This window comes from Lysinibacillus sp. C5.1, from assembly GCF_016350185.1.
GTDB lineage: Bacteria > Bacillota > Bacilli > Bacillales_A > Planococcaceae > Lysinibacillus > Lysinibacillus sphaericus.
In genome coordinates this window covers 1,510,295-1,625,637 of record NZ_CP066226.1, presented here as the reverse complement: position 1 = coordinate 1,625,637, position 115,343 = coordinate 1,510,295, and the positions used below count along the sequence as shown (strand labels likewise).

At 37.9% G+C, this 115,343-nt stretch carries 114 protein-coding genes and 2 pseudogenes (1 of these 116 cut by a window edge); 35 read left to right on the top strand and 81 right to left on the bottom strand.

Annotation, left to right across the window (positions count from 1 at the left end; genetic code table 11):
* Nucleotides 1-40 precede the first annotated feature (40 nt).
* Nucleotides 41-910 carry a YitT family protein gene (locus I5435_RS07655; protein ID WP_025219082.1) on the top strand — a complete coding sequence of 290 codons (870 nt, stop codon included), beginning with the start codon at nucleotides 41-43 and terminating at the stop codon, nucleotides 908-910.
* Nucleotides 911-1,035: 125 nt separating this feature from the next.
* Here I5435_RS07655 and I5435_RS07650 read toward each other — a convergent pair.
* From I5435_RS07650 to I5435_RS07545, 22 genes are all read right to left on the bottom strand, one after another.
* A protein-coding gene (locus I5435_RS07650; RefSeq protein WP_337982658.1) for an IS3 family transposase occupies nucleotides 1,036-2,186 on the bottom strand; the annotation gives its coding sequence in 2 pieces (ribosomal slippage) (nucleotides 1,036-1,913 and nucleotides 1,913-2,186; 1,152 coding nt in all).
* 118 nt (nucleotides 2,187-2,304) lie between these two features.
* A complete protein-coding gene (locus I5435_RS07645) occupies nucleotides 2,305-2,979 on the bottom strand; it encodes a zinc metallopeptidase (RefSeq protein WP_024364259.1) in 675 nt (224 codons plus the stop codon).
* Nucleotides 2,980-3,039: 60 nt separating this feature from the next.
* The gene (locus I5435_RS07640; protein ID WP_025219081.1) at nucleotides 3,040-3,636 is read right to left on the bottom strand and encodes a lipoprotein heptaprenylglyceryl N-acetyltransferase LhaT; all 597 of its coding nucleotides are present in this window, start codon (nucleotides 3,634-3,636) and stop codon (nucleotides 3,040-3,042) included.
* Nucleotides 3,637-3,841: 205 nt separating this feature from the next.
* The gene (locus tag I5435_RS07635; protein ID WP_025219080.1) at nucleotides 3,842-4,615 is read right to left on the bottom strand and encodes a menaquinol-cytochrome c reductase cytochrome b/c subunit; all 774 of its coding nucleotides are present in this window, start codon (nucleotides 4,613-4,615) and stop codon (nucleotides 3,842-3,844) included.
* Nucleotides 4,616-4,657: 42 nt separating this feature from the next.
* Complete coding sequence (qcrB, locus tag I5435_RS07630; protein WP_024364262.1) at nucleotides 4,658-5,332, bottom strand: menaquinol-cytochrome c reductase cytochrome b subunit; 675 nt, start codon at nucleotides 5,330-5,332, stop codon at nucleotides 4,658-4,660.
* Between the two features lie 22 nt (nucleotides 5,333-5,354).
* Entirely contained in the window at nucleotides 5,355-5,858 is a 504-nt protein-coding gene (locus tag I5435_RS07625; protein WP_024364263.1) for a QcrA and Rieske domain-containing protein, read from the bottom strand.
* Nucleotides 5,859-6,013: 155 nt separating this feature from the next.
* The gene (locus I5435_RS07620) at nucleotides 6,014-6,463 is read right to left on the bottom strand and encodes a DUF2487 family protein (protein ID WP_024364264.1); all 450 of its coding nucleotides are present in this window, start codon (nucleotides 6,461-6,463) and stop codon (nucleotides 6,014-6,016) included.
* A gap of 152 nt (nucleotides 6,464-6,615) precedes the next feature.
* On the bottom strand, nucleotides 6,616-7,173 hold the full coding sequence (locus tag I5435_RS07615; RefSeq protein ID WP_024364265.1) for a ReoY family proteolytic degradation factor: 558 nt from the start codon (nucleotides 7,171-7,173) through the stop codon (nucleotides 6,616-6,618).
* Between the two features lie 14 nt (nucleotides 7,174-7,187).
* Nucleotides 7,188-8,456: a tetratricopeptide repeat protein gene (locus tag I5435_RS07610; protein WP_029747404.1), complete on the bottom strand. Its 1,269-nt coding sequence runs from the start codon at nucleotides 8,454-8,456 to the stop codon at nucleotides 7,188-7,190.
* A 287-nt stretch (nucleotides 8,457-8,743) separates the two neighbouring features.
* Entirely contained in the window at nucleotides 8,744-10,033 is a 1,290-nt protein-coding gene (gene aroA / locus I5435_RS07605; RefSeq protein ID WP_337983526.1) for a 3-phosphoshikimate 1-carboxyvinyltransferase, read from the bottom strand.
* Nucleotides 10,034-10,134: 101 nt separating this feature from the next.
* The gene (locus I5435_RS07600; protein ID WP_025219078.1) at nucleotides 10,135-11,232 is read right to left on the bottom strand and encodes a prephenate dehydrogenase; all 1,098 of its coding nucleotides are present in this window, start codon (nucleotides 11,230-11,232) and stop codon (nucleotides 10,135-10,137) included.
* The gene (hisC, locus tag I5435_RS07595) at nucleotides 11,229-12,329 is read right to left on the bottom strand and encodes a histidinol-phosphate transaminase (protein WP_024364269.1); all 1,101 of its coding nucleotides are present in this window, start codon (nucleotides 12,327-12,329) and stop codon (nucleotides 11,229-11,231) included. The genes I5435_RS07600 and hisC overlap by 4 nt, the downstream gene beginning before the upstream one ends.
* An 18-nt stretch (nucleotides 12,330-12,347) precedes the next feature.
* Nucleotides 12,348-12,716 carry a chorismate mutase gene (gene aroH / locus I5435_RS07590; RefSeq protein ID WP_024364270.1) on the bottom strand — a complete coding sequence of 123 codons (369 nt, stop codon included), beginning with the start codon at nucleotides 12,714-12,716 and terminating at the stop codon, nucleotides 12,348-12,350.
* Entirely contained in the window at nucleotides 12,713-13,804 is a 1,092-nt protein-coding gene (gene aroB, locus I5435_RS07585) for a 3-dehydroquinate synthase (RefSeq protein ID WP_024364271.1), read from the bottom strand. Before aroB ends, aroH begins: the two co-directional genes overlap by 4 nt.
* A gap of 3 nt (nucleotides 13,805-13,807) precedes the next feature.
* Complete coding sequence (aroC, locus tag I5435_RS07580; RefSeq protein WP_024364272.1) at nucleotides 13,808-14,989, bottom strand: chorismate synthase; 1,182 nt, start codon at nucleotides 14,987-14,989, stop codon at nucleotides 13,808-13,810.
* A gap of 375 nt (nucleotides 14,990-15,364) precedes the next feature.
* Nucleotides 15,365-16,135: a CheR family methyltransferase gene (locus tag I5435_RS07575; protein ID WP_024364273.1), complete on the bottom strand. Its 771-nt coding sequence runs from the start codon at nucleotides 16,133-16,135 to the stop codon at nucleotides 15,365-15,367.
* 84 nt (nucleotides 16,136-16,219) lie between these two features.
* Nucleotides 16,220-16,450 (bottom strand): hypothetical protein, encoded by a 231-nt coding sequence (locus I5435_RS07570; protein WP_024364274.1) that lies wholly within the window; start codon nucleotides 16,448-16,450, stop codon nucleotides 16,220-16,222.
* Between the two features lie 532 nt (nucleotides 16,451-16,982).
* Entirely contained in the window at nucleotides 16,983-18,608 is a 1,626-nt protein-coding gene (locus tag I5435_RS07565; RefSeq protein ID WP_337983525.1) for a long-chain fatty acid--CoA ligase, read from the bottom strand.
* Nucleotides 18,609-18,732: 124 nt separating this feature from the next.
* Entirely contained in the window at nucleotides 18,733-19,500 is a 768-nt protein-coding gene (locus tag I5435_RS07560; protein ID WP_337983524.1) for a 3-hydroxyacyl-CoA dehydrogenase, read from the bottom strand.
* A gap of 14 nt (nucleotides 19,501-19,514) precedes the next feature.
* The gene (locus I5435_RS07555) at nucleotides 19,515-20,663 is read right to left on the bottom strand and encodes a thiolase family protein (RefSeq protein ID WP_024364277.1); all 1,149 of its coding nucleotides are present in this window, start codon (nucleotides 20,661-20,663) and stop codon (nucleotides 19,515-19,517) included.
* Between the two features lie 768 nt (nucleotides 20,664-21,431).
* Nucleotides 21,432-22,610, bottom strand: a complete 1,179-nt coding sequence (locus I5435_RS07550; RefSeq protein ID WP_337983523.1) for a DUF418 domain-containing protein — start codon at nucleotides 22,608-22,610, stop codon at nucleotides 21,432-21,434.
* A gap of 171 nt (nucleotides 22,611-22,781) precedes the next feature.
* Complete coding sequence (locus I5435_RS07545) at nucleotides 22,782-23,603, bottom strand: MerR family transcriptional regulator (protein ID WP_337983522.1); 822 nt, start codon at nucleotides 23,601-23,603, stop codon at nucleotides 22,782-22,784.
* A 145-nt stretch (nucleotides 23,604-23,748) separates the two neighbouring features.
* On the opposite strand from I5435_RS07545, the gene pssA reads away from it, so the two are divergent.
* From pssA to I5435_RS23145, 4 genes and pseudogenes are all read left to right on the top strand, one after another.
* The gene (gene pssA / locus I5435_RS07540) at nucleotides 23,749-24,288 is read left to right on the top strand and encodes a CDP-diacylglycerol--serine O-phosphatidyltransferase (protein ID WP_337983521.1); all 540 of its coding nucleotides are present in this window, start codon (nucleotides 23,749-23,751) and stop codon (nucleotides 24,286-24,288) included.
* Nucleotides 24,275-24,748: a DedA family protein gene (locus I5435_RS07535; protein ID WP_337983520.1), complete on the top strand. Its 474-nt coding sequence runs from the start codon at nucleotides 24,275-24,277 to the stop codon at nucleotides 24,746-24,748. The genes pssA and I5435_RS07535 overlap by 14 nt, the downstream gene beginning before the upstream one ends.
* A gap of 25 nt (nucleotides 24,749-24,773) precedes the next feature.
* Nucleotides 24,774-25,334, top strand: coding sequence for a GNAT family N-acetyltransferase (locus I5435_RS07530; RefSeq protein ID WP_337983519.1), 561 nt, complete (start codon nucleotides 24,774-24,776; stop codon nucleotides 25,332-25,334).
* A 117-nt stretch (nucleotides 25,335-25,451) separates the two neighbouring features.
* A pseudogene (locus I5435_RS23145) lies at nucleotides 25,452-26,053 on the top strand (ABC transporter transmembrane domain-containing protein).
* 289 nt (nucleotides 26,054-26,342) lie between these two features.
* Here I5435_RS23145 and I5435_RS07515 read toward each other — a convergent pair.
* From I5435_RS07515 to prsW, 20 genes are all read right to left on the bottom strand, one after another.
* Nucleotides 26,343-27,851: an SH3 domain-containing protein gene (locus I5435_RS07515; RefSeq protein WP_337983518.1), complete on the bottom strand. Its 1,509-nt coding sequence runs from the start codon at nucleotides 27,849-27,851 to the stop codon at nucleotides 26,343-26,345.
* 1,216 nt (nucleotides 27,852-29,067) lie between these two features.
* The gene (ndk, locus tag I5435_RS07510; protein WP_024364284.1) at nucleotides 29,068-29,484 is read right to left on the bottom strand and encodes a nucleoside-diphosphate kinase; all 417 of its coding nucleotides are present in this window, start codon (nucleotides 29,482-29,484) and stop codon (nucleotides 29,068-29,070) included.
* Between the two features lie 86 nt (nucleotides 29,485-29,570).
* Entirely contained in the window at nucleotides 29,571-30,545 is a 975-nt protein-coding gene (gene hepT / locus I5435_RS07505; RefSeq protein ID WP_337983517.1) for a heptaprenyl diphosphate synthase component II, read from the bottom strand.
* A 19-nt stretch (nucleotides 30,546-30,564) separates the two neighbouring features.
* Nucleotides 30,565-31,269, bottom strand: coding sequence for a demethylmenaquinone methyltransferase (locus I5435_RS07500; protein WP_024364286.1), 705 nt, complete (start codon nucleotides 31,267-31,269; stop codon nucleotides 30,565-30,567).
* Nucleotides 31,270-31,285: 16 nt separating this feature from the next.
* Nucleotides 31,286-32,053 carry a heptaprenyl diphosphate synthase component 1 gene (locus I5435_RS07495; protein ID WP_024364287.1) on the bottom strand — a complete coding sequence of 256 codons (768 nt, stop codon included), beginning with the start codon at nucleotides 32,051-32,053 and terminating at the stop codon, nucleotides 31,286-31,288.
* A gap of 312 nt (nucleotides 32,054-32,365) precedes the next feature.
* A complete protein-coding gene (gene mtrB, locus I5435_RS07490) occupies nucleotides 32,366-32,584 on the bottom strand; it encodes a trp RNA-binding attenuation protein MtrB (RefSeq protein ID WP_010858802.1) in 219 nt (72 codons plus the stop codon).
* 63 nt (nucleotides 32,585-32,647) lie between these two features.
* Nucleotides 32,648-33,217, bottom strand: coding sequence for a GTP cyclohydrolase I FolE (gene folE, locus I5435_RS07485; protein ID WP_024364288.1), 570 nt, complete (start codon nucleotides 33,215-33,217; stop codon nucleotides 32,648-32,650).
* Between the two features lie 460 nt (nucleotides 33,218-33,677).
* On the bottom strand, nucleotides 33,678-33,950 hold the full coding sequence (locus tag I5435_RS07480) for an HU family DNA-binding protein (protein ID WP_004232618.1): 273 nt from the start codon (nucleotides 33,948-33,950) through the stop codon (nucleotides 33,678-33,680).
* Between the two features lie 199 nt (nucleotides 33,951-34,149).
* The gene (gene spoIVA, locus I5435_RS07475) at nucleotides 34,150-35,628 is read right to left on the bottom strand and encodes a stage IV sporulation protein A (RefSeq protein WP_024364289.1); all 1,479 of its coding nucleotides are present in this window, start codon (nucleotides 35,626-35,628) and stop codon (nucleotides 34,150-34,152) included.
* Between the two features lie 153 nt (nucleotides 35,629-35,781).
* Nucleotides 35,782-37,136, bottom strand: a protein-coding gene (locus I5435_RS07470; RefSeq protein ID WP_337982349.1) for an IS3 family transposase whose coding sequence is annotated in 2 segments (ribosomal slippage) — nucleotides 35,782-36,683 and nucleotides 36,683-37,136 — 1,356 coding nt in all. Because the reading frame shifts where the segments join, the coding sequence is not laid out codon by codon here.
* 83 nt (nucleotides 37,137-37,219) lie between these two features.
* Nucleotides 37,220-38,008 (bottom strand): hypothetical protein, encoded by a 789-nt coding sequence (locus I5435_RS07465; RefSeq protein WP_024364290.1) that lies wholly within the window; start codon nucleotides 38,006-38,008, stop codon nucleotides 37,220-37,222.
* A gap of 18 nt (nucleotides 38,009-38,026) precedes the next feature.
* Complete coding sequence (locus I5435_RS07460) at nucleotides 38,027-38,236, bottom strand: DUF2768 domain-containing protein (protein ID WP_024364291.1); 210 nt, start codon at nucleotides 38,234-38,236, stop codon at nucleotides 38,027-38,029.
* A 415-nt stretch (nucleotides 38,237-38,651) separates the two neighbouring features.
* On the bottom strand, nucleotides 38,652-39,668 hold the full coding sequence (locus tag I5435_RS07455) for an NAD(P)H-dependent glycerol-3-phosphate dehydrogenase (protein WP_024364292.1): 1,017 nt from the start codon (nucleotides 39,666-39,668) through the stop codon (nucleotides 38,652-38,654).
* A 157-nt stretch (nucleotides 39,669-39,825) separates the two neighbouring features.
* Entirely contained in the window at nucleotides 39,826-41,136 is a 1,311-nt protein-coding gene (gene der, locus I5435_RS07450; RefSeq protein ID WP_337983516.1) for a ribosome biogenesis GTPase Der, read from the bottom strand.
* Between the two features lie 436 nt (nucleotides 41,137-41,572).
* A complete protein-coding gene (rpsA, locus tag I5435_RS07445; protein ID WP_337983515.1) occupies nucleotides 41,573-42,709 on the bottom strand; it encodes a 30S ribosomal protein S1 in 1,137 nt (378 codons plus the stop codon).
* 102 nt (nucleotides 42,710-42,811) lie between these two features.
* Nucleotides 42,812-43,486, bottom strand: a complete 675-nt coding sequence (gene cmk / locus I5435_RS07440) for a (d)CMP kinase (protein WP_025219070.1) — start codon at nucleotides 43,484-43,486, stop codon at nucleotides 42,812-42,814.
* Between the two features lie 83 nt (nucleotides 43,487-43,569).
* A complete protein-coding gene (locus I5435_RS07435) occupies nucleotides 43,570-44,229 on the bottom strand; it encodes a flagellar brake protein (RefSeq protein ID WP_024364296.1) in 660 nt (219 codons plus the stop codon).
* 86 nt (nucleotides 44,230-44,315) lie between these two features.
* Nucleotides 44,316-45,590 (bottom strand): PepSY1/2 domain-containing protein, encoded by a 1,275-nt coding sequence (locus I5435_RS07430; protein WP_036205511.1) that lies wholly within the window; start codon nucleotides 45,588-45,590, stop codon nucleotides 44,316-44,318.
* Between the two features lie 24 nt (nucleotides 45,591-45,614).
* Nucleotides 45,615-46,439 (bottom strand): spore cortex-lytic enzyme, encoded by an 825-nt coding sequence (gene sleB / locus I5435_RS07425; RefSeq protein ID WP_337983514.1) that lies wholly within the window; start codon nucleotides 46,437-46,439, stop codon nucleotides 45,615-45,617.
* 100 nt (nucleotides 46,440-46,539) lie between these two features.
* Complete coding sequence (gene prsW / locus I5435_RS07420) at nucleotides 46,540-47,214, bottom strand: glutamic-type intramembrane protease PrsW (RefSeq protein ID WP_024362348.1); 675 nt, start codon at nucleotides 47,212-47,214, stop codon at nucleotides 46,540-46,542.
* Between the two features lie 82 nt (nucleotides 47,215-47,296).
* Here prsW and I5435_RS07415 point away from each other — a divergent pair, with 82 nt between their 5' ends.
* Complete coding sequence (locus I5435_RS07415) at nucleotides 47,297-48,265, top strand: asparaginase (RefSeq protein WP_024362349.1); 969 nt, start codon at nucleotides 47,297-47,299, stop codon at nucleotides 48,263-48,265.
* Nucleotides 48,266-48,333: 68 nt separating this feature from the next.
* Here I5435_RS07415 and I5435_RS07410 read toward each other — a convergent pair whose 3' ends face one another.
* The 7 genes from I5435_RS07410 to I5435_RS07380 form a co-directional block, all read right to left on the bottom strand.
* The gene (locus I5435_RS07410) at nucleotides 48,334-49,875 is read right to left on the bottom strand and encodes an aminotransferase class V-fold PLP-dependent enzyme (RefSeq protein ID WP_024362350.1); all 1,542 of its coding nucleotides are present in this window, start codon (nucleotides 49,873-49,875) and stop codon (nucleotides 48,334-48,336) included.
* Nucleotides 49,876-49,879: 4 nt separating this feature from the next.
* The gene (locus I5435_RS07405; RefSeq protein WP_024362351.1) at nucleotides 49,880-50,440 is read right to left on the bottom strand and encodes a glycerol-3-phosphate acyltransferase; all 561 of its coding nucleotides are present in this window, start codon (nucleotides 50,438-50,440) and stop codon (nucleotides 49,880-49,882) included.
* Nucleotides 50,441-50,509: 69 nt separating this feature from the next.
* Nucleotides 50,510-51,475 carry a YpdA family putative bacillithiol disulfide reductase gene (locus I5435_RS07400; RefSeq protein WP_024362352.1) on the bottom strand — a complete coding sequence of 322 codons (966 nt, stop codon included), beginning with the start codon at nucleotides 51,473-51,475 and terminating at the stop codon, nucleotides 50,510-50,512.
* 145 nt (nucleotides 51,476-51,620) lie between these two features.
* Nucleotides 51,621-52,376, bottom strand: coding sequence for a metallophosphoesterase (locus I5435_RS07395; RefSeq protein WP_024362353.1), 756 nt, complete (start codon nucleotides 52,374-52,376; stop codon nucleotides 51,621-51,623).
* Between the two features lie 159 nt (nucleotides 52,377-52,535).
* Nucleotides 52,536-53,291: a LysM peptidoglycan-binding domain-containing protein gene (locus tag I5435_RS07390; protein ID WP_025219065.1), complete on the bottom strand. Its 756-nt coding sequence runs from the start codon at nucleotides 53,289-53,291 to the stop codon at nucleotides 52,536-52,538.
* Between the two features lie 87 nt (nucleotides 53,292-53,378).
* On the bottom strand, nucleotides 53,379-54,821 hold the full coding sequence (locus I5435_RS07385) for a RecQ family ATP-dependent DNA helicase (RefSeq protein WP_337983513.1): 1,443 nt from the start codon (nucleotides 54,819-54,821) through the stop codon (nucleotides 53,379-53,381).
* Nucleotides 54,821-55,849 (bottom strand): YpbB family protein, encoded by a 1,029-nt coding sequence (locus I5435_RS07380; protein ID WP_337983512.1) that lies wholly within the window; start codon nucleotides 55,847-55,849, stop codon nucleotides 54,821-54,823. Before I5435_RS07380 ends, I5435_RS07385 begins: the two co-directional genes overlap by 1 nt.
* A gap of 105 nt (nucleotides 55,850-55,954) precedes the next feature.
* On the opposite strand from I5435_RS07380, the gene I5435_RS07375 reads away from it, so the two are divergent.
* Nucleotides 55,955-56,203, top strand: a complete 249-nt coding sequence (locus tag I5435_RS07375; RefSeq protein WP_024362357.1) for a ferredoxin — start codon at nucleotides 55,955-55,957, stop codon at nucleotides 56,201-56,203.
* Nucleotides 56,204-56,413: 210 nt separating this feature from the next.
* Nucleotides 56,414-57,196, top strand: a complete 783-nt coding sequence (locus I5435_RS07370) for an enoyl-ACP reductase FabI (protein WP_081769866.1) — start codon at nucleotides 56,414-56,416, stop codon at nucleotides 57,194-57,196.
* A 93-nt stretch (nucleotides 57,197-57,289) separates the two neighbouring features.
* Here the strand turns inward: I5435_RS07370 and I5435_RS07365 are convergent, their stop codons facing one another.
* Complete coding sequence (locus I5435_RS07365; RefSeq protein WP_108030400.1) at nucleotides 57,290-58,495, bottom strand: MFS transporter; 1,206 nt, start codon at nucleotides 58,493-58,495, stop codon at nucleotides 57,290-57,292.
* Between the two features lie 300 nt (nucleotides 58,496-58,795).
* On the opposite strand from I5435_RS07365, the gene I5435_RS07360 reads away from it, so the two are divergent.
* Both I5435_RS07360 and I5435_RS07355 read left to right on the top strand, forming a co-directional pair.
* The gene (locus I5435_RS07360; protein ID WP_024362360.1) at nucleotides 58,796-59,620 is read left to right on the top strand and encodes a methyl-accepting chemotaxis protein; all 825 of its coding nucleotides are present in this window, start codon (nucleotides 58,796-58,798) and stop codon (nucleotides 59,618-59,620) included.
* Nucleotides 59,621-59,648: 28 nt separating this feature from the next.
* Nucleotides 59,649-60,221 (top strand): GNAT family N-acetyltransferase, encoded by a 573-nt coding sequence (locus tag I5435_RS07355; RefSeq protein WP_108030399.1) that lies wholly within the window; start codon nucleotides 59,649-59,651, stop codon nucleotides 60,219-60,221.
* A 95-nt stretch (nucleotides 60,222-60,316) separates the two neighbouring features.
* Here I5435_RS07355 and I5435_RS07350 read toward each other — a convergent pair whose 3' ends face one another.
* Entirely contained in the window at nucleotides 60,317-61,873 is a 1,557-nt protein-coding gene (locus I5435_RS07350) for a flotillin lipid rafts scaffold protein FloT (protein WP_108030398.1), read from the bottom strand.
* Nucleotides 61,874-61,888: 15 nt separating this feature from the next.
* Nucleotides 61,889-62,419, bottom strand: a complete 531-nt coding sequence (locus I5435_RS07345) for an NfeD family protein (RefSeq protein ID WP_025219059.1) — start codon at nucleotides 62,417-62,419, stop codon at nucleotides 61,889-61,891.
* Between the two features lie 196 nt (nucleotides 62,420-62,615).
* On the opposite strand from I5435_RS07345, the gene I5435_RS07340 reads away from it, so the two are divergent.
* Complete coding sequence (locus I5435_RS07340) at nucleotides 62,616-62,996, top strand: hypothetical protein (protein WP_024362364.1); 381 nt, start codon at nucleotides 62,616-62,618, stop codon at nucleotides 62,994-62,996.
* Between the two features lie 62 nt (nucleotides 62,997-63,058).
* Here I5435_RS07340 and I5435_RS07335 read toward each other — a convergent pair whose 3' ends face one another.
* From I5435_RS07335 to I5435_RS07320, 4 genes are all read right to left on the bottom strand, one after another.
* Nucleotides 63,059-63,793, bottom strand: coding sequence for a hypothetical protein (locus I5435_RS07335; protein WP_024362365.1), 735 nt, complete (start codon nucleotides 63,791-63,793; stop codon nucleotides 63,059-63,061).
* 220 nt (nucleotides 63,794-64,013) lie between these two features.
* Nucleotides 64,014-64,676, bottom strand: a complete 663-nt coding sequence (locus tag I5435_RS07330; protein ID WP_337983511.1) for a GNAT family N-acetyltransferase — start codon at nucleotides 64,674-64,676, stop codon at nucleotides 64,014-64,016.
* Nucleotides 64,669-66,474, bottom strand: a complete 1,806-nt coding sequence (abc-f, locus tag I5435_RS07325) for a ribosomal protection-like ABC-F family protein (RefSeq protein ID WP_337983510.1) — start codon at nucleotides 66,472-66,474, stop codon at nucleotides 64,669-64,671. The genes I5435_RS07330 and abc-f overlap by 8 nt, the downstream gene beginning before the upstream one ends.
* Nucleotides 66,475-66,578: 104 nt before the next feature.
* Nucleotides 66,579-66,719 carry an RAxF-45 family protein gene (locus I5435_RS07320; RefSeq protein WP_279633374.1) on the bottom strand — a complete coding sequence of 47 codons (141 nt, stop codon included), beginning with the start codon at nucleotides 66,717-66,719 and terminating at the stop codon, nucleotides 66,579-66,581.
* A gap of 286 nt (nucleotides 66,720-67,005) precedes the next feature.
* Between I5435_RS07320 and I5435_RS07315 the strand changes: the two genes are divergently transcribed.
* A complete protein-coding gene (locus tag I5435_RS07315; protein WP_024362368.1) occupies nucleotides 67,006-68,700 on the top strand; it encodes a methyl-accepting chemotaxis protein in 1,695 nt (564 codons plus the stop codon).
* Nucleotides 68,701-68,751: 51 nt separating this feature from the next.
* Here the strand turns inward: I5435_RS07315 and I5435_RS07310 are convergent, their stop codons facing one another.
* On the bottom strand, nucleotides 68,752-69,786 hold the full coding sequence (locus I5435_RS07310; RefSeq protein WP_229389091.1) for an AbrB family transcriptional regulator: 1,035 nt from the start codon (nucleotides 69,784-69,786) through the stop codon (nucleotides 68,752-68,754).
* 318 nt (nucleotides 69,787-70,104) lie between these two features.
* Between I5435_RS07310 and I5435_RS07305 the strand changes: the two genes are divergently transcribed.
* From I5435_RS07305 to I5435_RS07280, 6 genes are all read left to right on the top strand, one after another.
* Nucleotides 70,105-70,554, top strand: coding sequence for a LytTR family DNA-binding domain-containing protein (locus I5435_RS07305; protein ID WP_337983509.1), 450 nt, complete (start codon nucleotides 70,105-70,107; stop codon nucleotides 70,552-70,554).
* Nucleotide 70,555: 1 nt separating this feature from the next.
* Nucleotides 70,556-70,960: a DUF3021 domain-containing protein gene (locus tag I5435_RS07300; protein ID WP_108030395.1), complete on the top strand. Its 405-nt coding sequence runs from the start codon at nucleotides 70,556-70,558 to the stop codon at nucleotides 70,958-70,960.
* A gap of 6 nt (nucleotides 70,961-70,966) precedes the next feature.
* Nucleotides 70,967-71,902, top strand: coding sequence for an ABC transporter ATP-binding protein (locus I5435_RS07295; protein ID WP_337983508.1), 936 nt, complete (start codon nucleotides 70,967-70,969; stop codon nucleotides 71,900-71,902).
* Nucleotides 71,886-72,761 carry an ABC transporter permease gene (locus I5435_RS07290; protein WP_337983507.1) on the top strand — a complete coding sequence of 292 codons (876 nt, stop codon included), beginning with the start codon at nucleotides 71,886-71,888 and terminating at the stop codon, nucleotides 72,759-72,761. Before I5435_RS07295 ends, I5435_RS07290 begins: the two co-directional genes overlap by 17 nt.
* Nucleotides 72,762-72,894: 133 nt before the next feature.
* Complete coding sequence (locus I5435_RS07285) at nucleotides 72,895-73,650, top strand: DUF2087 domain-containing protein (protein ID WP_024362374.1); 756 nt, start codon at nucleotides 72,895-72,897, stop codon at nucleotides 73,648-73,650.
* A 16-nt stretch (nucleotides 73,651-73,666) separates the two neighbouring features.
* Entirely contained in the window at nucleotides 73,667-74,011 is a 345-nt protein-coding gene (locus I5435_RS07280) for a GIY-YIG nuclease family protein (RefSeq protein WP_024362375.1), read from the top strand.
* A 22-nt stretch (nucleotides 74,012-74,033) separates the two neighbouring features.
* Here I5435_RS07280 and I5435_RS07275 read toward each other — a convergent pair whose 3' ends face one another.
* The 8 genes from I5435_RS07275 to I5435_RS07240 form a co-directional block, all read right to left on the bottom strand.
* Nucleotides 74,034-74,390: an MmcQ/YjbR family DNA-binding protein gene (locus tag I5435_RS07275; RefSeq protein ID WP_024362376.1), complete on the bottom strand. Its 357-nt coding sequence runs from the start codon at nucleotides 74,388-74,390 to the stop codon at nucleotides 74,034-74,036.
* A gap of 107 nt (nucleotides 74,391-74,497) precedes the next feature.
* A complete protein-coding gene (locus tag I5435_RS07270) occupies nucleotides 74,498-75,313 on the bottom strand; it encodes a YitT family protein (protein WP_024362377.1) in 816 nt (271 codons plus the stop codon).
* Nucleotides 75,314-75,423: 110 nt separating this feature from the next.
* Entirely contained in the window at nucleotides 75,424-76,725 is a 1,302-nt protein-coding gene (locus I5435_RS07265) for a M48 family metallopeptidase (protein WP_025219018.1), read from the bottom strand.
* Nucleotides 76,726-77,409: 684 nt separating this feature from the next.
* A complete protein-coding gene (locus I5435_RS07260) occupies nucleotides 77,410-78,216 on the bottom strand; it encodes a hypothetical protein (protein WP_258842256.1) in 807 nt (268 codons plus the stop codon).
* Nucleotides 78,213-79,304, bottom strand: coding sequence for an MBL fold metallo-hydrolase (locus I5435_RS07255; protein WP_258842255.1), 1,092 nt, complete (start codon nucleotides 79,302-79,304; stop codon nucleotides 78,213-78,215). Before I5435_RS07255 ends, I5435_RS07260 begins: the two co-directional genes overlap by 4 nt.
* On the bottom strand, nucleotides 79,297-80,958 hold the full coding sequence (locus tag I5435_RS07250) for an ABC transporter permease (RefSeq protein WP_024362381.1): 1,662 nt from the start codon (nucleotides 80,956-80,958) through the stop codon (nucleotides 79,297-79,299). Before I5435_RS07250 ends, I5435_RS07255 begins: the two co-directional genes overlap by 8 nt.
* 131 nt (nucleotides 80,959-81,089) lie before the next feature.
* Entirely contained in the window at nucleotides 81,090-82,121 is a 1,032-nt protein-coding gene (locus tag I5435_RS07245) for an ABC transporter substrate-binding protein (protein WP_258842254.1), read from the bottom strand.
* Nucleotides 82,118-83,083 (bottom strand): ABC transporter ATP-binding protein, encoded by a 966-nt coding sequence (locus tag I5435_RS07240; protein WP_258842253.1) that lies wholly within the window; start codon nucleotides 83,081-83,083, stop codon nucleotides 82,118-82,120. The genes I5435_RS07245 and I5435_RS07240 overlap by 4 nt, the downstream gene beginning before the upstream one ends.
* A 137-nt stretch (nucleotides 83,084-83,220) precedes the next feature.
* On the opposite strand from I5435_RS07240, the gene I5435_RS07235 reads away from it, so the two are divergent.
* The 6 genes from I5435_RS07235 to modB all read left to right on the top strand — a co-directional run bounded on the left by I5435_RS07235 (nucleotide 83,221) and on the right by modB (nucleotide 87,971).
* Nucleotides 83,221-84,117 (top strand): LysR family transcriptional regulator, encoded by an 897-nt coding sequence (locus I5435_RS07235; RefSeq protein WP_024362384.1) that lies wholly within the window; start codon nucleotides 83,221-83,223, stop codon nucleotides 84,115-84,117.
* Nucleotides 84,118-84,315: 198 nt separating this feature from the next.
* Nucleotides 84,316-84,771 carry a PTS sugar transporter subunit IIA gene (locus tag I5435_RS07230; protein WP_108029686.1) on the top strand — a complete coding sequence of 152 codons (456 nt, stop codon included), beginning with the start codon at nucleotides 84,316-84,318 and terminating at the stop codon, nucleotides 84,769-84,771.
* On the top strand, nucleotides 84,772-85,035 hold the full coding sequence (locus tag I5435_RS07225; protein WP_108029685.1) for a PTS sugar transporter subunit IIB: 264 nt from the start codon (nucleotides 84,772-84,774) through the stop codon (nucleotides 85,033-85,035).
* Nucleotides 85,036-85,102: 67 nt separating this feature from the next.
* Nucleotides 85,103-86,371: a PTS ascorbate transporter subunit IIC gene (locus I5435_RS07220; RefSeq protein ID WP_024362387.1), complete on the top strand. Its 1,269-nt coding sequence runs from the start codon at nucleotides 85,103-85,105 to the stop codon at nucleotides 86,369-86,371.
* Between the two features lie 157 nt (nucleotides 86,372-86,528).
* Complete coding sequence (gene modA / locus I5435_RS07215) at nucleotides 86,529-87,314, top strand: molybdate ABC transporter substrate-binding protein (RefSeq protein ID WP_229389076.1); 786 nt, start codon at nucleotides 86,529-86,531, stop codon at nucleotides 87,312-87,314.
* Complete coding sequence (gene modB, locus I5435_RS07210) at nucleotides 87,315-87,971, top strand: molybdate ABC transporter permease subunit (RefSeq protein ID WP_024362389.1); 657 nt, start codon at nucleotides 87,315-87,317, stop codon at nucleotides 87,969-87,971. It abuts the gene before it with no gap.
* 317 nt (nucleotides 87,972-88,288) lie between these two features.
* On the opposite strand, the gene moaD is transcribed toward modB, so the two are convergent.
* Genes moaD through I5435_RS07185 form a run of 5 tightly spaced genes read right to left on the bottom strand, consistent with a single transcriptional unit; the run spans nucleotide 88,289 to nucleotide 91,801 of the window.
* A complete protein-coding gene (moaD, locus tag I5435_RS07205; RefSeq protein ID WP_024362390.1) occupies nucleotides 88,289-88,522 on the bottom strand; it encodes a molybdopterin converting factor subunit 1 in 234 nt (77 codons plus the stop codon).
* A complete protein-coding gene (locus I5435_RS07200; protein WP_258842252.1) occupies nucleotides 88,519-88,998 on the bottom strand; it encodes a molybdenum cofactor biosynthesis protein MoaE in 480 nt (159 codons plus the stop codon). The genes moaD and I5435_RS07200 overlap by 4 nt, the downstream gene beginning before the upstream one ends.
* The gene (gene mobB / locus I5435_RS07195) at nucleotides 88,979-89,512 is read right to left on the bottom strand and encodes a molybdopterin-guanine dinucleotide biosynthesis protein B (RefSeq protein WP_024362392.1); all 534 of its coding nucleotides are present in this window, start codon (nucleotides 89,510-89,512) and stop codon (nucleotides 88,979-88,981) included. Before mobB ends, I5435_RS07200 begins: the two co-directional genes overlap by 20 nt.
* On the bottom strand, nucleotides 89,482-90,771 hold the full coding sequence (locus I5435_RS07190; RefSeq protein ID WP_337983506.1) for a molybdopterin molybdotransferase MoeA: 1,290 nt from the start codon (nucleotides 90,769-90,771) through the stop codon (nucleotides 89,482-89,484). Before I5435_RS07190 ends, mobB begins: the two co-directional genes overlap by 31 nt.
* A 13-nt stretch (nucleotides 90,772-90,784) precedes the next feature.
* Nucleotides 90,785-91,801 carry a thiazole biosynthesis adenylyltransferase ThiF gene (locus tag I5435_RS07185; protein WP_258842250.1) on the bottom strand — a complete coding sequence of 339 codons (1,017 nt, stop codon included), beginning with the start codon at nucleotides 91,799-91,801 and terminating at the stop codon, nucleotides 90,785-90,787.
* 101 nt (nucleotides 91,802-91,902) lie between these two features.
* Between I5435_RS07185 and I5435_RS07180 the strand changes: the two genes are divergently transcribed.
* Genes I5435_RS07180 through moaC form a run of 3 tightly spaced genes read left to right on the top strand, consistent with a single transcriptional unit; the run spans nucleotide 91,903 to nucleotide 93,459 of the window.
* Complete coding sequence (locus I5435_RS07180; RefSeq protein WP_024362395.1) at nucleotides 91,903-92,397, top strand: MogA/MoaB family molybdenum cofactor biosynthesis protein; 495 nt, start codon at nucleotides 91,903-91,905, stop codon at nucleotides 92,395-92,397.
* Complete coding sequence (mobA, locus tag I5435_RS07175; protein ID WP_024362396.1) at nucleotides 92,394-92,984, top strand: molybdenum cofactor guanylyltransferase; 591 nt, start codon at nucleotides 92,394-92,396, stop codon at nucleotides 92,982-92,984. Before I5435_RS07180 ends, mobA begins: the two co-directional genes overlap by 4 nt.
* Entirely contained in the window at nucleotides 92,977-93,459 is a 483-nt protein-coding gene (moaC, locus tag I5435_RS07170) for a cyclic pyranopterin monophosphate synthase MoaC (protein ID WP_024362397.1), read from the top strand. Before mobA ends, moaC begins: the two co-directional genes overlap by 8 nt.
* A 48-nt stretch (nucleotides 93,460-93,507) precedes the next feature.
* Here the strand turns inward: moaC and moaA are convergent, their stop codons facing one another.
* From moaA to I5435_RS07155, 3 genes are read right to left on the bottom strand one after another with little or no spacing between them, the layout of a single operon-like run.
* Nucleotides 93,508-94,524, bottom strand: a complete 1,017-nt coding sequence (gene moaA, locus I5435_RS07165; RefSeq protein ID WP_025219004.1) for a GTP 3',8-cyclase MoaA — start codon at nucleotides 94,522-94,524, stop codon at nucleotides 93,508-93,510.
* Nucleotides 94,525-95,343 carry a formate dehydrogenase accessory sulfurtransferase FdhD gene (fdhD, locus tag I5435_RS07160; protein ID WP_229389055.1) on the bottom strand — a complete coding sequence of 273 codons (819 nt, stop codon included), beginning with the start codon at nucleotides 95,341-95,343 and terminating at the stop codon, nucleotides 94,525-94,527. It lies immediately after the preceding gene.
* 12 nt (nucleotides 95,344-95,355) lie between these two features.
* Nucleotides 95,356-95,703, bottom strand: a complete 348-nt coding sequence (locus tag I5435_RS07155) for a Na-translocating system protein MpsC family protein (RefSeq protein ID WP_025219003.1) — start codon at nucleotides 95,701-95,703, stop codon at nucleotides 95,356-95,358.
* A gap of 571 nt (nucleotides 95,704-96,274) precedes the next feature.
* On the opposite strand from I5435_RS07155, the gene fdhF reads away from it, so the two are divergent.
* Genes fdhF through I5435_RS07140 form a run of 3 tightly spaced genes read left to right on the top strand, consistent with a single transcriptional unit; the run spans nucleotide 96,275 to nucleotide 100,754 of the window.
* Nucleotides 96,275-99,211: a formate dehydrogenase subunit alpha gene (fdhF, locus tag I5435_RS07150; RefSeq protein WP_258842248.1), complete on the top strand. Its 2,937-nt coding sequence runs from the start codon at nucleotides 96,275-96,277 to the stop codon at nucleotides 99,209-99,211.
* A gap of 4 nt (nucleotides 99,212-99,215) precedes the next feature.
* Nucleotides 99,216-99,695 (top strand): helical membrane plugin domain-containing protein, encoded by a 480-nt coding sequence (locus tag I5435_RS07145; RefSeq protein ID WP_024362402.1) that lies wholly within the window; start codon nucleotides 99,216-99,218, stop codon nucleotides 99,693-99,695.
* Nucleotides 99,696-99,707: 12 nt separating this feature from the next.
* The gene (locus I5435_RS07140; RefSeq protein ID WP_337983505.1) at nucleotides 99,708-100,754 is read left to right on the top strand and encodes an Mrp/NBP35 family ATP-binding protein; all 1,047 of its coding nucleotides are present in this window, start codon (nucleotides 99,708-99,710) and stop codon (nucleotides 100,752-100,754) included.
* Nucleotides 100,755-100,803: 49 nt separating this feature from the next.
* On the opposite strand, the gene I5435_RS07135 is transcribed toward I5435_RS07140, so the two are convergent.
* From I5435_RS07135 to I5435_RS07125, 3 genes are all read right to left on the bottom strand, one after another.
* Nucleotides 100,804-101,094 carry a hypothetical protein gene (locus I5435_RS07135; RefSeq protein WP_024362404.1) on the bottom strand — a complete coding sequence of 97 codons (291 nt, stop codon included), beginning with the start codon at nucleotides 101,092-101,094 and terminating at the stop codon, nucleotides 100,804-100,806.
* Between the two features lie 115 nt (nucleotides 101,095-101,209).
* Nucleotides 101,210-102,340: a CamS family sex pheromone protein gene (locus I5435_RS07130; protein ID WP_337983504.1), complete on the bottom strand. Its 1,131-nt coding sequence runs from the start codon at nucleotides 102,338-102,340 to the stop codon at nucleotides 101,210-101,212.
* Nucleotides 102,341-102,532: 192 nt separating this feature from the next.
* Nucleotides 102,533-102,745 carry a DUF3955 domain-containing protein gene (locus tag I5435_RS07125; protein WP_024362406.1) on the bottom strand — a complete coding sequence of 71 codons (213 nt, stop codon included), beginning with the start codon at nucleotides 102,743-102,745 and terminating at the stop codon, nucleotides 102,533-102,535.
* Between the two features lie 226 nt (nucleotides 102,746-102,971).
* Here I5435_RS07125 and I5435_RS07120 point away from each other — a divergent pair, with 226 nt between their 5' ends.
* From I5435_RS07120 to I5435_RS07100, 5 genes are all read left to right on the top strand, one after another.
* On the top strand, nucleotides 102,972-103,421 hold the full coding sequence (locus I5435_RS07120) for a hypothetical protein (RefSeq protein WP_025218997.1): 450 nt from the start codon (nucleotides 102,972-102,974) through the stop codon (nucleotides 103,419-103,421).
* 155 nt (nucleotides 103,422-103,576) lie between these two features.
* Nucleotides 103,577-105,100: a spore germination protein gene (locus tag I5435_RS07115; RefSeq protein WP_337983503.1), complete on the top strand. Its 1,524-nt coding sequence runs from the start codon at nucleotides 103,577-103,579 to the stop codon at nucleotides 105,098-105,100.
* A 28-nt stretch (nucleotides 105,101-105,128) separates the two neighbouring features.
* On the top strand, nucleotides 105,129-106,316 hold the full coding sequence (locus I5435_RS07110) for a Ger(x)C family spore germination protein (RefSeq protein ID WP_337983502.1): 1,188 nt from the start codon (nucleotides 105,129-105,131) through the stop codon (nucleotides 106,314-106,316).
* 8 nt (nucleotides 106,317-106,324) lie between these two features.
* Nucleotides 106,325-106,564, top strand: coding sequence for a hypothetical protein (locus I5435_RS07105; RefSeq protein ID WP_024362410.1), 240 nt, complete (start codon nucleotides 106,325-106,327; stop codon nucleotides 106,562-106,564).
* A 16-nt stretch (nucleotides 106,565-106,580) separates the two neighbouring features.
* Nucleotides 106,581-107,729 (top strand): GerAB/ArcD/ProY family transporter, encoded by a 1,149-nt coding sequence (locus I5435_RS07100; protein WP_337983501.1) that lies wholly within the window; start codon nucleotides 106,581-106,583, stop codon nucleotides 107,727-107,729.
* 87 nt (nucleotides 107,730-107,816) lie between these two features.
* On the opposite strand, the pseudogene I5435_RS07095 reads toward I5435_RS07100, so the two are convergent.
* The 5 genes and pseudogenes from I5435_RS07095 to I5435_RS07075 form a co-directional block, all read right to left on the bottom strand.
* A pseudogene (locus I5435_RS07095) lies at nucleotides 107,817-108,083 on the bottom strand (ABC transporter substrate-binding protein); the annotation flags it as partial.
* Nucleotides 108,084-108,811: 728 nt separating this feature from the next.
* A complete protein-coding gene (locus I5435_RS07090) occupies nucleotides 108,812-109,219 on the bottom strand; it encodes a hypothetical protein (RefSeq protein WP_337983500.1) in 408 nt (135 codons plus the stop codon).
* On the bottom strand, nucleotides 109,219-110,430 hold the full coding sequence (locus tag I5435_RS07085) for a hypothetical protein (RefSeq protein WP_337983499.1): 1,212 nt from the start codon (nucleotides 110,428-110,430) through the stop codon (nucleotides 109,219-109,221). The genes I5435_RS07090 and I5435_RS07085 overlap by 1 nt, the downstream gene beginning before the upstream one ends.
* 462 nt (nucleotides 110,431-110,892) lie before the next feature.
* Nucleotides 110,893-112,587, bottom strand: a complete 1,695-nt coding sequence (locus I5435_RS07080) for an FAD-dependent oxidoreductase (protein ID WP_337983498.1) — start codon at nucleotides 112,585-112,587, stop codon at nucleotides 110,893-110,895.
* Nucleotides 112,588-112,887: 300 nt separating this feature from the next.
* Nucleotides 112,888-115,343, bottom strand: the 3' portion of a protein-coding gene (locus tag I5435_RS07075; RefSeq protein WP_337983497.1) for a cadherin-like beta sandwich domain-containing protein. 706 nt of this gene lie beyond the right edge of the window; the window shows 2,456 of its 3,162 coding nt (coding positions 707-3,162); the start codon falls outside the window, past its right edge; its stop codon occupies nucleotides 112,888-112,890.

The following is a 115,343-nucleotide window of genomic DNA, read 5'->3' as shown; positions in this document are numbered from 1 at the left end:
AGAATCCACTACTTCATAGCTAAGAACTACAGGAGGTCTTATGTTTAAACAGATTAAAATACGTAATATTATCGCAATAATGCTCGGAGCAGCCATTTTTAGCTTTGGTTTTGTACACTTTAATATGCAAAATCATTTAGGTGAAGGCGGTTTTAGCGGAATTACCCTTGTTCTCTATTTTACACTAGGTTGGGACCCCGCATTACTTAATTTACTGTTGAATATTCCAATGTTTTTATTAGGTTGGCGCTTACTAGGTAAAAAATCTTTTATTTACACATTAATTGGTACCATTTCAGTATCAATTTTCCTGAAAATTTTCCAGAAATACCAATTCACTATTCACTTAGAGGATGATTTATTTCTCGTGGCATTGTTTGCCGGTATCTTCGTTGGACTTGGACTAGGAATTGTGTTCCGCTTCGGAGGTACAACTGGTGGTGTGGATATATTAGCACGTCTCGGACATAAATATCTAGGCTGGAGTATGGGGAAAACCATGTTTATATTCGATGCCATTGTTATTTTATTATCTTGGCTAACATTTTTAGATGCACGTTCAATGATGTACACGCTTGTCGCTGTATTCGTAGGTGCTCGTGTTATTGATTTTGTACAGGATGGCGCCTATTCAGGGCGTGGCGCACTCATTATTTCAGAAAAATCTAGTGCGATAGCGGATATGATTACTTTGCGCATGGAACGAGGTGTCACGATTTTAGAAGGTCACGGTCACTTTACAAAACAAGCAAAAGAAGTAATTTACTGCGTTGTTGGACGCAATGAAGTTGTACGCTTAAAATCGATTATTCATGAGGTCGATCCGCATGCTTTTGTCTCTATTTCAGAAGTTCGGGATGTTGCGGGAGAAGGCTTTACGCTGGACGATCAAAAGCAACCTTTACATTAAGGTTCACATATTGCAGTAGCGCAGATGAAATAGATTCTAAAATACTAGCTATGTAAATAAATTAAAAAAACTTGTTATAGTGGTTGGGACTGACCCCGTTATATAAGACAGTAATCAAAAAAGCATTACCCAACCAGTTGTCGGTATTGAACCGGTGACTGGTTGTTTAGTTTCGTTTGAATTCGGTTATTGTTATAATAGTTTATATAGTCTTTGACAGTTTGTTCTACGATGGCCGTCGTAGTACTGTTCAAATTGTCTAAGTAGAATGTTTCAGACTTTAACACAGAATGAAACGATTCGATTGGGGCATTATCAGCGGGCGTACCTTTACGGGACATGCTCATGGTAATGCCTTTTGCTTTTACGGCCTGTTGATAGTGAGAAGATGTATACACCGCGCCTTGGTCACTATGCAACGTACAACCTTCAGGTACATCATGGAGTTGGGCTAACGTATGCAACACAAAATCTGTATCTTGGCAGTCTCCAATCGAATAGGCAATAATTTCGCCATTATATAAATCTTGAATACTTGAAAGATACAACTGTTTCTGACCAAATGGCAAGTAAGTAATATCGGTTACGAGCTTCTGTAAGGGTGCACTTGCTTCAAAATCACGATTTAATAAATTGGCTGCGATAGCGTGAGGTTGACCTGTTTGTTTCCGTTTTTTCACTTTCACACGACATTGCCAACCATATTTTTGCATGATACGTTGAACGACTTTATGATTGACGCGTAATTCTTGGCGTAAAAGTGCCGTGATTTTTCGGTAGCCATAGCGAAACTTATGCGCACGACACAGTTCACCGATACGTCTCTCTATTGCCTGACGAGACCTTGCATCGGTTGATGCCTGTTTCCAACGATAGTAGGTAGATCGTGCAATCCCTAAGTGTCTACAAATGTCCTTTACACACATCAAGTCTCTCAATGACGCAACTAACTGTACTGCTACTTCTCCAACCACTTCCTCTCCAACTCCGCGTACTTTTTTAGCACCTCTATTTGTTGCTTTAAATAACGGTTTTCCAATGCTAATTTCGTTTGTTCGTTATCAGATTCAGGACCTTTATTAAAGCTATATTGTTTGCCTACTGGTTGTTTCAAACGATTCACTTCACCATTTCTATACCAACGCACCCATGTTTCGACCTGCGTTTTATGGCGTATATTTAAATCCAATAAAATCTGTTTGACAGGTACACCCGCTAATCGCATCTCAATCGCTTTCATTTTTACATCATATGGATAACTCACTCTTGTTCCCATAGAAAAAACACCTCCTAATTGAAGTTTGGGTATCTATACCCGATTTCAATCGAAGATGCTTTTTTTATTTGTCTATATCTATTGGGGTCAGTTCCGTTAACCCACTATAACAAGTTTTTTAGTCGTCACTACGCATATTTGTAAATATTAATATTAAACGTAATAATTCTAATACAGCTACTGCTGCTGCTGCCACATAAGTTAACGCAGCGGCACTTAACACTTTACGTGCAGGGCGTTCTTCTTCATTGGTAATAATACCAAGGGAATTCATTTGCACTAATGCACGCTTCGATGCATCGAATTCAACTGGTAGCGTAACTAATTGGAACACTACGCCTGCTGCTAATAGGACAATACCTAGTAATAACATGTTTGATAACCCAGAAAAAATACCAATCATAACGAATATCCAAGATGCGTTTGATGAAATATTTGCAACTGGTACAAGCTTACTACGTAAAGTAAGCATTGAATATGCCTCTTTATGCTGAATAGCATGACCTACTTCATGGGCAGCAACTGCTGCGCCAGCAACACTTGCTTCATAGAAATTGCTTTCTGATAATGCGACTGTTTTTGTCGCAGGATTGTAGTGATCAGATAACACACCTTGGGTTGGCACAACTCGCACATCGTACAAACCGTTCGCATCTAAGATCGCCCTAGCTACCTCAGCACCAGTTTGTCCCTTCATGGTACGTTCCTTTGCAAACTTTTTATACGTACCTTTTACCTTCATCTGTGCGTACAATGGCAGCAGCATAATAATCGCAAAATAAACAATATACATGCTTGTTGACAATTTTCTAACCCCTTTCTATCTCGATACTATAATTCTATAGAGATTTCCCTAATTGGGCAAATATTTGCGCCACCTAATTGAGAAAATGGCGATAAAAATACAAGCAATTGATAACCAAAATGTAAAATAGCCAATGATACTTGTATAGTCTGCTAAATCACGGTACATTGGCATTTGTCCAAATACATAGTCAATAACATCATTGTGCAAAGTCCATACCGCAGCAAAAGCAACATGCCAATATGAAAATACATATTTACCGATATAAAGAACACCTTGGACAGCCATCGCAAAATGTGAAGCAATCAGCATCCAACCTTGCCAGCCTATATAGCCCGTTTCAACTAGCGTCCAAAGATTCATCACATCTGCCCAAATACCATATTTAACCAATGTCACAAGCGCTAATACTTCCATCAATGGCCATCGTTTTCCTAAAATCCATGCCAGCAGCACAAAACAAAAAAATAAACTAGCAGTGGGACTATCTGGTACAAAAATATAAAAAATGGGCTTTGTTATCGCAAGTTGCCAACCATACCAGTAATAGCCGTAAATGGTTCCTAACAAGTTAATAAGCAGTAAAATGATTAAAAATGTTTTATGCGTAAGGAGATACCAAATGTTTGCAGGCGTTATTTGCATGATTAAAACTCCTTTACTATCCGTCTATTCTAAGATGTCTTTTTTCCTCGATTTTTATGTATGATGTGACGGCTGCGCTTCTTAGTCCACTATGTCATATCGTAGTTTCCTTTCAAAGCTGTGCCTTATTAAGTATATCGTAAACATCGATATAATTTTGATAAAAACTAGAAAAAAAGAGTCAGTTTCCTGACTCTTTTTGAAATTATTCAGCTTTTAAGCTTTCGATAAACTCAGCAAGCTTTTGAAGATCTTCATCAGATCCTGTCCATAGACCTGCTGGCATTTTACCGCTAGGCGTACCATTGTGTGCGATATCCTTAATTTCATCAGCTGTTAAGCCAGTGTTCATAAGTGTTGGCGCACCAGCACCACCTTCTAAGCCTTCACCGTGACATGTAATACATGCAGAGCCGGCATAGATTTGGTAACCTTCTGAGCCTTTATCGAACTCTACAGTTTCCACGATAGCACCTTGAATTTTTTGAGCTTCCCAGTCATGATTAACAACTGACTCCCAAGTTAAATAGAACATAGCAGCCAATGTTAATAACATAAACGCAGTTGGTAACGGACGTTTAGACGGACGGCGTTCTGGACTCTTATCTAAAAATGGCATTAATAATAGCGCTCCAAATGCTAGACCTGGAATGACAATTGCTCCGATAACATTATATGGACCAGAAGCAAATGAGTATTTTAAGAGTTGGTACATGAATAAGAAGTACCAGTCCGGTAATGGCGTGTATGCTCTTGTTGGATCAGCTGGCCCTTCAAGTGGAGATGGGTGAGCGACTGTTAACAGTAAATAACCGATTAAGAAAACAGCACCTACCATCCATTCTTTTAGTAAGAAGTTCGGCCAGAAAGCTTCAGTTTTACCTGGATATTCGGAATAATCCTTTGGAACGTTCGGCATTCTGTGATTCGCTTTGATACGAGAATCGCCGACAAATTTCATTCCTTTTCCGCGATGCATAGTGTCCCCTCCTTTAAAAAATCATCGAACCGTCAAGAAGTATTACAACGGCCCTGAAATTCCTTGACGACGAATCATGATAAAGTGTGCTGCAAGTAACCCAAACAATACTGCAGGCAAGAAGAATACATGAATCGCAAAGAATCGTGTTAACGTTTGAGCACCAAGAATAGTACTGTCACCCGCTAATAATACTTTAATCATCGAACCGATAAACGGTACAGATGCTGCAATTTCGATACCTACTTTAGTAGCGAATAATGCTTTCATATCCCATGGTAATAGGTATCCTGTAAAACCAAGACCCATCATTACTCCAAAAATACCTACACCAACCATCCAGTTTAACTCACGAGGTTTCTTATAAGACCCTGTGAAGAATACACGAAGCGTATGTAAGAACATCATTACAATTACTAATGAGGCTCCCCAGTGGTGCATACCGCGCACGATTTCACCAAATGCTACTTCGTTTTGTAAATAATAAACTGACTTCCAGGCATTCACGACGTCTGGTACATAGTACATTGTTAAGAACATACCAGAAAGAATTTGAATTACTGTGATGAAAAATGTTAATCCACCAAAGCAGTAAACGAATGCTGAAAAATGGTGTGCAGGGTTCACGTGCTCTGGCACTTCGTGGTCGGCAATATCACGCCAAATTGGTGTAATATCTAATCGTTCATCGACCCAATCATAAATTTTATTTAGCACTGAATTCGTACCCCCTTACAAATTAAACTAGAGTATTTGCTCTTGCTGGACCAATCATTAAATAACCATCTTTTTCTTGTACTTCAAATTCATCCAACGGACCTAGAGGTGGTGTACCTGCAATGTTTGCCCCGTTTTTCTCGTAACGCCCTGCATGACAAGGACAGAAGAATTGATCTGGGTGTGCTTTATCGCCACCCCAGTCCACCATACAACCTAAATGCTTACAAACTGGTGATAGAGCAATTATTTGGTCGCCACTTTTGTAAACCCAAGCTACGTTTGTAACGTTAGATTTGTACCATGCGTCAACTTGTTCAAAAGTAAAGTCAACTTTAATTGGCTGTTCAGTAATGTCGGCGACTTTATGTTCGGTTTTGATAAAATCCCCACCTTCATGCTTTTGTAAGACTGGGTCAATTGCAAAACGAACCATTGGCATCAACATACCTGCCGCCATAAATCCGCCAACACCAGTAAGTGTGTAGCTTAGAAATTGACGACGTGAAACTCGATTGTTACTCATCCTTTTCCCCCCTCTAACTTTAAAGGTCAGTCCAACGGACATACTTTTACAAATAGTAATACTAGGACATATCTATGATATATCAAGTCCATAGCTTGGTCAATATAGCATTCTGTGGAAACCTGGAGAATGTGAACATTTATTGAAACAAATTGCTAAATTTGTGACCATTTAGTCGAAAATACAGGGATTACTTGCCGTAACTGATCTTCGAGAATGGTGTTTTTCACGCCTTTATCCATGGATTCTAACGGAATAGCTGGCAACCAAATTATATTTACTACATCTCCAATATTTGTCCAAAAATGGTCACAAGTAATGAAGAACACATGCTTAAAACCAGCAGTATGTAATTGTGCTTCTAATTGCGCTGGCAATTCTTCGTTTTTCAAGGTCGTACTATATGAAAATGGTGGCATCACTAGTAAACGTCCTTTAAACTGTTGTTCAATAAAAGCCGTTAACGATAATAAGTAATCTGCTTCTGCGCCACTTTGCTTCAACTTTTCAGCAGCAAAATCGATCCCTACGAGTGGTACAATCGCTGTATCGATAAAATCCTTCTGCGCTAAAAAAGATGTTACATCGTTTGCATTAAAATACATCCAACAACCCTCCTTACGATTACAAAATAAAAATGCCCTTTTCCACTCTTTAAATAGGATAACCAATAAAAAGTGAAAACAATCATTCACTAGTCATGTTACCATATAGAGGTGGAGAAAGGGCATTCAATTTTTACCTATTCGGCTTGAGATTATTGTAAATTAGCAGTTTCCTTTAAAACTTGTAACAAATTAGACAATTCATAAAATCGTTCTTCATCGCCCTTATCTAGAGCTTCATCAATTTGCGCAAGTAATTTTTCTTCTTGGAATACGAGTAAACTATTGGAAAGTAACTCTTCAGCCAGTAAACGATCCTTTTCACTAACAATCAATGTTTCTGGCATATAAGGGTTTTCTTCAAGAACTGCTAAGTATTGTGCACTTGGCGGTATATTTGGAAAGTTCAATTGTATATACATATCTTCTTGCTCATGTAAACGTAAGTCATGGAAAGATTTCTCGGCATCGGCTGTCATCACATTGCCTTTATAAAAACGAAATGGTACACCTGTTGAGTCTACTGTAGACATCACCATTGCTCTAGGACAATAGTGTGCTTCTTCTACAAACCGTATTCGTTTTAACAACTCATCATTACTTAATAAGTAATTTAAAATCCATACACACTCACGACGTTTTAATTGGTAATTTTTCAAAAACCAGCGAACAAATGCTTTTTTATCGACAACTGATACAGAAGCAGTCATACCCACTCCCTCCTTTACTCTAATTCTAAGCCTTCTAACATCTCTTGCCATTGTGGTTCACCTGGCTGAAGCTTGATTAAATGACCGATTACCTCTTTAACCTCTGAACGCTTGCCTTCTTCTAATAAGAAATAAACATATTTCTCTAAAAATGCTGCGTCTTCCTTAAAATCAGTATATGCCAAACGGTAAAATTCGTATGCACGGTCGTACAATTCTAAATTTGCATATGCGTCGGCAGCGTAAGGGTATAAAGTGTTCCACTCAAAATCATTTTTTTGCAATGTCTCAAATAATTCAACAACATCTTCAAAACGTTCTTGCTGTGTCAGTATAGAGATAAGTGTTAATACTGCCTCCATATATTCAGGATCTAAGGCAATCGCTTCACGTAAATAACTTTCAGCTTCATTTGGCAATGCATTTTTTAATGCCATTTTACCTGCGAATAAGAATAATGATTTGTCGTACTCATCACGCTTTAAACCTTCTTTAATGGCAGCATATGCTTTTTTATTGTCTTCTGTCATAGCATAACTTTCCGCAAGTAATAAATAAGCAGAGAAATAATCAGGATCCAATTCCTTTAAGTCCTCTAATTGTTTAATCGCCATTTCATATTTTTGTGATTGGAATGCAGCGTATGCTGCGCCAAATAAAATATCTGGCTTCACTTCGTCCTCAAGTGCTGCTAAATAATAGTCTAAAGCTGTTTCATAGGCAGCGCCTGCACGATATACTTCAGCTAATCGTTCAACCAGACTGATACCTGCAAAGTCTTCCTGCTGTTCATGTAATTCTTCATAAAGGCGTGCGGCCTCAAGAAAACGTCCTGTCTCAAATAACAGCTCGGCTTTAGCAAATTGTAGTAGTGGCTCATCAGGTAAGATGGCTAGCGCTTCATTAATGCGCTTTTCTGCTACCTCAAATAACCCTTGCATTTGATAATAATCAGCTAGCACTAGTAATGCTTGCGGATACTCTGGAGCGGTATCTTCGACTGCTAACAACATGTCTAACGCCTCGTCCTCATCACCAAGCTCCATTAAAACATTGGCACGATCAATTTTTAATTGTGCCTCTTCAGGGAATAAAAATTGCAAATGCTCCAGTACACGGTCCGCTTCTTTCATATACCCATATTGCATAAAAACTTCCGCCAGTGCGTAAATTTCCTCAGGTAACTCCTTCATTAAAAAAGATTCGAGTAGCTGGTCTATTAAAGCTAAATCCCCTTGCTCAAGTGCTTGCATCATTTCAGTCATCGCATTATTCACAGTCATTCACCTATTCTTTCTTGTATATCTTTATGCTACAAAATATTTTCTTTCGAAACAAGAAAAAACTCCCCAAAAGTATTGGGGAGTCCAGACTTTAGACAACCCAAAGAATGACGCATTTGTCTACTGTCTTGTTTGATTAAAAATACTTTTACATTATTACTGCCTGTATTAATTGACAACCTACTGTAAAATACTAGAATTACAGCCAACTGCTACATCAACTAAACTATCATGTAAGAAATTTAAACGATAGAGAATTGCAATAGATGAAAGCATACACTTGCAGACTATTTCTTCACAGCTTCAACATGCTCGAAAAACGATGGGTAGGATACAGCGATGCATTCCGCATCATCTAATGTCACTGCACCATTCGTAATTAAAGCTGCCACAGCGCCCATCATACCGATACGGTGGTCTCCGTATGTTTTTAGGCTAGCCCCTTGTAATGGCGTTGGCCCTTCAATCACCATGCCATCCTCAGTTGCTTCAATACGTGCACCAAGTTTTTGTAGTTCATCCACCACAGCCGTAATCCGATCTGTCTCTTTAACCTTAAGCTCCTCAGCGTCTTTAATAATGGTTGTACCATGTGCTTGTGTTGCTAAAAGTGCAAGAATCGGAATTTCATCGATTAGTCGTGGAATTATATCGCCTTCAATAATTGTCCCTTTTAATGTAGACGTTTCAATTGTAATAGTTGCTGTTGGCTCAAATTGATCGTCTTCATTTGGCACTACTGTCATCGACGCCCCCATATTTCGAAGCACTTCAATAACCCCATCACGCGTTGGGTTAATGCCCACATTTTCTAAAACAACTTTACTATTTTGGCAAATAGCACCCGCCACTAAGAAAAATGCTGCGGAAGAAATATCTCCTGGTACCGACACATGTGTTCCTAATAGTGTTTGTCCACCTTCAAATGAGATAACGCCTTCCTCCACAGTTAGTTGTGCCCCAAATTGACGTAACATGCGCTCTGTATGATCGCGAGAAATTTCCGTTTCGCGCACTACTGTTGTGCCTTGCGCACGTAAACCTGCTAGTAAAATAGCAGATTTCACTTGTGCACTCGCAACAGGCATTTGGTAGTCTATCGCTTGTAGCGTTGTACCCTGTATGGCAAGAGGTGTATATTGTCCATCTGCACGTCCCGTAATATGAGCACCCATTTGACGTAGTGGATCGATGACACGTCGCATCGGACGCTTCCCAATTGATGCATCCCCTGTCATTACAGAATGTACGTTAGAGCCTGCTAGAATGCCAAGCATTAAGCGAGTCGTTGTACCGGAGTTCCCTGTATAAAGCACTTCGCTAGGCTCTTGCCATGCTTCCATTCCTGCACTTTCAATTGTTACATTTGTACCGTCCACATCAATTTTGACGCCAAGCTTGCGGAAGCAATCAATTGTGCTTAAACAATCCTCTCCAAGTAGAAAGCCATCCACCGTTGTTTTCCCTGTTGCGATAGCGCCAAACATAACTGAACGATGTGACACTGATTTATCACCTGGGATTGTTAAGTGCCCTTGTAATGATGGTTTATGATACTGTAATACTTTTTCACTCATCGTTATCTCCCGCCTCCATATGAAGATAGAAAGCGCCGATATATCGACGCTTTCTTCATTATTAGTAATCCAACGTCTGTTCTTAACGTGAATGCACTTACCTATGAAATATATGTTTCAAATTTTGCACGCTGTTGAATACATGCAGCTGCACGCTCACGATCACTTTCACTTTGTAAACTAATGACAAGTATACCGAAGACATCTTCGCGAGATTCTACGATACGTAAATTAGTAATACTAATTTTTTCATCTGCAAGTAAACCTGTTACTTCAGAAATTACCCCTGGGTAGTCAGGAACATCGACATACAAATCAAACGACGTGAACATTGCCCCAGCACTAATTGGTAATTCATCACGAAGCTCCTTAGCAATTGCAAAATAGTTTTCAATATCAGCAGAGCTTCCATTTAGTAAAAGCTCCTTCACACGATTCATTTCGGATTGCCATCCCTCAAGCTGGGCTACTAATTCATCACGATTTTGTAGTGTAATATCACGCCATAATATCGGATTAGATGATGCAATACGCGTGACATCACGGAAGCCCCCTGCTGCCAGTGAGCGTGTCATCGGATACTCACCATTTTCTCCGCCTAATTGATGCACAAGAGATGCCGCAATAACATGCGGGAAATGGCTAACTACGGCTGTCATATGATCGTGCTCACGTGCAGATACACTAACAACTTTGGCATGAGTGAATTTCAATAGACTTTCAAGCTGGGCCATATTAATAATTTCTTCACCCGCTAGTGGTGTTAACATATAGTACGCATTTTCAAAAAGATGAGCCTTTGCCGCTAAAACACCACTTTTATGAGACCCTGCCATCGGGTGTCCACCGATAAAGGTAATGCCTAATTCACGTAACTCCCCAGCTTTTTGCATAATCATTTTTTTCGTGCTACCTGTATCTGTTACAATCACTTTATTTTTTAACGGCCATGTTTTTAATTGTTCCATCCACTCAAGTGTAGCGTTAACAGGAGTCCCAAATATAATGATATCAACTTCTGCTGCAACATCTTGTGGATTTGTCACAATGTCATGAACAATATTTAATGTTTTAGCATGTTCACGTGTTGTTTCGTCCATATCATAGCCTATAATTTTTGTGTTAGGTGCTTTTTGTAAAGCAAGAGCAATCGAGCCCCCAATTAAGCCTAAACCAATTACAAGAACTTTGCGTGTCATGCAAAAACTCCTTGTTCTTGTAACACGGCTTCAAGATGCTGTAACAACGCCGCATTTTGCGCTTCAGTACCAATAGTTACACGAATAAAACCAGGGGCACCTAAAGCGTTCCCACTGCGAATAATAAACCCGCGCTTCATAAGTTCCTGAAAAACAACATCACTATTAGCTTTCGTATCAAATAAAATAAAGTTCGTATCAGATGGGTAGTATTTCAAATTATGCTTTTCACAAAAATCAACATATTGCTTTTTACCTAGTTCATTTGCTTTACAGCAATTTTTAATATAGTCTTGATCATTTAATGCAATCGCCGCAACTGCTTGGCTTAAAATCGTATTGTTAAACGGTGCACGCACTGGATCTAGTTTAGCAATGACTTCAGGTTGACCAATTGCGTAGCCTACTCGGAAGGAAGCAAGACCGTATGCTTTTGAGAATGTGCGCATTAATAGTACGTTTGGATACTCGTTAATTAATGGTAGTGTTTCTTTATGACCAGGATGTGTCACATATTCGATATACGCTTCATCTAACACGACCAGTACATCGCTTGGTACTTTCGCTAAAAATGCTCGTAAATCCGTATCTGCAATGACAACACCTGTTGGATTGTTCGGGCTACATACCCACACAATTGAAGTATGCTCGTCAATTGCTGCCGCCATAGCATCCAAGTCATGTGCGCCATCAATACAAGGAATTTTACGAACTTCTGCGCCTTCAATTTCAGCATTATGAGCATATTGTGAGAATGATGGATCTGCCATGATTGTATTCACACCTGGATACAACAGCGCACGAGTAAGAATCGCAATAATATCATCTGAGCCATTGCCAAAAAGAAGCTGTGTTTCCTTGACACCTACATGATTTGCTACAGTTGTACGTAAGTTTTGCGCATAGCCGTCTGGATATAATGCATGGTTTACTGCACTATTGTGTAAATATGCTGTTACCTTAGGGGAGCAACCAAATGGGTTTTCATTTGATGCTAACTTTACGACTTCTTGTAAGCCAAATTCACGTTGTACTTCTTCAATTGGTTTACCTGGCTTATATGCTTGCATCCCGTCCAATTGTTGTTTCCATTTCATCTCAAACATCTCCTCTTATTATTTAGCTTGGGCTAAATCTGGTCTTAATTTGATTGCATCATTTAAATAAATATGCTTTACATCTTTTTGCGCCATTTCGACATTCGCATGAATTAAAACGCGTATGCATAATGGCAAAGCTCCAGGCACGTCCATTTCATGCATACACATGACAGGAACATACTGCCAGCCTTCCATTAACCTAACAGCACGCGCTGGAAACGCTGATGTAATATCCGGCGTTGTCGAAATGACAATAGAGGCAATATCCTCTACCGCAACACCGTTTACTGCTACTACTTCACGTACTAATCTAGCTGTCTCATCCCATACAAGCTCTGGCTTGTCCAATTCAATTGTAATTGCGCCTCTTAAACCACGAATCATCCAAGCACCTCCGCTAATAATTGGCGGAATTCTGCATCTATTTCTTTGCATTCTGCTAACTCAATTGGTCGCACAAAAGGTTTCCCAATTTCTTCTAGCAGGACAAATTGTAATACACCATATTCCGCTTTTTTATCTTTTAATAAATACGTTGTTAACTGTTCAAATGAATAATCATTCACCGCTTCGAAAGGATAGCCGTTTTTTACAGCAAAATGTAAAAATGCTGTTGTAAAGTCACGATCCAGCTTACCATATCGCTCACTCAGTAAAAGACAATACACAAGACCAATCATCACTGCCTCACCATGTGCGACTTTCCCATAACCTGCTGCTGCTTCAATAGCATGGCCATATGTATGACCTAAGTTTAAATATTTGCGCACAGATTGTTCCGTTTCATCTTCAGACACAATTTTCGCCTTTACCTCAATGCCAGCCTTTAGCTGTTGAGCCAATTCCGTTGTACTAAAATGAATGACTGATTCAGCCCCCATTAATTGCTGTAGCCAGGAAGCACTTGAAATCATCGCATGTTTTATGACTTCAGCTGTTCCCGAACGCACCTCACGCTCTGGCAAACTCTCAATAAAGAGCGTATCGTATATTACCCCTTCAGGCTGGTAGAAAGCACCAATCATATTTTTGCCTAGTGGATGATTGATAGCTGTTTTACCTCCCACTGCTGAGTCATGTGCTAAAATCGTCGTTGGGATTTGAATAAACGGTACTCCTCGCATATAGGTAGCTGCAACAAAGCCTGTTAAATCGCCAACTGCTCCGCCACCAAAGGCAAAAATAAATGATTTTCGTGAACATTTTTGTTCAAGTAAGAAAGTTTGTGCTGCATTGTATTGCTCAAAAGTTTTACAAGCTTCACCACCCGGTAGCACAAAGACCTCAAAGTCATATGGGAAATGGCCCTTAAAATATTCCCCTTGGGCAGCCCACACATTGGCATCTGTAAAAACAATGAGTTTATCTGCTTTTTGCAGTTTATCGTCAAATGTTTTGACTGCTTCAGCTAAAAAATTATGCCCAAGCACTACTTCATACTGATGTGATGTTGTCGCTACTGGTACACGCATATATCAAAACTCCTTTGCGTAACGGCGTTGTTCTTCAATTTGAGCTTGTAGTTGTGGCAATTGATCTCCGTGGAATTGCTCCATAATCGCATTTGCTATTTCCCAGGCAATAACATGTTCGGCAACAACAGATGCCGCCGGTACTGCACAGCTATCAGAACGTTCAACACTTGCTTTAAACGGTTCTTTTGTTTCAATATCAACACTTTGCAAAGGTTTATACAGCGTTGGAATAGGCTTCATAACACCGCGAACGACAATTGGCATACCTGTTGACATACCGCCTTCTAAGCCACCAAGTCGATTTGTTGCACGTGTATATCCTTCTTCTTCTGACCAAATAATTTCGTCATGGACTTCTGAACCTTTGCGACGAGCCATTTCAAAGCCAATACCGAATTCAACACCTTTAAAGGCATTAATTGATAACATAGCTGCCGCTAATTTCGCATCAAGCTTGCGATCGTAATGCACATAAGAGCCAATACCAGCTGGCATACCCTCAACAATTACTTCAACAACACCACCGATAGAGTCACCAGCTTTTTTCGCCTCATCGATTGCCTCCACCATTTTTGCAGAAGCAACAGGGTCTACACAGTAACATGGATCTGCTTCAACAATCGTACGAATTTCTGCTACTGATTTCCCTTCAATTACAGAAGTGTCTGCCTTAATACCTACGATTTCTGTAACATGTGACACAATTGATATACCAAGCTCATTTAATAATGCTTTAGCAACAGCACCAACAGCTACGCGGACAGTTGTTTCACGCGCAGAAGAACGCTCTAAAACATTGCGTAAATCGCGATGCCCATATTTCATGCCGCCTACTAAATCTGCATGACCCGGACGCGGACGTGAAATCTGACGTTTTATATCTTCTGGATTAATATCCTCTGCTAATGGTTCGGCCCCCATAATTTTTGTCCAATGCTTCCAGTCATCATTTGTGACAACAAGCGCAACTGGAGAACCAAGCGTTTGTCCGTGGCGCACACCACCTACTATTTCTACTGTATCCGTCTCAATTTGCATACGGCGACCGCGGCCATGTCCTCCTTGACGACGTTTTAAATCATGATTAATTTTCTCTGCTGTAATTGGTAAAAGTGACGGTAAACCCTCAATTATCGTTGTTAATTGCGGTCCGTGTGATTCACCTGCTGTTAAATAACGCATAAACGCTTTCTCCCTTCAACTCGCTAAAGTATGTATTTTTCACTATAACATATATTCTCTAAAAAAACAGTCCTTTTACAAATGTCATACCACCTTGCCATTAATACGTTCAAATGGACAGCACAGTATTATATGCGAATATTCTGAACGATTCATTTAAAAAAAGAAGGTTTTCTAGTAACACATCCAACTATTCTAACGCTACACATTCTACTGGAAATTATCGGCAGCAAAATGGTGAACTTAATAAAAAAAGACGCTTTTTGCTTATGACAAGCGAAAAGCGTACGATCATCTATGTCTAGTGTCTTGGCAATTTTATGTACGTGACAGTCATCTTGTTCACTGTACGAATGCTTTTCATCATATAGTTTGCTATTTTTTTCGATAGAAGAATGTATCCTCTACCTCAAATTCATAACGCGAAGGATTAAATATTTGCTCCGTTGAGCCGACAAATAAAATGCCATCTTGTCGTAATGCTTTACTGAAGTTTGCATAGATTTGATCCTTTGCTTCTTCGGTAAAATAAATCATCACATTGCGGCACACGATTAGATCATAATTGGCATCATAATGATCATTAAGCAAATTATGCTTTTTAAATGTCACACAACGTTTAATTTCATCTTTCACTCGGTAGAAGCTTCCCTCTTGCTCAAAATACTTCGCCTGAATATCTTTTGGAACCTCTGCTAAAGAACGCTCTGGATAGACGCCCAATTTAGCTTTTTGAATAACATTTTCATCTAAATCTGTGGCGATTATTTGAATTTGCGATAACGGTACTAATTGTGATAATACCATTGCTAATGAATAAGGTTCTTCCCCAGTAGAACAGGCAGCACTCCAAATTTTCAAACGCTTATTGGATTGCAATAACTTTGGAAAAATTTTCTTTTGCAATACTTCCCAGCGCTTTCCATTTCGATAAAACTCCGAAACATTAATGGTCATTCGATCTAGAAATTCATTCATTAAATCGCGATCTTGTTCAAGAGCCTTAAAAAAATCAACAAAATTACGATATCCCTTTTTCTCATAGAGTGAAGTTAATCGTCTTTTCATTTGCGCTTCTTTATATAACGCTAAATCAATACCTGTTTTGCGCTTAATACCTTCTACAAATTGTTCATAATCTGACATACGGTCATCTTCCCCTCTAGCGTCGTATTTCCATTATAGCGGAAAAATGCCTTTACTGAAATAGTCTTTCATGTGTATTCAAAGTTACCTCGTTGTATTTTTCTTCTCTTCTAATAGTAGCACTTTCGAATGTTCCAATTCTAGTCGCAGTTTTTCGGTTTCTTTTGTATATGATTCCAATCTTAGCTTCTCTAATTCCACTTCTTGTTCGATTGTCTTTAATTTAAGTTTTTGTCCCTTCGTACGCGCATCAGTAAATATGCCAGCCAAAGCGACCATAATGCCGCCAATAATAGCAACAATAGCGATTTCCATAATTTCTCTTCCTCCTATCTATAAAGATTATCTATAAAGATTATACGATAAAACAAGCAAATAGTTTCCTTTTTTAAGTGTACTCCATCCACTTTCTAATTAATCAACAATGGAAAAACTAGTTCGAGGAAAAACACACGTCTTTTGTTATAGACATCACGCGTTTTCTCTCAACACAGCATCCAATGCAATAAAAGGCATCAAAAGAGAAAAAGTGTTAGATTGACTGCAATCAATCCAACACTTTTTCGCTATGCCGTTGTTGTCCGCTACGGCGGTGCTTTCCGCTCAGCACAGTAAGCCACAACCCTCGCTAACGCTCGGAATGCCAGCGTCTTACATTGTGTGCTGTTCTGAACAGGAGTCACCACCTCCGCTACCAATAACTAGTGAACACTTCTAATTTTTTTATTGCAAGAGCATGAATAGCTAAGTTCTCCATATAGCAAAAAATTATGAACACCTTTCGTCTGTTTCTTAAATTTTTTGAGTTATGTCCCAGCTCCAGTCTATTACCATATTAATATAACTGTTAAATTTTCACACGATAATCTTTTAAATTTTCCCTTAACTTAGCTTTCATAAATTTGCCAACGGATGTTTTCGGCACTTCATCTAAAAAAACAACATCATCGGGAATCCACGTTTTATGGAACTGTGTACGCAAACTATCGAGCAGTTCCTCCTTCGTAATGGAATCTTTATATTCAGGCTTAGGAACGACACATGCCAGCGGACGTTCCAACCATTTCTCATGTGGAATGGCCACCACGGCCGCTTCAAACACTTTCGGATGTGTCATTAAGGCATTTTCAAGCTCCACAGATGAAATCCATTCCCCACCACTCTTAATCAAGTCTTTTGTACGATCTGTAATTTTAATATAGCCATCAGGGGTCATCACCGCAATATCTCCAGTATATAGCCACCCATCTTTAAAAGCTTCTGCCGTGCGCTCATCTTTATAATATTCACTAGCAATCCAAGGGCCTCTTATTGTAATTTCTCCCATCGTCTTGCCGTCCCACGGTACCTCACCATGTTCATTAACGATTCGCATATCAAGAAGTGGCATCGTGATCCCTTGCGTTGTGCGAACGTGCATTTTTTCGTCTGTCGTATAGTGTTCCATATGTGATAAGTAGGTCGATAAGCTAACAAGTGGTGATGTCTCGGTCATACCGTAGCCCGTAAAATACGGAATTTTTTGTTCTTCTTCAAAACCGCGCACAAGACCAATGGGCGATGCAGAGCCACCACAAATAATCGAACGTAACGACGATAAATCACGTGGTTGTTGACGTTGCGCTTGTAACACACCAAGCCAAATCGTTGGAACGCCCGCTGTTAATGTTACTTTGTACTGTTCAATTAAATCCGCTAATAGCTGCGGTGTAAACATCGGTCCAGGTAGTACTTGAGTAGCCCCAAATAACACGCTAGCAAACGGTAAGCCCCAAGCATTGGCATGAAACATTGGGACGACCGGTAACACGACATCACGTTCACATATCGCGATGCTATCAGACAGCCCAGCTGTAATGCTATGAAGAACAATGCTCCGATGTGTATAGACAACACCCTTTGGCATACCTGTTGTTGCACTTGTATAGCACATGCCAGCAGGTGCATTCTCCTCTATATCGTCTGGAAATTCAAAATCACCACTTGCCTCTGCAAGTAGTTCTTCATAAGACAGCGCATTGGGTAATGGCGAGTTTTGCAATTCCACTGCATCCCCCATAACAATAAAATACTTCACTGTTTTAAGCTGGGACACGATTGGTGCAATGACAGGAACTAGATTTTCATCAATAAGTAAAATTTCATCTTCTGCATGATTTATCACATACACGATATGCTCAGGCGCCAAGCGAATATTAATCATATGCAGTACTGCACCAGCACACGGTACGGCAAAATATGCCTCTAAGTGACGATGATGATTCCAAGCAAAAGTACCCACTTTTATACCTCGGTCCATGCCTAGTGTTGTTAAAGCATCCGCTAATTTACGAGTACGAATAGCAAACTCTTTATAAGTAAACTCATGAATCGTTGTAGGGCTTGTACGCGAATAGATTTTCTTCGCATGAAAGAATCGTTCTGCCCGACTTAAAAAACTTGTCAGTAGTAAAGGTGTATCCATCATATGCATAACATCGCTCCCTTTCATTATCCTGACGTTTATCACGCCCTAATTAAACCGAAGCTGACCGCTGCTACAAAACATTCGTTTTTATTGATGACTATTCTTTTACATCATAAGTACTTCAATTTTATTATTTCGGTTGCATGCGTATCGCACCATCAAGGCGAATGACCTCGCCATTAAGCATAACATTATGAATAATACTTTCTACAAGCAATGCATATTCGGATGGTTTGCCAAGACGTTTAGGAAATGGTGTCATAGTTGCTAGTGCTGTACGAGCTGGTTCAGCTAGCGACGCAAACATCGGCGTTTCAATTAGCCCAGGCGCGATTGTCATTACTCGTATTCCTAACGCTGCAAGCTCGCGCGCAATTGGCAATGTCATCGCCGCTACTCCACCCTTTGAGGCACTATAAGCCGCTTGTCCAATTTGACCATCAAATGCAGCCACAGATGCTGTATTAATCATAACGCCTCGCTGCCCATCTTCATCAGGCTTATTATGCTGCATTTGTTCGGCTGCAAGACGAATAACGTTAAATGTCCCAATTAAATTGACAGCTATCACTTTCGAAAATAACTCAAGTGCATGGACACCTCGTTTTGAAATGACTTTACTCGCATCCGCAATCCCTGCACAGTTAACAGCTACATTAATCAGTCCAAATGTTGCTATCGCATGTTCAATGCCCGCTGCCACATCCGCTTCCTGTGTCACATCAACACGAACATAGCGGACACTATCACCTAATTCTTGCACAAGTGTCTGCCCTCTCTCATCATTGACATCAAAAATAACAGCTTTACCACCTTCTCCAACAATTTTCCGGACAGTTGCCTCCCCTAAACCTGATGCACCACCTGTTACAATCGCTACAACTTCATGACATTTCATCCCACACAACCCCTTTACATTTTCTCAATAATTGTGGCATTTGCCATACCCATACCCTCACATATAGCAATGAGACCATAGCGTAAATTTTCACGTTGCATCCGATATACCATTGTCGTTAACAACTTCGTACCCGTTGCTCCTAATGGATGCCCTAAAGCAATAGCACCACCATCTGGATTTAGCTTTGCTGGGTCTGCACCGATATCATGTAACCAAGCAAGTGGCACAGGAGCAAAGGCTTCGTTGACTTCATACGTATCTATCTCTTCAATTGTCAGTCCTGCACGTTTCAAGGCTTGTCTTGTAGCTTCAATTGGACCCGTAAGCATAAGCGTCGGATCAGAGCCTACCACAACGCGTGTAACAATTTTTGCAAGCGGTTGAATGCCAAGCTCTTGTGCTTTTTCTAACGACATCAGCACGACAGCCGATGCCCCATCACTCATTTGGCTTGCATTACCGGCTGTAATAACCCCTTGCTCTTGAAAGACGGTTTTTAAGTTATTTAATCGTTCCATAGTGGTATCTGCTCGAGGCCCTTCATCGACATTAAATATGGTAACCGTTCCGTCTTCTTGTGTGAGATGGACAGGCATGATTTCCTGTTGAAAAAGACCTGCCTCAATGGCTGCTAAAGCTCGCCTATGACTTTCATAAGCAAAATGATTTAAATGGTCTTTTGAAAATTGCCATTTTGCCGCCATTTTCTCAGCTGATAGCCCTTGATGAATAATCGTATAATTTTCTTGTAAGCGTTTGCCTTTATGGGCACTCTGCATATTTGAAAACATTGGCACCCTTGTCATACTTTCTACACCACCAGCAATGACAGTATCCATATCACCTGCTAAGATAGCTTGTGCGCCAAAATGCACAGCTTGCTGGCTAGAACCGCATTGTCGATCAATCGTGACGCCAGGAACTTTCTCTGGGAAGCCTGCCATTAATAACGCTGTGCGGGCAATATTTGCACCTTGCTCACCTGATTGTGTCACACAGCCGAAAATAACATCCTCCACTTGACCCTTGTCAATCCCTGCACGCTTTACTACTTCTTGTAATACATCTGCTGCTAAATCATCTGCACGTACATCCTTTAAAGCGCCTTTACTACGTCCAACTGCGGTACGAACAGCTGCTACTATTACTACTTCTCTCATATCACTACCCCTTTTCTAAAACGTTTCTGTCATTCCCCTTAATGCATTACGTTTAAGTTTATTTGCTTGCTAGAAAATATATACCGCTTTATAAAACTATTTACTAGCAACAAATTATCTGAATATTATAGCATTTATCTAAAAAAAGTTATAGCTTATAAGGATTGCACTCACAGCCAAAACAGATGGAAAGTTTGTAAATTCATATGTCTTTCAATAGCTATTTTGTCACTTATTATGAGCCTTCCATTGTTATGCTTTCTCCAAGTGTGTCAAGAAAGGATTTATTAAACATAAAAAAGAAAAGATGACCATTCTGTAAGATTAAGTACAAGTAATTGTACATAAAGTCTTATTTAATAGTGTTTAGCTTATAATGTTACACTTTTAATAAAAATGCACATTACTAAATGCTTTAATTTAGTGGCGTACTATTTTATTTTGCAATCTTTCTCATTTAGATTTGTTAAAAGACTGCACATTTTACAAATTGCCCTCTAATGAAAATGAGCTCTGATTCTTGTTACAGAATCGCGTCCGATTGTGGAATAACGTTTTTTTTGCTAAAGCCCCTAAGTAACCCTGCCTTTATAAACTTCCATTTCAATAAAATCAACATCATTATAATAGACAGAATTAACTTCAAGTTAGGTATATTTTATATCAGGATTTTTTAAAATTACTCAAATAATGTGAAAGACGATAAACATAGAATTGAATATGTTTTATCGTCATCTTACCTTGAATCGCTATATTACATAATTTAAGTTAATAAGGCATTTTTTGTTTTTTGAACGTTGGCTTTTGCCCATATGTCCCCCAACGCCAAATGTATTCAATAGGCCCGTATTGGAAGCGTGTCATCCACCATTTACTTAAAAGTGTTTGAAAGATAAAGAACGCAAATACTAAGACAAAGCCAACTGTATAGGAAATACTGCCGTATAGACCCAATCCGTAGCTATAAAAAATGAACGTCATGGCAATAGACTGAAGTAGATAATTACTCATCGATAGACGTCCCACATTCGCGAATGGTTTTAATAGCTTTTGCCCAATTGTCGTTTGTGTCGATAATACAATCACTATCATGTAAAATAATGCGATGAATGCACCACTAAATTGCTCTTGCATGATCACAAGGAACAGGCTATCCATATAAAAGGAAGAAGCTATTCTCGCACCAAGTCCAAAAATAAGTCCAGTTATTAGTAAACCAATCAATAAGCGTTTGTGGTTGTCGACATCAACAAGCCATCGTAACTTCGCAAATGCCGCACCTAATAACATAAGTCCTAAAACACCAATTCCAAGTGTAACAGCACTCATTTCTAAATTCATATATGCCCAATCAGTAGCCCGCTGTTTTAAAATTTCTAAAACACTACCACTGCTATAGTTTTGAATCGATGTCTGAACAGCATCTACATTTTCACTAAAATGTTCTTGAGAGTGCATTGATAAAAACGTTGTAAATAAAACGGGAATACAGTAAATCACAACGCCAACACGTAACAACATTTGACCACTTAGTCGATAAAACAAAATAAAGAAAAAACCTGTAATAGCATACGTGATTAAAATATCACCATTCCAAATAAGAAAGGCATGTATACAGCCAATTATTAATAGGATTGCTAGTCTACGGGCAAAAAAAGCAGGGAAATAAATCCCTTTTACTTGTGAACGGTCTGCAATAATCATTGCCCCGTAGCCAAATAAAAAGGCAAACAGTGGGTAAAAATTGGCTTGTGCAAATAAGTCAACGATTCCTTGAAAAAATTTATCCATTTTACTTGGCCAATATGTAAATGAATCTAAGTAAAGAAACGGACTATGGAATGTAGGCATATTGACTAGCAAAATTCCAAGTAATGCAAATCCTCGTAGAACATCAATAGAAATTGTTCGACTTTTTTCGGGTAAGGGGGTAAACTTTTGTGTCATTTTTGTGCCTCCAGTAAAAAAGTATCGGTCGTTATGATAACGACTAATCGTGAGTGTAAAGTATGGAGTAACTCTAGAGTAAAGGGTGTTTCAAGATTTTTTTTGAGGGGTGAAAAAAAAACGCCTATCCATCAAGATAGACGTAACGTATAACAAACTTTAAAGACGTTGCTAACTCACCTCACGCGATTTTACTTTTACACTAATTTTTGTAATATAATCCTTTTCTTCTTTTGCTGCAATGGAATGTAGGAAATATTCCTCGTATATATCACTGTCCAATTTGAATTGCGCCTTTTCCAAATAATTGAGTAACGTATCATACGTTTCTGCGATTTCTTCATAAGTTCCTTGATGATAAATGATTGCATAATATCCTGCTGGCTTCATTTTCGCTGAAGAGTCGTTTAGGCGACAAAAGAGGTAGCTTTTTACTGCAGGCCGTACCTTCATAAAGTCTTCTTTCGGATAAACTACACCGTATGCCGCCGTACTTTTAACGCCGAGCCTTTTTAAAAATTGGCTAGATTGTTCATACAGTTGTTCCATTGATACCGTCCAATCTATTTTCTCCTCGCTATACACAACGGGTTCGGCTGGTAATTGCTTCACTAAGACTTCACCGAATGAAATTTCCCCCATCTCCTTTGTTAGGGCAACTGTACGTTCAAGGAAAAACTGAATATCCTCCAATTTTTGAATTTCTAATGCGACTTTTTCGTACTGTTCCATTGCTAGTTGTTGTAACGATTGGATATTAGGTGCATCAAAATACGTTTTGAGTTCTTTAATCGGTAGCTCAACTGCACGTAGTGACTGAATGGCTACGAATTGTTCGAACTGTTCAAACGTGTAATAACGATAACCATTATTGTGAGTTCCTGCTGGTTTAAATAAATCAATTTTATCGTAATACAGTAACGTATCCTTGTTAATTTCAAGCAGCTTGGCAAACTCGCCAGTGGAAAATGTTTTTTCGGTCGTTTTTTTCATTACTTTTCACTTCTTTCTTTACTCTGGAGTCAATCCACACTTTACACTATTTGTTGTGAAGTTAACACGAAATTATACATGAGACAAGCCATAACTTACGTAAGAGTTGGATTCACTGTCTTAAAGTAAGAGAGGAGATGGTTTGATGCGACAGCAGCTATTACCTACGATGCTGACACTTTGTAACTTCGCTTGTGGGGTACTAGCGATATACGCCGTTTTTGAACAAAAATTTGATATTGCAATTGCCTGTATTAGTTTAGGCTTATTATTTGATTTATTCGATGGATGGACAGCACGAAAATTGAATGCTGTTTCCTCCTTTGGAAAAGAGTTAGATTCACTTTCAGATATTGTGACATTTGGGGTTGCACCAGCGATTTTAGCATATCAACTTGTTTTAACACAGTTTGGGCAATTTGGTTTAGGAGTTGCTCTGCTTTATAGTATCGGTGCGGTGCTTCGCATAGCCCGATTTAATGCGATGCAAAATAATTTACCAACGTTTGTCGGACTACCTGTTCCAGTAGCAGCCATTGGGTTATTTTTAGGTACATCGTTTATGTCACCGAGGTTATTAGCAGTAAGTACATGTTTTCTTGCTTGGTTAATGGTGAGCCATCTGAAATTCCCTCACTTTAAGAAAATAAAGAAAAATGAGGAAGAAGTTCATGACGTTCATTGATCAGTTAATTGAAAATTATGGGTATACAGCAATATTTATTATACTTGCTCTCGGACTATTTAGCCTACCGATTCCTGATGAATTGATGGTATTACTTGTCGGTTATTTTACGAAAATCGGCTTATTACATTATAGCTTTTCACTGTTAGCGGTGTTTAGTGGCTCCCTTATTGGTATGTTGGTGAGCTATGTACTTGGTAATAAGATTGGCCGTCCGTTGCTGGATTGGCTTGGGAAATGGTTTAGACTATCTCGGAAATGGAATAGTAATGTGGCGAACTGGATTGAAAAATACGGCGCCCCTGCCATCATTGTGAGCTATTTTATTCCTGGTATGCGACACGTTGCAGGGTATCTTTGTGGGATGTCGTATATATCTCTAAAAAAATACATGTTATATGCAGGGATAAGTGCTTTACTATGGAGTCTACTGTTTCTAACAATCGGGCGAATTTTTTAATCAAAGATAGAAAGGATTTATATAAATGACAACACAAGAACAAATAACATTAGCACCTGTACTGAAAGAAGATCTAACAATATTTAAAGAAGAATTACAAGAGGCGTTCATGAAAGGGTTACAAGATAGTTTATTTGAGGCACAAAAACCAACTGAAATGGGACTACTCCCGTCTGATGAGGATTTCGAGCATTCGCTTACTGCAAATGAGTCGGTCGTGCGCCAACTTGTTCAAAACGGCGAAAGAATCGGTGGGGTTGTCTTAAAAATTAATAACGACACGCAGCGAAACGAAGTGGACTTCCTTTATACAAAGGCTAATGCACACGGCAAAGGTCTTGGGACAAAGGCGTGGCAGACAATAGAAGCAGCGTTCCCAGAGACGAAAGTATGGGAACTACACACACCGTACTTTGAAAAACGTAATATTCATTTTTACGTGAATAAGTGTGGATTTCACATTGTAGAATTCTATCACCGAGGAAATCCAGGTCCGAACGTTGAAGGTGAAGAGCCTGAATCTGATGAAGAATATGAGTTTTTCCGTTTTGAAAAGGTTATGACGAAAGCGAGTAGTGAAACGTAATGCAGGGCAAGGTGTCACAGCTTTGGACACTGATGAATCGCAGTTAAATCGCGAAGGGTCGATTAGTGTTTTTAGTTATCATTAGCTTAAGCAGGGCTTGCTGTATCATTGCTAACGATGAAGCTGATTAATCAAATTTCAGCATCTGGCTTTGCAGTGAAGTCGCTGCTACCAGTCATTGCAATTTTAATTGTACAGGCGATATTAAGTGCTGTTCCGTTTTATATGATGCGTCACTTAGGTGAAAAGGTTGTCGCAAATTTACGTACAGAAGTGTGGGACCATATGCTACATTTACGTTTATCGTATTATGATGCGCATGAATCAGGCGAAACGATGAGTCGGATTACGCAGGATACAAATGTCTTGAAGGAATTTGTGACTGAGCAGTCGTGTCCTTTGTATCAGGGCTTTTCGCAATTCTTGGTGCCGTTGTTTTTTTGCTATGGATTGACTGGAAAATGATACTGCTGTTACTCATTCCAGTCCCACTAACGATTTTTGTGATATATCCATTAGGTGAAAAAATGTACGCTATTTCGAAAGCAAATCAAGATGAGCTAGCATTCTTCAGTGGACGTTTAGGGCGTATTTTATCCAACATTCATCTAGTATTCTCTTCTTTTAAAATACATTATATAACTACATCTATAAATGCAGGAGCTATTGATTTCTATGAGGCAACCAAATTTCAAGGAAGGTTATCAAAAATTATGTAGGTGAAAGACAAAATCGAATCGTTTTTCAAAGAGTATTTAATCATTAAGATTTTATTTAGGGGGACTTTAAAATTTCAAACCTTCGTTTGGCGCATTTCATAAAAGAACGTTATTCAACAATATGGCCCGATTGTGGAATAGGAAGAAAAGTGCTAATAAAATAAAAAGACGAAACCCTTTTGGGTACCGTCTTGAACAATCATAATGTGTAACATTATATTCTGTTGTTGTAAAAATAATTATAGATAAATAAAATTTTATAGTCACCTTTTCACTTGTAAGTAGCAATTTAGTTATTGAATATTTGTTCGTAACGGTGGAAGAATGCCACTGTGTGCGCTCTTGCTAGAGAATCATTTGGTTTAAACTCTTCATTTGTTTTAGTAGTTGTTAAACCATTATCACGAAGGAATTTAATAGCCTCTGACTGAGATACAGTCTTACCATAATGCATTGAAGCTAAGATACGAGCGAAGTTACCTCGTGTGATATCCTTCCCTGCAATGGCTTGTTTGGATGCTGTGTTTGCACCTAGGACTGGTAGAGAGTATTTTGTAGCCAGTTGGTAGTTTACGTCTCCATACCATGAAGTATTAGCTTTCGTTGAAGCTAGTTCTGATGGTTTGAAGTAACGGAATAGGATAGATAACATTTGGTTTTCCGTTAAGTTCGTGTACGGTTTAAGTAAGTTTTCGTACTTACCTGTTGATGGGTTTTTCACATTTGGGTATCCACTGATGATACCGATGTTGACTGCCCACTTAAAATCCTCAGCCCAGTATTGGTTTGCATTGTAATCAGCAAACTTTGATACATCAATGTTGCCCGTTGCGGGAGGTGTTACTGGAGGTGTTGGTGTTGCAGCTGAGTAGTTTAAATAACTTGATGCTACATAGCCCTCTGTCCCGTCACTTCTTTTCACAGGATACCACACAAAATGGTTTTTCTTCGTTGATACTTTTTCATATTCAAAAGGACCTGAAATGGTAACAATTTCACCTTCACGTAAAGTACCCAAAGAAGGACTATCCGTAGTAGGTCTTGTCCTAATTGTTACATTCGTTATTGCACTAACTTTTTGATTTTTTTCAAAATAATACTTAGATTTTGTTAATGGTAAATCAAAGTCATAGTTCATCGTTGAAAATTTAATATTTTCCCTGCTGTTAGAGTCATATTGAAAATGTTCACGTGAAAAAGGCAGCTCTGTTAAGTCTATTAATTCCAATTTATTAATAATACTGAGAATTCTTTCTTGATAGGCATTGGTATTTCTTTCACCAGTTGCTTGAACAATTGGACTATTTACTGGCTTAGTACCGTTATAAGCCATGATAGCGAAGTACCAATGTTCCAGTACATCTCTTTCTCCACCGTTGATGCTAGGTAAATCCTTTCGCTTAAACATATTATCTAGCGTCTCTACACCAGCTTGAATATTATAGACAATATCGCTTTTTAGTCTATCTTGGTTGTAGCCTGCTTGATTTGTAATTTGCATAATGCCTATTCCATTATCAGCTGTCACAATTGCTTCACCATTCTTATCAAAATGACGCCAATTTCCACTTTCACCTTCCGCTATTGCCTTCACAATTTCAGGAGGAACATCATATTTCAGTGCTGTTTCAGTTAACAAACAGTTCATTGTGGAATAATCAGGGTTTACTTTCGATGTCGAATTATACGCACATGTATTTTCAATATTATTAGCGAATACATTTTTATCGATGTTTATAGATAGAGAGAGGGTACCAATGGCAATAACACTAATCAATGGTTTCAATATCTTTTTCATATATGATTATTACACTTCCTTTCATAAGTATTTAAAGTTAAAAGATTCAAATATATGTTATCATAAACCCAATATTTGAGATAGAGGTATTAGTCATTTATTCCTTAATTTAACATAGTAGAATGATAAATGATAGCTCAAACATATATTGTTTAATTTTAATTCAGTGAAAAGTTTGTACATAGTGATTGTTATGAAATAGGTAAGCTTCCTAACGTCCATTGAAACAAGCCCAAGCAAAATCTATCAACTCTTGCAAGCTCGTTAAAGGACTCTATAAGCTTGCTACCATTGTTGTTGTAAGCTGGCTGACTCAAAGTTGAAAGAATAGCACTTTGTTACACGCCTTATTACCACCATGAGCTTGTGTTCGCTTTGTCGCTTTATATTTATTCATTAATCTATTCATATAGAAAAGCACACCAGCTTAATGATAGGCTACCGCAATCTCATCATAATCTATTTTATAATCTCGCACTTCTACACACCCATTAATTCAACTGAATTGAGGGAATCTTTGTTCATATGTTTAAATACTGAAGAAATTATTTATCAGGTCAATAACGATAATAATGTTTTAATAAAAAATAAAACGCAACCCCATGGTTGATTTATCCAAAAGCAATAACACTAATGCTAACTCTTTTTCTGTAGCAGCTTCCTTAACGCTTGAATTTACTTTTATTTTGATGTTTGTGCAAAACTTTAAGTATATCCAGCCATTATCGTAACACTTGCTTAAAACGGCTTAAACGACCATATAAAGAAATGTCCTTCACAAATATTGATCAATTTTTCATTATTAATTTTATGTAGATATTCAACTTCGGTTACCTCAACAAAACGCTTAAAATTATAGTTATACCTATCAATTGTCCTTGGTCTTAATCCACTTAGTCACCACTGTTGATTTAAAATTTGTGTCGCGTATTGAATTGTTATATTTTTGTTGTCCAACTCATCAAAAGAATCCATTTTAACTATTGAGTTATTGTTTTTTTTCACCATTGCTTTCTTTGGTGTTCTATTTCAGTTTTGCTAGTCAAAAAGCTTAAATCAATGTTTGCGTTCTTCACTTTATTGAGAGATTTGAACAAACAAAAAACCCCCTAACATTTTTTTGTTAGAAGGTAAAAGTCACATCGGAAAAATAGATGATTTTTTTATTGAGTTCTATTCGTAGTTTTTTTTCGCTATGCTTCTTAAGAAGTGCGAATTAAACTAAATCTTCACCGAAGAATAAACCGATTTCGCGCTCTGCAGATGCAAGAGAGTCAGAACCGTGGATGATGTTGTGAGATACAGTTGTAGCGTAGTCACCACGGATTGTACCTGGGTTAGATTCTTCTGGTTTCGTAGCACCCATCATTGTACGTGCAAGTTTGATTACGTTTTCGCCTTCCCATACCATAGCGAATACTGGACCAGAAGTGATGAAGTCTACTAATTCACCGAAGAATGGACGTTCAGCATGCTCAGCATAGTGTTTTTCAGCTAATTCTTGAGGAATTACCATTAATTTAGCGCCTTTTAATACAAAACCGCGACGTTCAAAACGGTCAACGATGTCACCTACTACTTGTCGTTCTACGCCATCAGGCTTAACCATTAAAAAAGTTTTTTCGATTGCCATGTTTAAAACACTCCTTAAATTCGTCTAACAGGTTTTACACCTACCGATAAATATTAACAAAAAATAAGCTTTAGCACAACAAAAAGCTAGAATTTACGCTTGCCCATAAACAAAGCGATGTCACGAAGCTTTTTCTTAATTGGATGTTTTGGTAAAGCATCTATTTCTTGTAAAGCTTTTTTCAAATACTTATCACTCATTTTATTAGCTTGTTTAATTGCGTCAGATTTACGCACATATTGCAACATATTTTGGCGCTCAAGCTCCGTTAATGTCCCTGCAAACACTTTTGCTAAGTAAGGTTGCATTTGTGGATCATCTTTTAATAACAAAATCGGCAAGGTAATATTACCTTGCAATAAGTCACTACCTGCTGGCTTCCCTAATTCTTTATCTGTCGCCATAATATCTAATACATCATCGATTATTTGAAAGCTCATACCAACAAAGTAGCCAAAGCGTTTCAAATGGCTTACTGTTTTTGCATCAACACCTGCTGCCACTGCACCAATCTCACAGCTTGAAGAAATAAGTAATGCCGTTTTTCGTTTAATACGTCTGAAGTAATCCTTTAAGCCCTGATCCAATCTAAACTTGTCCTCAATTTGTATCACTTCGCCATTGCAAATTTCTACCATTGTACGTGCCAAAATTTGATGAACAAGTGGATCCTCTAGCTTTGTGATGTACTCAAGTGCACGTGCAAAAATAAAATCGCCCGTGTACATTGCTACTCTGTTATTCCATTGGGATTTGACAGTTGGACGTCCTCGTCGCATATCGGAATCATCAATCACATCATCATGCACTAGCGACGCCATGTGAATGAGCTCTAAAGGCACAGCCACATTTTTCATCTTTTCGATATCATAATCGCCAAATTTTGCGCCAAGCAACACAAAGATTGGTCGGATTCGTTTGCCACCAGCTTGTAATAAATGGAGAGAAGCATCGTTAATTAAATGCGAAGACGAATTCACCGCTTTTTCTAATTCTTGTTCGATGATATCAATATCTGACTTCAAATCGGAATAGAGTAGTTTTAACTTCATCTTTTCCACGCTTGAAAACCTTCCCCCATTAACGTACCTTTTTAAAGCCCATATGCATTGCCGCAGCACCGCCACTGTATGCTTTGTACGTTACTTTTTCTAAACCTGCCTGTTCAAACATTGCCGCTAGCTTCTTCATACCTGGGAAATCATTTGCAGATTCCTGTAACCAAGAATACTCTTTATAACTTTTCGCAAAAATTTTACCAAATATCGGCATAATATATTTAAAATAAAAACGGAATAGTTGTCGATAGCCAGGTATTTCTGATTGAGATGTCTCTAAACATACAACCATGCCCCCCGGTTTTACAACACGATTCATTTCTTTTAACACTTGTAAATAATCAGGAACATTGCGTAGACCAAAACCAATTGTCACATAATCAAATGTATTGTCTGGAAATGGTAATTCCATTGCATTTCCTTGTATCAGTTCAATTTGTGGGTAAGGCGTTATTTTTTTTTCGCCCACTTGCAGCATGTTATGACTGAAATCCAGTCCCTTAACTTCGCCACTTTCTCCAACTGCTTCAGCTAGTGCAATTGTCCAGTCAGCTGTGCCACAACAAACATCTAGCGCTTTCGATCCAGGCTTGACAGCCATGCGCTTCATCGTATCGTTGCGCCAGCCTACATGCATTTGGAAGCTAATTACACCATTCATTTTGTCATAGCTTTCAGAAATACTTTCAAATACTTCGTGAACGTGCTCTTCTTTTGATTTAGCCATTTTAGAAAAACCTCTCTTATCCGTTTGTAGAAGCAATCGATGCATCTACACGTGCTTGTAGAGCTTGTTTCACATCACTTTGTAAAAATGATGCTTGTGCTATTACTTGCAACAGCTCTGTTTTTAAGCGGGCAATTTTATCTTGTAAGACGCTATTGAAGGTCGCGCCTGTCTGTAATGCACTTTGTTCCAGCACTTTACTCATCAATGATTTTTGTCCACGTTGATACATAGCCCATTCTCTTTCTAATCGTAAGATCAATAAGCTCTTCTCCATTATTGGAATATAATGATGCAATGCATAAAGCTCAAAAAATTTCGCAATTAAACCTGACTCGATATTGCTAATTGAAGAACACCATTGTTCCACTGTACGCTGTTTTGCCTCATACACTTTTATTTGATGTTCGCAACGTGACACGATACCTTGTGATAGATTCCGAATTAATGCGACATTTCCCGACATTGCTAAAATTTCATAATACCGGCCACTATAAAAATCCCCAGCCAAAACGGTTAGCTGCTGTTCCTTTGAAGTGGCATCTAATTCTTTTATATGATCATGTGCCGCTAACGCTGCATATACAATTCCAACAGTTATTGCAGCTTCCCTTTGCTCTTGTTGCCACTCTTCTCCATTCAAGAAGGGCACTAACAAGTAAAACAGTTGATTTTCATCAAGCACAGGCGCTCCTGTGTATTTTTGCAAAGTTCTATGACGAACATCCATGAAAATCTCTGTTTTTAACTGTGCAATTGAATTTTGAATGTATGTTGCATTCATAGACCTTACTCCATTTCACTTTCAAATACGTTCATCATCAACATGACTTAACGCTTGCTTACTGAGTCATTATAGCATAAGCATCGATTCGGAATAAAAAGTTTTTGCTTTCACCAACACGAACGGGCAGTAGAACCCTACCACGGAAAGTACAAGAAAAAAATGGTAGGAAATCTACTTGCCCGTAAAAGCCAGTTTCACCAACACATATTACTTTTTTCATATGCATTTGGCACATCTGCAGATTATAACTAACCAGTCATCAGCACTGTATGTTGACTCTACCGACGGAAGCTAACTTACATGACTATGCTACTTTTTACCTTCACTTTGAATAACACCATGTGCTGTGTGGATTTGTGCTTTGCCACGAATTTTCATGGCAGAAGTATGCTCAGTAAATTGAGCAATCATTACTTCCCCTGCATCTAATTTTTCAGAATGATGGAATTTCGTATCCGTACCACGTGTTAACCCAATTACATGTACACCATCTTCTTCTGCCTGTATTACTATATAATCTTGCGCCATTGTCTGTACACTCCTTAAATCCGACAAATTCTTAGTCCATCATAACATAATTAGACATGCAGTTTAAGACATTTGAATAAATGACAAGACTTCTCTACGTTTTACCTCATCTTGTTCATAAATGCCACGTGCAACTGATGTAACCGTTTTAGATCCAGGCTTTTTCAGTCCACGCATAGTCATACACATATGTTCTGCTTCAATAACGACATAAACACCTTTAGGAGATAGCATTTCCATAATCGTGTCGGCTACTGATGATGTAATCCGTTCTTGTAATTGCGGACGACGTGCAATCGTTTCCACTGCGCGACCTAATTTACTTAGGCCCGCTACAATGCCGTCGTTTGGTATGTAAGCTACATGTGCTTTGCCGTAAAATGGCACTAGATGATGCTCACACATTGAGTAAAATGGGATATCCTTTACAAGCACTAGTTCTTCATGATCCTCATGGAAAACCGTTTTAAAATAATCTTTTGCATCTTCATGTAAGCCACTAAACATTTCAGCATACATTTTAGCAACGCGTTTTGGTGTATCGAGTAATCCTTCACGATTCACATCTTCGCCCACAGCTTCTAAAATCATTTTCACTGCTTGTTCTATTTTCAATAAATCTACATTCGACATTCGTAAAAACCCTCCTGCGTATCAAAACATTACACATTTCCCTATGCATCGTAGCATATCCAAAAGTTAAGCGCAAAACGACTTACTTGAATTAAAAGAAATTCAACATAACTTCTGTAATTAGACATTAACTGCCGTCTTTGTTTCCAAATTTTATATTCAAGTTTGCTCAAAAAGTCATCTTAAAATCCATGCTATCCTTCTAGAGCATTTAACATAAATCAATCTTTGATGGAATGCTTGCTCTTATCCGTTCCTATTTGGCATTTATCCTCATTTTTAGTAATAAGGGACTTGTGGTGAAGCAAGTTATAGTTGTCGTTCATTATGCTATGTATACAAATCTTAGTAAAACGATTTCATGTATTACTGCTATAAGTCATTTTATAAATTAAGTTAAAAAGAGCAGCCCTCATGCTCGTTTACATGAAGACTGCTCTATGTAACTACTAGACGTGTATTATTTTACAGCATCTTTAAGCGCTTTACCTGGTTTGAAAGCAGGTACCTTGCTAGCAGCGATTTCGATTTCTTTACCAGTTTGTGGGTTACGACCTTTACGAGCCGCACGTTCACGTACTTCAAAGTTACCAAAACCAATTAATTGTACTTTGTCACCCTTTGCAAGAGCATCTTGAATTGTATCAAATACAGCTTCAACTGCTTTAGAAGCGTCTTTTTTAGAAAGACCTGCAGCTTCAGCAACAGAGTTTACTAATTCTGTTTTATTCACACCATTCACCTCCTCTCAAAGGGTCATGAACCAATTCTGTAAAAAGAGTAACACATAGAAAACCGCGACGCAACTGTATTCATTCATGATTATAACCAAAAAATGCGTTTTTCACGCAAAAAACAAAAATAACAGGACTTTTCGCATAAATACGAATAGTCCTGCACTATTTTTTTGCTCAGTATTTTCCATTTTATCTCTATAAAATAAATGTCACTAATCCTCTATCACCTTCATTCACCATACGCTCAATTGTTTGACGCATACGTTTTTTAGCTGTAGGTGGTACTGCATTCATTTTATAACGTATGCCCTCTTTTAACACTTCATGCAATGGCGTACCGAAAAGTTGTGTTTGCCAAAGCGCATCACGATCATGTAAATAAGCATGGTTTAAATCTTTTAATAACTGCTGACTGTGGAATTCAGAACCAATAAGTGGCGCAAATTCTGATTCCATATCAACACGAATAATATGATAGGATGGCGCTTTTGCTTTCATCCGTACGCCGTAGAAATTATTTTGCTTAATTAGTTCTGGAGCAGTTGGTTCGAATTCTTGCATCATTGGCAATGTTACGCCATAACCACTATTATCTGCTTCAGTAATGGCATCTTTAAAGCGTTTTTGGGCTTCTTTTGCTTCAGCAGCCTCTTTAATAAATAGCAGCCAATCGCGCTTTGTTTCAATCGGCTCTTCCAACCATTCATTACAAACAGCTTTATATAATTCACCTTGTAATGACACGCGAATAACCGCTGTACCGATTCCTGAATCGACATGTACCACTTCACTTTGATCGATAAAATCAATCGCTTTAAAGGCATCAGAAGCTTGTTGCACGTCCCTAATTTTCATCACAGACGAAAGCACTTCTTCCATCGAATCAATTAATGCCACGTTTAGTGGGTGAGTAGCATCAAGGACATCGAGCCAATCTGGTTTTTCAACCTCAATCGTCCGAATCGGAAACTCAAATAGTGCCTCTTGTAAAATATATTGAATATCAGAAGCACGCATTTGATCGATTGAAATCGCAATTACCGGAACATTATATCGTTCAAATAGCTCATTTCGAAGCTGTACCGTCTCTTCTCTTGCCGGCATTTGACAATTTAACACAATAACAAAAGGCTTGCCAATTTCGGTTAATTGCGCAACAATCTCTTCTTCCGCTTTTTCAGCTGCACGACGGCTGATGCCATTTACTGTTCCATCTGTTGTCACAACAATCCCGATATTCGCATGGTCACGAATCACTTTATCTGTGCCAATTTTCGCTGCTTCTTGAAAAGGAATTGGCTCAGTATGCCAAGGCGTATGCACGTATTTCGGACCATTTTCATCCTCATAGCCCTTTGTACCTTCAATCACATAACCAACGCAATCTGCTAAACGAATTTGGAATGTCATTTCATCTTCGCCAACCGCAATACGAGTCGCTTGAGCAGGCACAAACTTCGGCTCAGCAGTCATGATAACTGGGCCTGGCGAGCTTTGTGGCAGCTCGTCCTGTGCTCGCATTCTTTCTGTATCATCCACAATATTCGGCAATACTACAGCTTCCATTACTTTTTTTACAAATGTTGATTTACCTACCCGAACTGGACCAACAACACCAATATAAACATCGCCATTTGTGCGCTCTGCAATTTCTTTAAATACTGCTTCACTCAAGGTTTCTGCCTCCTTTATCTACGCTTTTTCACTATATGCGCCCATGCAGATAAATATGAAAATGTATGAGAATTGTTTGAGTGACTGGCACATAAAAAAATCCCCAATCATTAGACTGAAGTGACCCCTAAAAGTTAGACACGGTTATTTCATTTAGGCAGCTTGGGTAAACTGAGTTCGGTATTGTACCGGACTCAGTTTTAATTTTGCCTTAATTCGTTTCGTATTGTAATACGTTATATAGTTTTCAAGTTCCAATTTAAAATGCTCAACACTTTCGAACTCCTTTAAATAAAGGAATTCCGATTTCAAAATCCCAAAGAAATTCTCCATCACCGAGTTGTCATAACAGTTGCCTTTACGTGACATACTTTGCACAATGCCTTTTGATGCAAGTGCGTGACGGTATTGCTTCATTTGATAATGCCAGCCTTGATCGGAATGCATCAGTAATTGGCGTTCCTCTGGTAACTTCTCTAATGCTTTCTCCAACATTTCTGAGACAAGTGAATACGTTGGTCGATGACCAATTGTGTAAGTAATAATTTCTCCGTTAAATAAGTCTAAAACAGGGGATAAATAGAGTTTTTCACCAAACAATTTAAACTCTGAAATATCTGTTACCCACTTTTCATTAGGGGCTTCAGCTGTAAATTTGCGGTCTAAAATATTCGGTGCGATTTTACCGACTGTCCCTTTATATGATTTATACTTTTTCATTCTGACTACGCACTTTAAACGAAGTGTTTTCATGATACGTTGTACTTTCTTATGATTCACTCTTCGTCCACGATTTGCGAGTTCATCACGAATGCGACGGTATCCGTAACGCCCTTCATGTTCGTTATAGATGGATTGAATTTCAGCCTTTAAGTCGGTATCTGGATCGGGACGATTCAGTTTCTTCACTATGTCATAATACGTACTACGTGGAATCTGTGCGAATTCGACAAGTGCCTTCACCGAGTATTTATGCCTTAATTCATAGATGACCTTTACTTTGTCTTCTTTGGTGATGTTTCTTTGGCTTGAACTAAGGCGTTCAACTTTTTTAAATACTCGTTTTCCATTTCAAGCTGCTTGATACGAGCTTGAAGTGCTTCTGGTGAGCCTTCTACTGGTGTATGTTTTGGTTGTTTATTGGTTTCTTTTTTCATGGATGGACGCCCCTTTTCCTTTGATTGAAGGGCATCGAATCCTTTTGTTTCAAACTGTTTTCGCCAATGAATAATGGACGATGGAGCTGCTATACCAAAGATAGCCGCTGTTTCTATTAAGGACGTGCCGTGCTCAATCATGAAGTTTAGTACGTCTAGTTTAAACTGTGCTGTATAGTTTGTATATGATTTTATAAACGCTTCAACACCGTTATACTCATATTGTTTAGCCCAGTTAAGAATAGCCTTATGATCTGTCCCAATCGATTTAGCAATTTCATGTGAACTTTCTTTGCCTTCTAAGTATCGTAAAGCTGCTTGTAATTTTTCCTCTGCAGTATATTTTGCCATTAAAAACTGCACCTCCAATTGTTAGATGTGTCTAACAATTGGGGTGCAGTTCAGACCAACATCTAATGATTGGGGTGAAAAATTTATTTTGAATCCGTAGCTTTACTTTCTTTCTCTTGCGCGGCTTTAGCTTCTTCCTTAGCTTTTTTGACGTCTGCATTATAAGCATCCATCATATAAGTTGGCTCTCCATTTTCATCCACAGTATATGGCACTGAATAAGCTGGAACAACAGGATACTTTTCGACAAGCAATTGACGAATATCATCACCTGGTTTCACATCTGGCTTGTCTTCTTTTAAAAGTTGGCCTAAATCAATAGAATAATCCACATGCATTTCGCCATCACCAGTCATAAAAATTGGTAATTCAGCACCTGAATATGGACTTTTCACCGTCACTTCTGATTTATAGCCTAATTTTTCAAAGTTAATTTGATACACATTATCGGCAATTGCCCCCTTTGTCGGGATATATTGCGTACCCAATTTTCGAATATTAATCTCTCGCATGCGCTCAGCAGAGTTTAAGTCTACTAACTTAACTTCAGCACTGTTTTCCGGATCCCAAATAATGTATTGATAAATACCGCCCTTTTCATAGGCATTTCCAGGAATTTGAGCGATATATTTTGGCATAAGTTTTTCAAAATCGATTAAATATTTTATATAAATATCTGTATCCATTTCACTGTTTTTAATTGGCACAAGGCCACCAGTCGCTTCACGATATTCATTGACAGCACGTTGTACGGCTGCTAATTGATCGACATCTGGCACTTGGTTTGCGGCTTTTTCTTCCTCAGGATAGGCACAGCCACCTAACAAGACGGCAATTGCCACTGTTAAAAGAAAAGCATTTAGTTTTTTCATAACACGTTCTTCCTCCTTTTAAGGCCATGTGGCAATAATCAGTACCATTAAAAATGTTCCAAGTCCAAACAGTATGTATGCTAATAAATTTACGATTGTACGTAAAAAACCATTTGAAATTTTATTGCGGCCTAAATAAATTAAACCCACCGACAAAATCATAAAGCCGATACAATAAAAAGATACCCACATGACATCTAGTGCAGGCATATGTGCTAACGGACCCATTTTCGTCTACCACCTTTCTTCAATGACACGAGACAATCAACGTTTATTATACTATGGGCAACTTCAAAAAAGAAATGGCGCTGTAGCAAAAAAGAAAATAGCCTAACGACTTTAGTGAAAATACTATTTTTTTGATATACTTATAAAATCCAAGAAATGTACTACAGAAATAAGAACATCGCTATATTCAATTATATACCCATGGAAATTATAACATATATTTACTAAATAGAGAGAGGTTTATAAACATTAAAAGGACTTTTTGCATAATTACATTATGAGAAAAGTACTAAAAACAATATTTCTCTTTTGTCTTTTAAATTAAAAAAAGGTATCTCACAGTTGTCTGAGATACCTTTTTGTGTCCATTTCATGACAAATTCTTGCTGTTTAATAAAATAAAAGTTACGGTAATTTAATGCATCATTTCGTCAATTTCACGCTTTTTCATACGCATCATTAATGCATCAACCGCCACTTTTGGTTCTACATCGTTGAACAATACACCATAAAGTTCTGTTGAAATAGGCATTGCGACATTATATTTTTCTGCTAATTGATAGGCTGCCTTTGTTGTTCGTACGCCTTCCACTACCATACCCATTTGATCGAGTACTTCTGGCAGTTTCATACCCTTACCTAACATATTTCCAGCACGCCAATTACGAGAATGCACGCTTGTACATGTAACGATTAAATCACCCATACCTGTCAGCCCCGCGAATGTAAATGGATTTCCGCCCATTTTGACACCTAAGCGCGTAATTTCAGCGAGTCCACGTGTAATTAGTGCCGCTTTTGCATTATCACCATAATTTAGCCCGTCTGTAATGCCTGCCGCTAACGCAATCACGTTTTTTAATGCCCCACCCATTTCTACGCCTATAACATCCTCATTCGTATAAACGCGGAAAAATTGATTCATAAACAAATCTTGGACTTTTTCAGCTGCTTCAATATTGGCACAAGCTGCCGTAATCGTTGTCGGATGATGTAATACGACTTCTTCTGCATGACTTGGCCCCGAAAGTACTACAATGTCTTCGATAAATTCAGTTGGCAAGCTTTCAGCCAAGATTTCAGATATACGTTTTAATGAATCAGGCTCAATTCCCTTTGATACATGGACAAATAATACTTTTTGATCTAACGTAGCAGTCATCTTTTCACAAACTTCTCGAATAGCCTTCGTTGGCACTGCTACAATTATTGTATTGGAGTGAGCTACTGCCTTTGCAATATCATTCGTTGCATGTAAATTCTCCGGTAATAGCGTTTCAGGTAAATACTTTTTATTTGTATGTTGCGTATTCATTTCTTCAGCCTGATCTGCTCTATGCGTCCAGACAAGCGTATCATGTCCATTTTCCGCAAGTACCATTGCTAGTGCCGATCCCCATGAGCCTGCTCCTAGTACACAAACTCGTTCCATTGTTATTCCCCCTTTTAATTCCTACAGGTTAATTGCTAAAGGTCCATATGCATGCTAGACATATTTTAACCAATTAGTGATTTAGCCTAATCCTTTGAAAAAAGACGCCACCCAACAACAATTGTCGGGTTGGCGTACTGAAGTGTAATATTTTAAATTATGCACGTGCACGTGTAATTAAACGAATTGGCGTCCCTTCAAAATCGAATGTTTCACGAATTCTATTTTCTAAAAATCGCTCATAAGAGAAGTGCATTAATTCTGTTTCGTTGACGAATACCACAAACGTTGGTGGTTGAATCGCCACTTGAGTAGCATAGTAAATACGTAAACGGCGACCTTTGTCAGTCGGCGCTGGGTTACGTGTCACAGCATCTTCAATCACTTCATTTAGAATAGACGATTGAATACGCATTGCATGATTTTCACTTACGCGCTGCACAATCGGTAAAATTTGATGTACTCGTTGTTTTGTATTGGCTGATACGAAAATAATTGGAGCATAGTCTAAGAATAAAAAGTGCTCACGGATTTGCTGCGTAAAAACATTCATTGTTTTTTCGTCTTTTTCAATCGCGTCCCATTTGTTAACGACAATAACAATTGCTTTTCCAGCCTCATGTGCATAGCCTGCAATTTTTTTATCCTGTTCCTGGATGCCCTCTTCAGCATTCAGAACAACTAATACAACGTCAGAGCGTTCAATGGCACGTAGCGCACGTAACACAGAATATTTTTCTGTCGTTTCGTACACTTTTCCTTTTTTACGCATACCGGCTGTATCAATAATGACATATTCATGCCCATCATATTCGTAAGGTGTATCAATTGCATCCCGCGTTGTACCTGCAATGTTGCTGACAATAACGCGTTCTTGACCTAAAAAGGCATTGACTAGTGATGATTTTCCGACATTTGGACGACCAATTAAAGAGAATTTAATTACGTCATCGCCATATTGGTTTTCATCCTCTTGAGGGAAGTGTTTTGCACACTCATCTAATAAATCCCCTAAGCCTAAGCCATGAGAGCCTGAAATTGGCCAAGGTTCACCAAAGCCAAGTGCGTAAAAATCATAAATCATTTCACGCATGTCCGGATTATCAATTTTGTTGACAGCAAGAACGACAGGCTTTTTTGTTTTGTATAAAATTTTTGCAACTTGTTCATCTGCTGCTGTTACGCCTTCACGGCCATTCGTCATAAATATAATAACGTCTGCTTCTTCAATAGCGATCTCTGCTTGTTGACGAATTTGTTCTAAAAACGGCTCGTCTCCAATTTCGATACCACCTGTATCAATAATATTAAAATCATGTGTTAACCACTCTGCCGAACTATAAATACGGTCACGTGTTACTCCCGGAATATCTTCTACAATCGAGACACGTTCTCCAACGATACGATTAAAAATCGTCGACTTACCTACGTTCGGACGACCTACGATGGCTACTACTGGTTTCGTCATCTGTACTTCATCCTTCCAACTTCTTATCTTTCGCTATTATACACGAAAAATGCCATTATATCATAACATATCCATCGAGGAGAGTACTTTTTACTTTTCTGCTCGACATAATCGTTGTTTTTTGTCCCAGCGTGCTCTTTAATCCTCGTATTATTCACCTATTTTATTTTCCTTTGCGCACGTGCCATTTCGCTTAGTATCACCAAATCGGCAAATTAACATGTAAACAAAGTAAGCCCCACCAAATAGGCTTCTGTAGGCAGCAAACTAGACATGGCTTCACTCATTTATTAGGCAAATGCCATGGATAGAAGCTCTTACTCGCTCACTAGAAGCGCAGTGATGGGGCTTGCATAGATTCATTCCTATGTAGCTTAATTATCATATGATGACAGACGAAAGCGAGGATACAACATCATATCCTCGCATGTCATGATTATTTAAAGTTTTTCAGTTGATCGCCGATGACATCACCAAGAGAGAAACCTGTGTTTTCTTCTGGTAATTCATAATCGATTACTTCTTCTGCCTCTGGATTTTCCAATAAATCTTTTATACTTAATGCTAGACGACCTTCGTCAACGTTAACATCCAGCACCTTCACCTGTACTTCTTGCGCTTCTTTTAACGCTTCATGTGGTGTATTAATATGTTTATGCGCAATTTGCGATATATGCACTAAGCCTTCCACACCAGGGAACACTTCTACAAAAGCACCAAACGATGTAAGGCGTTTGACTTTCCCTACAAGTATTGTGCCTTTCGCTGCACGCTCTTCAATATTCGACCAAGGTCCAGGAATTGTTTCCTTAATGGATAATGAGATACGTTCATTCTCTGGATCTACCGACAGAACTTTTACCTTCACTTCTTGTCCTTCTGATAAAACCTCACTGACATCACTTACATGCTCATGTGATACTTGTGAAATATGAACAAGGCCATCGATACCACCAAGGTCAATAAATGCACCAAACGATGCTATACGTTGCACTTTACCGTCTAATACATCACCAGCTTTAATTTGGTTAATGACATTTTTCTTCTGAGATGCTTTCTCAGATTCAACTACAGCTCGATGTGATAAAATTAAGCGGTTTTTTTCTTTATCTAGCTCAACAATTTTAAAGCTTAATACTTTCCCTTTATAATCTTCAAAATCATCAACAAAATAATCTTCTACTAAGGATGCCGGAACGAAGCCACGAACTCCTAAATCAACAACAAGACCACCTTTAACAATATCCTTTACTTCCGCTTCGAAAACTTCCTCAGCAGCAAATTGTTGTTCAAGTGTATCCCATGCTTTTAAGGCATCTACTTTACGTTTTGATAATACATAGTTTCCTTCTTCAACTTTTGTAATCATCAATTCTAACTCATCCCCAACGGAGATTGCGTCAGACGCTTTTTCAATGTGTAAGCTCGATAATTCACTTATTGGTACGATACCGTCAAACGGTGCACCTGGAATTGAAACAGTTACCGCTTTTTCATCAACCTGCTCTGCAATACCTTTGACGATATCACCTTCGTTAAACGTTTGTTCTGCATAGTTCATTTCTTCAGACATATGTAACCCTCCTTCGCATCTTCCCTTACTATTTTATTCGATATTGAAGACAAAGACAAAAATAAATCCTTTAAATTCAAAAAATGTCTGAAATTTTAGGATTTATACCATTTTTTCTTGTGCTAATTTTAAAATGGCCTGTGCTGCGGCATCAATTGATAGCTCCGTTGTGTCTAAAAATATAGCATCCGCTGCTTGAATCAGTGGTGATGCTTCGCGCTCACTGTCCATTTTGTCGCGCAAAGCAATCTCTTCTTGGAGCTTTTCTATTGAAGACGCGATCCCTCTTTTTTCATTGTCAATAAAACGACGTCTTGCACGTTCTTCTACAGTAGCAGACATGAAGATTTTGAGTTCAGCATTTTTTAACACATGCGTCGCAATATCCCGTCCATCCATCACAACACCACCATTTGCAGCAAGTTTTTGCTGCTGTGCGACCAATAATTCACGTACTTTGGCATGTGCTGCTACTTGTGAAACAGATGATGTCACTTCGTTAGAGCGTATTGCATCTGATACGTTTTCGCCGTCTAAAAAAACAAGTTGACCTTGAGGAGATGGCTTTAATTCAATTGAGCTAACGGCTAACATTTCTGCTAATTTTGCTTCATCATCTAAATGTATGTTTTGTTGCATCGCTTTATACGTAACTGCTCGATACATTGCACCCGTATCGATATACGTGAATCCTAGTGATTCTGCAACGATTTTCGCGATTGTACTTTTCCCAGCTCCTGCAGGTCCGTCAATCGCAATTTGAATGTTTTTGTTCATTATGCTTCCCTACTTTCTTTCACACCATATTGTATCATACTAACAAAAAAAAGCCCTCTATTTACAAGAGGGCTACTGCGATTTTAATCATCGAAAGGATTTAATTCTTTACGGCGATTGACTAGCTGACGTTCGAAGCAGAAACGTACAATATGTTGTTGATCGATATCATCCGTATCTGTTAACTGAATGGTAGCAATTGTCTTATCTTCTTTTTCAAATATCTTAACAACAGTAGCTTCTGTTACGACATAAATGACATCTCCATTGGCAAATGGTAAGACAATCGTTAACTTAACATCATCATCGTCTTTGAAAGCTACATCACCTTTCAAAATTAGTGCAATACCACCCGCACTGATATCCGCTGTGACTAATTGATACTTAAATTCATTAAATTGAACTGCCACATCAACAGGTGTTTCAACACGAACATATTCACGGCGTTGAATTTTAATAAAATCATCTTCTTGAGGGCAATGCAACATAATCATCGGTATATTGCCCGCCTTGCGTCCTATTACTTCTGTATTGAATGCATAGGAAAGCTTATCCTCTGTTCGAAAGGTTGCCCTAAATTCTGAACCATCTATTAAAAAAGCGGTTTTCTTTGTTACTACATTTGTTGGATAGTCAATATAAAGAATATTGTCTTTTTGTTCAACTACTTTACAGCGGAATTTCTCTATACGTTCTGTATAAGTAGGTTCTAGTTGTAATAGTGTTCCAATTTTTATTTCCATGAGCATCTCCCCGAACAATATATATACCTCCATTATCGCATGGGATGTAAATTTTGGCTATATGAACTGGGAGCTTTTTCTTTATCTTAGGTTAAATATTCTACTTTTAAAACATTGTGATTTTCAGCATCAATGACAATACGGAATGTTTCTTGCGTCTGTTCATCTCGAACGGCTATCACTTCATAGCAAAGTCGTTGCTCGAATTGTCCATTATCCGTATAAATATTTTTCACTTCTTCCACACGCACATTATTATCAAAGAAAGATTTCCAATCAATTGGATTGGCCTTTTGAGGTTTGATTGATTCTTCTTGGATATATTCCATTGCATTGGCACCTAGTAATTCCCCAGTATCTTTTGCAATTTTTAACTGAACACCATCCGCATAGATTAATGCATTATCACCAGGATGAACGCGTGCAAATGTAACATGCCATGCTAAATGATTTTCACGAGCTTCAACATAAGCAACATCTTTCATTTCCAATCGCTTTAAATGTTCTTCAGCTTTTTTAATTATTTCATCTTGGGAAAGTTTTGCTTCATCCACAGGACGTTCTACTAAATAGGACAGTAAATGTCCTCCTTTTTCAGTTAAATCTACATAGCCTAAGCGAATACCTTGGTGGAACTGTATGTGATAAAACGGATACGGTGCGGTATCACTACTTTTGGTCACAGTAAATGTAGCATCTTTAATAAGCGGGAATAAATATTTTACTTTTTCCAATGCTTCTTTTTCCGTAATAACTGAATCTTGTAACGCTTTTAATTCTATTTTCTTTTGCCAATCTGCTTCACTTAAAGTAAGCGGGAAATCACTTTCACCATAATCTTTTAGTGTCTTTTGAATATTATCGAAAGAGGTATTAGGATTTTTATTGTCTACTTGACGCATCCAAACATCCATTTTTCCATCTTGCTTGTAGTAATCAACCGTTGCTGTCGTCCACTCGTCAGATAAAGCTTGTAAATTCGTAGAAATTTGCGGCATTTTTTCTCGCCATGCTTCATAATCCCCCGATTTTGCTGTTTTCTTTGCTTCATCTCCTAGTTTTCCCAAATAACCTAGCCACTGATTAGAAAGTTCTTGCCCAATTGGAATATTCGCTATAGAAGAACGTACTTCAGAGCTTAGTCGCCAAATAGAATCTAACTCACTATCGATCGCCTGTTCATCCTTAAATAATAAGGATTGTGAAACGGCTCTTTGTAAGTATGATAATTTTTCAGAAGCGTCCGTTAATTTTTCTGTATACTGCGCATGTACAGTACGTTGTAAACTTTCTTTATCGCCATGTAAATCAATGCTATAGGCACCCAAACCAATTACTGCTATTGTTAAAATAACGAGCATTGTTCTCAATTGTTTTCCTCCTTTCTATGAACAGAAAATATGCTCACCTATTTGTTTTATTTGAGGACGAGTCCAAATCCACTTACTTGTTGCTGTTTTTGGATTAAAGTAATACAGGGCATTTTCCGATGGATCCCAGCCATTCATAGCATCAATGACCGCTTCCTTTGCACGTTGGTTCGGCTCTAACCAAATTTGTCCATCTGCTACTGCTGTAAATGCTAATGGTTGGAATATAATACCTGATATTGTGTTAGGGAAATCAGGGCTTTCTAGTCGATTTAAAATAACTGCTGCTACAGCAACTTGCCCCTCATACGGTTCTCCCCTCGCTTCTCCGTAAACGGCATTAGCGATTAGCTGTAAATCTCGCTCTGTATACTTTGGTGGAATTTGTGTATCGGTACCATTACTATTGCTGCTACCACTGCTGTCACCACGATTTGCTGTACTGCCTCCACCACTATTTTTCACCTGTTGATCAAGAGGCACACCACCATAATAGGTAAATTGATTGCCTGCTTTTAATTGCGCTTTTACCCAATTCTCATCATAATCTGAATAGCCAACTAACGCTTTTTTCGTCTTTGCCCCCGCTATTCCATCAATCGGCAATCCATATTTTTCTTGGAAATTTCGCAGTGCCCAATACGTGTTGTAGCCAAATTTCCCATCAATTTTACTTTTATAAAATCCTAAGTATTGTAGTCTAGCTTGCAGCTCAATCACGTCATCTCCATAAGCACCACGAGCAATCTGTTGATCGCTAAACGCTATGGCGTCATTTTGCGGTATCGAGACTATACTAATCGCAAATAGGAAAGCAAAAAGTATGCTTAATAAACGCACAATCATCACTCCTTTTTTTTATAGCTTGAAACAAAAGACACTTTTTATACATTGATAAAAAAGAAAAAAACGTAGAAATCGTTTTTAGATTTCTACGTTTTTATATTTTTTTATGCATATGCAAATGTTGGACAAGATGATAGTGCGCTAGCTTTACTTTACGTAAGCCAAACCACCATAAAAATAACATAAACGGTATCATTAAATATACCCAATGCCCTTTAAATGATAATATTGTATTGTATAAAATGTGTAATACTACCGGTGCGCAAATGGCCATTGCAATCATTTCTTTCGTCTTTGCATTTTTTGAAAATTTAGCACGTCCATAGTAATAGCCCATTACTACACCGAACAGAGCATGACTGGATACGGGTAATAACGCGCGCATAAAGGCCGTGTTTAAACCGAAAGAAAATAAATATAATATATTTTCTATCGTAGCAAATCCAAGAGATATACTCGCACCGTACAATATACCATCATAAGGATCATCAAATTCCACATGATTGTAAATAGCTATTAACAGAACAAACCATTTAAAAAACTCTTCAATGACACTTGAAAAAAGGACATCTTGTAAATAAAGATATCGAAAAACTCCCTCCTCCGTTAATACATATTGTAAAAACAAGATAGGGAAAGTTAGAAAAGCACCATACAAAAACGTTTGAAGTAAAGTTCTTCTTGGCTCCGTTGCCATTTGATTGCGCAAATAGAAGTAACTAAAAAGCGCTAGACCGGGAGCAATGGCAGCTGATAAAAGAATGATCATGTTGCCGGCTCCTTTCAACAATAGACTGATTTCATTATACCATGTAATGACAAAAAAACTTTTTAAAAGGAGATATATTTTTATGAAAAAAACAATTTTATTAATTCATACGGGTGGCACAATTTCCATGGCAATGAGTGATGAAGGTGCGGTGATGCCTAACAAGGAAAATCCATTAATAAAAGAGAGTAAAAAACTTGATACACTGGCATCTATAAAAGAAGTGGAGGCGTTTAATCTTCCTTCACCACATATAACACCAAAAGAAATGCTTCATTTACGTAACTTAATTATGGAAAAAACTTCAACAGAACATTTTGATGGTGTGGTCATTACACACGGCACAGATACTTTAGAAGAAACAGCCTATTTTTTAGAGTTAACAACCAATTTATCCATTCCAATTGTCTTAACAGGTGCAATGCGCTCCTCCAATGAGCTAGGTGCTGATGGCATATACAATTTAGTGGAAGCTGTTCGTGTAGCGATAGATGCTGAAGCAAAAGACAAAGGTGTGCTAGTTGTGATGAACGATGAAGTCCATTTGGCTGTCAACACAACAAAAACGAGTACGAGCTCAGTCAATACATTTCAATCCCCACAATACGGCCCAATTGGACTTATTACAAAAACACGTATTCTGTTTCATCATGCCCCGATTCGTCGCCAATATGTAGATGTAAAAGGCTTAACAAAACGAGTAGCGATGTTGAAAGTATATGCGGGAATGGAAGTTGATTTACTTGATGTGGTCCTCGCCTGCCAATATGATGGTGTTGTACTTGAAGGACTTGGACAAGGCAATGTACCACCAACAGTTGTAAAAGGCATTGAAAGTCTATTGGAACGAGGTATTCCGGTCGTTTTAGTTTCTAGATGCTTCAATGGCATCGCAGAAGGCGTATACGGCTACATTGGTGGTGGTAAAATGCTGGAAGACTTAGGCGCCATTTTCGCCACAGGTATTAACGGACAAAAAGCACGCTTAAAGTTACTAATCGGTTTAAATACAGCAGGGAATCCTTTAGACTTAAAAGAGTTTTTCCAGTAATAGTACTGCCCCAATTGTTAGACACCACCTAACAATTGGGGCAGTTTATAGTTAGTTTGAGATGTCACTTATAAATCAACTGTTTGCTTATAGAAAGTTAACAAATTTTGCAAGCGCCTATAGGCTAACTCAAAATCAGGTTGAATCACCGATAACTGTATAAAATTTCGATGTTTTAAATAGTTACTATCTGCATGCACAAATAACCCGTTTAATTTTAAATCTGTTGCTAGCTTGGTTAAGCCATTTGGACATTGTATAGTGATGATCATTGGATACGCTGTGATTGGTAAACGATAATGCATAAAAGGCAACTGCAACAATGCCTCATAGCGCTGCTGTAGTTGATGATAACGCGCTGGATAGGCTTGTAAGGCTTCCACTACATTCCCAACTAGTGCTGCTGGTAGTGTATAGGGAATTGTTCCATGTTGATAATTGGTTAAATCCAAATAGGCAGGCAACGCTGTCACAGGCTCTACAAGTTCTTGAGAAAACACAAAGGCCAAACCACTCAATGCCCCAATAGCTTTACCACTCACCGCTGTCGCTAAATAGCAATCGTCCAATAAAAACGGCATAGCACCAAAAGAGCTAATACAATCAACACAAAGTTTTATGTTATAGCGCTTAGCCAACTGCTTCATCCCGTGTAAATCATTGCATGCACCTGTTGACGTTTCTCCGTGCACCATAAGCAACCACTGATAAGCCCCCGTTTGTAATAAATCCTCCAATGCCTGCATGTCAAATGCGCTTCCCCACGCTTGCGTAACAACATCAAAATCCAATAACCAACGTTCTGCCTGCTTCTGAAGACGCTCTCCAAATTCGCCATTTGTTAAAATAAGTCCATGCCCCGCTTGTTGAGCCTTGAGTTGCCCAAGCATCACTTCATTTGCGAGCGTCCCTGATCCAACGATTGTAGCGACTTGTTTAGCCCCAGATAATTCAAGCAACTTGCTACGCATACGTGCATAGAGCGATTGAAAGGCTTGTGACCTGTGCGACATATCAGAATACACAATTGCTCCCTGCTGTTTCACTGGTCCTGGATAAAATGTATAACTTTCTTGCGCAAGCTTGTGTTGCAACGACTGTTCAAATTGTTGCCTTGTTAAGACCATTGGTAAAAACATTGCTTCGTTTGTTCCTACCGCAGGTGCGAATTGGCTAAAGCCCATTTGTTTATACATCTTTTCCTCACGTGTAGTACCTGAGATAACAGCTGCTGAGTACCCCTTTTCATAGGCAAATGCATTTAATGCTTGTGTTAATCTGATTAGTACTCGACCTGAGCGGTAAGGCTTTTTCACTGCGAGTAAGCGAATTTCACAAAGCTTTGTACAAATTTCCTTTGGTAAAAATTGCTCTACTTCGCCAATTTTTTCATCGATTGAAAACGGTCGCTGATCTCGAAAGGCTAGCATACCGATAAGCTCAGTACCTTTATACACCACTAAATACGTATTTTCTTTATGGAAACGATCGACTTTTCTTTTCAGCGCATTTGGTTCATGTTGTGGAATTTCCTCAACAAAAGTTTCATAATTCAACTGCGCAATTGCATCAAATTCCTTTTCTGTCTGTGCGACTTTACACCAGTACATAAATTCACTTCCCTCTTCTCAATGACTCCTTTATATTGGATGAATGCTTCAATAGCATACACATAATGGCAACAAGTATCGGTATGTATAACTGTAAATGTCCTGTCAGTACAATTGCGCCAATGTAAAATACAAAGCCACCTAACATGCCGAGTGTTAAACTTCTTGTTACACCAAGTACAATAGCTGTACCGACAATCATCATTGAAAATAAAGCTGGAGAAAGGGCAAGTCCAACACCAATAAACGTTGCAACCCCCTTACCACCATTAAATTTTAGACAAATCGGATATAAATGACCGAGAATCACGAAACAGGCTCCAGCCATAATAACCCACTGTTCCAAATGCCAGAAATAGCCCAATGTTACAACTAGTACACCTTTTAATGCATCCCCCAAAAATGTCCACATAAATGCAGCCTTGCCAATTACACTCCCTGCATTTCTGGCTCCAAGATTTTTACTACGTTCTTGTTGCAAATTGACACCATACATTTTTCCAACGAAATAAGCCGTCAAAAAGTTTCCAACACTATAACTAAATAGCCAATAAAGCCAAGTCATTATTCCCCTCCTTCTACAGTCTAAAGAAGCTGTATAAGCAGTGCATGCCTATACAGCTTCCTTTTTCTTTTATAGCTTTCTTTCCGCAATAGCTTGAGCAATACAATCCCCATGGAAGCGGCCATTTTCTATAAAAATTTCATTGGCATTATTCCCTGCTGCAATAACCCCAGCAATAAATAATCCAGCTACATTGGTTTCCATTGTTTCTGGATGACAAAATGGTCGACCTGTTTCTTCGTCAATTGTAACTCCCATCGCACGGATAAATGAATGGTCTGGATGATAGCCTGTCATAGCAAAGACAAAGTCGTTTTTTATCATTTCTTCACGACCATTAATATTAATGATGACTTCATGCTCACGGATTTCCTTCACAATTGTATTAAAATGCATTGTGACTTCTCCATTGCGCACAACACCTTCAAATTCTGGTAAGACCCATGGCTTAATACTTGATGAATACTCGCTACCTCGATAAACAACTGTGACACGAGCGCCCGCTTTGTTTAATTCTAAAGCTGCATCTACTGCTGAATTTTTGCCACCAATCACAAGGACATCCGTATCAAAAAATTCATGGCCTTCTTTAAAATAATGGTGAACTTTAGGTAATGCCTCGCCAGGAATATTCATATAGTTAGGATGATCATAGTAACCCGTTGCAATGACCACATAGGGTGTTCCATATACATCCTTATCAGTCGTAACAGTAAAAAGTTCCCCTGATTTGACAACACTTTCGACTTTTTCAAAACGGTTTACTTGAATATTTTTCAAGCGTACTACTTCACGATAATAAACAAGTGCCTGATTTCGCTTTGGCTTCCGTCCTTCAATAATAAATGGTACATCACCAATCGCTAAACGTTCACTCGTACTAAAAAAAGTTTGATGTGTAGGATAATTGTAAATAGCGTTTACGATATTTCCTTTTTCAATTACAATCGGTTGTAAACCAATTTTTTGCAAAGATATTGCTGCGGCTAAACCACAAGGGCCTCCTCCAACAATAATTGCATCAACTTGTTGCATTGTTTGACACTCCTATCAAATTGGCATCAGCGTATTAAACACAGATGCTTAACTGTTGCAGATGAGCTCCCTTTAGGGCATCTACAAAATGATTTCAAAATCCACTATCGTTTCCATTATACGCCTTCTATACATTTTTGGTTGTTTATTTATCCGAAATATCGATGTCAATAATATGACACTCTGGTTTCGCGCCTAAACGTAATGGCAATAAAGTTGTACCATAGCCATTACTTACGAGCGTCATAATGCCTTCACGTTGTCGATAGGAGCCTAGCGGATGCACCCCATATGGCCCCACTCGTATTTGCCCACCATGCAAATGTCCACCAATCATTAAGTCAGCTCTAAATTTTGCTCTTACTCGGGCAAAAACACCTGGATTATGTGAAATAAAAACGACTAAATCCTCCTCACCCACTTTTTCAAAAGCAGCATCAAAACTATATTTCATTGTCGAAGTATCTTCAATCGCACTTATCCAAAAGCGGTTCTTATTAGGCAATAACACAGCATCATTGGCGATAATCTTTACACCATGCTGTTGTAAAATAGCTCGAAGTCGCTCCTCGCCCACTTCTCTATCATTATTTCCCCAGACAAAATAAGTAGGACCTAACGGTGTCAATAAATCGAGATTTTCATGAATACGCTGAATCGGCGTGCGTCCATCTGCAAAATCTCCACCGATGATGACCGCATCAAATGTACTTTCTAATCGTTCAATCATTGAGCGATTTATTTTCCGTAAATGCGTATCTGAAATAAAAAATAGTCGAATCTTTTCTGGTTGACCTTTAAGTGATAATTGATGATGCAACACATTATTTTCGTGCGCGACCTTCCACATGTAGAGTAGGAAGGCGATAACTATTAAAAGAAATAGTCCAATATATAGCATTCCCTCACTTCTCCTTACGATAGCAAAAAGGCGATTCAATACGCTATAGAATCGCCTTTTTGCTAATTAGACGTTTGCCTCAACCTTATGTTGGTGTTGACGTTTGTCCTTTATTTTATACTAGAAAAACATCATTGCCAAAGAATGACACCGTTTTTCTTATGGTAGTTTAATGACTTGCCCAACAATTACCGTGTCAGAAGTCATACCGTTCGCAGCTCGAATTTTCGCTAGCGTTGCTTCACTACCATCACCGTAGTGATTCAATGCAATACGATATAGATTTTCATTAGGTTTAACTGTATGTGTTTTTACTGGTGTCGCATTTTGCTTTTCTTGTTCGGCTTTACGAGCTTGTTCCGCTTTACGTGCTTGCTCCGCTTTTTTCGCTTCTTCTGCCTTTTTTGCTGCCTCTGCCTGTTGCTGTGCTTTCTTCGCTTCTTCCGCTTTTTTCGCCTCTTCAGCTTTTTTCGCTTCTTCTGCCTTCTTTGCTTCGTCAGTAGCTTTTTGTTGTGCAGCTAGCTTTTCAGCATCTTTTTGCGCTTGTTCTTTTGCTTGTTCATTTGCTTTATCATCTTTTTCTTTATCTGCTGATGTAGATGCTTCCGCTTTTCCGTCAGTCTTATCAATTTCTACAACAGCATCCATCGTATCTTTTTCAGCTTCTTCAATCGTTTTACCAGGATCATAGAATTGCACAAAATAAATTAATATAGTTAATGGAATTAAGATAAATGTAACAAAAAGAATCGTCATTAAAGGAAATTTACGTTGTTTTGTATTTTTCGGCTTTTTGTTATTACTTCCATTTTTATTCATTCTTGAAACTCTAGATAGATTTTGCTGTTCTTGTTGTTCTTCTTCAAATGACTGACGATGTTCTTCGATTTTATCACGATAGTCTTCTTTACTCATTCGACTTTCCTCCAACCTTGCTACGCATTCTTCTATCATTCTATTATGACGAATTTTGCGAAAAAAGTAAATGACCGTAAGTTTAGTCTAGTCGCTTATTAAAAGCTGTTTTAATCGACTTTCCCACGCCATCATTTCTACTTTCTTCTCTTCCTTCATGCGTACTGTATTGATTTCATCATAATGGATTCCACAATTTTCACAACAGTTTTCAGGTTTTTTCTTCAATTTTTGCCCAAAATACCCGACAAGTTGCTCGCGCAAACAATCTTTTGTCTTTATAATTTTTAACATTTCATCCACTGCCTGATATTTTTCAAGTGCAAAATGACGAAGTCGTGATTTTACTCGTTCTTCAGGTTCCTGATGGAGCCAATAATCTAGCACACGAAAGGCTGTTTCACTCAACTCACCATTTCTTAACATTTGAGAGGGGGCAATACGCTGCAATACAAGCTCTTGATAGCGATCGACATGACTAGATGACGGTAAATCTCCTGTTACTACAAATTTCGCCAGTTCCTCGTCACCATCGCTGTAAAGTAAAATCGCAAGTGCAGGTTTACCATCACGACCTGCGCGCCCAATTTCTTGCATATAATTCGCAACATTGGCAGGCATTGTCTCATGTATCACCTGTCGAATATCTCCCTTATTAATGCCCATACCAAACGCATTGGTCGCCACAATCCAATCTAACTCTCCATCGATAAACTGCTGTTGAATAAATTGACGATCCTCCGCACTATAGCCTGCATGATATGCGGCAGCTCGCAAACCCGCTTGCATAAACAGTTCACAATATTGCTCAGCACGCTTGCGTGATGACAAATATAAAATACCTGGTCCAGCGGTTTTTTTTACATGCTCCACTATCCATCTTGCTTTATCGCCCCTATCCTCGAAAAGAACACGTCCGAGGTGAATATTTGGACGATCAACATTATACATAAATTCAAACGGTGCATGCAGTGATAGTGTAGCATGAATATCTTTTACTACTTTTTCAGTTGCAGTCGCAGACAACGCTAATACAGGGGGACGATTACCTTGTGAAAACCAGTCGCCGATGCGCAAATAATCCGGACGAAAATCAAATCCCCACTGCGAGATACAATGTGCTTCATCCACAACGATAAGACTTAACGTCATATTTGCTAACTTCTCCTGTACCTGTTGTTGTAACAACATCTCCGGCGATGTGAAAATAAAGCGATACTGTTCTAAAAAATGGAGAGCATATCGTTTTTCTTCTACTGTTAAAAATGAATTTAATGCTACTACCCTTTTTTCACCAAATCGCTTCAGTTGCTCTACTTGATCTTGCATTAAAGACAATAGCGGAGACACTATTAACACTGGTTTTTGCAATAAATAAGCGGGCAACTGATAGCACAATGATTTACCCATGCCTGTTGGCAATAATGCAATAACATCTTTCCCGCTAAGAATTGCTTCAATTACCTCTTTTTGCCCTGGTCGAAAGGTGGCATAACCGAAATACTTTGCTAATGTTTGCTCTAGTTCCATTATACTTCTCCTTTCGCGAGGACAAGTCTGAGCTGGAAATAACTCAAGTCATTGACCACTTCATGCAATGCCTTTAATTTCTTTGTTTGATATTGCTTGGATGCCTGCCAAACTTTTTCCGCTTCCTCATAAGAGACGAACGGACCAATCGAAAAGTTCGGTTCGTTCATTGCTATTTCAACTAAATGATCTTCAATTGTACTTTGTTTCAACTTTCTAATTTGTACAATCTGCTCAATTGAATACCCTTGTTCATATAAATAGGCGGTTTGCTGTGTCGAATCTGTCAACAATGCCTTTACTCGCAAATCTTCTGCTATTTTGCCAAGCAACGGGTAGTTGTTTGTTGCATGCACTTCATTCAATAGTGTATGTAGTAACTCAATAAATGCTAATTGACTATCAAGTACCGTTTCTTTGCGTTCAATGGAAAGTTGCTGCCATGTCCAACCTGGTAAACTATAGCCACTCAATCGATAAAGGGCAAGTTGCTTATTACTTTCAGAAACGGCTAGTGTTGCGAACACACGCAAACATTCGTCCAGTAATTGCTGTTGCAAATGCCCTGATTGATACTGCTGATCTTGTAAAAAAGCACGTACCCATGATTGTACTTGCGTATCCTTACTAATTGGTGAAAATGACCGAATTCCCTCTTTTTGATAGGACAAACTTTGTACAACTAAGGAAAGCCGTGCAAAAAACACATGTTCATTTCCTCGATAATGCCAACCGTCAAATAAAAAAGTTGGTGTTTGCGCTGCTCGCTGTATACCTAGCTTTTTCATGGAATAGTGACCTGATTCCTGCATAATTAACCAACTATATTGCAAAAAGGTAGAAACAGCTTCATCAAATGTCGCACGAGGTAATTTTGGGAGTAATCCAAAATAGTTATGTAACTGAAACAGTCCCACATCTTGAATTGTCTGGCCTGAACGCTTTCCTCTAAGGATATGATAGGCCGCTGATACGGTTCGTTCATTATTTAGTTTTTGAAAGATTTGCAATAAAATTTGATAAAACATTGAAGCAAATTCCTCCAATTTAATAGTATTAGGTTGAAATGTCAGTTAAACATCTTTAAAATGAGTATGAAGCTTTGTAGGAACATCGTAAAAGGAGAGAAAGAAATGGCTAAATACACAATTGTTGATAAAGATACATGCATCGCTTGTGGCGCATGCGGAGCCGCAGCACCAGATATTTATGATTATGATGATGAAGGAATTGCCTTCGTTATTTTAGATGATAACATGGGAACTGCTGAAGTTCCAGAAGATCTACTAGAAGACATGCAAGATGCTTTTGAAGGTTGCCCAACTGATTCTATCAAAGTGGCTGACGAACCTTTTGACGGCGACTCTTTAAAATTCGAATAGTCTATACCTTACTAAAAAGGCATCCAATAAAGGATGCCTTTTTGCATGGATTCACCGTTAACAATCTCAATGATTCCTAGAATTGAAGAACGCATTGAAATCAATTTTATGCCCTTTTCATCTTATTATTGCAACCATAATTTATGTATGATAAGATTTTAGTAGTTGGTACTAATAACAGATATTATTTCGTAAAGGGGATTCTTATAAATGATGGATAATTTATTACAATTAAAAGATAAAAATATTGTCGTAATGGGCGTTGCAAACGATCGCAGTATTGCTTGGGGGATTGCTAAACGTTTATTTGATGTAGGGGCAAACGTGATTTTCACATATCGTCAGGAACGTTCTTTAAAAAAATTACAAAAACAACTTGAAAATTATGGGCATGCAGATGCTCTTGTTGTGCAATGCGATGTGAACAGTGATGAAAGCACAAAATCAGCATTCGATGAAATCGGTTCAAAAGTTGGGGTTATCCACGGTATTGTGCACTCAGTAGCATTTGCCAATGCAGAAGATTTACACAATCGCTTTTTAGAAACAACTCGTGATGGCTATGCATTTGCCCAAGATACAAGCGCCTATTCCCTTATTTCTACAGCCAAAGCAGCACATCCATACATGACAGAAGGCGGCTCAATTGTAACAATGAGTTACCTAGGTGCAGAACGTGTACTTGACGGCTACAACGTAATGGGTGTTGCCAAAGCAGCATTAGAAGCATCTATGCGCTACCTTGCTGCTGATATTGGTCAAGACAATATCCGTGTCAATGCAATATCTGCAGGTGCTATTCGTACACTTGCTGCGAAAGGCGTTCCTTCATTTAATACAATTTTACACAAAATTGAAGAGACAGCACCGTTAAAACGTAATGTTCAACAAGATGAAGTAGCTGATATGACAATCGTGATGTTATCTCACTTATCACGTGGTGTAACAGGCGAAACAATCTATATTGACGCAGGCTATAATATAATGGGTTAACACCTAAAAAGTGTTAGATTGACGACAATCAATCTAACACTTTTTCTTTGCTTTTATTAATGCCTAGTTGTAACACTAACTTAGCACCTCACGCTAATGCCCAGTAAGGAACCGTTGTTTGGCAATAACGCTTTTTAAAACAAATGTTAGCCCACAAGCAATGACTAAAAAGACCGTGATCATGGCAACCACACCCATCCAGCCAAAATGCATCCAAAATATGCCTCCTACCGTTCCACCGACACTAGAGCCAAAATAGTAGAAAAATAAATATAAAGACGATGCTTGTGCTTTATCATGAGTAGCTCGTTTGCTCACCCATCCACTTGCGATTGAATGGGCTGCAAAAAAACCAAAGGTAAACACTGTAATTCCTACTATTTTTAAGAAAAGTAGACCTTGTAGAGTAATAATGGCACCAGCTAGCATAATTGCAATGGCTAACAGTAACATTTTCTGACGCCCAAAACGATCAGCTAAACTGCCAAACCACGCAGAGCTAAATGTCCCAACTAAATAAATTACAAATATCCAACCGACAATTGTGGCACTCAAATGATAGGGAGGTGCCATTAATTTAAAACCGATATAATTGTAAAGTGTTACAAAGCTTCCCATTAGCACAAAACTAATAGCAAACAAGCACTGCATGGATGGGTCCTTTAAATGCTGCATAAGTGATTTGGTTAAAGCTTTTATTTGTAACGGCCGTCCCGAAAAATGCTGCGAGTTCGGTAGCATCCAGACAAATAACACACTAATGATTAAACTAATGATACCAAGTACAATCATACCAACCTGCCAGTTATAAAGGTCTGTTAATGTACCAATAATGACACGTCCACTAAGACCACCTACAGAATTGCCACTTATGTAAAGTCCCATTGCAATACCTAGGCTAGATGGGTTCATTTCCTCTCCTAAATAAGCCATCGCAATTGCTGGTAAGCCCGCAAATACAACACCTTGAATTACACGCAATACTAATATGGTTTCAAAATTTGGTGAAAAAGCGAGTGCTAGCGTCAAAATGGATGCTGCAAATATCGAAATCGTCATTAATGACTTTCTACCCCACGCCTCAGATAATGAGCCAACAATAATCATACTAATCGACAGTGCCAATGTGGTCACCGATAGTGACAAACTCGCTACTGCTGGCGAGACATGAAATTCCTCTGCAAATGTCGGTAACAATGGCTGCGAAACGTATAAATTCGCAAAGGTAATAAAGCCTGCTAAAAATAAAGCCCAATTTGCTTTGTGGAATGCCTTTGTTCCTTTCTCTATATACTCCATTTCAATCTCCTCCATTTACGAGTCCATCTATCTATTATTCTAATACAATATTCTCCAAAATACAGTGTGGATTGTCGAAAAATAGACAAAATTAAAGAGCTTCTTTATATTTTCTACTATTTTTATTTGACAATTCTATACATTGCTAAATAGTATTATTTCTATTTTTTACAATTAATATATTTAATAGTAATAATAGTAATTTAATGTTAAATGCATGTTTTTGCTATGTTGAATTCGGCGTTTATATGCTACAGTGAGTAATATAATGACTGTTATTCTACAATTTGGAGGTATTTCATGAAAATAATCGAAGCTTTAGCACAATCAGCGCACTATATCCATCTTGCATTAAAAGAAGAAGCAATTGTAGCTGTCGTTGATAAAGAAAGTGAAACAGTTGTAAAATACTTAGCAGGCAAACGTGTTGACTCAGGTTATGTAGATGGGCAACAAGTAAATGCAAATGATCAAAATGTTTACATCGCCTTTACTGGAAAAAATGCAGATGTCATCATACCCGAGGATGTATATGGCATTGCCATTAACGCCTTTGCATTTCCAATTCGAGAAAATGGTAAAGTGATTGGCGCTCTAGCGTTTGGACTTCCTATCGATAATGAGCTAAAACTCGAACATTATATGAATACAATGGATAGTATCGTCTATAACCTTCAAGATAAAGTACATAACATCGCCTCTCATTCGGAGGAGTTAGCTGCCACTAGTGAGGAGATTAATAAACAGGCACAACATGCCCTAGAAGATTCTGAAAAAACAAATGATGTCACAGATTTAATAAAAAACATTTCTCAACAGACAAATTTACTTGGCTTAAATGCCTCGATTGAAGCTGCGCGTGCGGGTCAGCATGGAGCTGGTTTTAATATCGTAGCACAGGAAGTTAGAAAGCTTTCTTTTGAAACGTCAAGTGCCACGGAAAATATTGAAGCTTCTCTGCGCAATATTACTCGAAATCTTGATAATTTAAAGAAAAACATGGGTCAAATCTCCGATGCGACTAATGAACAAGCACAACTTGTCCAAGATTTTAGTGAAATTATCGACGAACTTACAACCTTAAGTCAAGAAATGAAGGGCTTCATGCATAATGCCTTGAAATAAACTATCGAAACGGAGGGCTACAATACCAATGCAGATTACAATCAATCACGAACTAATGTTAAGAACCATCACGCTTGATGATGCAGAAACGGTTTTCGCACTAACGGATACATCGAGAGCATATTTACGTGAATGGTTACCATGGTTAGATTTTACAAAGGAACTAGCGGATACAAAAAGCTATATAGAAGGCTGTATTGCTGGTTATGAAACAAAAAGTAGTATGTCCTTTGTGATTATTTTCCGCGATAAAATTGTAGGAATTGCGGGTTTTAATACGATCAATCATGCTAATAAAATTGCAGCCATTGGCTATTGGCTTAGTGCAGATGCTCAAGGACATGGCATTATGACAACAACAGTACAAGCGCTAGTACAGTATGCTTTTGTCGAGCTCCAGTTAAATAAAGTGGAAATTCGTGCTGCTGTTGGCAATACAAAAAGTCGCGCGATTCCAGAGCGACTTGGTTTTAAAACGGAAGGAACCATTCGCGCGGCAGAATGGCTATACGATCACTATGTCGATCACGTCGTTTACGGCATGCTTGCGAGCGAATGGACATCAGCATCAGTACTATTGGGTAACGATATTCGTCGCTAATAGTATTTGGCTTTGCGCCACTATTACTTCATAAAGTTCCACTTAACATAAAAAAGCTACCTAATCCCGAAGTTTTAGGTAGCTTTTCTCAATGTTTATTGTTCGACGGTTTCTTTTACTTGTTCTGTCGTCGCAACAGGCTCTGGCTTTTTCACTAGCTCCGTTGCAATACGCTCAAGCTCTGGACGCAATGTATGCTTGCCCGCATAGCTTTCGATTAACTCCTTCATATCAATGCCGGAAGTTTCCTTTAATGTTTCTTGCAAGGTTGACATTAAATTCGTTGCATAAGAAGTGACCTTGTTCGCACCACTGCCTCCTTCTCCACTACCCGTGTCAACAACTGTAATTTTGTCAATATTGCCAAGTGGACTTGCAAGCTCTTTTGCGTACTCAGGCATCATGCGTACAACCATATCCAGGACAGCTGCTTGACCGTAGTATTCAAAGGCTTCCGCAATTTTACGTTTTGCTTCTGCTTCCGCTAGACCACGAAGACGAATAATATCGGCATCTGTTTCACCCTGTGCACGCTCAGCATCTGCTTTCGCAATACCATCTAAACGTATTTTCTCCGCTTCCGCTTTTGCTAACGACTCAATACGATATTTTTCCGCATCTGCCTGTGCAAGCTCACGCATTTTTTCCGCCTCTGCATTTTGCTCAACTGCATAGCGGTCGGCATCTGCCTTTTTCTTCACTTCTGAATCATATTGCTTTTCACGACGTAGAATTTCTTTTTCTTCTAATTCAATTTGCTTTTGACGTTCAATAATGCGAATTTGCATTTCTTGCTCTGTTACTTCCTGCTTCGCACGTGCAGTTTCTAATTCATAAGCTTGGTCGGCACGAGCTTTGGCTATATCTTGCTCACGACGGAATTCCGCCACTTTTAATTGATTTTCTTTTTCCGCTTCCGCAATTTCTGTTGCCCGTTCTAGCTCAGCTTTTTGCGCTTCTTTTGATGCTTCTGCTCGTTTAATGCGCGTTTCTTTTTCTGCCTCGGCAGTTGCAATATCTGCATCACGTTTCACTTGTGCAATTCTAGGCTTCCCTAGTGAATCAAGATAACCATTTTTATCGCGCACATCTTTAATTGTAAAGGACACAATGACAAGACCCATCTTCGCTAAATCTTGAGAAGCTACACGTTGTACCTCTTGCGAAAATTTATCGCGATTTTTATAAATTTCCTCAACTGTCATTGATCCTAAAATAGAACGTAAATGTCCTTCTAATACTTCACGTGCTTCCCCTTCACGTTCTGCCTTTTGCTTTCCTAAAAACTGTTCAGCCGCTGTAGCGATTTCTGAAATGGAACCACCAATTTTAATAATCGCTGTACCATCCGCCATTACGGGAACACCTTGCTCTGTATAAACTTCAGGCGTTGTTACTTCTAACTTACTTGATAATAGACTTAATGGTTGTGCTTGCTGGAAAATTGGGAACACAAATGTACCGCCCCCACGAATAATTTTAATACGGTTTCCTGACTCATCTTTATGTACATTTTTTGAGCCAAGATAGCTACCTGTCACAATCAGTGCCTCATCAGGACCCGCTGTACGATACTTTGTTACATACAGTGCCACTAGTGCGATTAAAATAAATGCTACAATTCCCAAGACAATTAAAATCTCCGTTGACATGACTGTATCTCTCCTTTATATAAACTTTTTTTCATAGGCTCTTACAAAAAGAGTGCCTTCCTTCACTTCAACAACAAGGACGGTCGAATCATAATCGATGACCTCATTGTCATAGCCTGCTGCGCGCTTTGCAATCATACCGCTCGTTGTCTCAATAACAACTTCACCGAAGCCATCTTCTGGTATTGGTACAATCACTTTACCTAACTGCCCCTCAAGAGATTGTTCCGTATAGGCTAATGAAACATCCGCTGATTTTAGTGGAACAAGAATAAATAAATAAAATAGGGCACTTAAAATCACGCCGATGATAGCAGCCACACCTATGTTCCATGCGCTAGAGAAAAAGGCTAACTTTTCTAATATAAATCCAGCTGCTGACATCAATGTGAAGAATGATAAAATGACACTTGGATTAAAAATCGGTAGACCATCCCCAATGCCCTCGACTACTTCGCCGAAAAACATAAACAAAATCGTTGCAAGTCCCGCGAAAATCAACACCACCAAATAAATTTGCTCGAGTGAATAGCCAAATAGCGTCAAGTTGTTCACCCCTTTTCATCATATTACCTACTATACGGATGCCCTAAGGAAAAAGTTTCATAATTTTTAAGATTATCAAAATTTTTAAAATTAAGAAGCTAGCATTAATCCCTTCTCATTCTTTTGCGTATTTTTATTTCTCAAACTCAAACCATGTTACAATAGAAAAGAATAAAGGCATCGAAGGAGATATTGCATGAAGCGATCAACAATTATTAATGTTTGTATTTTCATTTTTTTCACTTTACTATTCGTCAATGATTTTTTCCCTGCCACTCCGTTAGCAGAAATATTGTCGAAGAAAATTATTCTTGTTATATTAATTGTCCTAGTTGGTATAAATCTAGTGTCATCAAAAGGTACATATAAAAAGCTATCCAAAAAAGCATATGCTGGTTTAACACTTTATACAGTTGGTCTTTGGATTGTGCTCACATTATTAGGTGGCGAGTCCGAAATTGGCTTATCTTATAATAGCCCTATTTTCTATCTTATCGTGATTGTACTAGGGTTTGACTTATTACGAGTTTATCGCCAATGGAAGCGTGAAGAAGCAGAAAAAAATAATGCAAAATAAAAGCATGTTGCCAATTAGCAATGAACACTAATTGGCAACATGCCTTTTTTGTATATAGCAGCTTAGGATTCTAGTACGTTTAAAATCGTATCAAGTTCATTGACAGCGTGGTCTAATCGTTCCTTTGCCTCAATGTTTTGTTGCTTTAACTGACTATACTCTAATAAATTTTTTTCATGCTTTAATTTAATAGAAGATAAGCGCTCAATGCGTGCTTCTACTTTGTCAATTGCTTGCTCACAAACGCTAATCCATAATTTTTCTGATTGCTGAATTTCTGTCGTGGATGGATTGTGCTGACGCATAATACGTGCATATATTGCTTCTATTTGCTCAATCATTTCACTATAAAAATGACGCTCAACTCGCGTAGTTTGGAAAGTAGGATGCTCTATATCTTTTGCATATGGCGTAATTTGACGTAACAGCTTTCCAGCATTTTCACCAAAACTATGCGATAAATTCAATACATTCATCAATTGCAATAATAAGCGAACTTCTTCAAGATTAATAAGCTGTGAATCGATATTTTCTTTGACTTTTAGCGACTCCATATAGCGGCGATCGAAATGCTCAATTTCCCCTTTATGTTGCTCTACTAAATGGGCACTCGCATTTTCTTTTAAACTTTTAATATATCGGATTGCATGACTTCTTAGCTCCTCCATTGAAAGCATGTTGTCATTATCTTGTTGTGGTTTTCCTCGTTGAACATACGCAAATGCATCCACTTTTCGGGGCCATTTTGCTTCTTGGTTTTTTTCTGAGACATTGTAGCGTATATAAATTCCGTGCATTCCATATCCTCCAAGTCCATTTAACAAGTATCTCTAAAGACAATAAATCGAATACCACTTTTTTTCAAGTAATTTACCTTCAAAAATTTACTTATTTTGCAGACCTTATTTCTTGAATAGTTTTCCCTTCTGTAAATGCATGTATTGATTTTATTTTACCAAAAGAATAAAAATTTGCCTTTTCATATACTTTAGCGACTTGCTCATTAATAGGCAATAGCTAAAGATGTTCTAAGTTATTTTTAACAGCTTCTTTTTGAATATGTTGCAATACATAACCAATCAATCCTCTTCCACGATAGCTTTCTAATGTTGCGACACTTTCTATTCGACCTTGACGACCAGATAGAAACAAATTGGCCGTACAGCAAGCAACACCATCTATTTTTAATAAATAGTACGTAAAATGCGGTGAACAGTACATGTTTTCGAACGCCCTTTTTATTAAAGCAGGCTCACCAAATGTAGAGATAGTCATTTCTACTTCTAATGCTTCTTGTACATTTGCATCTGTCACACGTTCAATGCGAATCGCTGGATTATGCGGTAATATAACAAATTCGCCATTCCAACACTGGATGTCATCCGTAAAAGCCTCATATTGAAAACCATGTGATGATAATGCCTCCACACAGTGATGATTTTCCTCAACATTATATAAATACATTCTCGGAATTAACCCTTTTGAGAGATAGAATTGTTTTACATTAGTTAGAAATGTCTCTGCTTGCTCTACTCTCTTCCATATATGTGCATGGTTGGCGTCATAGTACATAGGCATTTCCTTATTGTAAAAAAATACTCCTTCCGGACACCGTTCCATCTCACTAAACTCATTGATATAGTCAATGTCTAACTGCATAATGTCTTGGAGCTTATGCATGTGTTGTTCCTCCTTCCAACCATTTAACATATAGAGCTTCTAACTGTTGCTCCAATTTTTGACGTTGCTCTTTAGCAAGTGTAGGTTCTTTTAATTTAAATTCTACTTTTTCAATTTGTTCTTCAATTGGGAGTTCTTTATCACTGTGATCTTTTGTCTTTGTGCTGCTATCCACTTTTACTTCAGGCACTTGCTCAACGAGGGCATGCTTTGTTCTTGCCCATTCATAATCCCCTTCATATACATAAATCGTTTCTTGCTCAATCCATGCAATTTTTGTAAAGATTTTTTGTAAGAAGTAGCGGTCATGGGATACACCAATAATAGTACCTGTAAAGGATTCAAGGGTGTCTTCTAATACCTCTCTTGCTTCTATATCTAAATGGTTAGTCGGTTCATCTAAAATGAGTAAATTAATATCTTCATGCATTAATTGTGCGAGCCGCAGACGCATCTTTTCCCCACCACTTAAGTCCTTCACTTTCTTAAAGACATCGTATCCATAAAACAGAAACTGTGCTAACAAATGACGTGCCTCTGCTTCTGATACGGATACACATTCCCGAAAGGCATCAATTAAACGAATAGCAGGATTTTCATGGTCAAATTGCTGCGATAAATATCCTATTTTTACACTACTACCTACTTTACACTCTCCTTGATTCGGTACAATCTCCCCTAACATCATTTTTAATAAGGTCGACTTTCCACTGCCATTATTGCCTACAATCGCGAGACGTTCTCCAAAATAGACCGATAGATGACTATTGTTAAATAATGGATTATCAAATGCATGACTTATCGCTGTCATTTGTATCACTTCTTTCCCACTACGTTCAGCCATCGTTAAGGCGAGATTCATTTTCTTTTTTGTGCAAGGTTTTTTAACTCGTTCTATACGATTCAGTGCCTTTTCCATACTTTTAGCACGGCGAAACAATGCGGCATTCGGTGGGTTCGCTTCATTTGCCCACTGTCTTAAACGTTTAATCGCTTCTTGCATCTTCTTAATTTTCTTTTGCTGTTCCTCATATTCAGCAAATTGCTGTTCAACTTTCGCTTCTTTCTGTGCAGTAAAATCATCATAATTTCCTGCATAGGTAAACGCCTCTCCATCCTCAATTTCAATGATTTTTTGCGCTACTTGATTCATAAATTGACGATCATGCGAAACAGCAATGACAATGCCAGCAAAGTGTTGTACATACTGTTCAAGCCACTCAATTGCTTGCATATCTAAATGATTGGTTGGTTCATCTAAAAGTAAAATAGATGGGTTACTTAAAAGCATTTGACCTAGCATTACCTTTGTTTTTTCGCCACCGCTTATGCTTGCAAAGGGCACAGGAAGTAAAGATGTAATGTTCAGTCCATTTGCAATAGTAGCTAATTGCGCATCGACTTCATAGCCCCCCTGCAGCATAAATTGTTCCTGAACTTGACCATATTGTTGTAACACTTTGTCTGTACTATTCACTTGCATTGCCTGTTCCAGTGTGGTCATTTTTGCCTTCAGTTTGTAGATGTCAACAAATGCTTCCTCCAGTACTTCTTTAACAGTAAGCAAAGGATAGCTTGGAATTTGGTGTAAGTAGCCAATAGTTGCTCCTTTACTTTTAATAATACGACCAGCATCAGGTGTATCGAGCCCTGCTAATAATTGCAGTAAAGTTGTTTTTCCACTACCATTCACACCAACAATCGCTACATGTTCCCCTTTATTGACTTCCAGTTGCAATCCTTCAAATAATACGTTTCCACCGATGATTTTTTGTATTTGTTCAGCCTTTATTTGCATTGTTTTTTCCTCCATGAAACGCGCGAAAAAACATCTCTAGACAACAAAAAAGACTGCTCAATTAACAAGCAGTCTTTTTCTTCAATATATGTGAAAAAGAATGGTTAATTCGCTACGTTTAGTATTTGATTTTGCTTAAAAATAGACAGACTTATCCCGTTGTTAGCAAAATCGAAAGTTTGAACACGTGTAAAATAAATAGCTATATCTATATTTCCACCTGTTCTCGTAGCGTTTAAATTCATTCCTTTTCACCTCCGTTCAAATTAGTTAGGTATAGCATACCATATTCCATATAATTTGGGAATGTTCAATTTCAACAACTGGAACAACCATCATTGCAAAATTCCACTATTTAGCAATGAAATAATCTAAATGTCACTAATTATATTTAATTTTGATATATACAAATAGCGTAAGTAATTATATACTAGTAAAAATACAATGTTTTCCTGAAATACATACAATTACAGCAAGTTACTTTGCAATACTTGCTGTCTATTTATGTGGACAAAAACGTGGAGGGAATCTATGAAAAATTTAACGATGCAAATGAAAATGAGCTTATTGATTGTAACAGTTATTTTATTTGTTTTAATTGCTGTTGGTATTGTCAATACAAGCGAAATGAAAACGACCATTGAAGCAGAAAATAAAGCACGTCTTAGTCAAATCTATGATTTAAGTGTTTATAATTTAGATCAGGCATTACCTGGCGAATGGCATTTAAAAAATGGGGAGCTGTACAAAGGTGACGCTAAAATAGCAGAAGAAACTGCATTAATTGATAAATTAGGAGAATTATCCCACGCAGCTATTACTATTTTTGCTCAAGATACACGAGTTAACACGAATATACAGGTTGATGGACAACGTGCGATTGGCACAACTGCCGATCCTAAAGTGACAGAAGCAGTGCTTACACAAGGAAGTCTTTACAAAGGAGCAGCTGATGTAGTTGGCAAACCTTATTTTACACAGTATGGACCCATTCAAAATGCGAATGGAGAAACGATAGGTATGATTTTCGCTGGTGTTCCCTCCTCTGAAATCAATGCTATCGAACAAAAAATGCTTCTTAAAATGGCGGTTGTTGCCATCATTGCAGCAATTATCGCTGTCATTGCTGGAACATTGCTTGTGCGTAATATTGTTAAGCCTTTAAAGCGTTTAAATAGGCAGTTGGAAACCATTTCAGCTGGCGAAGGCGATTTAACGCAACAGTTAGTTGTAACAACGAAAGATGAAATCGGAGATCTTGCTACATCCTTTAATGCAATGCTTGCAACACTCCGAAAAATGATGCAACAAGTTGATGAAACAGCCAATGAAGTCTCGGCATCATCTGCTGAGCTTTCTGCAACAGCAGGCTCTACAACAAGAACAACGGAACAACTAACAGCCAATATGCAAGAATTAGCGAGCGGTGCAAGCACCCAAAAACAAAGCGCCAATGAAAATGCAGAAGCCATGCAGGATATTGCAGGCGGTATTCAGCTTGTAACGGAAACAAATATGGAAGTTTCATCTCAAGCTTCAGAAGCGTTTGATACGGCGAAACATGGCGAAAAAACAGCACATGCTATGCAAACTCAAATGCATGCTATGACCGAAGCCGTCTTACAAAGCGTCAATTCAATCGTAGCATTGGATAAACACGCCAATACAATTGGAGACATTGTAGAGGTTATTCATGCTATAGCCGATCAAACAAACTTACTTGCTTTAAATGCATCTATAGAAGCTGCACGTGCTGGAGAACATGGCAAAGGCTTTGCTGTTGTCGCAGAGGAAGTTCGTAAATTAGCCGAGCAATCTAAAACATCTGCCGCTCAAATTACCGAGACTATTCATACAATGCAACAATTAGCAAAAGAAGCAAGCGACTATATGCAACAAAGTGAAAAAGAAGCCGCTTCAAGTGTAGAAATAGTGCGTACAACAAATAGCGCATTTGAGAACATTACAACAAAAGTAGCGGTAGTCACACATAAAATTCAGGAAGTTTCGGGTATTGCAGAGGAGCTATATGCGCGTATTGAACAAGCCAATGCCTCTACCCAAATCATGGCTGAAATTGCGGTTGATGCACGCGAACAATCAAAAGTCGTGACCCAAATTGCCGAGACAAATCTTTACTCTATGGAAGACATTAATAACGCAGCTACAACACTTACAAAAAATGCCGAAACACTTCAAAACCTAATTCATCAGTTTAAATATTAAGGCCAAAAGATTGTTCATCGCGGGAACGCATGGGCAATCTTTTTTATTCTTCTAATCATGAACTTTCACCTTTTTGACAAACACCTTTACCAATGGGACAAGAAAGACAGATACTATCAATACCCTAAATAGCTGAAAAGCGGTCACAATAGTTACATTTGCATGTACAGAAGCCGCTATAATGCCCATTTGATCGAGTCCTCCTGGTACAATACTTAAAAATCCTGTACGGAAATCAAGGCTATACAAATGTTTCATCACAAAAGATAAAACATAAGCAGCACCGATAAAAAGACTTGCTGACGCAAAAGCATAAAATACATGCTTCTTTGATAAATGTAAATCTTCCTTTTTCAATAAAAGACCAATATAAATTCCGATTACTAGCTGTGCTATATGCAGCAATGATAATGGCATCTTTGGCACAGCAACTTCTGCTATATTCAACCCCATTAATAAAAATACCGGTCCTAACATATAGCCTGTTGGAATTTTTACCTTTTGAGCAAGCCACCCTGCTAAGCCGCAAATAAGTAGTAAAGTTAGCAACTGCCAAGAAAAGACTCCATCTACCATGACAAGATTTTCACCAGTGCCTGTCACCATTAATGGCACAAAGCCAACGATTAAAAGGACTCGCAATACCTGATAAAACGTAATGACAGCCATATTCATATTGCCTTGCTCCTCGGCAAATGCAATAATTTGTGTCATGCCTCCTGGTACACAACATGTGAGCGCAGTGGAAAAATCTAAATCCGTACGCCTTGCAACTAAAAAACTGATGGCAAAAAATAAAATAGTAAAAATTATATTTAGCACAATTATACTGCCTAAAAACTGTTGAATATCCTGAATGGCTTCTTTAGTAAAAGCAAATCCAATGGAGTAGCCCGCCACGACTAATCCAATATTGCGGAAATAACGATGCCATCGCAACTGTATGTTTGTAAATAACTGCACGCAAAGTACAGCGGCAATAGCCCCTAACAACCACGGCATCGGAATATGTAAAAGTTGAAATAAAAGCGCTCCTAACAACCCTATACATAGTGTTAGGAACATCTGCTTATAAAATGTAAACATTGCTAGCAACCCCTCAAGAATGAATAGTTCTATTATGACGTGAACATCCCCAATTTACTACCCATGCCTTTTACTCAACGTGCCTGTCACCAAAACAAATTTGAATATTCAAAAAATTATAAATGCATTGGAAATAATTAATGGTAGTTGCCGTTATTGTATAAAACAAACCTGTTAGTCATTAATTTTTACCACTTATTAAACATTTAGCCTTCGTTAAAAATTTCTATGCTACATTAATATTAAGCTGATTCAGTACATAAATGCCCTTTTCTTTTACGGGAGATGAGGTTATACGATTACCAAAGGAGGCCTCCAATGAAAATTCATTTAACCATTAATAGTACGCTAGAAGAAACAGAGATTCATATACATGCAAAAGAATACAACGAACATATTGAAAAATTAATGAAGCAATTACAAGCAGTCCAAACAACCATGCTTGATGGCTATTTACAACAGGAAATTCATCTAATCAAAATCACAGATATTTATTCGATTTTTGCTGAAGGGGCAAAAGTTTTTTTGCAGACCGAGGAGCAAGAATTTGAGTCCAAACGCAAGTTATATGAGCTAGAAGCCCAATTAGCAAAAGACTTTGCAAGAGTTAGCAAATCGACGCTCGTCAATATCAATAAAATTTCATCTATTCAAATGGGTAAAATTGGCGCAACAGAGTTACTGCTTGAAAATGATGTATCCATTCATGTTAGCCGAAAATATTTAAAAGAATTAAAACGCCAATTAGGTATAGGGAGGGAATTATAATATGAAAATATTACGCATGATGATAATTGGACTACTGATTTCACTAAGCTCATCTTACATTTTAGTAACAATAAGTGTTATGTCGAATCATTCAACAATAGTAGGAGCAGAACTTTTCGAACAAATAATCATAGCCGCCATACTTGGTGTTGTAATAGGTTCACTATCCCTCATCTTTGAAATAGAACGTTTAGCATTTTCTATTCAGCTCATTGCACATTTTATTGCTGTGACATGTTGCGTAATGATTGCTGGTTATTTTGGGCATTGGTTTGAGCACTCGAGCATACTGTATGTGCTTGTAGCGGAAATTATCATTTACTCCATCGTATGGTGCATTTTATATGTACTGCAAAAAAACGATATTGAAGAAATCAATAATCAAATCCAAAAAAGAAAGGAATAGACGAATATGACATTTGCCATTCAAGTTGACCACTTACAAAAGCACTATGGCGAGCATTTAGCTGTAAAAGGAATTTCTTTCAAGGTGGAGCAGGGCTCCCTCTTTGCATTTTTAGGTGCTAATGGCGCCGGTAAATCGACGACCATCGAAATTTTATGTACACTACTACAAAAATCTAGTGGTACCGTTACGATTAACGGTTATACACTTGATGATAAATCACATAATGCAAAAATACGCAAATCTATCGGCGTTGTTTTTCAGCAAAGCCTCCTAGATGACCGATTAACCGTTCGAGAAAATATCCTGCACCGTGGCAAAACATATGGCTTATCGAAAGCACAGCTGACAAAAAATTATCAATTCGTCTCGACCTATTTACATTTAGATGATATTGAACTGCAAAAATACGGGACATTATCAGGCGGACAAAAAAGACGCGCGGATATCGCTCGGGCACTTATTCATCGGCCACAAATTTTATTTTTAGACGAGCCTACAACTGGTCTCGACCCCCAAACACGCCAATTTGTTTGGCAAGCAATCAAACAACTTCAGGCTGAAACAAATATGACCGTATTTTTAACTACGCACTATATGGAAGAAGCTGCCGTGGCGCATCAGGTGATTGTCTTAAAACAAGGTCGTATTGTCGCTGAAGGAACCCCTGATGCCTTAAAAACAAAATATGCCTACGACCAGATGACACTTGTATTTCATGATCGTTCATTAGGGCTGAAGTGGCTTAAGGAAAATACCTTACCGTACACAGAAAAGCTAGGCATTTTCTATGTTCGAGTTAGCTCTACACTGACAGCACTTACACTTTTAAAAAGTGCCGAGCCCCTATTAGCCTCTTTTGAAGTTATGAAGGGCACGATGGATGATGTCTTTCTTCATATCATGGCACAAGGAGATGGTACAAATGGAAGCAATGATTAGCTTAATACAGCGCAATAGTAAAGTTTTTAGAAGAGATAAAACCCAAGTCTTTTTCTCTCTGCTTTCCGTCATTATTGTGATTGTTCTTTACGCAATTTTTCTCCAAAAAATGCAGGTGGGTGCGATTGAGCAAGTAACAGAGGCTACTCCTGAGTTGATTACAATGGTCAATGAATGGCTTGTTGCTGGTCTATTATCAATGATGGCGGTTACGACAACTTTAGGTGCATTTGCCATTGCGGTGCGCGATATGGAGTCAAAAGCAACTGCAGATTTTCTCACAGCTCCTATTTCTCGTGCAACGATTCACATGAGCTATGTATTGAACGCTTTTATTATCGGTTGTCTGTTCTCCTTCGTAGCGCTAATAGGCTGTGAGATTTTCATTGTATCAACTGGCGGAAAGCTACTTAGTTTTAGCGCCTTCATCAACGTGATTGGCATACTTTTATTATCCGTATTCCTTGCGAGCGTATTTAATATGTTTCTTGTATTATTTGTTAGCACGCAAAATGCCTTTTCTACATTAAGTACAATCGTTGGTACAGTACTCGGTTTTTTATGTGGTGTTTATGTCCCTGTGGGCGTCCTCCCTAGCTTTGCTCAACAACTAATCATGTATTTTCCAATTAGTCATACTACATTACTATTGCGAAATGCCTTTATGGAAAGCTCGATTGTGAAAGTTTTTGATGGCGTTCCGACGGAGCATGTGGAAAGCTATAAACTGAATTATGGTATTACTTATGAGCTAAATGGCCATGCTGTTAGCCTAACTACAAGTTATATAATTATTTTAATAACTATTGTTCTCCTTGCTCTATTATCAATTATTATTTTCAAAAAGAAAAATCACTAGGTTCATTTAAGATACACATCGGCGATAAATGCGGTGTGTATTTTTTTATTGCTTTTTAACAAACGTTTTGTTATTTTAAATATAAATAAGCAAACAAAAATTAAATACGTTTGTTTTTTAGAGGAGGTTCCATATGGATCTAAACCAATTATTTTGGCAGGCTTCTATCGAGGACATTAAGCAAGGCTACACAGATGAAGATACACACTACACTTGCCTTCTTTGTGGAGAGAAAATTGAAAAAGGGATTATATATCCACATGAAAATGTCCTGTATGAAGCAAAAAAATTTATGCAACATCATATTTCGGCTGCACACCAATCTGTTTTTCACTACTTAAATGGATTAAATAAAAAAATGACAGGCTTAACGGACCATCAAAGTCACATTTTGCGTTTATTTTACGAAGGTAAAACCGATCAGGCCATTAAAGAAGAGCTTGCCATTGGCAGTGCCACAACGATTCGTCACCACCGTTTTGCCTTAAAAGAAAAAGAACGTCAGGCTAAAACATTTCTTGCCATGATGGAACTATTAAAAGAACAAGGTCAAAAGGAAGAACCTTTTGTCCCTATTCACAAAACAGCTACGATGGTGGATGATCGCTATAACATCACCTTGGCCGAAGAACAACAGCTACTGGCTAAATACTTCCCTCATGGCATTGGGCAGGAGCTTGTCCGCTTTCCAAAACGAGAAAAACATAAAATTGTTGTGCTCCGTGCCATTACAAAGCTTCTTGATGAGTCAACACACTATACAGAAAAGGAACTTAATGCAATTATCCAGCCGATGTATGAGGATTATGTACAAATTCGTCGCTATTTAATTCAATATGGATTTATGGATCGTCAGGATGATGGTAGTGCATATTGGGTAAAAAAATAAGAAAGTAGGGTTATGAATGGACCACAAAAAAGAATTAAAAGAACTTTATAAAGAAATGAAAATTGAAGCAGGCGTTTTTACCATGACGAACAAACAAAATGGCAAAGTGTTTGTTGGTAGCTTCAATAACTTAAAGCGCCTAAATGGCTTTCAGTTTATGCTAAAGACAAATACGTATACAAATAAAGCGTTACAAGCAGATTACAATACATTTGGTACGGATGCCTTTCAGCTCGAAGTAGTGGAGTATTTGAAGCAGAAAGAAGAGGGATTTTTTGATGCCAAAAAAGAACTCGAAAAGCTTGAACAAAAATGGCTTGAAGAGCTACAACCTTATGGTGAACAAGGCTATAACTCTTGAGAATTGTTTGCGTGACTGGCACTCAAATGCCTATTTCCTGTTGTGCTTTTTTTGTTAGCTTTTCGAATACGAGCTCGTAGGAATGCTGAATTAAATGTTCAAGTAACTCGTTCGGTATATTGGCATCTAAATAAATAGAATTCCAGTGTGTTTTGTTCATATAGTACCCTGGAATAATGCCTTCATAGGATTCTCTTAATTCTTCTGCACGACTAGGTGCACATTTTAACGTAATAATCGGCTTTCTCGTTGCATCCCCGCCCATCATGGCAAACATTTTGCCACCGATATGATAGCGATCAGCCTGCCATTCGTCCTTGTAATCATGCGTTGTGCCACGAAGTTTTAAACAATACGAATGAATGCTATCTTTTTGCATGTTTACTCCTTTCTTCAACAAAAATTTAAAAACACACGTTCGATTATATTATAATCAATTACGTGTGTTTTTAAAATACATTTTTTGCAAATGATTGAACTTTCCTATCATTTGGAACCGCGGTCAAACATACCAATCACTTCTGTTGTTTGCAAAATATTCACAAACGCTTTTGCATCTGCTTCTTTTATTAGGCTTTTCACTTCAGCAAGCTGATAACGTGTAATGACGGTAATCAGCACTTTTCGCCCTTCTCCTGAATAGCCACCTTTCGCATCCATCATCGTAATCCCTCGATGCAGCCTAGCTAACAGTTGTTGTTTCACATCTTCACCGTTGCTAGTAATAATCATTAGCGTCAGTTTAATATTACTCGTATGGATGGTATCAACAACTTTTCCAGTGGCATATATCGAAACGAGCGTCAGCAAAGCGGCATCCCAACTAAAAACAAAACCTGAAATCGCTACTACGACCCCGTTCATAGCTGAAATAAGTACCCCCAGTGGAAAATCCCTTTTGCGACTCAACAACATCGCAATAATATCAAAGCCACCTGAGGAGCCAGATGCGCGAAAAATCAAACCTACACAAAGGCCCACAATAACCCCACCAAATAAGGAAGCTAAAATCGGTTCCTGTGTTGCCTTATAAATCGGAATAATTAACAAGGCGATAGACATCACCGCAACTGAAAGAATTGTATAAGCAATAAAACGTTTCCCTAACTTCATTACACCTAATATAAGCAAGGGCAAGTTTAATAAAAGATTTAACACACCTGTATTCAACGGCGTTACGATGCCAAGCATAATGGCAATCCCACTTAATCCACCACTTAAAATCTCATGCGGTATTAATAAAAAATTATAAGCAAATGCCATTAAAATGGATGCAAGCGTTATAATAACAATATTGCGCATAAACTCCCCTACCATTCTAAAACGAACAAATTTTGATCAACTTATCGTTAGAATACCCAATTTATTCGTCTGAAAAACCTCGGCAATTGTGGATTATTAAACTTCCATCATTACCTCGTTTTTTTCTGTTCTTCTTTTATCGGCTTTTCTTTGATTGGTTCTTCGGTTTCCGCTACTTTCATAATGCGGTCAAGCATGGTTGGATGCGTATAGCGGAACCATTTCACAAGAAGCGGTGGATTCACTTCACTTAATCCTGATATGGTAAGCTTTTGGAATGCCGTTACAGCTGCCTGACGATCGTCCATCATTGATATGGCATATTGATCAGCTCGTGTTTCTTGATATCTTGATATAAAATTCGATAAGGGGCTCGAAGCAAATAATAAAAAGGATGTAATAAGTAAAAATAGTGGCAAAGAATTGATGTCACTTATTTTTGTAATTTTTAATGCATGTCCGTAACGGGCTATTACCCACCGCATAATTTTCGCTGTTATCCAAAGCCCGACTAAGGTCATTAATAAATAACCCGCAATGCCAAAGTAAATATGTTTCTCAACATAATGCCCCATCTCATGTGCCATAATAAATAAAATTTCATTATCTGTTAAACGATTTAACGTCGTATCCCACAGCACAATTCGTGAATTACTACCAATACCCGTCACATAAGCATTTAATGCATTGGTCTTTTGAGCCATATTCACTTCATACACATGCTCTGCCGGAATATCCGCTTGTTCTGCTATTGCTAATATTTTCGTTTCTAGCTCCTTGTTTTTTAGCGGATAAAAATCATTGTATAACGGATCAATTACAACGGGCTGAATAAACATTACAAAAATTGTAAAGGGAATCGTTAATATCCACGCATATAGCCACCATCTCTTGGCACTCTTTTTCATAAGCCAATAAAGAACGGATACGATAATAAAAGTCATGCCAAAGTTAACCCAAAAATCAATGACACCATCACGCATCCAAGACGGAAAAGCTTGAGTGCTAATGCCATAGCTTTTACTTAAATAGTAACGATAGTATTCAATTGGGAAAAGGACTACATACAACAAAAACGATAATAAAAATAAATAGGCAGCATTTTGTAACGGCTTCCTTTTCGTTTGGGACGTCGAAACTTTTTCAAAATAGCGAGAAACACCCATTAACAAAATCACAATATAAGCAAGCCATTCAAATGGTGTTACTACAAAAAATAAGAAATTTCGTATCTTCGAATATTCCAGACTTAAGTTTAGTTCTTTTTCAGACATAAACATAACTGGGTCCGCAACGGAGCCTTGAAACGCTCGCGGTATTGTGCCACCACCACTATGAAATATATACCAATACATGCCCAGAACGTAGGCACCAAATATTAGTAGTGCCACAACTCCCATTTTTTTCGCTATGTTATTTCCCCCTTACTCCACACAAAGTTCGTCCTATAGTAAGTGTAAGCTAAATTAAAAAAGTTAGAACAAAGTTTATAGGTTTTATTTTCACGCTTTGACCAATTCACTCCATAGTCAACACGATATTTATTACCTACTAGGCTGTTCCTTATCCATACTTATTTTAAAGCCGTAAATTAACAAAAAAATCCCGTGAACGTATCACGAAATTTTTTTTCATCCGTATTTAACAATATTATTGCAGGTCCTCGTTCTTCGCGGGTATTTGTCTTTGTTCCGCGGGTAAAACCTCTTACTTCGCGGGTATTTTACCTTGTTCCGCGGGTAAAACCTCTCACTTCGCGAGTATTTTACCTTGTTCCGCGGGTAAACTCTCACTTCGCGGGTATTTCACCTTGTTCCGCGGGTAAAACCTCTCACTTCGCGGGTATTTCACCTTGTTCCGCGGGTAAAACCTCTTACTTCGCGAGTATTTTACCTTGTTCCGCGGGTAAACTCTCACTTCGCGGGTATTTCACCTTGTTCCGCGGGTAAACTCTCACTTCGCCGGTATTTTACCTTGTTCCGCGGGTAAAACCTCTCATTTCGCGAGTATTTCACTTTGTTCCGCGGGTAAAACCTCTCACTTCGCGGGTATTTCACTTTGTTCCGCGGGTAAACCTCTCCACTCCGCGGGTATTCTTATTGCTCCATTACAAAGGCTGTTTTTCCACGTTGATCCGCACTAAGATATCCAACTGCTGCTAGCTGATCATGCCATACTTGCTCAATTACTGCAGCTTTTGTGGCGTCGTCTTCTTTAGTAGATAGTTCTATCATAACATCCCCTTGATAATGCCAAACCTCGATATCAGCCTCATAGCCTGCATAACTTCCTTTATAGGTTGTTGCATTGGCAGGCCCATACACGATGGCTTGCGATAACGTGTTGTTATACCATGTTGCCGAATCCCAATTTAACATTTTCTTTGGAACATTATCTAAAATCATTTTTTTCGCAGCATTTTCATCCACTGCATCGAAAGAAACTTTAGTCGTTGCTTTTAACGATTCTTTGCGACTAATTGTAAATGTACGATTTCCCCCCTTAATATCCATTTCAAACTTATAGTTAGATTCATCCCCTGTAAAGCCGTGGCTTTGGGTGATTGCTAGTGCTTCGTCAAGCGGTGTATTCAGAAATCTCTTTTTATACGTAATATCGATTTTCGTGCTATCTTTATAGACACGTAAACGGTTGTTATAGTCTGCATTTAAAAAATTTTTATTATTTGTATCGAAATAGTAAATCTTTACTTCATCTTTTTTCGTTGCTGCAAAAAGTTTTAAAATGGCTGATTCATTAAATAAATCCGTTCGCAAATTATATTTAATCTCATGACTAGGCTCTATTGCTGCTTTCACTTGTACTGTATTCAATAGGCCAAGCGTGCCCAGTACCATGGCCATTACGACCAATTTCAGTGCAACTCTTTTAAAATGATTCACCCTATACCCGCCTCTTTTCCGATTAAAGTTAATAGTGTTGTTTCTTCATTTGTAAAATGGCTGTGAAAATAAATGGTTTTCTCAGCATTTATGTGCTTGGACAGGGCAATAATATCCTCATAATCCGGATGTGTTTTGTAAAAAAACTGTTTTACTTGTTGGGGTGCTAATGATTGAGTATAACTAGCTTTATTCAAATATCCTGTAAAGATAACAATTGCTGATGGACTATTTTTGAGTAGTTGCGATATTGTTGCTTCCTCTCGCTCTGGAACAAAATAAATAGCATTTTCCTCCACAGTCTTCTCTTGTAAACATTCACTTCTAAACAACGGCAATATCGGAGTAGGTACCACATTTTCAGGTGCTGCATAGTAATCTTCAAACAATGGGAACAACTGATGATCAATACACACTTTTCTTGTACTATGCGCAAAAAGATAAATTGCAATATCAGCCGTTTTGCCTGAAAAGGACGAAGGGAAAATAATCGGTCTACTAGCGTTCGTACAAATAAACTCCACTATTTGTTGCAATACTTCTTCGTTCTTAATGGTCTTTTCAACATGCCCACTATCGATAAACGCGACGTTATACTTCCCACAATCCTCATACGGAAGATTCGCCTTTAATAGATAGGAATCTAAAACATAGTCTCCCGAAAAAAATATCACCTCCCCCAAAAATCGAATGCTGTACCAAACACTTCCTATTAGATGCCCACTAAAACCCCATTGAAAAGAAAGATGCTGATTAATATGTAACCAATAACCAATCGATTCTGGTGAAAAGGTTTGAATGTTTGGATAAGCGTGTTTTAATTGTTTTGCTGTCATCTCACTCATAATTAGTTGACCATTGTAACCCCACTGTTCCAGTAAAGGAAGCGCGCCGACATGATCAATATGCGAATGAGAAATAAACACAGCATCAAGTTTTGCCACATGAGCGGGAGTTAAGGTTGGCATCGTTTTTTCCCGATTATTCATGACACCACAATCAAGTAATATCGCTCGTCCGTCCTTTTCGAGATAAAAGCAATTTCGTCCGTACTCTCCAACCCCTCCTAAAATCTCTACATTAAGCACGTACATGTCCTCCCCATCTTTGAAGCCAATTTAATAGGAACATAAAAACAACGGTCATCGCGACTGTAATAACTGCAACAGCCATTCCTATCCCAACATTGCCTTGTTCAAATTGGCTGTAAATAAATGTTGCGCCTGTCTCAACTGAAGGAGGCAAAATAAGGAGACCCGCGACTAGTTCGCGCATTGAAATAATAAATGTCATCATCATACCAGCAAGTATTCCTTGCATTAGCAGGGGGATGATGATAGCTCGATACACGTCCCAACTATTGCGTCCAAAAATCGCAGCTGATTGGAAAATAGATTGATCTAGCTGTGATAGTGAGGATTTTGTATATTGCACAGCGTAGGGTAAGAACAGCACACAATAAGTCACAACAACCATCGCCTTTGTATTGTAAATGGTTGCTGGTAACCATGGGGCATTCCAAAACATAATTAAGCCGACAACAAAGACGATACCAGGAATAATATTCGGCATTAGACTAAAGAAATCTAATAGTTGTTGCTTTTTCGTTTCTCCCTTTTTAATGTAAAGGGCAATAAATAAACCAATTATCGCTGTAATCACTGCTGTAAGTATTGAAAAAACAACGCTATTTAAAAATGCCGTTAAGCCAGCGCTACCACTAGTAAAGACAGCCTGATAAGACGCTAATGTGAAATTGCCTGCACGTAAACCGTCTCCCCTTACTTTTTGTAGCGAGGTTACAATTATTGAAAAGTAAGGAATACCGATTGCAAACAATAATACAAAACCTACATAAAACCATGATCCCAATTGGATAAACCATTTATCTTTTATTTCACGTGCAGCGGGCGTTTTTCCTGAAAGTACGCTATATGTAAACTTTCGTCCGATAAGATTTTGAAAATACCAGATAATAAGACATACGGAAAGCAAAAATACAGAAAGCGATGTAGCCATTCGAATATCTACTGGCCACCTTGAAAGATAAGCATGAATTTCTGTCGTAAAAACATGAAAACCGATACGGCTTCCAAACGTAGCAGGCGTCCCGAATTCCGCTAGCGTTTTAATGAAAATTAACAATACCCCAAGAACATAACTAGAAATAAGTAACGGCAGTATTACTTGTAGCCAGTTGCGCAAAGAGCTACGTCCGAAAATAAGTGCAGCATCCAAAAAGGAACCATTTATTCTAAGCAACGTATTTTTCAGCATTAAGTATAGAAAAGGAAATAGATGTAGACTCATAACCATGACCATGCCAAATAAAGAAAAAAAGGCATCAGACAACCAAGCTGTGCCTGGCACTAGTTGCTGTAAAAATCCATTATTTTGCATAAATAATATCCATCCCATGGAACCGATATAAGGGGGTGTCATAAAAGGAATCGTTAGGACAATATCTAGCCAATCATATTTTTGTAAAGTTGTTTTCGTGCGAATGAATGCCATAGGCAATGCTAATATCGTCGTACCTAAAATAACCAATACACCTAATAATAATGAGTTGCCCAAAGTCTGCCATAATCTTTCATTAGCAAACATGCTACTAAATTGTGAAACATCAACTAGACCATCATGGACAAATGTATAATACATAATGGCTATTAATGGTGCGATCGCAAACGTTGCGACAATCGTCAATAACAAGCCAAAACTTCGTCTGCTTTCCATTATCATGTTGCGTTATTCCTTTCAAAGAGCTTTATTTTCGAAAAATTCGCAATAGTCAGTATTATAAAGTGATGACTGACCAATAGCGAATTTTACACACGCAGGATGATTGCATCATCTAGAAGGAAGCTTGCAACTTAACGAAAAATATCATTGAACTTCGTTAAAATATCAAGTTGCTTTGCTTCTGAACCTTTCCAGCTCACATTTAACTGCGGGATTTCATCCAATGTTGCGCGATCTTTTACAGCTATATCATGATTGCCAGGTAGTAGATAAGCATCTGCCACTAGTTTTTGTCCTTCATCTGAAAGTAAAAAATTCACATAGGCCTGCGCACCTTCCACATTTTTAGCATCTTTCATAATGCCTACTGCTCGCGGACTAACAACCGTTCCACTCTTCGGATAAACAATTTCTACTGGTTCCCCACTCGCTTTCGCTTTATACGCCATATAGTCAACACCTGAAATGGTTGCATTTTTATCACCTGTAATAACAGCATCCAATGCTTCCTTATTGGCTCCATTCACTTGTAGTCCATTGTTTTTCCATGCTTGGATTGTATCCCATGCCGATTTTTCCGCTTCTGTATAACCGTAAATAAAATCAACAGCAGATCCAGACAAACTTGGATCAGGAATATTTATTTTACCTTGCCACTGTGCTTTAGCTAAATCTGTCCATTCGCTTGGTATGTCTTTCGTATTTTTCGTATTGTAGGCAATGCCTAATGCCGATGCGCTATAGCCATAATAATAGCCTTCTGCATCTGACCAATCGGGGTTCATTTTACTAGCATTTTCAGCTTCTTTGTAACTTTGTAATTGGTTGGCTTCCTTTAATCCATCCATTGATGCAATAGAAGCTAGCACAACGACATCTGCGACCGGATTATTTTTCTCTGCTTCTAAACGCGATAAAATTTTGCCCGTTGTCCCTTGGAACATCTCTACTTTCATGCCCGTTTTTTCTTCAAAAGCTTGTTGAATATTTGCTGCCAAGCCATCAGGACCAGCAGAATAGACGGTTAGTGTTTGCACTTCATTTGGCTTTGCACTGGCTGCATCATTCTTCACACTGTCAGTCGACTTAGTAGCGTTGCACCCTGCTAATGTTAATGCCACAAGAAAGCTCGCTGTTGCTAATAATTTGAAACGCTTTTTCACTGTAAACCCTCCAATTGATAGATTTGTTTAGTATCCACAAAAACTTCCAGTTGCTGTCCGTGTTCAAGCGGTACAGCTTCATAAAAGCTCCATTGCTTCCCTTCAACTTGCGCATGTACTAAATAGCGATCACCAACAAAAGTACTTTTCACAATCATTGCCTGTTTCGCAATGCTTCCAGGATAGTGTTTTCTCGATACTCCCTCTGGACGTACAATTCGATTCCCTTTACCGAACCAATTGACCTTCCCTATAAAATCCGCTACATAAGGTGTTGCTGGCGTATGATAAATTTCCTCAGGTGATCCAACCTGCGCAATTTTACCTGATTCCATCACAATTATTTGATCCGACATCGTCATAGCTTCTGTTTGATCATGTGTTACAAAAATAGCTTGGCAATCCAGTTCATGAATAATATGCATAATTTCATCCTGCATTTTTTCTCTAAGTACGGCATCTAACGCTGATAATGGTTCATCAAATAAAATTAACTTTGGATTCGTTGCCAATGCCCTTGCCAATGCAACTCGTTGTTGTTGGCCTCCCGATAATTGTCCCGGCTTACGTTTTTCATATCCTTCCATCTTCACTAACCGCATCACATATGCTACTCGCTCTGATATTTCTTCTTTTGGCATCATTCCTTTTAAGCCGAATGCGATGTTTTGGAAAATGGTCATATGAGGCCATAATGCGAAATCTTGAAAGACCATGGCAATATTGCGTTTATTTGGTTTAACATTTTTGTGAAGCTTAGACGAATAAATAATTGTGTCATCGAATGCAATTTCACCATTTGTTGGCTTTTCAAGACCAGCTAGTATTTTCAATAATGTCGTTTTCCCACAGCCCGATTGTCCTAAAATTGTAATGAACTTACTATCTAATTCCACATTAATGGGCCATAACGCTTGTGCCTGTCCATATTTTTTCTCTAAGTTCGTTATTGAGATTTTCATGGTATCCTCCTCGTCTATCTCTACTATAGTTTCCAGATATTTAGAAAATATTAACCTACTATTAATATGTCGTTAAAAAAAGTCTAATAAACTTAAGGAAATGCAATACTTTTTCGAATTTCCTTTAGGAGGCTAAAATGAATCATCTGAAATTACAGGCATTTTGTTTACTCGTCGATTTTAAAAAATTAGCTCCTGTCGCTAAAGAGCTAGGTATTACGCCGCCTACGGTGTCCTTTCATATTCGCTCGATTGAAGAAGAGTACGGGATACGTTTGTTTCGCACAAATGCGGGTGGCTATCGTTTAACAGAAGCTGGAGAGGGGCTCTATCACTACGCAAGACAAATCGTCCAACTACAAAACGATATGAATCGTTTCATTGAAAATCTATTAGCAGGCAATATTGGCTCCATTCGATTAGGTGCAAGTGCCCTACCCGCGCATATTTATATGCCTGAAATTATTAATCAAATTTCCACTGCATATCCTGACATCCGTATATCCTTAGAGGTTAAAACAGCACCTGAAATTGAAAAAATGGTAGCCCTGCAAGAACTAGATTTTGGGTTAATTATGGAAACAAAGCAAGAAAACAAAGCATTAATCTATGAAACAATTGGTGAAGATTCGCTTGTTTTAGCTCTAAGCCCTCGTCACGAGCTGGCAGCAAAAAAGGACATCTCGCAATCCGATGTCCTTAAAAACAAAGTATTATTACATACTTCCTCTAGTTCAACCAATCATTTTATCGAAAAATGGTTGGACCCTTTCCAACCAGCATTTAATACCATTGAACTCGATTCTGTAAGTACGATAAAAAAAATGCTGACGTTTGGTAAAACCATTGCTTTTCTTTCCGTTTCCCTTATCGAGGACGAACTGCAATCTGGCTTATTAATCAAAAAAGATTTAAATGATATTACGCTAAAACGGAAAATCCAACTAGTTTACCCGCAATCTAGACTAGACAATCAAATTGATGTATTTGTCAAAAAAGTGATTTACGATTTAGCACAAAAAATCAAAACATAGTCCGCTTCAAGCAATGAGTCTCACAGCATCAACCAACTGTGAGCTCTCCCTCATCTATCTGCACAAAATAACTTTCAACTTACTCCCTTTTTCAACATATTTACTAAAAAAATTCAGTAATCTGACATAATTACATAGCAACCATTAATAACATGGATAGAAGACATGTTGTGCTCTAACGAAAGGAGGAATGACAAGTTGCTTACCGAATTGCTTCAGAGTGAGACTATCCAAATCACAAACGAAGTAGCAAACTGGCAGGATGCTATACGCATTGCTGCATCACCACTCTTACAGCAAAACAAAATAGAAAAGCGCTATATCCAAGCCATGATCGATTCCATCGAACAACACGGTCCCTATGTTGTACTTACACCTAAAGTAGCAATTCCACATGCGCGGCCATCTGACGGGGTAAACGAATTATCAATGAGTTTATTAGTTTTACAAAAACCTGTATATTTCGGACCCGATAAACCTGTGTATGTAATCATTATTTTAGCAGCGACAGATCATACAACCCATTTACAGGCATTAGTCGATTTAACACAAGTCTTACAAGAACCTAGCCAAATCGATAACATTATCGGATGTAAGCGTGCAAAATGCGTCATGGATAAAATCAAACAATATGCAACAAAGGAGCAATTATAAATGAAAATTTTAGTCGTTTGTGGAAATGGCTTAGGCAGTAGCTTCATGATGGAACTGACTATCAAAAAAGCATTGCTAGAACTCAGCAAAGAAGCAGAGGTAACGCATACTGATTTAACATCTGCAACTTCTGAAAAGGCTGATATTTATATTGGTGCAGGAGATATCGTCGACCAACTAGATAATGGTGTGCGAAAAGTTGTGCGAATCGTCAATATGATGAGTATCCCAGAAATCAAAGGAAAACTTGCCCCACTATTGTAATGGACAATATGATGTGCAGTTGTAACGCTTACGCTGCTTTTAAAATTGGATAAGATGAGGTGTTGGTATGTTAGATGTTATGATGAATGACATTTTAGGTACACCAGCAATACTAGTCGGCCTATTTGCGCTTGTCGGCTTATTAATCCAAAAGAAATCTGCTTCAACTGTTCTTTCAGGGACGTTAAAAACTATTATGGGCTTTGTCATTTTAGGTGCCGGTGCAGCTGTTTTAATTGGTTCTTTAACTCACTTTAGCAAAATGTTCGATCATGCCTTTCAGGTACAAGGGGTTATCCCCAATAATGAAGCCATTGTTGCTGTGGCACAAACGACATTTGGCACATCCACAGCCTTGATTATGGTATTCGGGATGGTAATGAATCTTTTGCTAGCGCGATTTACGCCTTTAAAATATATTTTTTTAACTGGTCATCATACATTATTTATGGCGTGTTTAATCGCAGCTTCCCTCTCTGTTGGGGGGATGAGTGGCGCTCCTCTCATTATTTTCGGTTCTATATTGTTAGGTTTATGTATGGTGATTTTCCCTGCCATTTTACAACCTACCGTGCGTCAAATAACAGGAAATAATGACTTTGCAGTTGGGCATTTTGGCAGCATTGGCTACTATGTATCTGCTAAAATTGGTCAACTATTTGGCAACAAAGCCAAGTCGACTGAAGCAATAGCAGTGCCTAAATCACTTGGATTTTTAAGAGATACATCCGTTGCCATTTCCTTAACAATGAGCTTATTTTTCATTGTTGTCGCTTTATTCGCAGGTCGTTCTTATATTGAAGCGCAATTATCCGGGGGATCGAACTTCATAGTTTTCGCGATTATCCAAGCGATTACCTTTGCAGCGGGGGTCTATATTATCCTTGCGGGTGTTCGTATGCTGATTGCAGAAATTATTCCTGCATTTAAAGGGATTGCTGATAAGCTCGTACCAAACGCTAAACCTGCTTTAGATTGCCCGACAATTTTCCCCTTCGCACCGAATGCCGTTATAATCGGTTTCCTCTTTAGCTTTTTAGCTGGCTTATTGTCCATGTTTGCCCTGCCGCTGATCGGGCTTAAAGTTATTGTTCCTGGCCTAGTACCACATTTCTTTACAGGTGCTGCGGCAGGTGTTTTCGGTAATGCAACGGGTGGTCGTATTGGCTCCATGGCAGGTGCATTTGCTAACGGGATAATCATTAGCTTTATTCCAGCGATTCTCCTTATCTTTATGGGTGATATCGGCTACGAAGGAACAACATTTGGTGATTCTGACTTTGGCATCGTAGGCATTATTATTATTAATATTTTAAAATTATTTGGTGCGGTGTAAGCACATCACTTCATATTTAAAAACTCGTTCTAACATGCAGAACGAGTTTTTAAATTGTCAGAATTGTTCGGGTGACTGGCACGACTATCTTTTTTACTTGGCACTGATTATAATTAGTTATGTCTTGTTATAACGAGTTATAAAAGGAGTAAAATCAGTGAAAAACTTTTATCGTTTATTTGCGACACTGGCTCTACTAGTAGGTCTATTAGTAGCTTGTGGTAACCAAGAAAAAGAAGGGACTGCAAACGAACCTGTTGAATTAACAATTTCTGCGGCAGCTAGTTTACAGGATGCCTTAGAAGAACTTAAAACAACGTATGAAAAAGAACACGATTCGGTCAATATCCTCTATAACTTTGGCGGCTCTGGTGCATTGCAACAACAAATTTTACAAGGTGCACCGGTGGATTTATTCTTTTCAGCAGCGAAAGATAAATTCGACGCCCTAGTAGAAAAAGAAATGATTGAACAACAGCAAGGAACAGATCTTTTAGCTAATGAGTTAGTATTAATCGTTCCTAAAAACAACGAAAAGCAAATCCATTCCTTTGACGATTTACTTCAAGCAGGAAAAATTGCGCTTGGCACACCCGAAACGGTTCCTGCTGGGCAGTATGGCGTCGACACATTAAAAAGCATGCAGCTTTGGGAATCACTTGCATCTAAAATGGTATATACAAAAGATGTGCGTCAAGTACTTACTTATACTGAAAGCGAAAATGTAGATGCTGGCATCGTTTATAAAACAGATGCCCTCGTCTCTGATAAAGTCGATGTCATTGCGACTGCCGATGATGCGACCCATGCACCGATTATTTATCCTGTAGGCGTCCTAAAAGCGAGTAAGCATGGACAAGAGGCAAAAGATTTTTATCAATTTTTACAAAGTGATGAGGCAATGAATATTTTCAAAAAGTATGGCTTTAAAGGAGCTCAATAAATGGGTACCGATTTTTGGTCTCCTCTTAGGCTTTCCATTGAAATTGCCTTTGTTGCTGGAATTACTGCTATTATAGTTGGTATTTTAATGGGTAAATGGATGGCAACTCGCCATTTTAAAGGCAAACTCTTGTTAGAAACGGTGTTGCTTTTACCCTTAGTATTACCTCCTACTGTAGTTGGTTTTCTGCTCATCGTTATTTTTGGAAAAAATAGTGTATTAGGAAATCTAATTATGTGGCTTTTCGATCAACCAATCATGTTCACATGGTGGGCTGCCGTCATCGCTTCTACAATTGTTGCCTTTCCATTAATGTATCAATCTGCGAAAACGGGCTTTGCCTCTGTAGATAAAGATATTGAAAATGCAGCACGTGTTGATGGGGCGAATGAATGGCAAGTCTTTGTTTGTGTATCTATTCCGCTCGCATTAAAGGCACTTGTATCTGGTGGAATTTTAAGCTTTACACGTGCTTTAGGGGAGTTTGGGGCGACCTTGATGTTTGCGGGGAACATTCCAGGAAAAACACAAACAACACCGCTAGCGATTTATATGGCACTTGATTCAGGTAACATGACGCTAGCTTGGACATGGGTTTTGTGCATGATTGCTATTTCCTTTCTAATGCTTCTTAGTATCCATTTACTAAAAGTATAAAAGAGAACAAGTGTTGGATTGATTGCAGTCAATCCAACACTTTTTTGCTCTATCATTGATGTCTGCTACGGGTGGTCTCTTTTCGCTCAGTACAGTAAGCCACCACCCTCTGCTTGACCGCTAAATGCCCTCGTCTTACGGTTGAACAGGAGTCGCCTCTCATCGCACTCATCAACTAGTTTTAACTTCTAACCAAAATTTATAAACAGCTTTCCTCTGTTCCTTCAATAAATTTTTTTATTTTGTCCCAGCTTTTTTGATAGCTGTTAACTACGGCTGATGCTCTCGTAGCGCTACTTACCGCATAGTCTCTTTCATCATCCCCCGCTAATTGGTGGGATAAAGGCGATAGTATCACCCGATTGAACAATTGTCGTATCAGTTGCAAATTCTTCATTGACTGCTGTCATTATTTGTTGTAATGATAGCTGCGGATAGTGCTTTTCTAGCCACTCTTTTAACTGAGCAACTGTGACATCTGACAGCTCTACCTTGAGTTGTGATTCACCAACTTGTTCCTGTAAGTGCGCAAATAATAAGATGTTAATCACGCTTTCCTTTCCTCCTCCCGAATAACTGGTTTTCCTTGTGGATAGGGGATATTTTCTAATTGGTCACCAATCCATTCCGTCCCGTCCTCCCAATGCTCTTTTTTCCATATTGGAACAATTTGTTTAATGCGATCAATCGCATATTCATTTGCCATATACGCCACTTTACGATGTGGCGATGACACAGCAATAACAACAGCTATGTCTGAAATATCCAAGCGACCTACTCGATGCGTAATAGCCACTATCGCTTCTGGCCACTGCTCTTGTATTTCCTTTGCAATCTGTTCAAACATTTTTATCGCCATCGCGGGATAGGCTTGATATTCTAAATGCAATGTTTTTTTACCATTTGTAATTTCACGTACTGTGCCGATAAATAGTGTAACGGCACCAGCATTTCGATTTAGTACTTTTTGTCTTACTTGCTCGACATCAATCGGTTGGTCGATAATTTCAAACAACGCTACCGTCATGGTCTTCCCTCATTTCTTTCAACAAAAATTCCATATATTTTCTTTCTTCATAAATTGAATACGCTGGGATTGTTAACGGTGGATCCAGTGGATAGCTCGGCCAATAAATAACACAAATAATATTGGTTACTTGCTGCAATAGCACTTGGTCCTGTGCTGTTCGGAGTAGTACTACTTTTGGATAATGTTCCTGTTTATATCCTTCAATCAGCACGATATCCATCGAAAAGGAAGCATAGATTGCTAGAATTTCAGCTAATCGCCAGCTATTTTGGTGAATACTCATACGTAAAGTACCCTCCCCTTCCACAGCAGTCACAATCGCACCTGCCTGCTCATGCCGACTACTATCTTTGGACGTTTCGATCATTGGCGCACCACCATGTCCGTGATGCTTAATCGTTCCTACTCGTAGCCCTTCCAGTGAAGCTTGTTTAATTAATTGCTCCATCAATGTTGTCTTTCCACTATTTTGATAGCCAACTATCTGTAAGATTTTTCGAACTTGTCCCAAGGCCACTCACTTCCTTGTAAATCTTCTAACAATAAGACTGCTACGGACATGCCTCTTTCATAACCTCGTGAACCACCTGGTAAAACGATAAAAGCATTAGCTGTCGCCAACGAAGAAACGGCACTCGATTTATCAAAACCAGATGGCATAGCAACTAGCTGCCCTGTTTCGTAATAAGCTGTCGCGCGCATAAAACGTGTAAAGGGATTCGGCTTTGTAAAATCCGCCCCTAATATAGCTTGCTCTCTGCGTAAATGAGGTTGCGGATGACAATAGGCAGTGCGTATAATGGGGCGTACAAATAGTTCAAAACCAACATAGCAGGCTGAAGGATTACCAGAAAGGCCGAATAACAATTTACCATTGCAAGCAGCGACAGTAGTTACACTGCCTGGACGCATTGCTACTTTATTAAATAATACCTTTGCATCCATCGCCTGATAAATGGCCGGTAAATAATCATAATCACCTACGGAAACGCCCCCCGTTGTAATTAGAATATCTACTTCCTGCAATGCTTTTTCCACGATTTTAATACATAATGCCAAATCATCGCTAAACTTGCCAAAATATTTGACTTCTGCGCCTGCACGTTCAATTTGTGCCATCATCATATAAGCATTACTATTTCGAATTTTGCCCGGCTGTAAACATTCACCTGGCTCTAGTAATTCGCTACCCGTGGCTATCACACCAATGATCATTTTACGATAAACTGGTACTTGCTCGTAGCCAAACGTAGCGAGTAAAGCCATCACACCGGGGTTAATATATTGACCTTTGTCAATAAGGATTGTACCCTGCTGTACATCTTCCCCCTTGTAGGAAATATTAGTCCCCGCTTCAATAGAGCGTTTAATCGACATATACTTTTGTTGATTTTCTTCAAAAGTATGGGTTATTTCTAGCATAACCACCGCATCACAGCCTTGTGGTATCGGTGCCCCTGTCATAATGCGAACAGCTTGACCTTTCTCCACTACACTGTCATAGACATAGCCTGCGCCAATTTCCCCAACGACCTGAAATCGAACTGGCTGCTGTGAACAAGCGCCTTGACTATCAATGGAACGAATGGCATAGCCATCATACGGTGAACGATCAAAAGCTGGGACATCTTGATCGGCTCGAATCGCTTCTGCTATAAAGCGACCATGGGCTTGTGTTAATGGTACAAGTTCATTTTTTGCTTGAAAGGCATAGTCCATTACACGATGAACAGCTTCTGCCACAGGAATTGGTTGTCTTTTTTCTAGCATTTAGCACACTCCTTTAACCTAATAAACGATAGTAAATTGTTTTAGCTTTTTGTATATCTTGTATACCATGAATCACAACTCGCCCATCTTGAAAAATAACGATTCGATAATCGTCCGCTTGACAAGAAAGCAAATAAGGATTCATCTGAATTTCACCATAGGAACGAAGCTGATGTGCCAACTGCTCGAACGGATAGTAAATGGGCTTTGGTGGTCGAATTTGCACAGCGTCCCGTCCACAAAGTATTTGTAATTTCGTTTGATTTTCATAGGATAAGTAAGGATATGTTGGCGCATTGCCACAAGATGGACAGTCTGCCTGTCTCATTTTAGCGACATTGATTTCATAGTGTTGATTTTGCCAAACATCAAATGTTAAATAGCTTTTTCGTAGCGCTTTGTCATCTCCAACAAGCACTTTTAACACTTCAGCCACTTGATATGCGGCAACGATTTGAACCGTTGGGCTAATAATACCTACCGTATCACAAGTCATCCCTGTTTGGGGTATTGCTTTTAATAAGCAGTGCAAACAAGGTGTTTTGCCTGGCACAATCGTATAGGTTGCGCCATAACTACCGACACAAGAGCCGTACACCCACGGAATTCGATACTTTTGTGCAAGGTCATTCATTAGAAAACGCACATCAAAATTATCGGTCGCATCAACCATTACATCTACATCTTTTAGCAATGGTAGCAAAGTCTCTAAACATGCATCCATAATGGCAACATTGATTTCAACCTCTGTGTTAATTTCTTGCAGACGTTTTTTAGCTGCGATGACTTTTGGCATTTTTTCTTGGGCATCTTGCTCTGTATATAATTGTTGTCTTTGTAAATTACTCCACTCTACATAATCACGATCAATCAGTGTTAACTTGCCGATACCAGCACGTACAAGCGCTTCGGCACTAGCACTCCCCAATGCACCGACACCTATTAAAAGGGCATGTTTTTGTTGGATTGATACTTGCCCAGATTGTCCGATAGGGGTAAATAATTGTTGTCTCGAATATCTATTTTGCATACGTATAGAGCCTTTCTTTCTATGAATTTCGTTTGACCTTTTTATTTATAGCATTATAATAAAAGCAATGTTTTTTAGTAATTTTGAAGGAGGTCTTAACTGTGCATCCCACACATCATCAGCAACCCATTCAAGTTGCTCTTTTAACTGTCAGTGACACACGCACAAAGGCAAATGATCACGCTGGACAGCGTATTCAAACTTTACTTCAAGAAGCAACATTCGAAGTAGTGGACTACCAACTCACAAAGGATGAACCACGGGATATCGCTCGTTATGTGAAACAGTGGTCCAGTGATCCATCCATCAATACCATTATCGTAACGGGCGGAACAGGCTTTACACCAAGAGACCAAACTTACGATACCATTTTGCCTCTTTTCGAAAAGGAAATGATGGGATTTGGTGAGTTATTTCGAACACTTAGCTATGACGAAATTGGCCCAAGGGCAATGTTTAGTCGTGCCACTGCTGGGACTATTCAACAAACAGCCATCTATGTTTTACCTGGTTCCACAAATGCGGTATCACTAGCTATGACGAAACTTATAGTACCCACTGTTCAACATTTTGTTGGTGAGTTGAATCGTCTATGAAAATTGCAGGGATTATATTAGCAGGTGGTCAATCCTCTCGATATGGTAAACCTAAAATGTTCGAGCTGTTTGCTGGGCAGCCTTTATACAAGCATAGTCTTATCGCTTTACAAAAAAATCAGCTATCGCCTATTATTATTGCTACAAACGCACAGTTACAACATCAGTTTGAGCAGGAAAACGTCCAATGGATTATCGACAAACAGCTACATCAAGGACCACTTTTTGCTTTACATCATATCATGACAGCCTACCCTGATGTGGAATGGTTTTTTGTCGTGGCTAGCGATATGCCTTATATGAATGCTGATTTTATCAAAAAAATGGTCGGTCGAATAAGTGACGATTATGATGCAATCGTTCCTATGCAGGCGCAAAAACATCAGCCATTAGCTGCATTATTTCGACGTACAGCTTTACCTAAAGCACAACAATTAACGAAACAAAACAAACGAAGTATGAAAGTACTGTTAGAGCAACTGCGAGTTTGTTACGTCCCTTTTGATGACGATGACACAACATTTATCAATATTAATGCACAACAAGACTGGTCTCAAACAAGGAAAAAGGAGTCTAATAATGAATAATTTTACACACTGGAACGCAGAAGGTCGTCCTAAAATGGTTGATATTTCAGAAAAAGAAATCACAACACGTACAGCCATTGCGCGTAGTACAATCACGTTATCCGATGCTGTCTATGAAGCCATCCAACAAGGTGGCATTAAAAAAGGCGATCCAACACAAGTTGCCCAAATTGCAGGGATTATGGGGGCTAAAAAGACCGCTGATCTTATTCCCATGTGCCATCCCATCATGTTACAAGGCACGGACTTCCAATTTAACTATGACAAAGTAGAGAAGGGCTATGAGCTTCATATTCAAGCTACAGTCAAATGTAGTGGGAAAACTGGTGTTGAAATGGAAGCCCTCACAGCTGTGACAATCGCTGCCTTAACTTTTTATGATATGTGTAAAGCAGTTGATAAAACGATGGTCATTAAAGACACCTATCTTGTTGAAAAAACGGGTGGGAAAAGTGGCACTTTTGTGCATAAATAAACAGAAAAATTCGGCAGCACTTTGCCGATTTTTTCTGTTTTTTTCGCACTACCCCCCAATATGAGACATTTCAATTTTTGCATTTTTCCTTGTTGTCATCGTTTGTTCATTGCGTTCATCTGAGTAACGATCGTCCCTTGTTTCCCATACCTTTGATACACATTCACGGATAGCGGCATCATCTTGTCCTGTTCGTAACAGCTCTCTTAAATCTGTTCCCTCTGTTGCAAATAAACAAGTATATAAGGTCCCTTCTGCTGAGAGACGAGCACGTGAACAATCGGAACAGAAGGAATCTGTAACGGATGAAATCACACCTATTTCCCCTTGTGCATCTTGATATTGATAACGTGATGCCACTTCCCCTTTGTAATTAGGCGCTACTTGTTGTAGCGGAGAAAACTGATGGACTCGCTCAATAATATCCTGCTTCGACACAACATCCTGTAAGTTCCAACCATTCGAATTGCCTACATCCATATATTCAATAAAACGTAAAATATGCTGTTTTTCTTTAAAATATTGTGCCATTGTAACAATATCTTGGTCATTCTTTCCTTTTTGCACAACCATATTAATTTTCACTTGTAAACCTGCTTCCGCAGCCTTTTCTATGCCCTCTAACACCGTTAATACCTTACCTCGATGTCCATTCATCTCCAAAAATCGTTCATCATTCAATGAATCTAGACTAACAGAAACGCGAGTTAAGCCTGCTTGAGCCAATGCTTGTGCATATTTTTTTAATAAAGTGCCATTTGTTGTTAAAGCAATATCTTCTACACCTTCAATGCGGTGAATGCGTGCAATTAATGCTGGTAAATCACGACGAAGCAAGGGCTCTCCACCTGTAATTCGTATTTTTTTCACATTCAACGACACAAATATTTTTACTAATCGTTCAATCTCATCAAAAGTTAATATTTTATTAGATGGTAAAAATGCATAATCTGGACCAAATACTTCAGCTGGCATACAATAGCGGCAACGGAAATTACAGCGATCTGTTACAGATATTCTTAAATCTCTTAAAGGTCTATTGAATTGGTCTTGTAGATTTGGCATTTAATCTCCTTCTTTCAGTGCATTCTGATCTGGTAATAGGATGCGTCGTGGCTGTGTATAAATATTCAAAGCTTGTTGTCGGATAAAACCTACCGTTGTAATGCCGAGCTGCTCGGCTAATTGTAATGCTAAGTCCGTTGGTGCTGATTTAGATAGCACAATTTCACAGCCTATTTTGGAGACCTTTAGTAAAATTTCTGACGATAGTCGTCCGCTAAAGACGATAATTTTATCTTGCATACTGATATTGTTGCGCAGACAATAGCCGTAAATTTTATCTAACGCATTATGACGTCCAATATCCATGCGACTTAAGACAATGCCATTGACATTACATAGTGCAGCATTGTGCACACCACCCGTTTGCTTAAAAATGTCTGCACCTTCCTGCATATCATGCATTAAACGGAAGCAATCCTCGGTTGTGATTTGCACATGCACATCGTCCATTTTTTTCGCCACTAATGCATCATTCGTAAAAACAAAGCCTTGTCGACTCATTCCACAACAAGAGGTAATATAGCGTTTGTTTTGCGTCTGCTGGTAATAGGGATTAACATGCTTTGTTTTAATATGCACAAAGCCTTCTTTTTCTTGGTGCCAAATTTCCTCAATATCATCAAAGCTACGAATAACTCGTTCAGAAGCTAAATAGCCAATAACCATATCTTCCACATACTCTGGTGAACATACCATCGTGACAAATTCTTGCTGATTGATTTTGACAGTTACAGCGTATTCTGTGACGATTACATCATCCATTTCTTTTACTTGCTGTCCTTCAACGCGCATAATTTTCCTTGTGATTGCTCGTTCCATAAGGCATCCCCTTTAGACACTGATATTCTTTTCAAAAACAAAGACGGAAATTGCAAAATCCTCTTCAATTTTAATATCTGAAAATAAGTGGAGCAATTTGCTGCCCATCAATTCTTCCATACCCTCTGGCGGTGATTGTGCATATAAATCTTGAATCATAGTTGTCCTTGCAGCATGCACCATTTTTAGCCCTTCTGGTGTACTGGCAATAAATTTTTCCGTTGGTGTTATATTTCCATACAAAGTAGATACAGCCATATTCTCGACAAAAACTGTATGAATACGCTCTGGACCTTTACCAAATACTTCTTTTCTTAATTTACGTATCATATCATTAAATTCATGTATTTTTTTAGACATAGCAACGATTCTCCCATCGTAATAAAACTTTTTTAGTCAATTTAATATGACGGTCACCCTTACAGTTTGTTAATGATATAGCAACTTGAAAAAAATTAAAAGAGAAAATACTTTTTGATAACCATTATCATCTAATAATTTTTTATGATAAATATTGTTCATTTTGTAGAAAAAGGCTATAATTATTGTTATTCCAAATGGAGTTTATCTATTTTGATCCCTTTCTCACGATGTTGGAAAGTGGTTTTAATAGTTATATTCTATTGTTATTTAACATAAAAGTAGATTGAGTTTTTAGCAAGACCTGCTAAGAATTTTATCCACCATGAATGATTAGCATGTCTTGGACATGTAATTTCATGGTGGATTTTTTTATTTTCACAAACCAAGACATGGAGTACTTGTTATGAACTAGACATTTAACTATTTCTAGGTAGATTAAAGACAAAGTGGGAATTACAATAATAACAAGACAATCAATTCAATCAACAACTCAATTCGTCATTCCCTTTTTGTCTTAAGCCGTAACAAGTTGTTTCATGAGTCTCAACGTGCAAAAGGAGGAAGTATCTTGACTCAAATTCTTATTAATGGGGTACCGTATGATGTCAAAGAAGGAGCTACAATACTTGATACCATTAATCAACATGACATTCCTCATCCACAGATTTGTCATGTGCCAGCTGTAGACCCAATCGAAACATGTGATACATGTATCGTGGAGGTAAATGGCCAATTAGTTCGTTCTTGCTCTACAAAGGCAGTAGAAGGCATGAATGTGTTATTAGCTTCTGACAAAGCTAAAGCGGCACAAACAGAAGCGATGGACCGTTTACTCGAAAACCATTTACTGTACTGTACAGTGTGTGATAATAACAACGGAAATTGCTCATTACACAATACAGCCGAATTAATGGAAATCGAACATCAAAAATATCCGTACAAACCAAAAGTTGAACCACATGAAGTAGACATGTCACACCCATTTTACCGATATGATCCGAACCAATGCATTGCATGCGGACAATGCGTAGAAGTTTGTCAAAATTTACAAGTAAACGAAACATTATCCCTCGATTGGGAGGCAGAAAGACCACGTGTAATTTGGGATAAAGGTGCTGCCATTAATGACTCTTCCTGTGTAAGCTGCGGACAATGTGTAACCGTTTGTCCTTGTAATGCTTTAATGGAAAAATCCATGCTTGGAGAGGCTGGATTTATGACGGGTTTAAAACAAGATATGTTAGATCCCATGATTCATTTGATTAAAGAAGTTGAACCAGGGTATAGCGGTATTTTTGCGGTTTCTGAAGTGGAAGCTGCCATGCGTAGTAAGCGCACGAAAAAAACAAAAACAGTTTGTACTTTCTGTGGTGTAGGTTGTTCATTCGAAGTTTGGACAAAAGACCGAAAAATTTTAAAAGTACAACCTTCTGATGGTCCGGTCAATGCCATTTCTACATGTGTAAAAGGAAAATTCGGTTGGGATTTCATCAATTCGGAAGAACGCATTACAAAACCACTTATTCGCAAAAATAATGAGTTTGTTGAATCTTCTTGGGATGAAGCGTTAGATTTAATCGCCACAAAACTTGGTGGCATTCAACAACAATATGGTCCAGGTTCTGTCGGTTTTATCTCTTCTTCTAAAATTACAAATGAAGAAAATTACTTAATACAAAAAATGGCACGTCAATTATTTGCAACAAATGACGTCGACAATTGCTCTCGTTATTGTCAGTCTCCCGCTACGGACGGTTTATTACGTACAGTAGGTTTAGGCGGTGACGCTGGTACGATTCAAGATATTGCCAAAGCAGGCCTTGTCATTATTGTTGGTGCTAACCCAGCTGAAGGCCATCCTGTTTTAGCAACACGTGTGAAACGTGCCCACAAATTACATGGTCAAAAATTAATCGTTGCCGATATTCGTAAACATGAAATGGCTGAGCGTTCAGACATCTTTATGCATCCAAAACAAGGTACTGACCAAGTGTGGATTATGGCAGTTACCAAATATATCATCGATCAAGGATGGCATGACGAAGCCTTTATTCAAGACAATGTCCTGCATTTTGAAGATTTTAAACAAGTGCTTGCAACCTATACCCTTGATTACGCTCAAGATATGACCGGAATTAGCAAGGAAACATTGATTGAAGTTGCTGAAATGATTCGTGATGCAGACGGCACTTGTGTTCTTTGGGGTATGGGTGTCACGCAAAATACGGGAGGCTCTTATACATCAGCGGCTATTTCGAATTTACTATTAGCAACTGGTAACTATCGTCGTCCTGGAGCTGGGGCTTACCCGCTACGCGGTCACAATAATGTTCAAGGTGCCTGTGATATGGGGACATTACCAAATCTATTGCCTGGCTACCAAAAAGTGACCGATGATGAAGCACGAGCAAAATTTGAAAAAGCTTATGGTGTCCCTATTCAATCTCAACCAGGTCGAAATAATATGCAAATGTTAGATGCTATTATGGAAGGTAAAATGAAAGCGATGTATTTAGTGGGCGAGGATATGGCACTTGTTGACTGTAATGCCAACCATGTAGATGAGGTTCTTTCACAAATAGAATTTTTTGTTGTCCAAGATTGCTTCCTATCACGTACTGCCCAATATGCAGATGTGATTTTACCAGCAGCCCCTTCGCTTGAAAAAGAAGGCACATTCACGAATACAGAACGTCGCGTTCAGCGTCTCTATCAAGTTTTGCCAACACTCGGTGAGTCAAAAGCAGATTGGGAAATCCTTCAAGCAGTCGCACGTCGATTAGGAGCAGATTGGCAGTATAATCATCCAAGCGACATTTTCGATGAAATGGCGAGTCTATCCCCCCTATTCTCACAAGCCAACTATGATGTTTTAGCAGGCTGGGGTAGCTTCTGTTGGGGTAGTCATGATGGAAAAGATACACCATTATTATATGAAGACGGATTTAACTTCCCTGATAAAAAAGCACGTTTTGCTTTACATGATTGGGTGCAACCGGTTGAATTTGAGGCACAATACGATTGTCATATTAATAACGGTCGTATGCTCGAGCACTTCCACGAAGGAAATCTAACAAATAAATCGAAAGGTATTCAATCAAAGGTACCTGAAATTTTCGTTGAAGTTTCACCACAATTGGCGAAAGAACGAGGCATTGAAGATGGCGCCCTACTCCGTTTAGTATCTCCATATGGCGCATTAAAGCTCAATGCATTAGTAACAGATCGCGTGCAAGGGAATGAATTATTTTTACCAATGAACTCTGTTAGCAAAGATTCAGCTATCAACTTCTTAACTGGTCCTGCAGCAGATATTAATACATCAACACCAGCCTACAAACAAACAAAAGTTCGAGTAGAAGTGCTAAAAGCAAAAGGCAAGACGCCGCTGCCACGCACTAACCCGCGCTATAAAAAGCGTCATCCTCAAAATGGTGTAGAGGTACAACGAAAATGGAATCGTCCTGGCTACGTTCACTTAACAACCCTAAATGAAAGAGAGTGAGAACATGGCTGAACCCATTACAAGCATAAAAAAACAACAAGTAACAGACGAACAGCTCAAGGAACAAAAATTAGATAATCTTAAACAACTGCTTTCTGAGCAGGAAGAAGCGGTCAATCAAGTATTGCTTATTATGGCTGAATTAAATCATATCGGTGCACTAGAAGCCGCAATGAAACTACTAGAAGCCAAAGAAGAAGTGGCCCATATTGCGCTTGGACAACTAACACGAAAGCCTGTAACCAATATGATTAATAATTTAATGGGGGTTGCAGGAGCTTTGACAGAGCTCAAGCCAGAAACAACAGCGAAGCTTATTGAAGGCTTAAATTCAGGGGTAGAAGAAGCTAACAAAGCACTTGAATCCGATGACAAAGTTAGCGCCTTTAAACTTGTCAAAATGTTAAATGATCCAGATGTCAATCGCGCACTCAATTTTGGTGTTCATTTCTTAAAGGGACTTGGCAAAGGGTTAAAAGAATAAGGTGGTTCTAATATGTTAGTACAAGAAGATGTTATCAACGCATTACAACAAGTTCAAGATCCTGAGCTTCATCAGAGTATCGTCACATTGAATATGGTACGCAATATTCACATAAGCGGCACCCATCTATCACTGGATATTATGTTAACCATACCAGGCTGTCCGTTAAAAGCGAAAATTCAGCAAGATGTGGAGGAGGCACTACAAGCAATTGGTGCCTCCAGTGTTGCCGTTACCTTTGGTGTTATGACTGAACAGGAACGTCGTGCACTATCGTCCCTGCTACAAGCGAAAAATAGTAACGAACAAGGGATGCCAAACATGTTGCAGCTTCATTCAGGTGTGCAGTTTATTGCTATCACAAGTGGTAAAGGTGGCGTTGGGAAGTCGACAGTGACCATTAATTTAGCGGTCGCTCTTGCTCGTCTTGGCAAACGTGTAGGCATACTAGATGCTGATATTTACGGCTTCAGCATTCCTGCAATGATGAACATTGAGCAAAAACCTATTATGCTTGACCAAACAGTAATACCAGTTGAAAGTCATGGGGTTAAATTAATGTCAATGGGCTTTTTCACCAATGGGAACCAGCCTATTATGTGGCGTGGACCAATGCTCAACAAATGGATTCGCAATTTCCTTGTCAACACCGTATGGGGAGAGTTGGATTTTCTGCTAATTGATTTACCACCAGGAACTGGGGATGTGGCGATTGATATGGCCGCGATGATTCCACAAGCACAAGAAATTATCGTAACGACACCGCATTTGGCCGCTTCTCACGTCGCATCCCGTGCAGGCTTAATGGCTCAACATACGAAACATTCCATTCTTGGTGTAGTTGAAAACATGGCTTATTTTGAAGGGGCAGATGGTCAAAAAAACTATCTATTCGGACAAGGTGGAGCCGAACATTTGGCAAAATTACTCCAAACTGAAGTGATTGCCCGTATTCCTTTCGCCCAGCCTGAAGAAAATACAGGTTCCTCCATATATGATGAAGAAACAGTGATTGGCGAAATCTTTACTCATCTAGCAGAAGATTTACTATATCAATAAAACAACAATCCCTTGATTTGCTTATTCACAAATCAAGGGATTTTCATTGCTACAAATAACCCGCTTTTTTTAACACTTGTATGAAATAAAAACGATACGTATTTTGGACAAATGTATCTAAAGGTAACCCTACATGCACCTGATACTTTGTAAAAATAAAATAAAAGCGTTTATCCCATTTTAAACGTAATAACGCTCCTGCCTCTTCACCATATTTCGCTGTAAATTCTCCAATCAAAGGCTCAATTATGTTGTAACAATAGCTTTTTAAATGTGCTAATGCTTCAATATCTTGATCCCTTTGAAAGCGTATAATCCAATCTACTAATTGCTCATTCATGTTGTCTAAATGCCATCCTTCAATATAGAGTTTCTTCCTATTTAAATAATACTCCATATTAACGCAATTGATAAGCGAATAATTTTCAGAATTGTTTGGGTGCCTGTCACTAAAACTAAATCGGGGTAGCAAATATTTGTTTTTCTTTTGGATCCCATAGAACAATGCCGATATCTTGGTTTTGATCGATAATACGAATCGACACAGGCACATAGTCAAATAAAATAGTATTTAGTTTTGTCCCTATAAACTGTAAAAGCCCAATCAGTTCGGTATCGTTTATTAAAGGGGCATGTACCTCTATTTTTATATCTGCTAGCTTGCCATTTTCATATCGCAACTTTCCAATTATTTTAGGATTTAAATGTTTGAAATTCTGTTGTATATCTTCCTTAAACTTTAATAATTGATTATATGTATCTTGATCTAAACTATATAAGGCATCAGAAGGAAACGTATAGTCTTTTTTATCAATGTCATTCCATTTATCTATTTTCTCCTTCCCCTCTGCAATATAAGTATCAGCTAAAAAAACACCTGGAATAATATCGTTTTTATTGGATTCTTGATACAACGTTAAATAAATTGGAACATTAGGTATTGTGGCATTTTTCCTTAGATCTTTTATGATGCTTTCAGCCACTTTTTTGCCATACTCAGCAACATCATTCACATCATCATCATTATTATCTACTTTCACTTGCCCTGTATAAATCAAGCCTTTATCGTCGGATACCCGAATATCATAAAATTCATTTAATGATATAGCTAAAGACATTCCTTCTATTTTCCCGCTTTTTTTGTTAATAAAATTTTGCTCTAACACATGTGATAAGATGAGCGGATTCTCTTTTTCATCCTCTAAAACATTGCCCGTACTATTTTCAATAGCTGGATTTAACCCTAAACCTTCTTCCGTTTTTCTAGCTAACCATTGATTTATAATATTTTTATCTAAATATTGTCCTTCTTGCATATAAAAACTCTTGGGAGAAAAATGGTCAACTGATAAATTCATGAGCCCTTTTTCGATTTCATTGATATTGATTGAATTGTTCATGTGACCAACAATTAGCCCTCTTGAAACGTTCGGTTTGGCAGGCTGTTGAATTTCATAAATTTCCTTCTTTTGAATTGAAGAAATATACATTTTTTCTTCTTTCGTATTTACATCGTCATTATCACTACAAGCAGCTAAAAAAAACAAAGGGGATAACCAAATTAGCGCACTCTTTTTTATATCCATTTCTTTTTGCTCCTTAATCATTGTCATTTCAAGCAATTCTCTACAAATAATTCCACACCTAATATTACCATAAATTGTACAAAGATAGGTTAACGCCATAAATAACCTTTACCTGATTAACTGCCCTCTTATTCTATTTTTACACCATACAAAAAACCCTGTAATAAAACAGGGCTTTTAATGAATTCATAATCAAACATGTCTTGTTTTTTGGATTAACGACAACAATACTACCCCTACTACACAAATACAACCTATAAATAACAACAAAAACCCTATTGGTATTAAAAAGAACGGTTCCTCTAATGTACCATCAGGTGCAACACTACTCCCCTTTATCATAAAGATTAAAAAGCTGATGACTCCTAAAACAATTGGTGTTGAAGCTAACACATATTTCTTCATTTCTTTGTCCCTCCATTTAAATAATTTTGGATTCAGTGTTTTCATTTAGTACCAAATCCCTTGCTATCCTGTTGCTATCATAAACGAATCATTTAACCTAAGTCAATTATTTTTTATCGTAAATCGATAAATTTTTATTCTTTAATACGTTCTTTTATTTTTGACTTTTAAAATCTAATATTATAAAATAACCAAAAATCTTATATAAATATGGAAGGGTGTTTTTATGAACTATGAGGATTTAATGCAGCGAGAAGGTTATTTATTTTTAGATAAGATAACAGAGCCTGGAACAAACGCTTTAAGGATTTCGATTAATAGAGCTTCTATCAGTTCAAAAAGCGAGGATGTCAACATTCATGAATTTCAATTACATGATGCCTATCCTATTGAAATTGATAAGACACTACCACAAATCCATATCGAATTCGATTCGTATGTAGCGTACACTGTTTTTGATGAGTCATTCCACTTTGTCAATAACGAAGATGAATTTCGAGGTCATGCCATACGCATATTTACAAAATCCGCCTATTTAGATTTTGTATGTAAAACAACGATTGCACAGGAAATATATTCTTATAAAGAATTAATCCACTATCAGATTGTTTGTCTAGACCATATAGTAGATATTGTTTCCTTCGAACAACCTAGCATTTGGACAAGCGAAAAATAGATTTCAAAACAGACAATCATCATACGTCTGTTTTTTTATTTTCTATTCATTTCATTGATTTTAGAGAATTTATGAAACAGCAATTCTATTATTTGGTATAAACACGCTATCATTTGCATATTCTATTAAATAGAAAACTAAAGGAGGACACTGTAGTGAGTAATGCCGAAAATGATAATCTCTTAGAAAATAAAACGATTACATCTCTTTCTACATCTCTCCTAGAAAATATTAAGACCATTAAAAACTCACTAGGTAATAGCAATGATATTATTATCCGTGAATTTTTAGTTGGCAAACCGGTGGAGATACCAATCGCTATTATTTATACGGATGGTCTGGCAGATAATACCTCGATTAATGACTTTGTTTTAGAGTCTATTATTTCTAATTTTGAAGTGACATCTGAAACTACTTTGCAAGAAATTGCGATTCGATTAAAAGCTTATTGCATAACCGTTGGCAGTATAAAAGATATTGCAGACTTTTCATCATTGTTAAATGCTATTTTAAGTGGTGAAACTATTTTATTAATAGATGGGCTTGCTATCGGTATTTCAACAAGTACTAAACGAGTCAAAGATAGGGCGATAACAGAGCCCGTTACAGAAGCTGTTATTAGGGGGCCTAGAGAATCATTCACCGAAACTTTACGAACGAATACAGCTTTAATTCGACGGAAAATAAAAAGCCCTAATCTATGGATAAAATCAAGAGTGATAGGTGAGGTTACACAAACAGAAATCGCCGTTATGTATATAAACGGCATAGCCAATGAAAAAATAGTGAAGGAAGTACTGCATCGATTAGATCAGATTGATATTGATGGTATTTTAGAGAGTGGTTACATTGAACAATTAATTCAGGATACAAAGTTTACTTTATTTCCTACTATCTACAATTCCGAAAGACCGGATGTTATAGCTGGAGAATTACTAGAAGGAAAGATTGCGATTCTAGTGGATGGTACACCTTTTGTTTTAATTGTACCTGCTTTATTCACTTCCTTTTTGCAATCAGCAGAAGATTATTATCAGAGCGCATTTGTTAGTTCGTTCATCCGTCTTATTCGATTTATAGGGATTAGTTTGGCATTAGTTGCGCCATCACTTTATATTTCTTTAACGACCTTTCATCAAGAAATGCTACCAACATCGCTACTAATTAGTATTTATGCGCAGCGAGAAGGCGTTCCATTCCCTGCTTTTGTTGAAGCTTTAATAATGGAAATCGCCTTTGAAGTTTTAAGAGAAGCTGGTTTGAGGATGCCGAGAATGATTGGATCAACCATTTCGATAGTCGGCACACTTATTATTGGACAAGCAGCCGTTGAGGCCGGCATTGTGTCCGCAGCAATGGTCATTATTGTTGCTTTAACAGCTATTTGTAGTTTTCTGTTCCCGGCATATGGTCTTTCCAATTCAATTCGTATTTTACGCTTCCCATTAATGGGCTTGGCAGCGATGTTCGGGCTGTTTGGCATATTTATTGGAATTATGCTATTAATTATTCATTTATGTAGCTTACGTTCTTTTGGCGTTCCATATATGAGCCCATTTGCCCCTTTAATACCGAAGGATCAAAAAGATGCTTTAATTGTTTTACCGCGTGGTTCTTTACTAACACGTCCGCGACTCATTAGTCAAATTAATAATGTAAGAGGACGAAAAAATCGCTAATCACTATTTGGTTAAATGAGGGTACCTAATGAAGAAGACCATACTAATGATTTCATTAATCTTGCTAATTTCAATTCTTAGTGGTTGTTGGAGTAAACGTGAATTAAATGACTTGGCACTTGTTGCTGCTCTAGGTATAGACTTTATTGATGATGAATATGCCATTTCTGTACAAGTAATTGATCCTAGTCAAATCTCTTCCAAGCAGACGGCATCTAGACAAGCAACAGTCGTTACTTATCACGCGAAAGGAAAAACTGTCTTTGAAGCCATTCGAAAAATATTAGCCTTGTCTCCAAGAAAATTATATTTTGCGCATGTACAATTAGTTGTACTTGGAGAGGACTTAGCTGTAGACGGTATACGAGATTCTATTGATTTTCTAGCAAGAGATCAGGAGATACGAAACGATTTTACGATTATCGTTTCGCAGCAAGCAACAGCCAAAGATATTTTAAATGTCTTAACCCCAATAGAAAAAATACCAGCAAAAAAAATGTTAAATTCGCTTACCGTTACCCAAGATGCATGGGGCTCTACTTTAGAAGTCGATGTTGAAGACTTAGTAACAAAATTAGGAGTAGGAAATCAATATTTTGTTCTATCCGCTATTGAAATTCAAGGGGATAAAAGTTTAGGCATTGACCAAACAAACGTAGAAAGAATTGAAACCCCTGTGAAACTTAAGTTTACTGGCCTTGCCATTTTTAAAGAAGATAAATTAATCGGTTATCTCGATGAGTACGACAGTAAAAGTTTTAATTACTTAAACGATAATATAAAATCAACTATTGAAATTATTGCCTGCCCTTCTGATGGTGTGTTAACAACTGAAATTACGCAATCCAAAACAACAACAAAGGGAGCAATGAAGAACGGTTCACCTACTATCAACGTTAGTATCGACATTGTCCAAAATGTTGCAGAAGTTAAATGTGACATCAATTTAACAGAATTGACCACGATTGATTGGATTAATCGTCAAACCGAGTTATCTATCAAAAAGAATATTGATGAATCGCTGCATGTTCTCCAAGAAAAATATAACGCAGATGTTCTCGGTTTTGGAGAAGCAATTCATCGTGCTGACCCTAAAGAATGGAAAAAAATTAAAAAAGATTGGCATACCATTTATCCTAATATTGAAGTAAATGTCAAGGTAAACGTCAATACGCAAGGTTCAGGAACGATGCAAAATTCAAAATTAAAGGAGTAAAAAACACTATGTTCATTGCTCTAGGCATATTAGTGATTTCACTTGCTATTGTTTTGGTCGAACGTCCTAAATTAAAAAAGGAAGGAAAAAAGCTAATTTGGACATTTTCCATTTTTTTAGTCATAGGGACATCCTTAAACATTGCTATCAGTTTGCAAACTTTTATTCCTAGCCCACTGGACGCAATTATGTATATTTTTCATCCAATTAGTGACTTTCTAAAAGAAGCATTACTAAATAAAAAATAACAAATAAGAGGCTATTATGAAAAAACAATTGATAAGCTCCCGTCAATTCACAATCATTGTTATCCTTTATACAGCTGGAACAGGAGTACTAATAATACCTGCAAGTATTGCCTTAGAAGTACAGCAAGATGCTTGGATTGTAGCAATCATCGGCACTCTATTAAGTTTATTATTAATAAAGCTATTTAATATGTTATCAAATAAAATGGCGGATCTTTCTCTTGTAGAAGTAACGGAAAAGTTTCTAGGAAAATTTATCGGGAAAGTTGTTTCTATCGGATTTGTACTGTTAACTCTTTTTTCATCCGGTGAGTTACTATATTTCATTGGTAATTTCCTACAAACAGAGGTGATGCCTGAAACACCTCCAGTCGTATTTGCTATACTTTTTTGCTGTATTATTTTATTTGCTGCATATCAAGGGATTGAAGTATTTGCACGTACTTTAGAGATTCTATTTCCTGCCTTTTTATTGGTATTTATGATTTTCTTGTTCTTTGTTTCACCCCAAATAGAAATAAAACATGTCCAACCAGTTTTTGAAGTGTCCTTTCAACCATTTATCTATAGCATTATACATTTTATGGGGCTATTTTCTTTTCCATTAATCGTACTATTAATGATTTTTCCTTCAGTAATCAACAACCTACAATCAGGTAAAAAAGGATTTTATATAGGCACATTAATGGGAGGATTTATTATTACTTCCTTTATAGCCTTATCAATACTCGTATTAGGCGTTACCAATACCACTATCAGAACATTTCCTAGTTATACATTGGCACAAAAAATTTCTGTAGGGAAATTTTTGCAGCGCATTGAAATTATTATGGCATTTATGTGGATGGTCACAATATTTGTACGAGCGTTTATGTATTATTATGCTTCTTTAATTGGCATTAGCCAAATACTGAAACTAAAGGATCATCGACCATTAATTTTGCCACTTGGCATGATCTCAATAGCACTCTCTCAAATTGTTCATGCAAATATTATTCATTCCGATAAATACAACCAACAAACATGGCCACTTGCTATCGCTGTTTTTTCTATTTTTCTACCCATCATCTTGCTATTGATAGCGATGTTCAAAAGGTCAAAAAATAAGAAAAAAATTGACCCAGCTATGAACAATGGTGAAACGCCTCCTAATGCATCATCATAAGGCTCAATTTAACCTAAAAGAAACGCAAAAAAAATCGGTAGCCAAGGATTTTTCCACTGGCAACCGTTTTTTTATATTCAGTATCTATTAATATCTTGCCGCTTCAGAAGAAGGATTTAAAATATCGTGTACTTGTTCTTCAGTTACATCATAATTGTAGTATTTAGTGTAGTATTGTTGAATTTCTTCAGTCATATTATAATTGAAAATTTCTGGATGATTGTGCTGTGCCATCCATTTTAACATAAGAGGTGCATCTCCATTTGGTGGATACCAGCGATAAATACCTAGTGGCACTTTATACACTTGTTTATTTTTCACTGCTTTTAACTGATTCCAATCTTGGCCTTGTAAAAGCCCTCCTATATGATACTTGCGTGTCAAAAGCAATTGACATACTATCATACGGATGGACTGTTTAATTATAGCTTGTTCTAGACTACGTCCTCGAAGTTTATTCGACGCTTCGAGTGAAAATGAGCACTCAATTACTTTTTATCACATAAACAGTTTTAGGATACGATTAGCTTTTGTTATTGTGCTGGAATAAAGGATTCGACTATGGCTGCTAAAGCTTGAATCGTGTAGTAGCTATCACTTGTAATCACATGACAACCATGGCAATACGGATTGGAAACAATCGCTAAACAGAATCATAAGTGTAATTGTTCCTGCAACGCATAGTGCATAGAATATACTATTATATAATCAAGTGTATCATATCCATTGTTAATTCTACTATATATCTCATTTGAAATTAATCAGCCTCATACATTGAATCGAAAATAAATTCCTCGATGTTCCATTTAATTGTAAAACCCCACACCCTTTACTAATTATCATTATCTTTTCCCCCTATGTATTAACATTAGAGAAAACTATGAAAGGATTATTATTCTCAAAACTTGTGTTCATCCACTACTATTAAATGTTGGAGGACTCCGGATCTATCTAGATAAGAAAGCTTGAATGCACTCTCAGAAAGTTTTTAATAAGAATCGTTACTTTCTTTCATTTCATCGATTTTTATAATCAGACTTTGGAATTACAAATTTTGGTTATTGCTATCGTTCAAGCAAATTTTAACTCTGTTTGGGACATTCTATAAATTCTTTATAATCATTCAAAGCTTCAAAAATTGCTATATATTCGCTACTATTTATACTTCCACACTCATAATATGATTCAATTGTTCGTTCCAAAAAGTCCAGTTCGTTTATACCTTTTACGATAAAAACCCTCTTTTCAAACTGAGGAGCAACCAAATATTTAACAACTTGATAAAAATCAGTATTAACATCTTTTTCAACGCTGTAAAAAATCTTCTCTTTTGGTAATGCTAAATAGTTAGCAATAGATAAAGTTATTAGTACAACACTTACTATTACTTGAATTAAATGTACTAGTAATAGAATAAATTTACTTACACCTACTAACCCGATATCCCCTGGGTACGAAAAATTAAAAAAACTAATTGAAAAAGATTTCATTATAGATAAAGTAAAATATGTATAGTTGAAAAAATTATATTTAATCCGTTAAGTAATCCATCACTAGCATCACCATTTTCTAAATAATCACCTATATAAAAATAATGGATAAAATTTAGTAATGCAGCAAGTATTGATAATTCTGCTAAACTAAATAGGGCCAATATTATACGATTGCTTCCATCTAAAAATGTAGTCTTAGTAACTTTTTTAAATTCTATTATATCATTATAGAAGGAATAAATAATTTCTACAGATCTTGAAATAAATCTTATTAACACAATTCCAAAACATACAATCAAAAATACTTCACTATATTCATTGAATTGAATGTCATCTTTTAAAAATCTAATTCCCCCATAACAAAAAATAATAATCGTTACAAAAATAGAAATGGAGAAATAAAAATTAAATTGATTTCTTTCCAATACAATGTAGGTCAGTTGTTCTTTTAAATTAAATATAGTTCTTTCATTTGAGTTTTTAAATTTTTCTTTAACAGTTTTTTTTATATAATCTGCATATGAATAATCAAAAAGTATTATTAGCCTCATACCCCAAAAAGCTAATATAAACATCACTGAAAAAAATAAAACAAAAGGTAATTTTTTTAATACAAAATCAAGATATTCATATTTTGGTAAATAGTATAACTCCGGTAAGTAATAACATATAGCTATTATTACAAAAATCATATTCCGATAAAAAGTTTTTAAAAGAACAAATATTAAAATTAAACCTAGTATTAGTGTAATAATTATTTCAAAATCTTTTTCTGAGGTAATATTAAACTGAATGTAAATTAAGATAAATATTGCAGTCATCAATCCTTTATATCCAAAAAATTTCTTAATATATACGAAAATATCACTTAAAATAGTATTTTTCACATGAAATCTTAACAATAACTCAGCTAATTTTGGTAAAGCTATATATAAGTAAATAATAATTAATATTAATGGTATAAAAATAGATAAACTTATTAATTCAGAAAACTCTGCCGTACTTTTTATTGTAGGATTTTCTTTGACGATAAAACCTACAGTATCAACTAATTCAGTTAATAACTTTTTGCTAGATGAATTTGTCATTATAATTATAGCTAGAAAAATAGCAATTAAATTTACTAAAATATATAACAATATTTTTATCTTTGAAAGTGTATACTTTTCATATATCAACCTATTATCTTTAAATTTTATTGATTTCACCTTATCTCCTCAATTCCAAATTATTAAATGAAGGGTTCATATTCCACAACTACATATATGAAAATTAATGTAGCAACTAACTCAATCTAATATTCTCTGCAAACCTGATATCTATGATTAGTTATATGTTACCAAAAAACGCTTTAAAATAAACAGCATTTTTCAACTCTTATAACTTTCGATAACTTGAATTGAATATAGGCTTTAAAAATCCAAATTTATTGGTAGAGATACTGCTATAATCCCTCAAACCTTCTACTGCCGCATTATCTCTATCTAACCGAGGTCTTGATATAAAGTCGTACATAAAAATTATGTAGCCCAATAAATATCTAAATATTTAAAGTGCTGAAACTAAAAAGAACTACTTACTAAAGATAGTAAGTAGTTCTTTATTTTCCAGTCGCATATCTCAAACAAAGTATTATTCACGAAAACTTCTATGCCTTACTTCTACAACTATTATTTAAAATTATATTGTGTAACAATTGGCTCACGATTTAGTTGTTGATCTTTAAAATACTCATACAAGCTAATTCCTAAAAATGAGCCCGAGATATTGTAAACTTGATCATAACCATTATGCTCTAGCACCATTACCGCATTGTAACTACGTTGTGCAGAACGACAATGGACATAGACAGGTACGTCCTTTGGAATTTCATGCATACGCTCACGTAATTGACTTAATGGAATGTTTTTTGCACCCTTGATTGCACCATTTGCAAATTCATTAGGCTCACGTACATCAATTATAACTGCGCCTGACTCGACTAATTGGCGTACTTCACTGACACGCACTTGCTTAAAACGACCTGCCATAATATTTGTTGCGACAAGAGCCGCTAAATTGACGACATCTTTCGCGGTTGAAAACATTGGTGAATATGAAAGCTCTAGCTCTTTTAAATCTTCAATTGTCCCATTCATTGTCATCAATGTCGCAATGACATCGATTCGTTTATCTGCATTCCCCTTACCAATCGCCTGTGCGCCAACAATTCGTCCAGTTGGTACTTCATAAATTAATTTAAAATGAAGTGGATTACTTGTAGGCATCAGCCCAACTTTATCTGGCGCAATGATATACACGGCATCAACTGGTAACCCCATTTGCTTTGCTGTCCGCTCATTCAATCCTGTTGCAGCTGCTGCATAATCAAAAACTTGAATACTCGATGAACCTATAACACCTTTATTAGCCGAAGTTATTCCATATATATGATCCGCAGCTGCACGAGCTTGCTTTTGTGCAGGCCCAGCTAATGCTAAACGAGTCGCTTTATTCATCAAGCGATGATACACTTCTATGGCATCTCCAATAGCATAAATGCTCGGGTCATTCGTTTGATAATTTTGATTTACTTTAATGGCACCAGTTGCACCAATCTCTAGTCCTGCCTCTACTGCTAATGTTGTTTCTGGACGAACGCCAATCGCTAAAACAACAATGTCAGCATCCATTGTTTTTCCTGAATTTAATGTAATAGAATCTGTCGTAATTTCTGCTAAGCCATCCCCTACAATCAAGTTCACACCATGATCTAATAACTCTTTGTGTAAAATTTGAACCATATCTTCATCAAATGGTGTTAAAATTTGTGGGGCAAATTCCACTAAAGTAACACCGCGTCCAGCTAAGCGGAGGTTTTCAGCTACCTCTACACCAATAAATCCGCCACCAATAACTGCGATATTTTGAGCATCTTTTTGAACAATTGCTTGTTGTAATTGTTCAATATCTACTACATTTCGCACAGTGAACACATGTGGTAAATCCGTACCTTGAAGATTTGGAACAATCGGGCTAGCTCCTGGAGATAAAATTAATTCATCATATACTTCTGTTGATAGCTCTCCTGTTTGTGTACTTCTAATCGTTACTGACTTTTCATGACGATTAATCGCAATCACTTCACTATTTACACGTGCATCAATTTTATATTTTGATTCAAAGGACTCTGGTGTCATCATTAATAAACGCTTACTATCTTCCACAACACCGCTTAAATAAAATGGTAAAGAACAATTTGAAAACGATACATGAGGCCCTTTTTCAAACATGATAATATCAGCTTGCTCGTCTAACCGTCTAATTCTCGCCGCAGCAGAAGCGCCTCCAGCAACTCCACCAATAATAATAATCTTCTTCATCAAAATCCCCTCCAAAAAATATGTAGAATACAATAATACATGTAATTGATTAGCACTTTCACAATACACTATATACCCACAGGGGTATATAGTCAACTAAAAATTTACCAAATTAAAGGAGCATTAGAAAAACTTTCGATTTTGCTTCACAAAAGCAACATCACAAATTTCGTCATGCACGTCATATAAAGTAACAATATATTGCTTCTTTCCATACTTTAAAACCCTAAATTTAGCGTCTCCCCCAAACAGAAATACTCAAAGGGCGTAAAGCACTGGAAATGCTTCACGCCCTTAAAAGATTTATTGCTGCATCGCTCGATATAAAAAAGCTGCTAATTGTGCTCTTGTCACAAAAGCTTCAGGTCGGAACTTACCATTATCACCTAATGCTATCCCTGCCCGTTCTAGTGCCCCGATATACCCCGCACTCCAATGACTGCTATCTACATCCGTAAATGAACTTGTAGTTTGTGGTTGGAGCTGTAATGTATTCGCTAATATTTTCGCCAATTGGGCGCGTGTAAGATGGTCGGCTGGATGAAAGGCTCCATCAATCCCGTCTATAATACCCGCCTGCTGTAAGATCGTAATCTCATGATAATACGGATGATGTGGTGCTACATCTGAGAAAGCTATTGATGGACGACTCGCCTCAAATGTAAATGCACGTGTCAAGAGGACCGCTACGTGCTGGCGGCTTATCGTCTCATTTGGACGGAAAGTACCATCCTTATAACCTGTAATTATCCCTCGTGTTGCCAATGCCTCAATTATTTCCTGTGCCCAATGGTTTTCAATATCTTGGAAAGTCACGATTGGTAGCAATGGCTGTGGTGTTTTGGGTGGCTGTGAATCTTTTGACGATTCTGCTTCTTCCTCTGGTAAGGCTGTCCATTTCGCATAGAGCGTTAAACTTTCTTTCACCAGCGTCCCTTTATCCCACGGTTTCGTTAATTCCTTGTCTTGATACCAACCAGCAAAACGGAAACCTTCTCTTGTCGGTATAGGTAAATTACTTAGTTTAGTGTTATAAATTACCTCCATAGGTTCTATGACTGTTCCTCCATTTGTATGAAATATAATAGTCACAGGTGTTGATGGTGAATAATCATTGTCGTTTACTGGCTCTTGTATAGGTGCTGGACTCGGTGTTGGTTCATTACTAGATACAACCTGCTCAACCGTGATTTGAGCGGTTGCTGTCCTACTACCGTCTATTGTTGTTACTATAATATCTGCTACTCCTGCCGATTTTGGTGTGACCATTCCATTTTGATCTACAGTAGCAACAGTTGGGTTACTACTTCTCCAACTCACATTCTGATTACCTGCATTTGCTGGAAATATCGTTGCAGTCAATGCTACTGGGCTACCACCTACCTGTAATTGTAAATTTGTTGGCTGCACTATTACACTCGTAACCGGGATAGAAGGTTCTTGTACAAGCAATGTATAGACACCCTGTTCACCGTTTTGAGCTGTAACAATAATGGGAATAGTCATTGTCTCTCCGGCTATTATAGTAATCGTATCAGTTGTAGTGGTTTTCCCATTAATCATCACACTTGCATTAACATTCGTTGGTAGTGCAGTCACTTGTATAGTTGAAGTAGCAAGATCTGGCTGAATTGTATACCTATTTATAGTTGGCTGGAAGCTTGGATTTAATATGCCTTGATCTACTATTAAGGTTTGCAATGTCACATCGCTAGATGGTGCGCGTGCTACTGTCAGAGTATATGTTTTTTGGGTTTTACCGTCTGGGGCTGTGACGACGATGGATACCGTTTTTGCTTGCCCTACTAAAAGTTCTATTGAATCCAACGCTGTATGCTTGCCATTAATAGTCACACTTGCTTCGCTATTTGTAGTAACGGCTTCCACATCAAGCATTGTCACATTATGTTCTACTTGTAATGTATAATTTTCTTCGTCTGCTTTAAAGACAGGACTTAGAATACCCTCGCTTACAGATAATCTCTGTAATGTCGCATCCTCTGACAATGCTCTCATGACCGTCAATGTGTATGTTTTTTGTGTTTTGCCATCTTGTGCTGTCACCACTATTGGAATTGTGGTTTCTCCCACAACTAGCTCTACCGTTTCTGATGATGTTTTATTATTCACCGCTACCTTCGCTCCATCACTTGTTGGAGAAGCTGTAATTTGAATTGATGAAACAGCATGTTCTACCTGTACTGTATACATTTCTTGATTTGCCGAAAATGTTGGACTTAATGTACCTTGATTTATAGTCAAGCCTTTTAAGCTAGCATCGGTCGATGTTAATCTTACTATAGTAAGTGTGTATGTTATTTTAGTATGACCATCTTGAGCTGTCACAACAATTGGAATTATATTTCTACCAACATCAAGATTGGCCTGATAACTCAAAGTGCCAGTAGATGATAGTTTCCCTTCTATATTAATTGCGGCTAGGGAATCAAAAGCTGTTGCTGTGATAGTTAACATAGAAACATCATTGCCTACAGTTACTTGATGATTCGGATGATTCGATAAAAGAGGTATTGTGAATGTACCTATCTTTAGACTACTTAAATTTGCATCGGAGGGTAAAGGAGTCATTTTTTGTACACGTTGATTTAATGCTTCCCCCTCTATGACGTATAAATTCCCTGCTGTATCTATTGCTAATTGGCTAGGATATATAAGTTTACCATCTAGTGAACTTTCAGCACCCCATTGAGCTAGATACTCTCCATCTGATGTAAACTTCTGTATTCTCCAATTATTCT

Excerpts from the sequence above, each read along its gene's own strand:
- I5435_RS07615 (WP_024364265.1), bottom strand. The coding sequence starts at position 7,173 with ATGACTGCTTCTGTATCAGTTGTCGATAAAAAAGCATTTGTTCGCTGG.
- I5435_RS07090 (WP_337983500.1), bottom strand. The coding sequence starts at position 109,219 with ATGAAATCTTTTTCAATTAGTTTTTTTAATTTTTCGTACCCAGGGGAT.
- I5435_RS07465 (WP_024364290.1), bottom strand. The coding sequence starts at position 38,008 with ATGAAAAAACTAAATGCTTTTCTTTTAACAGTGGCAATTGCCGTCTTG.
- I5435_RS07200 (WP_258842252.1), bottom strand. The coding sequence starts at position 88,998 with ATGACGGTAGCGTTGTTTGAAATTATCGACCAACCGATTGATGTCGAG.
- I5435_RS07220 (WP_024362387.1), top strand. The coding sequence starts at position 85,103 with ATGTTAGATGTTATGATGAATGACATTTTAGGTACACCAGCAATACTA.
- I5435_RS07375 (WP_024362357.1), top strand. The coding sequence starts at position 55,955 with ATGGCTAAATACACAATTGTTGATAAAGATACATGCATCGCTTGTGGC.
- I5435_RS07385 (WP_337983513.1), bottom strand. The coding sequence starts at position 54,821 with ATGGAACTAGAGCAAACATTAGCAAAGTATTTCGGTTATGCCACCTTT.
- I5435_RS07105 (WP_024362410.1), top strand. The coding sequence starts at position 106,325 with ATGTTCATTGCTCTAGGCATATTAGTGATTTCACTTGCTATTGTTTTG.
- I5435_RS07110 (WP_337983502.1), top strand. The coding sequence starts at position 105,129 with ATGAAGAAGACCATACTAATGATTTCATTAATCTTGCTAATTTCAATT.
- I5435_RS07515 (WP_337983518.1), bottom strand. The coding sequence starts at position 27,851 with ATGAAAAAGATATTGAAACCATTGATTAGTGTTATTGCCATTGGTACC.
- aroH (WP_024364270.1), bottom strand. The coding sequence starts at position 12,716 with ATGATTCGTGGTTTAAGAGGCGCAATTACAATTGAATTGGACAAGCCA.
- moaC (WP_024362397.1), top strand. The coding sequence starts at position 92,977 with ATGAATAATTTTACACACTGGAACGCAGAAGGTCGTCCTAAAATGGTT.
- I5435_RS07275 (WP_024362376.1), bottom strand. The coding sequence starts at position 74,390 with ATGCAAAAAGATAGCATTCATTCGTATTGTTTAAAACTTCGTGGCACA.
- I5435_RS07370 (WP_081769866.1), top strand. The coding sequence starts at position 56,414 with ATGATGGATAATTTATTACAATTAAAAGATAAAAATATTGTCGTAATG.
- I5435_RS07455 (WP_024364292.1), bottom strand. The coding sequence starts at position 39,668 with ATGGAACGAGTTTGTGTACTAGGAGCAGGCTCATGGGGATCGGCACTA.
- I5435_RS07535 (WP_337983520.1), top strand. The coding sequence starts at position 24,275 with ATGACGTTCATTGATCAGTTAATTGAAAATTATGGGTATACAGCAATA.
- I5435_RS07600 (WP_025219078.1), bottom strand. The coding sequence starts at position 11,232 with ATGACACGCAAAGTTCTTGTAATTGGTTTAGGCTTAATTGGGGGCTCG.
- I5435_RS07310 (WP_229389091.1), bottom strand. The coding sequence starts at position 69,786 with ATGTTTACATTTTATAAGCAGATGTTCCTAACACTATGTATAGGGTTG.
- I5435_RS07295 (WP_337983508.1), top strand. The coding sequence starts at position 70,967 with ATGACATTTGCCATTCAAGTTGACCACTTACAAAAGCACTATGGCGAG.
- I5435_RS07410 (WP_024362350.1), bottom strand. The coding sequence starts at position 49,875 with ATGTACTGGTGTAAAGTCGCACAGACAGAAAAGGAATTTGATGCAATT.
- I5435_RS07355 (WP_108030399.1), top strand. The coding sequence starts at position 59,649 with ATGCAGATTACAATCAATCACGAACTAATGTTAAGAACCATCACGCTT.
- I5435_RS07550 (WP_337983523.1), bottom strand. The coding sequence starts at position 22,610 with ATGACACAAAAGTTTACCCCCTTACCCGAAAAAAGTCGAACAATTTCT.
- I5435_RS07335 (WP_024362365.1), bottom strand. The coding sequence starts at position 63,793 with ATGCACGGAATTTATATACGCTACAATGTCTCAGAAAAAAACCAAGAA.
- I5435_RS07610 (WP_029747404.1), bottom strand. The coding sequence starts at position 8,456 with ATGACTGTGAATAATGCGATGACTGAAATGATGCAAGCACTTGAGCAA.
- I5435_RS07300 (WP_108030395.1), top strand. The coding sequence starts at position 70,556 with ATGAAAATATTACGCATGATGATAATTGGACTACTGATTTCACTAAGC.
- I5435_RS07560 (WP_337983524.1), bottom strand. The coding sequence starts at position 19,500 with ATGAAATGTCATGAAGTTGTAGCGATTGTAACAGGTGGTGCATCAGGT.
- I5435_RS07415 (WP_024362349.1), top strand. The coding sequence starts at position 47,297 with ATGAAAAAAACAATTTTATTAATTCATACGGGTGGCACAATTTCCATG.
- I5435_RS07305 (WP_337983509.1), top strand. The coding sequence starts at position 70,105 with ATGAAAATTCATTTAACCATTAATAGTACGCTAGAAGAAACAGAGATT.
- mtrB (WP_010858802.1), bottom strand. The coding sequence starts at position 32,584 with ATGGCGCAAGATTATATAGTAATACAGGCAGAAGAAGATGGTGTACAT.
- I5435_RS07575 (WP_024364273.1), bottom strand. The coding sequence starts at position 16,135 with ATGTCAGATTATGAACAATTTGTAGAAGGTATTAAGCGCAAAACAGGT.
- I5435_RS07530 (WP_337983519.1), top strand. The coding sequence starts at position 24,774 with ATGACAACACAAGAACAAATAACATTAGCACCTGTACTGAAAGAAGAT.
- I5435_RS07185 (WP_258842250.1), bottom strand. The coding sequence starts at position 91,801 with ATGCAAAATAGATATTCGAGACAACAATTATTTACCCCTATCGGACAA.
- I5435_RS07320 (WP_279633374.1), bottom strand. The coding sequence starts at position 66,719 with ATGAATTTAAACGCTACGAGAACAGGTGGAAATATAGATATAGCTATT.
- aroA (WP_337983526.1), bottom strand. The coding sequence starts at position 10,033 with ATGAGTGAAAAAGTATTACAGTATCATAAACCATCATTACAAGGGCAC.
- I5435_RS07360 (WP_024362360.1), top strand. The coding sequence starts at position 58,796 with ATGAAAATAATCGAAGCTTTAGCACAATCAGCGCACTATATCCATCTT.
- I5435_RS07500 (WP_024364286.1), bottom strand. The coding sequence starts at position 31,269 with ATGGCTAAATCAAAAGAAGAGCACGTTCACGAAGTATTTGAAAGTATT.
- I5435_RS07460 (WP_024364291.1), bottom strand. The coding sequence starts at position 38,236 with ATGGGTCCGTTAGCACATATGCCTGCACTAGATGTCATGTGGGTATCT.
- mobA (WP_024362396.1), top strand. The coding sequence starts at position 92,394 with ATGAAAATTGCAGGGATTATATTAGCAGGTGGTCAATCCTCTCGATAT.
- I5435_RS07570 (WP_024364274.1), bottom strand. The coding sequence starts at position 16,450 with ATGGAAATCGCTATTGTTGCTATTATTGGCGGCATTATGGTCGCTTTG.
- ndk (WP_024364284.1), bottom strand. The coding sequence starts at position 29,484 with ATGGCAATCGAAAAAACTTTTTTAATGGTTAAGCCTGATGGCGTAGAA.
- rpsA (WP_337983515.1), bottom strand. The coding sequence starts at position 42,709 with ATGTCTGAAGAAATGAACTATGCAGAACAAACGTTTAACGAAGGTGAT.
- I5435_RS07270 (WP_024362377.1), bottom strand. The coding sequence starts at position 75,313 with ATGCGCAATATTGTTATTATAACGCTTGCATCCATTTTAATGGCATTT.
- I5435_RS07340 (WP_024362364.1), top strand. The coding sequence starts at position 62,616 with ATGAAGCGATCAACAATTATTAATGTTTGTATTTTCATTTTTTTCACT.
- I5435_RS07330 (WP_337983511.1), bottom strand. The coding sequence starts at position 64,676 with ATGCATAAGCTCCAAGACATTATGCAGTTAGACATTGACTATATCAAT.
- I5435_RS07155 (WP_025219003.1), bottom strand. The coding sequence starts at position 95,703 with ATGTCTAAAAAAATACATGAATTTAATGATATGATACGTAAATTAAGA.
- I5435_RS07280 (WP_024362375.1), top strand. The coding sequence starts at position 73,667 with ATGGACCACAAAAAAGAATTAAAAGAACTTTATAAAGAAATGAAAATT.
- I5435_RS07290 (WP_337983507.1), top strand. The coding sequence starts at position 71,886 with ATGGAAGCAATGATTAGCTTAATACAGCGCAATAGTAAAGTTTTTAGA.
- modB (WP_024362389.1), top strand. The coding sequence starts at position 87,315 with ATGGGTACCGATTTTTGGTCTCCTCTTAGGCTTTCCATTGAAATTGCC.
- cmk (WP_025219070.1), bottom strand. The coding sequence starts at position 43,486 with ATGAACAAAAACATTCAAATTGCGATTGACGGACCTGCAGGAGCTGGG.
- I5435_RS07435 (WP_024364296.1), bottom strand. The coding sequence starts at position 44,229 with ATGGAAATAAAAATTGGAACACTATTACAACTAGAACCTACTTATACA.
- I5435_RS07555 (WP_024364277.1), bottom strand. The coding sequence starts at position 20,663 with ATGAGAGAAGTAGTAATAGTAGCAGCTGTTCGTACCGCAGTTGGACGT.
- I5435_RS07635 (WP_025219080.1), bottom strand. The coding sequence starts at position 4,615 with ATGCATCGCGGAAAAGGAATGAAATTTGTCGGCGATTCTCGTATCAAA.
- hisC (WP_024364269.1), bottom strand. The coding sequence starts at position 12,329 with ATGAAATGGAAACAACAATTGGACGGGATGCAAGCATATAAGCCAGGT.
- I5435_RS07645 (WP_024364259.1), bottom strand. The coding sequence starts at position 2,979 with ATGTATATTGTTTATTTTGCGATTATTATGCTGCTGCCATTGTACGCA.
- der (WP_337983516.1), bottom strand. The coding sequence starts at position 41,136 with ATGACGAAACCAGTAGTAGCCATCGTAGGTCGTCCGAACGTAGGTAAG.
- I5435_RS07285 (WP_024362374.1), top strand. The coding sequence starts at position 72,895 with ATGGATCTAAACCAATTATTTTGGCAGGCTTCTATCGAGGACATTAAG.
- I5435_RS07620 (WP_024364264.1), bottom strand. The coding sequence starts at position 6,463 with ATGTATTTTAATGCAAACGATGTAACATCTTTTTTAGCGCAGAAGGAT.
- I5435_RS07545 (WP_337983522.1), bottom strand. The coding sequence starts at position 23,603 with ATGAAAAAAACGACCGAAAAAACATTTTCCACTGGCGAGTTTGCCAAG.
- I5435_RS07430 (WP_036205511.1), bottom strand. The coding sequence starts at position 45,590 with ATGCTCGTTATTTTAACAATAGCAGTAATTGGTTTGGGTGCCTATAGC.
- I5435_RS07235 (WP_024362384.1), top strand. The coding sequence starts at position 83,221 with ATGAATCATCTGAAATTACAGGCATTTTGTTTACTCGTCGATTTTAAA.
- fdhD (WP_229389055.1), bottom strand. The coding sequence starts at position 95,343 with ATGGAACGAGCAATCACAAGGAAAATTATGCGCGTTGAAGGACAGCAA.
- I5435_RS07135 (WP_024362404.1), bottom strand. The coding sequence starts at position 101,094 with ATGAATGAGCAATTAGTAGATTGGATTATACGCTTTCAAAGGGATCAA.
- I5435_RS07395 (WP_024362353.1), bottom strand. The coding sequence starts at position 52,376 with ATGCTATATATTGGACTATTTCTTTTAATAGTTATCGCCTTCCTACTC.
- I5435_RS07100 (WP_337983501.1), top strand. The coding sequence starts at position 106,581 with ATGAAAAAACAATTGATAAGCTCCCGTCAATTCACAATCATTGTTATC.
- I5435_RS07315 (WP_024362368.1), top strand. The coding sequence starts at position 67,006 with ATGAAAAATTTAACGATGCAAATGAAAATGAGCTTATTGATTGTAACA.
- I5435_RS07250 (WP_024362381.1), bottom strand. The coding sequence starts at position 80,958 with ATGATAATGGAAAGCAGACGAAGTTTTGGCTTGTTATTGACGATTGTC.
- I5435_RS07655 (WP_025219082.1), top strand. The coding sequence starts at position 41 with ATGTTTAAACAGATTAAAATACGTAATATTATCGCAATAATGCTCGGA.
- I5435_RS07240 (WP_258842253.1), bottom strand. The coding sequence starts at position 83,083 with ATGAAAATCTCAATAACGAACTTAGAGAAAAAATATGGACAGGCACAA.
- I5435_RS07495 (WP_024364287.1), bottom strand. The coding sequence starts at position 32,053 with ATGAATGCAACATACATTCAAAATTCAATTGCACAGTTAAAAACAGAG.
- I5435_RS07130 (WP_337983504.1), bottom strand. The coding sequence starts at position 102,340 with ATGGATATAAAAAAGAGTGCGCTAATTTGGTTATCCCCTTTGTTTTTT.
- aroB (WP_024364271.1), bottom strand. The coding sequence starts at position 13,804 with ATGCGTGTACCAGTAGCGACAACATCACATCAGTATGAAGTAGTGCTT.
- folE (WP_024364288.1), bottom strand. The coding sequence starts at position 33,217 with ATGTCGAATGTAGATTTATTGAAAATAGAACAAGCAGTGAAAATGATT.
- I5435_RS07390 (WP_025219065.1), bottom strand. The coding sequence starts at position 53,291 with ATGAGTAAAGAAGACTATCGTGATAAAATCGAAGAACATCGTCAGTCA.
- I5435_RS07225 (WP_108029685.1), top strand. The coding sequence starts at position 84,772 with ATGAAAATTTTAGTCGTTTGTGGAAATGGCTTAGGCAGTAGCTTCATG.
- I5435_RS07625 (WP_024364263.1), bottom strand. The coding sequence starts at position 5,858 with ATGAGTAACAATCGAGTTTCACGTCGTCAATTTCTAAGCTACACACTT.
- moaA (WP_025219004.1), bottom strand. The coding sequence starts at position 94,524 with ATGCCAAATCTACAAGACCAATTCAATAGACCTTTAAGAGATTTAAGA.
- I5435_RS07350 (WP_108030398.1), bottom strand. The coding sequence starts at position 61,873 with ATGTCAACGGAGATTTTAATTGTCTTGGGAATTGTAGCATTTATTTTA.
- I5435_RS07400 (WP_024362352.1), bottom strand. The coding sequence starts at position 51,475 with ATGCAACAAGTTGATGCAATTATTGTTGGAGGAGGCCCTTGTGGTTTA.
- pssA (WP_337983521.1), top strand. The coding sequence starts at position 23,749 with ATGCGACAGCAGCTATTACCTACGATGCTGACACTTTGTAACTTCGCT.
- I5435_RS07190 (WP_337983506.1), bottom strand. The coding sequence starts at position 90,771 with ATGCTAGAAAAAAGACAACCAATTCCTGTGGCAGAAGCTGTTCATCGT.
- abc-f (WP_337983510.1), bottom strand. The coding sequence starts at position 66,474 with ATGCAAATAAAGGCTGAACAAATACAAAAAATCATCGGTGGAAACGTA.
- I5435_RS07640 (WP_025219081.1), bottom strand. The coding sequence starts at position 3,636 with ATGCAAATAACGCCTGCAAACATTTGGTATCTCCTTACGCATAAAACA.
- I5435_RS07565 (WP_337983525.1), bottom strand. The coding sequence starts at position 18,608 with ATGCATATGATGGATACACCTTTACTACTGACAAGTTTTTTAAGTCGG.
- I5435_RS07145 (WP_024362402.1), top strand. The coding sequence starts at position 99,216 with ATGGCTGAACCCATTACAAGCATAAAAAAACAACAAGTAACAGACGAA.
- I5435_RS07120 (WP_025218997.1), top strand. The coding sequence starts at position 102,972 with ATGAACTATGAGGATTTAATGCAGCGAGAAGGTTATTTATTTTTAGAT.
- prsW (WP_024362348.1), bottom strand. The coding sequence starts at position 47,214 with ATGATCATTCTTTTATCAGCTGCCATTGCTCCCGGTCTAGCGCTTTTT.
- I5435_RS07125 (WP_024362406.1), bottom strand. The coding sequence starts at position 102,745 with ATGAAGAAATATGTGTTAGCTTCAACACCAATTGTTTTAGGAGTCATC.
- I5435_RS07380 (WP_337983512.1), bottom strand. The coding sequence starts at position 55,849 with ATGTTTTATCAAATTTTATTGCAAATCTTTCAAAAACTAAATAATGAA.
- aroC (WP_024364272.1), bottom strand. The coding sequence starts at position 14,989 with ATGCGTTATTTAACAGCAGGTGAATCACACGGACCGCAATTAACAACG.
- I5435_RS07140 (WP_337983505.1), top strand. The coding sequence starts at position 99,708 with ATGTTAGTACAAGAAGATGTTATCAACGCATTACAACAAGTTCAAGAT.
- I5435_RS07405 (WP_024362351.1), bottom strand. The coding sequence starts at position 50,440 with ATGACTTGGCTTTATTGGCTATTTAGTTATAGTGTTGGAAACTTTTTG.
- I5435_RS07365 (WP_108030400.1), bottom strand. The coding sequence starts at position 58,495 with ATGGAGTATATAGAGAAAGGAACAAAGGCATTCCACAAAGCAAATTGG.